Source organism: Phytohabitans sp. LZ39, from assembly GCF_059359075.1.
In genome coordinates this window covers 287,856-386,095 of the sequence record NZ_JCADBM010000006.1, presented here as the reverse complement: position 1 = coordinate 386,095, position 98,240 = coordinate 287,856, and the positions used below count along the sequence as shown (strand labels likewise).

Genomic DNA, 98,240 nt, shown 5'->3' with positions numbered 1-98,240 from the left:
CTACATGTGGTGCAGCGACATCACCATCACCTGACCGGTAACACCAACAGCCACAGCACCACCCCGGCCCAGGACACCCGGTGTCCTGGGCCGGAGCGTGTCACGCGGCGAGGCGCCTGCGCAGCTCGGCCTTGGCGACCTTGCCGCCGGAGGCCCGGGGCAGCTCCGCGACGAGCTCCACCCGCTCCGGCCAGTTTTCGGGTGAGACGCCGCGGGCCCTCAGGTGCTCGCGCAGACCCTCCAGGTCCACAGTGGCCCCCGGCCGGGGCACGATCACCGCGCAGACCCGCTCCCCGTACGTCGCGTCCGGCACCGCCACCGCGGCCACCATCGCCACGCCCGGGTGGGTGCCCACCTGGTCCTCCACCGCGGCGGCGCTGATGTTCTTGCCGCCGCGGATGATGAAGTCGCCGGTGCGGCCCACCACGCGCAGGTAGCCGTCGCCGTCGATCGTGCACACGTCGCCGGTCAGCATCCAGCCGTCCGGCGTGATCAGCTCCTCGTTGGCGGCCGGGTCGCCGAAGTAGCCGAGGCAGGTGGTGGGCCCGGCGCACGCGGCCTGGCCCGGCCCGCCGGCGGCGGTGACGTCGGTGCCGTCCTCGGCGAGCAGCCGCACCCGCATCAGGCCGTCCACCACCCGACCCGCGGTGCCGAGGCGCCGCTCCACCGTGTCGTCGACGGTGGTGCGGGACACGGCACCGGTCTCGTTCGAGCCGTAGAACTGGAGGACCCGCGCCCCGGTGCGGCGCTCGAACTCGGCCGCCCGCGCGTACGGGACCGCCTCGCCACCGGTGAACATGCAGCGCAGCGAGGACAGGTCGTAGCGGCCGGCGTCGGCGGAGTTGAGCATCATGATGAACTGAGTGCTCACACAGCACACCACGGTCGCCCGCTCGCGTTCGATCAGCTCCAGCGCGCCGGCCGCGTCGAAGCGCGGCATCACCACGGTCGGGCAGCCCAGCAACGTCGGGGTGAAGCTGGCCGTCCACTGCGCGAAGCCGTACGGCGCGGGGATCAGGCTCAGAAACACGTCGTCCGGCGTGAACGCGCCGGCCTCGACCGCGAGCTCGTGGAAGTAGATCCAGCGGGCTTGGTTGTGTGCCACGCACTTCGGCATGCCGGTGGTACCCGATGTGCCGTTGAGGAGATGGACCTCAGCGACGCCGAGCGGGCGGGCGGACGCCAGCGCCCGGCGGGCCTCGGCCAGCGGCGGAAGGGTCGCGCCGTCGAGCTCCACGCGTACCGCGAGCGGCAGCCCGTCGACCAGCTCGGCGACCGGCGTGTCCCGGTGGGTGGCGTGGCTGACCAGCGCGGTGGCGCCGCTGACCGTGAGCAGGTGGCGGATCTCCTGGCGGGCCGCCCGGGGGCCGATGCCGACGACCACCACGCCGGCCTTCTGCGCGGCCACGTACACCGCGTGCACCGCGACGCCGTCCGGCAGCAGCACGCCGACCCGGTCACCCCGGCGCAGCCCCCGCTCCAGCAGCGCGGCGGCGAGGCGGTCGGAGAGCTCGTCGTACTCGCGCCAGGTGATCCGCCGCGAGCCGGCGACGAACGCGGCCCGGTCCGGGATGGCGGTGGCGTGCCGGCGCACCCGCTGCGCGATCGTCTCGTCGCCGTGCCCGCCCAGCGCGCCGGCGGCCAGCTCGGCGAGCCGCTCGGCGACGAAGCGCTCATGCGCGCTGCCGGGCACGGGCCCGGTGCCCGGCGGGAAGAGCGCCGCGACCTCCTCGTTTCGCATGCGCCTCAGCCTACCTAACAAGCGCTTGGTTGTGGCAAGCTGGCCGGGTGGACATCTGGCAGGCCCCCGTCGGCCAGCACACCGACCTCGGCCCGCTCGCCGGCCCGCCGCCCGGGCTCCACCTGGCCGCCCGCGTACTGGACATGGTGGCCTCCGCCGTGCCCGCCGGCACCCTCCTGGAGCAGGTCGTCTGGCACGGGCCGGACGCCACACCGGGCACCGGCCGGCTGCGCGCCACGCTCCGCGCCCGGGCCGGCGCGGTCGGCACGCTCCGGCTCGACCTCGTCGACGGCGACCGGACCACCTGGCTCGCCGACCTGCGCTGCCGCCTGCGCCCGGCCCAGGTCGGCCCGGCCGACGGCATGCTCTCCGCCGCGCTGGCGCCCGGCGACGAGACGCGGCGGGAGTTCACCGTCGAAGCGGGGATGACCACCGACCACGTGGCCGGGCGCGACCCGGTCCTGGCCACGCCGGCGCTGGTCGCGATGCTCGAGGACACCGCCGCGGACCTGTTGCGGCCGCTTTTCACGCCCGGCGCCGCCTCGGTCGGCACCTGGATCGGCGTGCGGCACACCGGCGCGGCGGTGCTCGGCGAGCGGGTCACCGTGCACGCGACCGTCGCCGCCGCCCGCGGCCGCCGCGTCACGTTCGACGTGCGTGCCAGCGCCGGCGACCGTCCGGTCGGCGACGGCCAGGTCGCACAGACCCTCATCTGGGCCTGAGACGCACGTCACACTCCGTAGCTCTTACATCTTGCCCGGCTGTTTCGTCACGCCTTTGTACAGATTCCGAGACGGGGAAGGAACACCATGAGCACGACGATCGACAGCTTCGGCGGCGACATCATCACACCGGGTGCGGCGGAGTACGAATCAGCGAGCCGCTCGGTGCTGGTCGCGGGTAGCCCGGCCTACGTGCTGCGACCCAAGAGCGTCGGGGACGTGCGGGCGGCGGTCAGGTTCGCCGCCGGCACGGGGCTTCCGTTGTCGGTACGCGGCGGCGGCCACGCCTTCCCCGGCTTCGGCACCAACGACGGCGGCGTGGTCATCGACCTCGGCAAGCTCGCCACCGTGGAAATCCTCGGCGGCGACCGCCACCTCGTGCGGATCGGCGGCGGCGCCACCTGGGGCGAGGTCGCCGCCGCCCTGGCACCGCACGACCTGGCGATCTCCTCCGGCGACACCCGGAGCGTCGGCGTCGGCGGGCTGACGCTGAGCGGCGGCATCGGCTGGAAGGTCAGGAAGTACGGCCTGGCGCTGGACCAGCTCGTCGCCGTGGAGGTGGTCACCGCCGACGGCGACGTCGTGCGCGCGACCACCGAGGAACACCCCGACCTCTTCTGGGCGATCCGCGGCGGCGGCGGCAACTTCGGGATCGTGACCGCGTTCGACTTCGCGGCACACCCGACGACCGGTGTCCACTTCGGAAAGATCGCCTTCCCGGCGGCGGAGGCGGCGACCGTGCTCCAAGGCTGGGCGGACTACCTCCGCACCGCCCCCGAGGAGCTCACCTCCGTCGTGGAGCTCGCCAACCCGTTCGCCGGCGGCCCCACGGCACCGGTCGAGGTCGCCGTCGCCTTCGACGGCGACGACCCCACCCTCGCCGCGGCCGCGATCGACCCGATCCGCCGGCTCGGCACGGTCATCCACGACGACGTGGCGCTGAAGCCGTACCCGGACATCCTCGTGGACGGCCTGACCCCGCCGCCCGGCATCCAGCTGGTGACCCGCAGCGGCTTCGCCGACCGCGAATCGGTGCCCACGGTCCTGCGGATCCTCACCGAGGTCGCGGCGGCCGAACGCACGCCGTTCATCGCCATCCGCAGCGTCGGAGGTGCGGTGTCCCGCGTCCCCGCCGACGCCACCGCCTACGCACACCGCCAGGCGGAGCTGATGTTCGTGACCACCATCGTCGGCCCGACCCCGGTGGTCGAGGCCGCCCGGCCGGGGCTGGCGGCGATCTGGGCGCGGCTCACCCCGCACGCCAGCGGCGCCTACGCCAACTTCCTCGCGTCCGCCACGGAAGAGGACGTGGCCGCGGTCTACCCGGCGGAGACCTACGGCCGGCTGGCGAAGGCCAAGGCCCAGTACGACCCCGGCAACCTCTTCTCCCGCAACCACAACGTCCGTCCACAGTAGAGGCCAGTCAGGCGCTGGCGGCGCCGTCGATCTGGAGGACGGTGCCGGTGGCGAAGCGGGCCTCGGACGAGCCGAGGTAGGCGATGGCGGCGGCGATCTCCTCGGCCCGCGCCACCGGCGGGTCCACCAGCGCCCGGCCGTGAGCCAGCAGTGCCGGGTCCGGGTCGGGCACCGGCGCCAGCCCGCGTTTGAGTGGAGTGTCCACAGAGCCCGGACAGACGCACGCGACCCGGACGCCCGCCGGGGCGTACTCGACGGCCAGGGCCCGGGAGAGCGCGACGACGCCGCCCTTCGACGCGGAGTACGCCGCGCTGTAGCGGAAGCCGCGCACCCCGGCGAGGGAGGCCACGGTCACCCCCGCACCGCGGTGGTGGGCCAGGTGGGGCAGCGCCTCGCGGAGCACGAGAAACGTGCCGGTGAGGTTGACCGCGAGCAGGCGGTGCCACTCGTCGAGGGTTTGCGTGTGGGCGCGGGCGTACGAGGCCACGCCGGCGGCGGTCACGACCAGGTCGAGGCGGCCGCCCCAGTCGACCGTGCGGGCGACCGCCGCCTGGACCGCCTCCTCGTCCCGCACGTCGGCTCGCAGGTCCAGGTCGGCGCCGGGCGCGGGGGTCAGGTCCAGCGCGGCGACGCGGGCGCCTTCGGCCGACAGGCGGGCCACCGTGGCGGCGCCGATGCCGGACGCGGCGCCGGTCACCAGTGCCACGAGTCCGGTGTACCGGCCGGTCACGACGGGCTGCCGGCGTCCCGCATCGAGCGGGCGTCGTGCCCCGCCAGCGCGTCGGCGCCGACCTCGGCGTTGTGCGCGTGGGCGACGTGGTGCAGCCCGAAGGCGGAGTCCATGCCGGCGTGCAGGCCCATGAGGTCTTCGGCCTGGTTGACCGCGCGCTTCGTGAGTGCGAGCCCGAGCCTGGGCATCTTCGCGATCCGGCCGGCTATGTCCATCGTGGACCGCTCCAGGTCGGCGCGCGGGACCACCCGGTTTACCATGCCGAGCTCCAGCGCGCGGGCGGCCGGCACCCGCTCGCCGAGGAACAGGAACTCCTTGGCGAACCTGGGGCCCATCACCCACGGGTGGGCGAAGTACTCGACGCCGGGGATGCCCATGCGGACCACCGGATCGGCGAAGAACGCGTCCTCGGCGGCGACCACCATGTCGCAGCACCAGGCGAGCATGAGGCCGCCGGCGACGCAGGCGCCCTGCACCATCGCCACGGTGGGCTTGGGGATCTCCCGCCAGCGCCGGCACATGCCGAGGTAAACCTCGGACTCGCGGGCGTACCGGCTCTCCGCCCCGGACTTGCCGACGTGGTCCCACCACAGGCCGGCACGGCGCGGGTAGGAGACGTGGACGTCGCGTTCCGGCGTGCCGATGTCGTGGCCGGCGGAGAAGTGGTCGCCGGCCCCGCCGAGCACGATCACCTTCACGCCGTCGTCCTCGACCGCCCGGTAGAACGCGTCGTCCAGGGCGTACGTCATCGCCGAGTTTTGCGCGTTGCGGTAGCGGGGGCGGTTCATCGTCACCACCGCCACCGGCCCGTCGACCCGGTACAGCACCTCGTCACTCATGAAGCCCCCTTCAATCCGAGCACGCCGGCCAGCTTCTCCAGGTGGCCGTCCACATCGGAGCCGGCGGTGAGCGCCCACACCCGCTTCGCGTACAGGTGCAGGTCGTACTCGACGGTGTAGCCGATCCCGCCGTGGCACTGGATCGCGGTGCGCGCGGTCGTCTGGGCCGCCTCGGTGGCCAGGACCGCGGCCGCGGCGACGTCCGCCGCGCGGGTCGGTGCCGCCTGCGCCAGCGCCCAGCCGGCCGCCAGCACGGCCGGTGCGGCGAACTCGATCCGCAGCAGCGCGTCGGCCAGGTGGTGCTTGACCGCCTGGAAGCTGCCGACCGGAACGCCGAACTGGCGGCGTTCGCGGACGTACGCCACGGTCATCTCCAACAGCGCCCGGGACAGCCCCACCAGCTGCGCCGCCAGGCACAGGTCGGCCCGCCAGCGGGCTGCCCGCAGCAGCCCCGGGTCGCGGGTCACCGGCTCGCCGGTGGGCGCGGGCGACCGCACCGCCGCCCGTGCACCGTCCACAGTGGTCACCGGTGGCGCACCGGCCAGTGGCACCAGCCAGGCCGCGCCGCCGTCGAGCACGAGCGCCTGCTCCGCCCGCTGGCCGTACGGGGTGAACGGGCCGGCCGCGAGCGCCACCCGGGTCTGGCCGGCGAGTACCGCGGGCAGCAGCGGATGGCCGGCCGCGGCGAGCAGCGGGGCGACGACCGCGGCGGTCTCGGCGACCGGCAGCGGCACCGCGGCCCGGCCGCACTCCTCCAGCAGCGGCACGAGGTCGGTCTCCCGAAGGCCAAGCCCGCCGTGCTCGTCGGGCACCGCGGCGCCCAGTACGCCCATCGCGGTCAGGTCGCGCCAGAGCGCCTCCACCGGTGCCGGATCGCCGCCGGGCCAGGCCGCCCGTACCGTGGCGGCCGGGCAGCGCTCGGCGAGCAGCTCCCGGACCGCGTCCCGGAGCGCGACCTGGTCTTCGGTGAGCGCGAACCGCATGTCGATCCCCCGTTTCAGGCTCGGGGCAGGCCGAGCACCCGCTCGGCGACGATGTTTCGCTGGATCTCGTTGGTACCGGCGTAGATGGGGCCGGAAAGGGAGAACATGAAGCCGCGGCTCCACATGCCGTCCCGTTCGGCTTCCGCGCCGAGCAGGTCCAGCGCGGTCTGGTGCAGCTCGATGTCGAGCTCCGACCAGTGCAGCTTGTTGAGGCTCGACCGGGCACCCGGCCGCCGGCCTTCCAGCATCTCGGTGACCTGGTGGAGCGTGAAGAGCTGGTAGGCCCGCGCCCCCAGCCAGGCGCGCACGACGCGTTCGCGCAGGCGCGGGGCGAGCGCGTGGTCGCGGGCCAGCGCGGTGAGCCGGTCGGCGGCGGCGGTGAACCGGCCCGGCGAGCGCAGCGTCAGGCCGCGCTCGGAGCCGGTGGTGGCCATCGCCACCCGCCATCCATCGTGGACACCGCCGAGGACCGCCCTGTCGGGCACGAAGACGTCGTCGAAGAACACCTCGGCGAAGCCCTCGTCGCCGTCCAGCCGGCCGAAGCCGCGCACCGTCACGCCCTCGGCGTCGAGCGGGACGAGGAAGTAGGTCAGGCCCCGGTGCCGGCCGGCGGACGGGTCGGACCGGAACAGTCCAAACAGGTGGGTGCAGAACGCGCCGCGCGTGGTCCACGTCTTCTGCCCGGACAGCCGCCACCCGCCGGCGGTCCGCTCGGCCCGGCTGGCGATGCCGGCCAGGTCGCTGCCGGCGCCGGGCTCGGACCAGCCCTGGCACCACAGGTCTTCGGCCGCCGCGATGCGCGGCAGCAACGTGTCCCGCTGCTCCTGGGAGCCGAACTCGAACAGGGTGGGTGCCAGCAGGAAGATGCCGTTCTGGGTGACCCGCTGCGGCGCGCCGGCCGCGTAGTACTCCTCCTCGAAGATGAGCCACTGCCACAGCGAGGCGTCCCGCCCGCCGTACTCCCTGGGCCAGGAGACCGCCGCCCAGCCGGCCTCGTACAGTCGCCGCTCCCACTCGACGTGGCGGGCGAAGCCGTCGCGGGTGTCGCCGGAGGGCAGCGGGGTCGCCGGCACGTTGGCCCGCAGCCACTGCCGGGCCTCGGCCCGAAAGTCCGCCTCCGCCGCGGTGTCGCGCAGGTCCACACCCGTCATGGCTCACCGAACGTGTCGCGGACCTTGTCGGCCACACCGGAAAGGTTCAGCTCGAACGTGAAGCCCTGCTCGTACCGGTAGCTGCGGCGCACGTCCCACGGGTCGATGCCGTTGAGCGACTCCTTCGCCGCCCGGATCACCGCCGGGTCCTTGGCGGCAATCTCGCGCGCCACGCCGAGCGCGGTGTCGCGCAGCTGCTCGCGTGGCACCACCGACAGTACGGAGCCGTAGGCGTGCAGCTCCGCGGCGGTGGCCGTAGCCGAGGTGTACATCATCGCCCGCATCCGGTGCTGCGGCACGAGCCGGGACAGGTGGGTGGCCGCGCCGAGCGCGCCGCGGTCCACCTCGGGCAGGCCGAAGGTGGCGTCCTCGCTGGCCACGATGATGTCCGCGTTGCCGACCAGGCCGATGCCGCCGCCGAGGCAGAAGCCGTGCACCGCGGCGACCACCGGCACCGGGCACTCGTACACCGCGGCGAACGCGGCGGCGCAGCCCCGGTTGACGCCGACGAGCGCGGAGAAGTCGCGGGCCGCCTTCAGCTCCTTGATGTCGACGCCGGCGTTGAAGCCGCGGCCCTCGGCGCGCAGCACCACCGCCCGGACGGTGCCGTCCACACCGGACAGTGCCTCGGCGAGCGCGTACCAGCCGGCCACCGGCAGGGCGTTCACCGGTGGGTTGTCCATCACGACCTCGACCACGCCGTCCGGGCCGGCCACCGTCTCGATCACGCGTTGTCCCCTTCCACCGCGAAGGTCGCCCAGCCGCGTACCGCCAGCGCGCCGGCCTGGGTGCGGCAGGCGAGCTCCAGGTCCACACGCGGCTCCCCGTCCGTGTCGTACTCGCGCACCACGTGCCCGTCGCAGGTGAGCGTGTCGCCCGGGAAGACGCGCGCCTCGAAGCGCACCCGGAACCGGCGTACCGCGTCCGCGCCCAGCCAGTCGGTGGCCCAGGTGGCCAGCGCCCCGGCGGAGAGCATGCCGAGCGTGAGCGGTGCGGGCAGTCCGGCGGCGCGGGCGAACGGCTCGTCGTGGTGGATCGGGTTGAAGTCGCCGGACGCGCCCTGGTACCGCACCAGGTCGGTGCGGGTCAGCGGGCCGAGTACCAGCGGCGGGGGCGGTGTCACGAGGTCTCCACCCCGGTCAGCCGGGCCTCGGCGACGAGCCGTCCACTGTGGTCACGAAACTCGGTGACCATGACCGCGAACGTCAGCGTGCCGCTGCGTCCCCGCTTCTGGTAGACGTCGACGATCCGCGAGGTGCCGGTCAGCACGTCGCCGGCGCGCGGCGGCGGGCCGTGGAAGACGTACTCCTGCTCGGCGTGCAGCCCGCGGCTCTGGTCCATGGCCACCGCCCGCCACGGGTCGGCGTCGCCCTCCTGCCAGAACGCCGCGGTGGTCAGGAACGTGGGCGGCGCGACCGGTGCTGGCTCGTCCAGGTACGCGGGGTTCGTCGAGCCGGTGGCGCGGGCGAACTCGCGGATCTTTCCGCGTTCGACCGGCATGGTGAACGGCGTGCCGGTGGCGCCGAGCGCCGCGCTGTCGACCATCACTCCCCCTACGGATGCTGGCTGCTGACGGAGATGACCTCGCCGACCAGGTACGAGGCGTAGTCGCTGGCCAGGAAGACGATCACGTTGGCCACCTCCCACGGCTCGGCGGCGCGGCCGAACGCCTCCCGCCCGGTCAGCTCGGTGAGGAACTCCTCGGTCGTCACCTTGGCCAGGTGCGGGTGCATGGCGAGGCTGGGCGCGACCGCGTTGACCCGCACTCCCGCCTTCGCCGCCTCCATCGCGGCGGACCGGGTCAGCGCCATCACGCCCGCTTTCGCGGCGGCGTAGTGCGCCTGGCCCGCCTGCGCCCGCCAGCCGACCACGGAGGCGTTGTTGACGATGGCGCCGGTGCCGCGCGGCATCATGTGCCGCAGCGCCGCGCGGGTGCACCGGAACGTGCCGGTGAGCGTGACGTCCAGGACGCTGTGCCACTGCTCGTCGGTCATTTCCACGACCGGCGCGGCGCCGCCCAGCCCGGCGTTGTTGACCAGCACGTCGAGGTGCCCGTGCCGCTCCAGCACGGTGTCGAACATCCGCCGCACCTGCTCCTCGACGGTCACGTCGCAGGGCACCGCGACAGGTTCCTCGCCCATGGCCTCGGCGAGCCGGGCCGCGGCCTCGGCCAGCCGCCGCTCGTGCCGGTCGCTGATCGCCACGGTCGCGCCTTCGCGTGCGCAGCGTTCGGCGGTCGCGTACCCGATGCCGGTGCCGGCCGCGGCGGTGACCAGCACGGTGCGGCCGGCGAGCAGCCCGTGGCCGGTCGGCGCGGTCACCGTTCCTCCCGGGTGGCGAGGCGGTCGAGCACGGCCGCGGCCTCGGCCATGATCCGGTCGATCAGCTCGGCGCAGCTGGGCAGGTCGTCGATCAGCCCGGCGACCTGTCCGGTGGCCATCACGCCGGCCTCCGGGCGTCCGTCCACCATGGACGCCTTGAGCAGCATCGGGGTATTGGCGGCCAGCAGCGCCTGCTCGACGGTGAGCCCGTGCGAACGCCGCATCGCCCGGCCCTCGCGGGCCAGGTCGGTCAGGCGGGCCCCGGTGAGGCGGCGGAACGCCAGCACGCTGCCCGCCGCACGCGCCAGGCGCCGGGCCCGGCCGCCGCGGCCCAACCGATCCACGAAGTCCGAGCGCAGCACCCGCTGCGGCACGCCGTCGAGCGCGGCGGTGACCACGGTGTCGGTGACGGTCGCGTCGAGGTAGCGGCGCTTGACCGCGTCGCTGACCGGGCTGTCGCTGGTGAGCAGAAACCGGGTGCCCATCGCGATCCCGTCGGCGCCGTACGCCAGGGCGGCCACCAGCCCGCGCCCGTCGAAGAAGCCGCCGGCCGCGATAACCGGGATGTCGACCGCGTCCACGACCTGTGGCAGCAGCAGCGTGGTGGGAACCGGTCCGGTGTGGCCGCCGCCCTCGGCGCCCTGCACGACGACCGCGTCCGCGCCCCACGCGGCGACCTTCTCGGCGTGCCGGCGGGCGCCGACCGACGGCACGACGACAAGCCCGCCGTCCTTGAGCCGGGCGATCAGGTCCGGCTTGGGCGCGAGCGCGAACGAGGCCACCCGGACCCGCTCGCGGATCAGCAGGTCGACGCGCTCGCCGATATCGGGCGCGTCCGCCCGCAGGTTGACCCCGAACGGCGCGTCCGTGCGCTCCTTGGTGCGCCGGATCGCGTCGGCCAGCTCGGCGAAGCTCAGCGTGGCGCTGGCGAGGATCCCGAGCCCGCCGGCGTTGGCCGTGGCGGCGGTCAGCCGCGCGTCGGAGACGAACCCCATGCCGGTCTGCACGATCGGGTGGCGCACCCCGAAGAGATCGCAGATCCGGGTGTGCGGGCGCACGGTCACCCCGGGCCCCGGCGGAAACGTGGAGCGAAGCGGAGCGTTTTCGTTGGGTGGTTCATCCGGGCACCTCGCGGTCGCGGGCCTGCCGCGGGTCGATCACCTCACGGATCAGCCGCAGCTCCGCGTCGGTGGGCAGCCGGGTGGCCGGCACATCGTCCGCCGCCGCGATGTCGAACCCGGTCGCCGCCCGCACCTGCTCGACGGTAACGCCGGGATGGGTGGAGATCAGCCGCATCCGGCGATCCGGTGTGTCGAAGTCGAACACGCCGAGGTTGCTGACCACCCGGCGGACCTCGTGGTAGCGGGTGACCTCCGGACCGGCGGCGGCCGCCCGGTCGTACCCGACGCCGCTGACCATGTCGACCTCGGCGACGAACGAGCGCGGGCTGTGCCTGGGCACCCAGTAACTGGTCGGGTGGTGCACGGTGTTGCCGGGCGCGCCGCGCACCCCGAGCAGCTGGACGGTGGGTCGGGCGAAGTCGCCGATGGCGGAGATGTTCGCGTTGCCGTACCGGTCGATCTGGCTCGGTCCCATCATCACGTGCCGGCGGCCGCCGTAAATCAGGTCGAACACCGCCCGGTAAGGGATCCACCCTTCGACCACCGGCGGCGGCGCGCCGATCGCCCAGGTGCCCTGCACGAGCATCGCCTCGCCGTCGGAGAGCAGCAGGTCCGGCGCGAACGTGGCCCGGGCCAGCCGGGCCGCGATGGTCGGTACGAGCCCGATCGGGCTGGCCAGGATCTCCCCGTCTCCGCGCCACGCCTCGGCGCAGGCCACCACGCACACCTCCGCGCGGGTGGCCGCCGCCACCGCGGTCATGCCGGCACCGCCGCGCTACGGGCCGCCACGGCCGCCTGGTAGGCCCGCTCGTCGCCGGCCAGGTAGCGGTCCTCGAACGCGCGCCACAGCCCGGGGTCGGCGGCCGCCGCGGCGTACTCGCGCTGGAAGTCCTCGTCCCGCCCGTAGTCCGGGTCGCAGGAGGTGAAGTGGGCGCCGTTGGGCGCCTCCACCACGCCGCGCACCATCCAGCGCTGGATCCGCAGCGTCTGCACCGAGGCGGCGGCGGTCAGCTCGGGCGTGGGGACGACCCGCTCGCACGAGACGTAGGCGCGGTCGGCCGCCTGGCAGAACAGGTCGTCGAAGTACGGGTCCGGGCCGAGGAACTGCGCGTTGCCGTGCATGTCGGCCCGGTTGAGGTGCACCAGCGCGGCGTCCAGGCGCAGCGCCGGCACGGCGACAAGCTCCTCACCGCCGTACGGCGAGGCGACCGTGCGCAGGTCGGGGTTGACCCGCAGCACGTCCGAGCCGAGCCCGACCCGGGTGGGCAGGAACGGCAGCCGGCAGGCGGCGGCGTACAGCCCCCACAGCAGCATGCCCTCGTCGTACTCGGTCACCTCGACGGCGCCGGCCTGCCGGGCGGCCCGGAAGTGCGGCTCGAGCGGGATGGAGTCCAGCGACACGAAGCCGTACACGAGCCGGCGGACCTTGCCCGCGGCCAGCAGCAGGCCGACGTCCGGACCGCCGTACCCGACGACGGTCAGGTCGCGCAGATCGGAGCGGAGGATCGCCCGCACCAGGGACATCGGCTTACGCCGCGACCCCCACCCGCCGATGCCGATCGTCATGCCGGAGCGCAGCTCCGCCACCACGTCGGCCTCGGTCATCCGCTTGTCAGCCATGTCACCTTCCGATCACGTCGCGGCCAACATACCAAGCGCTTGATTGGTTACGCTACACTGGTCGGCGAGCGGACCAAGAGGAACGCTGAGTGGTCGATCGCGCACCGGTAAACTCCCGGAAGCCATCGACCCATCCCGACGAATCCCTGCGAGCGAGCCCATGGCCCGAGAGCCCGTCGATCGACGCGAGTCAATCCTCGCCAGCGCCGCCGCACTCTTCGCCACCAAAGGCGTCGCGGCCACCACCGTGCGGCAGATCGCGGACGAGGTCGGCATCCTCTCCGGCAGCCTGTACCACCATTTCGAGTCCAAAGAGGCCATGGTCGACGAGATCATCTCGTCGTTCCTGGAGGACCTGCGAGCGCGGTACAAGGCGGTGCTCGACGTACAGACCGACCCGCGCGCCCGGCTGCACGACCTGGTCGTCGCCTCGCTGGAGGTGGTCGAGGCACACCCGCACGCCACCGAGATCTACCAGAACGACGTCAACTACCTCCTCCAGTTCGACCGCTTCGCCTACCTGCGCAACGCCGGCAAGGAGGTGCAGACCACCTGGCTCCAGGTGATCGAGTCCGGTGTGGCACAGGGCGTGTTCCGCGCCGACCTCGACGCGAAGATCCTCTACCGCCTGATCCGCGACGCGGTGTGGCTGTCGGTCCGCTGGTTCAAGCCCAGCAAGGAGTACCCCACCTCCCGCCTCGCCGAAGACTGCACCGCCCTCTTCCTCGACGGCCTCACCACGGCCCGGGCCTAGAGAGCTTTCTACAAGCAGATTTGCCCCCGTCCGTCTCAGCTGTGGACCGTATGCTCCCGCGGGCACCGCTCCCGGCCGGCGGCTCTAGGGTCTCCGGAGGCCGATCGGTTGGAGGTGGGCGGCGAGGTGGTCGGTGAACACCGCGGCCACCGCCGCGACCGACGGCTCGGGTAGCTCCACGGCCGGCGGTCGCAGACCTGGGTGAGCCATGATGGACAGTTCGGCCCCGTCGACGCGGACCACCTGGCCGGTGATCCCGGCGGCCGCCTCGGAGAGCAGGTACACCACCGCCGGGGCGTTGTCCTCCGGCGGCTTGCCGATGTTTTGGCCGCGGGCCCGGTCGCCGAGGTACTCCTCGTAGGCCTCGGCCATCCGGGTGTGCGCGTTCGGTGAGACGGCGTTGACCCGCACCGGGGTGCCGGCCAGGTCGGCGGCCCAGCAGTAGGTGAGCGACGCGACGCCGCCCTTGCTCGCGCCGTACGCGCCCACCGCGGGATAGCCGGCGTGCGAGCCCGACGTGACGTTGACGACGGAGCCGCCGCCCGGCTGCTCGTGCATCGCGCGGATGGCGTGCAGCCCGCAGTACGCGGTGCCGAGCAGGTTGACCTCGACCACCGCCCGGAACTCTTCCGGGTCCTGGCTGAGCGGATCGGCGAGGCGGAAGATGCCGGCGTTGTTGACCAGACCGTCGATCGCGCCGAACGCCTCCCGGCACCGTGCCACGAGCGCACCCGCACCGTCCCATGTGGAGATGTCGGAGAGGTCGGCGATCGCGCGGCCGCCGATGCCCGTGGCCACCTCGCGGGCGGCGGCACCGTCCACGTCGTTCACCACGACGTGTGCGCCCTCGGCGGCGGCCAGCCGGGCGTAGGCGGCGCCGAGCCCACGCCCGGCGCCGGTGACCACCACCGCCTTGCCGGCCAGGTATCCGCTCATGAGAGTCGCTCCACCACCATGGCCATGCCCTGCCCGCCGGCGGTGCACATGGTCTCCAGGCCGAACTGCTTGTCCCGAAACCGGAGCCCGTTGACAAGTGTCGTGGTGATCCGCGCGCCGGTCATGCCGAACGGGTGCCCGACCGCGATCGCTCCACCGTGGACGTTCACCCGCTCGATGTCGGCGCCCATCTGCCGCACCGACGGCAGCACCTGGGCGGCGAACGCCTCGTTGATCTCGATGAGGTCGATGTCGCCGATCGACATGCCGGCGTTGGCGAGGGCCCGCCGCGTCGCCTCGACCGGTCCCAAGCCCATGATTTCCGGGCTGAGCGCGGACACGCCGGTGGACACGATGCGGGCCAGCGGGGTCAGCCCGAGCTCGCGCGCCCGTACGTCGCTGAGCACGACAAGCGCGGCCGCGCCGTCGTTGAGCGGGCAGCAGTTGCCGGCCGTGACCGTGCCGTCCGGCCGGAACACCGGGTCGAGCGCGCCGACCCGCTCCAGCGTCACGCCGGCCCGGGGGCAGTCGTCGAGCTCGACCACCGTGCCGTCCGGCTTGGTGACGGGGGTGATGTCGGTGGCCCAGAAGCCGTCCGCGAGCGCCTTCTCGGCCAGGTTCTGACTGCGCACCGCGAACTCGTCCTGCTCGCGCCGGCTGACCCCGCACAGCTGGGCGACGTTCTCCGCGGTCTGCCCCATCGCGATGTACACGTCCGGCTCGGCCCCGGCGGCCCGCGGGTCCGTCCACAGCGGAGCACCGGCCTCCGCCCGCCCGGCGGTGCGGGCCTCCGCCTCGGCGTACCGCGGGTTGTGCGTGCCGGGCGAGCCGTCGGACTTGCCCCGGTCGTAGCGGGACACCACCTCCACGCCGGCGGAGACGAACGCGTGCCCCTCCCCCGCCTTGACGGCGTGGAAGGCCATCCGGGTGGTTTGCAGCGACGAGGCGCAGTAGCGGGCGACGGTGGTGCCCGGCACGCCGTCCAGCCCGATCCGCAGCGCGACCATCCGGGCCAGGTTGTACCCCTGCTCGCCGGCCGGCTGGGCGCAGCCGACCATGACGTCGTCGAGGGTGGCCGGGTCCAGCTCGGGCACCTGGGCGAGCGCGGCCGAGACCATGGCTGCGCCGAGCTCGTCGGCCCGCACGTCGGTCAGCGAGCCCTTGCGTGCCCGCCCGATCGGCGAACGCGCGGCCGCCACGATGACTGCTTCGGCCATGAAGACTCCTGTCTACTGTGCTCTACTGAGCGATCAGCCAGCCGCCGTCGACCGGCAGCAGGACTCCGTTGACGTACGCGGCGAGCGGCGAGAGCAGGAACAGCACCGCGCCGGCCACCTCCTCCGGGGCGCCGGGGCGGCGCTGCGGGTTGCGCCCGATCACCGCGCGCCCCAGGTCCGTCTCGGCGAACCCGGCCATCCGCGGTGTGGCGATCAGGCCGGGCGCGACGGCGTTGGCGCGGACCGCCGGGGCGCGGGTCAGCGCCAGGTGGCGGGTGTAGCCGGCGATGGCCGCCTTGCCCGCGCAGTACCAGTCGGAGGCGGTGCCGAAGTGGTTGCCGGCGACCGAGGCGACGTTGACCACCGCCGCGCCGCTGGGTGGGCCGGTGGCCAGCCACTCCTGCGTGACCAGCCGGACACTGCCCACGGTCAGCTCGAGGGCCCGCGCGAACGCCAGGTCTCCGCTGCTCGCCGGCCCCGCGTTGTTGACCAGGTACCGGGCCGGTCCGCTGGCCGCCAGCGCGGCTCGCACCGCGGCGGGGTCGCTGACGTCCGCGGTGACGGCGACCGCGGAACCGCCGGCCGCCTCGATGCCGGCCACGGTGTCGGCCACCGCCGCGGCGGCGATGTCCCACGCGGCGACCCGCAGCCCGGCCGTGGCGGCCAGGACGGCGATGGCGCGGCCGATGCCGCTGCCCGCCCCGGTCACCACGACCGTCTGCCCGGCCGCGAACCCCAGATCCACCCACCCAACCTAACAAGCGCTTGGTTAGTTAGGAAGACTCGCGGAGCGCGGCCTTCATCACCTTGCCGCTCGCGTTGCGTGGCAGCGCCGCCACGAGCACGACGGACCGGGGCACCTTGTAGTTGGCGAGGTTCGCCCGGCAGTACTCGATCAGCTCGGCGGCGAGGTCGCCGGCGGCGCCCGGCCGGGGCACCACGAACGCCCGGCCCACCTCGCCGAGCCGCTCGTCCGGCACGCCGATCACGGCCGCCTCGGCCACCCCCGGATGCCGGACCACGACCTGCTCGATCTCCGCCGGGTAGGCGTTGAAGCCGCCGACGATGAACATGTCCTTGAGCCGGTCGGTGATGCGCAGATAGCCACGCTCGTCGAGCACCCCGATGTCGCCGGTGCGCAGCCAGCCGTCCGGGTCCACGGCCGCCGCGGTCGCCGGCTCGTCCTCGAAGTAGCCGCGGGTCACGTTGTACCCGCGGATCTGCACCTCGCCCGGCTGCCCCGGCCCCTGGGGCACGCCGTTCGCGCCGACCACCCGCACCTCGACGCCCGGCACCGGTCCACCGCTGGTGGCGGCGACGGTGGCCGGGTCGTCGTCCGGCCGGCACATGGTCGCGGTGCCGCACGACTCGGTCAGGCCGTACGCGGTCACCACCGTGCGCAGCCCCAACTCGGCGTGGAGCCGCTCGACCATGACGACCGGCACGGTGGTCGCGCCGGTCACCGCCACCCGCAGGCTGGACAGGTCGAAACGCGCCCGCTCGGGGTGGTCCAGGATGGACGTGTACAGCGTCGGTGGGCCGGGCAGCACGGTGATCCGTTCCCGCTCGATCAGGCTCATCGTCGCGGCCACGTCGAAGACCGGCAGCGGCGCGACGGTGGCGCCGCGCAGCAGGCAGGCGACCACCCCCGCCTTCCAACCGAAGGTGTGGAAGAACGGGTTGACCAGTGCCTGGCGGTCGCCCGCACGCAGTGTCGCCCGCTCGCTCCAGGCCACGTACAGCCGGGTGGTCTGCCCGTGCCCCAGCATCGCGCCCTTCGGGTGTCCGGTGGTGCCGGAGGTGAAGAAGATGTCGCATACGTCGTCGGGCGTCACCGCGGCCGCGCACTCGCGGGCCGCGCGAACGTCCTGTGTGGACCCCCGGCCGACGAACGCGTCCCAGTCCGCGAAGTCGACGACCTCACCGCCGCGCTCGGCAGCCATCGACCGGTACGGGATGCCGAGAAAGCCGTCCTGCGTGAACAGCAGCTTCGCCCTCGTGCGGTCGAGGATGTAGCCGGCCTCGGGGCCCTTGTACCGCGTGTTGAGCGGGACCAGCACCGCGCCGGCGCCGGCCACGCCGAGCGCCGCGACAAGCCAGCGCCAGCTGTTCGGCGCCCAGATCGCCACCCGGTCGCCGGCGCGCACACCCGAGGCGACCAGCGCCGCCGCGGCGCGCTCGACCTCGACCGCGAGGCGCTCGAACGTGACGCGCGTGTCGCCGTCCACCACGGCCTCCCGGTCCGGGTGGGCCTCGGCGGCCGCGCGGACGAGTGCCGGCAGCGTCCGGGCCGCCGTGGGGTCGACCGCCATGCCGGCACCTTACCAAACGAGCGCTTGGTCGGTAAACTGGCGCCGTGACGCAGGCAGAGGCATACCTGGTGGAGGCCGTCCGCACGCCCGTCGGGCGGCGCGGCGGCGGGCTGGCCGGCGCGCATCCGGCCGACCTCGGCGCGCACGTGCTGCGGGCGCTCGTCGACCGGGCCGGGGTCGACCCGGCCGCCGTCGACGACGTCATCTTCGGCTGCGTGGACACGATCGGGCCGCAGGCCGGCAACATCGCCCGGACCTCCTGGCTTGCCGCCGGCCTGCCCGAGGAGGTGCCCGGCGTCACCGTCGACCGCCAGTGCGGCTCCTCCCAGCAGGCCTTGCACTTCGCGGCACAGGCGGTGCTGTCCGGCACCGCCGACCTCGTGGTCGCCGGCGGCGTGCAGAACATGAGCGCCGTCCCGATCTCCGCGGCCATGACCGCCGGGCAGCCGCTCGGCTTTCCCGACCCGTTCTCCGGCTCCGCCGGCTGGCAGCGGCGCTACGGCGACCAGGAGATCTCCCAGTTTCGGGCGGCCGAGCTGATCGCCGCCAAGTGGGGCCTGGACCGCGCGGAGATGGAACGGTTCGCGCTGCGCAGCCACCAGCGCGCGGCCACCGCCATCGACGCCGGGCTGTTCACCCGGGAGATCGTCCCGTTCGGCACGGTCGACATCGACGGGTGCCCCCGCCGGGACACCTCCCTGGAGCGCATGGCCGGGCTGCCGCCGCTGACCGACGGCGGCCGGATCACCGCCGCACTCGCCAGCCAGATCGCCGACGGCGCCGCCGCGCTGCTTGTCGCCTCACCGGCCGCGGTCGCCACGCACGGCCTGCGCCCGCGCGCCCGCGTCCACCACCTGAGCGTGCGCGCCGCCGACCCGGTCTACATGCTCACCGGCCCGATCCCGGCCACCGCCCACGCCCTGCGCCGCGCCGGCCTCACCGCCGACGACATCGACCTCGTGGAGATCAACGAGGCGTTCGCACCAGTGGTACTCGCCTGGCAGCACGAGACCGGCTTCGACCCCGAGCGGGTCAACGTCAACGGCGGCGCGATCGCCCTCGGCCACCCGCTCGGCGCCACCGGCGCGCGACTGATGACCTCGCTGCTGCACGAACTCGAACGCACCGGCGGGCGATACGGTCTCCAGACCATGTGTGAGGGCGGGGGCACCGCGAATGTCACCATCATCGAACGGCTCTGAGGTAGATCTCTCCGGCCGCGCCGCGCTGGTCACCGGCGGCACCCGCGGCATCGGACGGGCGATCGCGGCACGGCTGCGGGCGGCCGGCGCCCAGGTCCTCGTCTGCGGCCGGTCGGCGCCGACCGACCTCCCCGAAGGCGTGGCGTTTCACGCCGCGGACGTCCGCGACCCCGCGCAGGCCGCCGGTCTCGTCGACGAGGCGGTCCGCCTATTCGGCCGGCTCGACCTGGCCGTCAACAACGCCGGCGGCTCCCCCGTCGCGCCCGCCGCCACCGCCTCCCCCAACCTCGCCACCGCCGTCGTCCGGCTCAACCTGCTGGCGCCGTTCTTCGTGGCACAGGCGGCCAACGCGGTGATGCGGGGCCAGGACGGTGGCGGCCACATCATCAACATCGGCAGCGTCTCCGCACTGCGCCCCGCGCCCGGCACCGCCGTGTACGCCGCCGCGAAGGCCGGCCTCGGCGTGCTCACCCAGGCCCTGGCCGCCGAGTGGGCCCCCGCGGTCCGGGTCAACTGCCTGACCGCCGGCCTGGTACGCACCGAGGAAACCGCCGAACACTACGGCGACGAACACGCCCTGGACGCGGTCGCGGCGACGGTGCCGCTGGGCCGGATGGCCACTCCCGACGACATCGCCGGCGCCTGCCTGCTGCTGTGCTCCCCGCTGGCCGCCTACGTGACCGGCGCCAACCTCCTCGTCGACGGCGGCGGCCAACACCCCGCCTGGGTGAGCGCCGCGGCCCGCTGAATCAGACGACGAGTAGGAAGACCCGCAGCCCCTTGTACATCCCCGGCTCCGTCGTCACGACTGCGGCGCGCGACGCGTCAGCCTCATGCACCGCATGGCGGACCGCGAGGTCGCCCGGCCAGCCGCCGATCTCGATCGCGGTGTGCTCAGCCAACGGCAGGGACCGGACGCCACCGGTGAGGAGGATCGGCTCCCAGCCTGGTGTCCCATGCTGGACCACGGCCTCGGCATCGGCTATCGCCGTGGTCGGCATCAGCAGGTTTACCCTGCCACGCTCGGCGAGGTCGAGCAGTCGGTCGAGCGCGGGATGCCCGTTGAAGAGGGCGATGATCGCGGACGAATCCAGGACCCGCGGCGGCCGGTGCCTCACGCCGACCGGCGCGGCCCGTACCGCCGCTCGATCTCCGCGTCGACCTCGTCCTGCCGGCGCTCGAAGTCTCGCAGCCGCTCCCCGGACAGCGGCTCCGGTCTAGGGCGTCCCAGGGCGGCGGCGAGCCGCTGCGACGCGGTCATTGGCGCCTGTGGGTGTCCCGAGCTGTCCGGCATGCTTGCCAGGCTACGACACGAACCATCGACCAGGTGCGGTCAAATCGCTCGGGATCGTCATTGCTATACACCAGCAGAGCGTTTGGCTCTGGCGTCTTGGCGCGATGCCACGATATCGGCTATATCCCGGCGCGGGCGGCGACGACGCGGCGGAGGGCGACCGGGTCGCCGGCGAAAGTGAGGTTCGTCGTCGCGCGGCGGAAGTACAGGTGGGCGTCGTGTTCCCAGGTGAAGCCGATGCCGCCGAGCAGCTGGATGCCCTCCGCGGTCACCCGGTACGCGGCCTCGGTCGCGACGAGCTTGGCCAGCGGGGCCACCACGGGAAACTCGGCGGTGCCCGCGGCGCGCAGTGCGTACCAGGCCGACGAGGTGGCCGCCTCCAGCGCGACGAACATGTCCGCGACCCGGTGTCGCAGCGCCTGGAAGGTGGCCAGCGGGGCGCCGAACTGCTCGCGCACGCGCAGGTGTTCGACCGTCAGGTCGAGGCTGGCGCGCGCCACGCCGATGGACTCGACGGCGAGCGCGGCCCACAACATGTCCAACGCCTGGGCGGCCGGCGCGGCGACGCGCGTGGCGGGGGTGGCTTCCAGGGCCACGCGCGCCTGCCGCCGGGTCAGGTCGAGGGTGTCCTGCGGTGTGCGGCGGCAGTCGCGGGCGTCCACCGCGAACAGGGCCGGCTCGCCGTCGTGGCGGGCGGCCACCAACAGCACGTCGGCGGCCTCGCCGTCCAGGACGTGTTCCTTGACGCCGTCCAGCCGGTAGCCGTCGCCGTCCGGCGTGGCGGTGCAGGAAAGTGCGTCCAAGGTCCAGCCGGCGGCCGGTTCGGCGATCGCCACCGTGGCGGCGGCGCCCTTGGCGATCAGTGCGGCCGTGCGGGGGTCGGCTACGGCGGACGCGACCACTGTGGACAGGGCCGGCACCGGGGCGAGTGCGCGGCCGGCCTCCTCGACGACCACGCCGGCCTCCACCGGGCTCGCGCCGGCGCCGCCGTGCTCCTCGGGCACCAGCAGCGCCGTCACGCCGAGCTCAGTGGCCAACCTGGTCCACAGTGGAGCGTCGAAGCCGTCGGCGGCGCGTACCCGGTCGGACGTCGCGTCGCGGCGCAGCAGGTCGCGGACCGCCTCGCGGAGCGCGGCCTGTTCCGGGGTGAAGGCGAAGTCCATCAAGGCCTCCGCGAGACGCGGCCGAGCAGGTGGTCGGCGATGATGTTGCGCTGGATCTCGTTCGAGCCGCCGTAGATGGTGTCCGCGCGGGTGAAGAGGAAGAGCTGCTGGGCGTCCGGGCCGCCGGCCGCCAAGGCCAGCTCGCCGAGGCGTTGGTGCCAGGGCGCCCAGAGCAGCTTCGCCACCGACGGATCGGCGGCCGAGGGCGCGTCGAGCGTCCGCAGCGCGTGGTGGCGCAGCACCTGGAGCCCGATCCAGGCGTCGACGAGCCGGTCGCGGTGCACCGGGTCGTCGTATAAGCCGCTGGCGCGGGCGGCGGCGAGCACCGCGTCCAGCTCGCGGGCGAAGCCGACCTGCTGGCCGAGCGTCGCGACCCCGCGTTCGAAGGCGAGCGTGCCGGTCGCGACCCGCCAGCCGTCGCCGGGCGCGCCGACGATGTTGGCCGCCTCGGTGTAGGCGCCGTCGAAGTAGACCTCGTTGAACTCGGAGGTGCCGGTGATCTGGGTGATCGGGCGGACCGTGACGCCGGGCTGGTCCATCGGCACCAGCAGGTACGACAGGCCGTGGTGCTTCGGTGCGGCCGGGTCGGTGCGGGCCAGCACGAAGCACCAGTCGGCGATGTGCGCCAGCGACGTCCAGACCTTCTGCCCGGTGATCCGCCATCCGTCGCCGTCGCGGACCGCGCGGGTCCGCACCGCGGCCAGGTCGGAGCCGGCGCCGGGCTCGGAGTAGCCCTGGCACCACAGCTCGGTGGCGGCGGCGATCGGCGGCAGGAAACGCTCGCGCTGCTCGGCGGTGCCGTAGGCGATGAGCGTGGGGGCCAGCAGGTACTCGCCGATGTGGCTCAACCGTCCCGGCCCGCCGGCGTGGGCGTACTCCTCGAAGAAGGCGACCTGGCGGGCCACGTCGGCGCCGGCACCGTAGGGCTCGGGCCACCCCAGGCCGATCCACCCGGCCGCGCCGAGCTCGCGTTCCCACTCCATCCGCAGCGGCACGTTCTCGTGTTCGCGGCCGGGCCCGCCGGTGCCGGCCAGGTCGGCGTACCGGCCGGTCAGATGGGCGGCGAGCCAGTCGCGCACCTCGCCCCGAAAGCGGTCGTGGGACATCAGCGCGCTCCGTACACCGGCTCGGGTGGCGGGGCCTTGGCCAGCAGGTCACGGACGGCCGGGCCGAGCGCGGCCGGCTCCCAGCGGGCGCCCGCGTCGACGGCCTCGCCGTGCCGCCAGCCGTCCCACACACTCACCGCGCCGCCGGCGACCTCGAAGATCCGGCCGGACACGTCGCCGGCGTCGTCGCTGCCCAGCCACACGACCAGCGGCGAGACGTTTTCCGGTGCCATCGCGTCGAACCCGCTGACCGGTGTGCGCATCGCGTCGGCGAAGACGGCGGCGGTCATCGCGGTCCGGGCGGACGGCGCGATCGCGTTCACGGTGATCCCGTAGCGGCCCAGCTCGGCGGCGGCGACCTGGGTGAGCGCGGTGACACCGGCCTTGGCGGCGGCGTAGTTGGCCTGGCCGGCGCTGCCGAGCAAGCCGGCGCCGGAGCTTGTGTTGACCACGCGAGCGGCGACCGGGCGGCCGGCCTTGGCCTCGTCCCGCCAGTACGCGGCGGCGTGCCGCAGCGGCGCGAAGTGTCCCTTGAGGTCGACCCGCAGCACCTCGTCCCACTCCGCCTCGGTGAGGTTGACGAGCATCCGGTCCCGCACCAGGCCGGCGTTGTTGACCAGCGTGTCCAGCCGGCCGAACGCCTCCACCGCCGTGCCGACGAGCCGCTCGGCGTAGCCCCAGTCGGCGACGTCGCCCACGCTGGCGACGGCCGTGCCGCCGGCCGCCTGGATCTCGGCGGCCACGGTGGCCGCGGCCGCGCCGACGTCGTTGACCACGACGCTCGCACCGGCCGCCGCGAACGCCAGCGCGTGTGCCCGGCCGAGCCCTTGCCCGGCGCCGGTCACCACGACCGCCCGGCCCGCGCAGATCCGCTCCGTCACTGTCCCAGCACCTCCCGCCGGTACCTGTCTACTGTGGACGCGTCCGCGATCGGCGCCCGCATCACCACCCGGGTCACGCCGAGCTCGGCCAGCGCCTCCACTCCCCCGCGGCGGGACGGCGCCCGCGCGGTCACCTCGACCTCGGCCGGATCCCGGCCGGCGGCCCGGCACTCCTCGGCCAGCCGGCGCAGCAGGTCCGCCATGCCGGCCAGGTCCACCCCGAGCGGGTAGAAGCCGTCGCCGTAACGGGCGGCCCGACGTACCGCGGCGGGGCTGTGTCCACCCACGACGATCGGCACGCCGCCGGGGCGGACCGGCTTCGGCTCGCAGTGCACGGCGTCGAAGCGCACGTACTCGCCGGCGAAGCTGGCCGGCGATTCGGTCCACAGTGTCCGGAGGGCGGCCAGGTATTCGTCGGCCCGCGCGCCGCGCCGCTCGTACGGCACGCCGAGCGCCTCGTACTCCTCGCGCAGCCAGCCGACGCCGACGCCGGCGAGCAACCGGCCGCCGCTCAGGGCGTCGAGTGTGGACAGCCGCTTCGCCAGGTGGACGGGATGGTGCTCGGGCAGGATCAGCATCGCCGTGCCGAGCAGCACCCGGCTGGTGTGCGCGGCGGCGAACGTGAGCCAGTGCAACGGGTCGGGCACGTCGGTGCCGGGCAGCAGGCTCATCCGGCCGCTCGGGTCGTACGGGTAGGCCGAGTCGTACCGGTCCGGCACGACCACGTGCTCGACGGCCCAGACGGACTCGGCGCCCGCCTCCTCCACCGCCCGGACGAAGCCGGCCACGGCGGCCGGGTCGGCGCCGGCCCGCCCTTCCAGGACCGGCATGACGCCCAGCTTCAACCCCATGAGCCGGTAGGCTACCAAACGCTTGCTTGGTAGCCTAGCCGGGTGAGTGACGACTTTTCCGGCCGGCCCGGCGGGGCCGCCACGGACGACTTTTCCCACCGGGCCGGCGGGGCCCTCGTGGTCGGCGGCACCGGTGGCATCGGCGCGGAGGTGAGCCGGCTGCTCGCCGCCCGGGGCAGCGCCGTCGCGCTCACCTACCGCGGCAACGAGACCGCCGCGCGGCGCCTCGCCGAAGAGGTGGGCGGCGCGGCGTACCAGCTGGACCTGACCGACGCGGCCGCCTGCGGCGCGCTGCTCGCGCGGGCCGGCGAGGCGCTCGGCGGCCTGCATACGGTGATCTACGCCGCCGGTCCCCACGTACCCATGCTGCACCTCAGCCGCGTCGGGCCGGACCAGTTCCGCGACCAGCTGGAGCAGGACGTGCTCGGCTTCTTCCACCTGCTGCACGCCGCGCTGCCGCACCTGCGCCGGTCGAAGGGCAGTCTTGTCGCGGTCACCACGGCCGCCACCCGCCGGTTCCCGGTACGGGACGGCCTCTCCGCGGCGCCGAAGGGCGCGGTGGAGGCCCTGGTGCGGGGCGTGGCCGTGGAGGAGGGCCGGTACGGCGTGCGGGCCAACTGCGTCGGTCCGGGCATGCTGACCGACGGCATGGCGCAGCGGCTGATCGCCTCCGGCGACCTGGACGAGCGGGCCCTCGACGTGGCCCGCGCGAACATCCCGCTGCGCACGTTTGGCACCGCCCGGGACGTGGCCGAGGCGGTCTGCTTCCTGGCCAGCGACCGGGCCCGCTTCGTCACCGGCCAGCACCTGGCCGTGGACGGCGGCTACACCGCCTGACCGACGGCGCGCCGCTCCGCGCCCATCGCCGCGCGGTAGGCGTCCTCCAGGGCCCGGCCGCCGTCCTCCCGCTCCGCGACCACCTCACCGCGCACCAGTACGTAGCCGCGGTCCACTATGGATCGTGTGGCGCCCAGCGCGGGCTCGGCGATCAGCACGGCCACGCCCTGCTTGGCGAGCGCGGCGACGGTACGGGCCAGCTCCTGCACGATCAGCGGCGCGAGGCCGGTCGTCATCTCGTCGAGCAGCAGCACCCGCGGCGAGCCCATGAGCGCCCGGGACACCACCAGCATCTGCTGCTCGCCGCCGGAGAGCACACCGACCAGGCTGCGCCGGCGGGTACGCAGGATCGGGAACCGGTCGAGCGCTTCGTCCACCGCCGACCGGGGCAGCCGCAGCAGTTCGGCCATCACCTGGAGGTTGTCCACGACGTTCAGCCGCGGGAAGAGCTGCCGGCCCTGCGGCACGATCGCCATGCCGGCGCGGGCCCGTGCGGCCGGGCGCAGCCGGCTCACGTCCTGCCCGTCCAGCAGGATCCGGCCGGTCGACGGCACCGAGCCGTAGGCGGCCACCAGCAGGCTGCTCTTGCCGGCACCGTTCGGGCCGACGAGCGCGGTCACCTTGCCGGCGGGCACCGTGAGCGATACGCCGGCGAGGGCGCTGGCGTGTCCATAGCGGACGGTCAGCCCTTCCACCCTCAGCTCACGACCGGACATCCTGCACCTCCTCCCCGATCTGGCCTGTCTCCTCACCCAGCTCGTCCGCGTCCGGCACCGATCCGAAGTAGACGGTCTGCATCTCCGGGCTGGACAGGCATTCGCCCGGGTCGCCGTCGAACACCACGCGGCCGCGGTCGAGCAGCATGATGCGGTCGACGAGTCCGGCCACCAGGTCGACGTTGTGGTCGACCAGGATCACCGCGTGACCGCGCCGCTGCACGGTGCGGATCACCTCGGCGATGCCGAGCACGCCCTGCGCGTCCGACCCGGCGAACGGCTCGTCCAGCAGCATCACGACCGGGTCCTGGCCGAGCGCCCGGCCGACCTCGACGAGCCGCTGCTCGCCGAGGGTCAGGTCGCCGGCCAGCCGGTCCAGGCCCTCGATGCCCAGCTCGGCGGCGAGCGCCTCGACCGCCGCCCGGTCGGCCGGCGGATCCGGGCGCAGCGCGCCGAGTACCGCGCCGGCGGCCATCCGCCACACGGTGGCGTGGCGGCGGGCGGCCCGGCCGAGCAGCAGGTTCTCCCGGACCGACAGCTCCAGCGCCAGCTGCGGGTACTGGAACGTCCGGCCGAGGCCGGCGCGGGCGCGCCGGGACGCCGGTCCGGAGAGCCGGGCGCCGCGCAGCACCAGCTCGCCCGCGGTCGCCGCCTGCGCGCCGGAGATCAGGTCCACCAGTGTGGTCTTGCCCGCGCCGTTCGGACCGACGAGGCCGAGGATCTCCCCGGCGTCGACGTGGAAGGACACGTCGTCCAGCGCGGTGACGCCGCCGTACCGCTTGGTCAGGCCGCGCCCCCGCAGCAGCGAGTCCTCAGCCATCACGCCCCCTCCGGGCCAGTGCGAACCCGCGGCGGCGCAGCTGGTCCGCGTACCCGATGACGCCGCGCGGCGCGACGAGCAGGATGACCAGGACGCCGAGCGCCAGCACCAGCGTGCCGCTGGTCTCGATGGCCGGGAAGTTGAGCGTCAGCTCCACCGCGATCGCCGCGCCCGCGACCGCGCCCCACGGCGTCCCGCCCCCGCCGATCAGCGGCATGAAGATCGCCAGGAACACGATGTTCAGTGTGAACGTGTCCGGTGTGACGCTGCCCGCCGCATACGTGAACAGGCCGCCGCCGACCGCCGCGATCGCCGCGCCGAGGGCCAGCGCCACGAGGTTCATCACCGGCACCCGCACTCCGGACGCCTCCACCGCGCGGGGCGCGTCCCGCATGGTCCGCACGATGACGCCCCATGCGGACAGCCGGGCCCGGTCGAGCAGGAACGCGATCGCGCACACCACCACGACCGAGCCGACCACGACCTGGTAGTGCGAGGGCGTCCAGCCGAGGATGTCCAGCTCGCGCAGGTTGCCCAGCCCACCCGAGCCGCCGGAGACGCTCTCCGCGTCGACCAGGAACGCGGTGAACGCCATCCCGAACAGCAGCGTCACCGCGGCCAGGAAGAAGCCGGACAGCCGGCGGGTGACCAGGCCGAGCAGCACCGCGACAAGAGCCGCCGCCGCGGGGCCGAGCAGCCAGGCCAGGACGAGCGGCAGATCCGTCTTGGTGGAGAGCAGGCCGACCGCGTACCCACCGATGCCCGCGTAGGCGCCGTACGCCATCGACAGGGAGCCGGCCATCAGGTACGGCACGTACATGCCCAGCGCGACGAGGGCGTAGGTGGCGGCCGCGGTGACGAGGGTCTGGCGGTACCCGTCGGAGCCGACCCAGACCAGCACCAGCGCGGACAGTACCGCGCCGATGGCGAGACCGCCGAGACCGGGGGTGCGTAAACGAAAGGTCATGCTCGTACCGTCCGTACGAACAAGCCCTGCGGCCGCAAAGCGAAGAACAGCAACGCGACCAGCAGCAGACCGTACACATGGGAGTGTCCGCCGAAGTAGTACGGGACGAACACCTCGACGGCGCCGAGCAGCAGCCCGCCGACGAGCGGCGCCCACACCGAGCCGGTGCCGCCGACGACCACCGCGAGGAAGCCGGAGACCGACCAGCTCAGCCCGGACAGCGAGTTCACGCCCGCCTTCGGCGCGAACAGCAGCCCGGTCACCGCCGCCAGTACCCCGGCGAGCAGGAACGCGACCAGCCGGATGCGGTTGACCGGCAGGCCGAGCAGCCGTGCGGCGTGCGTGCTGTCACCCACCGCGCGCAGCAGCCGGCCGGTCCGGGTGTACCGGATCCACAGCGCGGTCGCGACAAACGCCACCACCGTCGCCACCATCAGCAGCAGCGCGCTGGGCTGGAGCGTGGCCGGGCCGACCGTCACCGGGTCGAAGGTGGCCAGGCTCTGCCCGGGCAGCGTCGGGTGGCCGAACAGGTACCCGGCGAACTGCTGGATCGCGAACAGCACGGCGGCGACGGCGACCAGCGCGGGCAGCTCACCGCCACCGCTGCGCCGCTGCACCGGGCGGACCACCACGAGCTCGGTCAGCGCGGCCAGCACGACGGTGGCGCCCACCGCGATCGCCGCCGCCGGCCAGACCCCCATGTCGTACTCGATGACGAGCCAGGAGGTGCACAGCCCACCCATCATCGCGTACGGCCCGATCGCGAAGTTGAAGAAGCCGGCGCCTACCAGCACGAGGTAGTACGCCAGCGCGAGCATCCCGAAGAAGCAGCCCATCTCCAGCGCGGAGAGCCAGAGCTGTAGTTCCGTCATCACGACTCCTCGGCGGCTCCGGGGCGGTTGTGGCCCGCCCCGGAGCCGGCAGTCAGGCCGGGGCGCAGGGCGGCTGGTAGGCGGCCCACGGCCCCTTGGGCTTGTTGTCCGCGCCGAATTCGATCAGGGACAGCCCGCACAGCCCGTCGGCGCCCAGGTGCTTGGTGGCCGAGAACGAGAGCGTGAAGCTCGCCTGGCCGAACGCCGCCTGGTATCCGCTGATGCCCTGGATCGCCTGGTTGAGCTTGGCCGGGTCGTCCGGTCCACCGGCCTTCTCGATGGCGAGCTTGAGCAGCTGCACCGAGTCCCACGCCTGCGCGTCGTACGCGGTGATCTCGTAGTCGTCGCCGTTCTTCTGCTTGAGCAGGTCGGTGAGCGCCTTGGTGCGCGGGTTCTCCTGGTTGATCGAGCCCATGAAGATCAGGCCCTCGAGCGCGCCGGCGTTGGCCAGCTTCCACGACGACGGCTGGTTGCCGATCGAGGCCAGCGAGAACCGCGGCTTGTCCTTGAGCTGAGCGGCGAGCGTGTTCTGCGCCAGCACCTCGAAGGCGCCGCCCACGCTGGTCACCAGGATCGCGTCGACGTTGGCGTTCTTGAGCCGGGCGACCTGTGCGGACAGGTCGGAGGCGTTGGCCGCGCCCTTCTCGGTGGCACCGACCTGCACGCAGGACATCGCGCCGAGCAGCGCCTTGTTGAGCGCGGCGATCGTCGTGGTGTCGTCGGCGAGGATGCCGATCTTGGCGATGCCTTTGGCCTGGAACGCGCCGCAGTAGACCTTCGCCCAGTCCGCGGTCGTGTTGGCCAGCATGTAGATCAGCTCGTTGTTGGGCGGGTCGACCAGCGTGGAGGTGACGCCGGTCGGCGCGATCGCCGGCAGGCCGAGCTGGGTGAGCGTCGACTTGGCTTGGATGATCGCCGCGCTGCCGCTCTGGAGGAACAGCGCCTTGGCGCCCTTGCTGCTCAGCTTCTGGAGCGTGGCCGGGACCTTGGTGGGGTCGCTCTCGTCGTTTTCCACCACGAGCTGGATCGGCCGGCCCATGACGCCGCCCTTGTCGTTGATGTCCTGGACCGCGAGCCGGATGGTCTTGCCCGCGATCGTGCTGTACGAGGCACCAGGGCCGGTGCTGTCCTCGTCCATCCCGATGATGATGGGCGCGCCGGTCGCGGTGCCGTTGTCGGGTGCTTCGGTCTCGCCGTCCCCGCCGCCGCACCCGGCGGCGACCAAGGCGGAGACGGCCAGGACACCGACCAGGCGGGCCGCCCGGGATGCCGTCGTTGCTCTTGATACAGCCACGTCCTACCCCTTTGCCTCACAGCATCGGTCGTTTGGGGTTTTTAGTATGGTTCGTTGCGTTCAGTAATATTCTGACTAACCTAGCAAGCGCTTGGTTGTTAATCTTGCGGTCGACGTGGTGCGCTGTCAAGGTCGCGTCGTAACCAGGACGTAACGATGGCGCCCGCGACGTCACGGTCAGCGATCTCAGGCCCGCGGATCACCCGTGACAAAATCAGCCCGTGCAGATCGGGATACTTGGGCCGTTCGAGGTTCGTACGGACGACGGCGCCTCAGCCGACGTGCCGGGCGCCCGGCTGCGCGGGCTGTTGGTCGCCCTCGCACTCGAACCAGGTCGGGTGGTCCCGAAGGCGACGCTCGTCGACTGGATCTGGGGTGAGCAGCCACCCACCGACGCGGCGAACGCCTTGCAGCGCTTGGTTTCCCGGCTGCGCAAGGCGTTGCCGGAAGGTTCGGTCGAGGGGCACACCGACGGCTACCGGCTGACCGTGGCACCCGACGCCGTCGACGCCGTGCGGTTCGAACGCCTGGTCGCCCAGGCCCGCGACGACCAGGATCCGCGGCGACTGCCCCGGCTGCGCGAGGCACTCGGTCTGTGGCGCGGCGCGGCCATGCAGGACGTCGGCATGCAGGAGAGTGCGGCGTTCGACGCGGCGGTCACCCGGCTCGAAGGCCTGCGCCTCACCGCCATGGAAGACCGGTACGACGCGGAGATCAGCCTCGGCCACGGCGCGGAGCTGGTCACCGAGCTGACCGACCTGGTGGCCGCGCATCCGGTACGGGAACGGCTGGTCGCCGCGTTGATGCGCGCCCTCGTCGCGACCGGCCGCGACACCGACGCGGTGCTCGTGTACCAGCGCACGAGGGAGACCCTGGCCGACGAGCTGGGCATCGACCCGTCACCGGAGCTGTCCGCGTTGCACGTCGCGCTGCTGCGCGGCGAGCTGGGACGGCGGGAGGTGACCCGGAAGACCAACCTGCGCGCCGAGTTGACCAGCTACGTCGGCAAGGAGGCCGACGTCGCCGCGGTCCGCGACCTCGTCGCCAAACATCGGCTCACCACGCTGGTCGGGCCGGGCGGCACGGGAAAGACAAGACTGGCCACCGAAACCGCGCGCACGCTGCTCGACGACCTGCCGGACGGTGCCTGGCTGGTGGAGCTGGCGGCCATCGGCGCCGACGGCGACGTGGCACAGGCGACGCTCGCCGCGCTCAGCCTGCGGGACGCGCTGCTCGGCGAGGCGCCCGACGCGGAGCCGACCGACCGGGTCATCGCCGCGCTCCGCGAGCGGACGATGTTGCTGATCCTGGACAACTGCGAGCACGTGATCGACTCCGCGGCGGCGTTCGCCCATCGGGTACTCGGCGAGTGCCAGCGGCTGCGCATCCTCGCCACGAGCAGGGAGCCGCTCGGCATCACCGGCGAGGCCCTGTGGCCGGTCGCGCCGCTGGTCCTGCCCGCGGAAGGCGCCGACCCCGGCAAGATCGAGTCCTCTCCGGCGGTCCGGCTGCTGCGGGACCGGGCCGGCGCGGTACGCAACGACCTCGCCACCGACGCGCACACGTTGGAGACCATCGCGCGCGTCTGCCGCGCGCTGGACGGGATGCCGCTGGCGATCGAGCTCGCCGCCGCCCGGTTGCGCACCATGTCCCTCGACCAGCTCGCCAACCGGCTCGACGACCGGTTCCGCCTGCTGACCGGCGGCAGCCGCACCGCGCTGCCCCGGCACCGGACGCTGCGCGCGGTGGTCGACTGGAGCTGGGAGCTGCTCACCGACGCCGAACGGACGGTCCTGCGCAGGCTCTCGGTGTTCTCCGGTGGCGCGAGCCTGGAGGCGGCCGAGCGGGTCTGCGCCGGCGACCCGGTCGAGGCGTGGGAAGTTCTGGAACTGCTGACCGCGCTGACCGAAAAGTCGCTGGTGGTCGCCGACGGCGCGGGTGCGCCGCGCTACCGGATGCTCGGCACCATCAAGGAGTACGCCGTCCAGCGGCTCGCGGAGGCGGGCGAAACCGACGTGGCGCGCCGCGCGCATCTCGCCTATTTCACCGAGTTCGCCGAAACCGCGGAGCCGCACCTGCGCCGCGCGGAGCAGCTGGAGTGGCTCGCCGCCCTCGAGAGCGAACACGACAACATCGCCGCCGCGATGCGCGGTGCGCTCTCCGCCGGCGAGGCGGAGGGGGCGATGCGGCTCGCCGCCGGCGCCGGCTGGTACTGGTGGCTCGGCGGGCACAAGGTGGAGGGCAACGAGCTGTTCATGGCGGCCGCCGCCCTGCCCGGCGAGGTGCCCGACGAGACCCGGGCCGTGGTGTACGCGTACGTCACCGGGTTCCTGACCGCCGGGCGGGCCAGTGACGAGCGCCAGGCGGCGGAGTGGATCCAGGAGGTGTACCGGATCAACCAGCGTGTCCAGCGCCGCCACCCGGCGGTGTCGCTGGTGGCCGCGCTGGAAGGCATGCTGCGAACCCCGGACGCGTTCGAGTCCGCGTGGGAGCCGCTGCTCACCGACGACGACCCTTGGGTACGCGCCCTCGCCCGCCTCCAGCTCGGCAAGATGCGGATCCAGCTCGGCCGCGGCGAGCCGGATGCCGGCGAGTACCTGGAGACGGCGCTCGACGAGTTCCGCGCTCTCGGCGAGCGATGGGGGATCTCGTTCGCGCTGACCGAGCTGGCGGACCTCATCGCCGTGCGCGGCGAGTTCGCCGGCGCGTGCGACCACTACGAGCAGGCGATCGCGGTCGTCACCGAGGTCGGTGCCATCGAGGACGTCGTGCGGATGCGCTCGCGACAGGCCCAGCTGTACTGGCTGTCCGGCGACGAGGAGTCGAGCGCGACCGCGATGGCGGAGGCGCAGCGGTACGCCGAACGTGTCGCGTGGCCGGAGGCCTTGACCGAGCTGGCCCTGTCGAAGGCGGAGCTGGCCCGCTGGCGCGGCGACGCCGAGCAGGCGCACCGGCAGCTCGACGCCGCGACGGCCATGCTGGGCAACGCCGCCCAGCGGCCCAACATCCGCGCGATGGCGGAAGACCTGCTCGGCTACCTCGCCGAGGACCTCGACACGGCCCGCGCACACCGCGCGGCGGCCATCCAGGCGGCGTCCGATTCGGGGCACCCGCTCGCGATCGCCCGGGCACTCGTCGGGATCGCGGACCTGGCGCTGCGCCGCAAACAGTACGAGCAGGCCGCCCGGCTGCTCGCGGCGAGCGCGGGCGTGCGCGGCCTGCCGGATCGTTCCCAGCCGGATGTGGGCCGGATCGAGCAGGCCGCGCGGCGCCGCCTCGGTGATGTGGGGTTCACCGAGGCGGCGCGGGAGGGTGCGGGGGCGAGTTGGGCCGAGCTTGTCGCGGTCACGCTCGCTTCTTGAACGTGGCGGACGCCCACAGGTAGCCGACGATCCCGATCCCGACGCACCAGGCGAGCGCGGGGATCACGTCACCGGCGGCCGGCGCGCCGTTGAGCAGCCCGCGCAGGCTCTCGATGATCGGCGTGAAGGGCTGGTACTCCGCGAACTCGCGGACACCCGGCCCCATCTTGTCGGTGGGTGAGATCGCGCTGCTGAAGAACGGGAGCATGACCAGCGGCAGCGAGGCCAGACCCGCGGTCTCCGGTGACTTCGCCGCCAGACCCATGGCGATCGTGAGCCAGCCGGCCGCGAAACTGAGCAGCACCACCAGGCCGATCACGCCGAGCCACTCCATCAGGCTCGCCGACGGGCTGAAGCCCAGCGCGAAGGCGACACCGATGATCGCCGCGACGGCGAGCAGGTTGGTCAGCACGCTGGCGATCACGTGCCCGGTGAGCACCGCGCTGCGCGGCACGTCCATCACCTTGAACCGGTTGATGATGCCCTTGGTCGCGTCGGAGTTCACCGACACCGCCACGGAGCCCAGCCCGTAGCAGACGGCCAGCAGGAGCAGGCCGGGCGTGGCGTAGTCGACGTAGTCGACACCGACGCTGAACGCGTCACCGAACACGTACACGAACATCAACATGACCACGACCGGCATCAGGACCGCGTTGAACACCGTGGTCGGGTTCCGGGCGATGTGCTTGAAGTTGCGGCGCAGCATCACGATCGAGGGGGATTTCATTTCGCGGTTACCTCCGTGGTGTGGCCCGTCAGGGCGAGGAAGACGTCGTCGAGGTCGGGCGTGTGCAGGGTGAAGCCTTCGGCGTCCAGCGCGTACTCGCCGAGGCGGTCCAGCAGGGCCCGCACCGACTTCGTCCCGCCGTCGCTTGGCACCCGCAGGGTCAGTGCCTCGTCGTCGCGCGTGCCCTCGGGGATGATCCGCGCGGCCGTGTCGAGCTCCGCGACGGTGGTGAACTGGAGCCGGACGTGGGTGCCGGGGATCCGCCGCTTGAGCTCGTCCGGCGTGCCCTCGGCGACCAGGCGGCCCTGGTCGAGCACCGCGACCTGGTCGGCGAGCTGGTCGGCTTCTTCGAGGTACTGCGTGGTCAGGAAGATGGTCGCGCCGTCGGCGACCAGGTCACGGATGATCGACCACATCGTGCGGCGGCTGCGCGGGTCCAGACCCGTGGTCGGCTCGTCCAGGAAGATGATCCGCGGGTTGCCGACGAGCGTCATCGCCAGGTCGAGCTTGCGGCGCATACCCCCGGAGTAGGTCGACGCGGACTTGCGCGCCGACTCGGTCAGCTCGAACCGCTCCAGCAGCTCCGCGACGATCCGCTTGCCGTCGTTCGTGGCGATCCCGTTCAGGTCGACCATCAGCTGGAGGTTTTCCTGCCCGGTCAGCAGCTCGTCCACCGCCGCGAACTGACCGGTGACCCCGATCGCGGCCCGCACCGCCTTCGCCTCGGTCGCGACGTCGTGGCCGGCGACCCGGACCGTCCCGCCATCGGCCTTCAACAATGTGGTCAGCACGTTCACGGTCGTGGTCTTGCCGGCGCCGTTCGGACCGAGCAGGGAGAAGATCGTCCCCGCACGCACGTTCAGGTCGATGCCGTCGAGCACGACTTTGTCTTTGTAGGCCTTCCGTAGCCCGGAGGCCGTGATCGCTAGCTCTGTCATGCCGGCAACTGTCATGCGCCGGGCTGACACCGCCCTGTCACGCCCCTGACAGGCCCCGAGCGGGCGCCACGTCAGCGCCGTGACGGTCCGGTGTCAGGACGGTTGGCGACCGTAGCCCCATCGACGAACACGCACACCACAAAGGGAGATTCGCGATGCCTACCTTCGCCACGCCGGAACCGATCACGGCCACCTTGACCACCGCGGGCGCCGAGGTGCGGATCGCGGCGAGCGACCGGCTGGACACCGTCGTGCTGGTCGAGCCCATCGACAGCGCGAACAAGTCGGACGTGAAGGTGGCCGAGCGCACCAAGGTCGAGTTCACCGCCGGCGAACTGTCGGTCAAGACCACCAAGTCCGGCGACAAGGACGGCTCGGTCGCCATCACGGTCGAACTGCCGGCCGGTTCCCGCCTGGTCCTGCACACGGCGTGGACGGACGTACACGCCGACGGCCGGCTCGGCGAGTGCGAGCTGAACATGGCCTCCGGGCAGGTCCAGCTCGACCACGTCGCCGCGCTGCGCGCCAACCTCGCCGCCGGCGGGGTCGCCATCGGACACATCGCCGGGACCGCCGAGATCGAGGGCGGCGCGGCCGGCGTGCGGATCGGGGAGGTCGAGGGCACCGTCAGGTACGAGGGCTCGACCGGAAAGGTGTGGATCGGCCACGCCCGGTCCGACGTCGACCTCGGCGGCTCCAGCGGCAGCTTCGACATCGACCGCGCCGAGGGCAGCGTCACCGCCAAGGCCGGCAACTGCCCCATCCGGATCGGCCGGATGACACGCGGCCAGGCTGACCTGACGAACGCGTCCGGAGGCATCGTCGTCGGCGTCAGCGAAGGCACCGCCGCCGTGGTGGACGCCAAGAGCACCAAGGGCGTCGTGCGCAACTCGCTGCCCACGCACGACAGCGCCGGCGACCACGACGACAAGGTCCGGATCTACGCACACACGCGGCTCGACGACGTCGTCATCCACCCCGCGACCGCCTGAGTCACCACCCGATGTGGGCGCCCACCACGGCGCCCACATCGGCCCGCTCAGCGGGTGCTGCCGGAGATGTAGCTCGTCAGCGCGGCCCGCTCACTTTCCAACTCGTCGATGCGGTTTTTGACCACGTCGCCGATGCTGACGATCCCGCTCAGAACACCGTCGACGACGACCGGCACATGGCGGATCCGGCGGTCGGTCATGAGCCGCATCAGCTCCTCGACGGACGCGTCCGGCACGACGACGTGTACCGTCGCGGTGTGGATGGCGGTGACCGGCTGGTCCAGCACCGCGGCACCCCGCTCGGCCAGCGCCCGGACGACGTCTCGCTCGCTGACGATGCCGTCGACCGACCGGCCGTCGACCGACACCACGACGGCGCCGATCCGCTGCTCGCCGAGCAGTGCCACCAACTGCCGCACGTCACTGTCGGGACGGATCGTCACCACCCTGCCGCCCTTGATCCGCAGTACGTCGCTGATCCGCATCTGGACCCTCCGGGGCACACTATCCAGGACATGGCCGTGCCGTTCCAGCCTAGGCCCATTCCGCCGCCGGGTAGGACAATCGAGCTCCAGGAAAGGAGGGGCGATGAGTGAAGACCACGATCGCGCCGAGCCCTTCACCGACGACGAGCTGGCCTTCCTGCGGCACGTGCGGTTCGGCAGCCTGCCCGCCCGGGTGCGCCCGGAAGACCTGGTAGAGACCGAGGAGGCCGACCGCTCGCGCGAGGAGCCCCAGGAGCCCATGGTCCCCCGGGAATGGGGCTAGGGACCGCTGGCCCGCGGTGACGCCGGCACCTGCGCTGTCTCCGAAAACCCAATCCTGAAGATGTGAGCTACCGCGACGTCCGTGTGTCGTCCGTCGGGTCCGCCCGGTCGGGCAGGAAGATCTCCTCGATGGTCTGGCCGAAGACATCGGCGATGGTGAATGCCAGGGGTAAGCTGGGGTCGTACCGCTCAGTCTCGATGGCGTTGATGGCCTGCCGGGAGACCTTGCACCGGTCGGCCAGGTCGGCCTGGCTCCACCGGCGGGCGGCTCGCAGCTCGCGTAGGCGGTTCTTCATCGGTTGAAGCGGGTGCGCAGGTCTGCGGTCACCTGCCAGATGGCCAGCCCGCCGATGAGTATCGGCTGCGTGAGCTGATGGAGCTGGACGACGCCGGCGGAATCGAGCACAGTGCCCACTTGCAGCGCCACGAGGACGACCGCGAACGCGATGGCCATGCTCTCCAGCTGGACCTTGCGAAGGTATTCGTCCGCACGTCGGAACGCGCGCAGCAGGACCCAGGCCACGGCAAGCGCGAACATGCCGGTAGCGGCGATCCACCACGCCTTCTGAGTGGCGCTCTGGTCGGGACTGCTGCCCAGCGCCAGCGCCACGCAGCCCAGCGTGACCACCGGAATGCCGTCGATGAGGACGACGCGGCGAGCCGCGCGTGCCACTTGAGCCTGCTGTGCTTCTTTCGCCATGAGACGAAGGTAAAGTGTCCCTTCCACATAGTCAAGCGTCCTTGACTTTACGGAAGGCACACCTTCCATCAGCCCTCGTCGACACGCCCGCGGTAGACCACGGACGTGGCGGTTGCTCACTGGATCGCCGCGGGCACCGGGGCGGCGGCGCTGAAGGCAGAATGAAGCAGGCCTGTGGTTGGCTCGGGCCCTCGAAAGGTGGACCCGGCGGGAGGTGGTCTGGATGGCTCTCGCACAGCTGCGCCGCGAGGTGAACGGTCACGTGCTGCTGCCCGAGGATCGCGGCTACGACGACGCGCGCACCGTGTGGAACTCGATGGTGGATCGCCGGCCGGCGATGATCGTCCGGTGCGCGGACCCCTCGGCCGTCGCCGCGGCCATCCGGTTCGCCGACGCGGAAGGGCTCGAGATCGGCGTGCGGTGCGGCGGGCACAGCGTCGCGGGCATGTCCGTGCCGGACGGTGGGCTGATGCTCGACCTGACCCCGATGGCCGCGGTGCGGGTCGATCCCGACCAGCGGCGGGCCTGGGTGCAGGGCGGCGCGCTGCTCGGCGCCCTGGACCGCGCCACCCAGCCGTACGGGTTGGCCACCCCGGCGGGCAACGTCTCGCACACCGGCGTCGGCGGGTTGACCCTCGGCGGCGGCATGGGCTGGCTCGCCCGCATGCACGGCCTCACCTGCGACAACGTGACCCGGTTCGACCTGGTGACCGCGGACGGTGAGCGGCTGAGCGCCACCGAGTCGGTCAACCCCGACCTGTTCTGGGGGCTGCGCGGCGGCGGGGGCAACTTCGGCGTGGTCACCGAGTTCGAGTTTCGCCTGCACCACACCGGCACCGAGGCGCTGGTCCTCGACCTCTACTACCACCCGCAGGACGCGGTGCCCGCGCTGCGGCTGTGGCGAGACCTGATCCCGCACGCGCCGCGCGAGGCGACCTTCACCGCGTGGGTCGGCACCGCGGGAGCGTGGCCGTTCCTTCCGCCGGCGCTGCACCACCGTTCGCTGGTGAGCGTCGGGCTGGTCTGGATCGGCGACCCCGACGACGGGCGCGACCAGCTCGCCGCGGTGCGCGCGGCCGCACCGCCGGCCGTCGAACGCGTCCGGCCGATGAGCTACCTCGACCTCCAGACCATGGACGACACCCAGGAGGGGCACTACCAGCGCAGGTACTGGAAGGGTCACTACCTGCGGGCGCTGAGCGACGACGCGATCGACGCCTTCGTCGGCCGAGGTGTGCCGGCCGGCGCCGACGACGACGTCGCGCTGCTGCCCGCGGCGAGCCTCCAGGCGTACGGCGGCGCGATCGCCGAGCTGGGCTCGGACGACACGGCCTTCAGCCACCGCGACGTGTTCGTGGAGTTCGTGGCGAGCGCCGCGTGGACCGACCCCACCGAAGACGAGCGCCGGATCGCGGCGGCCCGGCGGTACGGCGCCGCCGTCGAGCCCTTCGCCAGCGGCGCCTACGTCAACGCGCTCACCGACGAAGGCGCGCAGGGCGTGCGCCGCGCCTACGGCCCCGCGAAGCTCGCCCGCCTGCGCGAGCTCAAGCGCCGGTACGACCCGGAAAACCTCTTCCACCTCAACCACAACATCTCGCCGGCCGACGCGTGAAAGGCCACTGAAAGGGTTCGCTGTCTAGTCTTCGGTGGACACGAAGGCGAGGTCCGCCGGTGGACGAGGGCGAGGACACGTTGCGCGTGCCGAACAGCGCACTGGAGGCACCGATCCTGGGAGCCGTCGTCTTCCTGCCGTCGGCCGGGTTGCTGGCGGTCGGCGCCCGCCGCATGCGACGCGAGGGGGCGGGCGGTGAGCACCGCGTCGCTATGGTGTGGGGATGGCTTGCCGGATAACCGAGCTCGTGCTGGACGTACACGATCCCGAGCTGCTCGCCCGCTTCTGGTGCGAGGTTCTCGGCTATGTCGAGCTGGAGCGCGCGGACGACGGCGCCATCGAGATCGGCCCGGCCGACGCCGGCTTCGGCGGCCCGCAGCCGACCATCGTGCTCAGCCCGACCGACGAGCCCAAGACAGGCAAGCTGCGCCTGCACATCGACGTCAACCCGACCGACCGCGACCAGGACGCGGAGCTCGAGCGGCTGCTCGCGGCGGGCGCCCGGCGGGCCGACGTCGGCCAGACCGGAAACGAAAGCTGGCACGTGCTCGCGGATCCCGAGGGCAACGAGTTCTGCCTGCTGCGCCGGCGTGTGGAGCCGGTGCCAACGCCATGACCGAGGGGCCGTGTTGAACGACGGGCCTACGGTCGCCGAGCGGCTGTACCTGCTGGTGCACGGCCAAGTGAAGGAGTTCGTCCTGACCGCCGCCCTGGTCGGCGCGGTCCTCGGCGAGCTGCGGCTGCACGGCCGGTGGACCTCGACGAGGACCTCTGCTTAGGACGTTGGCCTCTGCTTAGATCGTTCGCGAGGATCGAGGAAGGGAGCGGTACGCCGTGACGCCGGAGCTTCAGGAGCAGGAAGAACGCCTCCAGTTCGACCGCTTTGACCATGACGACGCCTGGGACCTGGGAAACCTGCTGGTCAGGCTCGCCAGAGAGCGCGGCCACGCGATCACCGTCGACATCCGCCGCGGCGACCACCAACTCTTCCACTACGCGCTCGCCGGCACCTCCGCCGACAACGACGACTGGATCGAACGCAAGATCCGCGTCGTGCGCCGGTTCGGCCACAGCTCCTACCTCGTCGGCCAGTCCTACCGCGACCGCGGCAAGACCTTCGACGAGGAACCCCACCTCGATGCGGCTTTGTACGCCGCGCACGGCGGCTGCTTCCCGATCATCCTCAAGGGCACCGGCCCGGTCGGCACCGTCACCGTCTCGGGCCTACCGCAACTCGACGACCACCGCCTCGTCGTCGAGGCCATCGGCCTCTTCCTGGACGCCAAGGAAAACACCGCCTCGTAAAGACTGGGCGACAGGGCCGCCAGGGAGGCGGACGCGTGACCGATACGGCGCGGCCGAAAGCAACCTCGGTGATCGATCCCGAAGTGTGCGCGCGTTGGCGGCTGACGCCCGGCCCGGTACTCGCGAACCGGTTGAACGGCACCTGGGAGGCCACGCGAAAAGGTACCGCGGTAATCGTGAAGTACTTCGACGATGCGACCTTTCCTGACTGGCGGTACCCGTTGCGGGTCGCGGCGGCGCTGCGGGCCCAGGGCTGGCCTACCCCCGAACCGGTCGAGGAACCGCTGATCGGCCCGAACGGAGCGTGGGTGCTGCTCCACCGGCTACCCGGCCGACCCGCGCGCCCCGCCGAGAAGGACAAGCCCGCCGAACGGCGAGCCCGCGGCCGGCTGTTGGCGCGGCTCCACTCGGCCGCGGCGGCCACGGGCATCGACGATCAGCGAGGCGGGTTTCACGCACCCGCGGACGTCGTCACAGACCCCGAGCTGGAGCGCTGGCTTCGGCGGCACGAGGAGGCGAACCCGGACCAGGGACGTACGCTGCGGCGCTGTCAGGAGGCCGCGGCGTTGTGGTTCACCGACCACCCCGACCCGGACGCGCCGCGCAGCGTCATCCACGGTGACTTCACGCCGTGGAACCTGCTCTTCGACGACGGACGGCTGACCGGCCTGCTCGACTTCGAAGCCACCCACCACACCTTCCAGGTCGCCGACTTCGCGCTGTCCTGGCGCGGGTACCAGGACGACGTGCTACGAGGTTACGACGAGGTGCGCCCGCTGTCAGACCTTGAGTGGCACCTCGTGCGACCGACCTACTGGGCGTGGCTGTTTCTGGGAGTCAAAGACGCGCTGGCCGCCCACTACGGCCCGACAGCCAACCCGAGCGAACCGCTGAACCTGCGATGGCAACTCGCCCACGCCGGCAAGCATTCTCCACTGATCGCCCGCAAGACCGGCGCGATACCACCACGGTCCGGATGACGCCCATACTGGCCGTGTGGAGCTTTATGTCGACGCTGAGGATGTCTCGCTGCCCGCCACATTGGACACACCGCCCAACGGTCCCGCGCGCGCCGGCGTGGTCGTCCTCCACGGCTCAGCCACACCGCAGCGTTCGTCTTTGCTGTACGAGCATCTGGGACGCGTGCTTTCCCGGGCTGGCGTGGCAGTGCTGCGCTTCGACCGCCGCCCGCGCGCGCACGGCGACGTGCCGTTTGCCGTCCAGGCGGACGACGCCCTGGCGGCGGTCGCACGGTTGCGCCGCGAGATCGGCGGTGTCCCTGTGGGTCTGTGGGGCTGGAGCCAGGGCACCTGGCCGGCGACCGCGGTGGCGGCCCGCCAGCCGGAGCTGATCGCATTCCTCATCCTGATCGGCACCTGCGGGGTGAGCCCAGCGCTCCAGATGCGGTACGGGACCGCCCAACAGTTGCTGCTGAACGGTTACGGTGACGCCGACCTCGCCGAGCTGGCCGCGCTACGCCAAGCCCTCGAGAGCGTGGTCCGCGGGCTCATCGACCGCCGGAGCGCTCAAACGGTCGTCGACCGCTATGCCGACCGGCCCTGGTTTCCACTGGCCTACGTCCCCCGCGACCTCCGCGACCACCCTGGCACCTGGGACGACATGGACTATGACCCCGAGCCGTTCATCGCACAGGTGCGCTGCCCGACGCTGCTGTTCTACGGCGAGAAGGACGAATGGACCCCGGCCGAGCAAAGCATCGACATATGGCGGCGCGCCGCCGGCACCCGTGACCTGACCATCCGTGAGCTCGCCGGCTGTACGCACGCACCGACGCTCGCCGGCGCCGACACGCCCGAATCCATCAGCCCCGAATACACCAGCGCGCTGCTCGCCTGGCTGGAGGAACGAATCACGGTTACCGCCGGCGCCATCGGGGAACCGTACCCCGATGAGCAGCTACCGTGATCCGGCCTTGCGCGGCGCCGTCTACCCCTCGGAAGAGGAGATCGAGCCGGCCGGCGCCGGCGTGGAGCCGGTGTACGACAGCGAGCCCGGCCCACGGCCGGCGCGGGCGGCCGCCTCCGCGCCGCCACGCGAGGTGGACACCCAGGCTCGCTCGATTGTGAGCCGGCACCCGGACGGCTCGGTGGAGGTGGTCACCGACTTCGATGGCGACGGCATCGCCGACGTGGTGCAGCTCGACCTCGACGGTGACGGGGTGCCGGACGTCACCTACATCGACCGCGACCGGGACGGCCGGCTCGACACCGTGCTGCGCACCCCGGAGAACTGACGGCAAAAGGTAGAGTCGGTGAATGAAAGAAGCCCTCGCCGCCAGCGCCTTCGACTCGCTGCGCCTCGACGCCGTGCGCGACCTGGAGGCGTTGCGCCGGGTCTACGAGCTGCCCGGCGACAGGGCGGTGCGCAAGCAGATGACCGAGCTCACCGAACAGACCCGGCGGTTGATCGGCTGCGCGTCGCTGGTGCTTGTCGCCAGCGTGGACGCCGAGGGCGGCTGTGACATCTCCCCGCGCGGCGGCCCCGCCGGCTTCGTCAGCGTCCTGGACTCACGGACGGTGGCGATACCGGACGCGACCGGCAACAAGCGTCTGGACAGCCTCCAAAACGTCGTCGCCACCGGACGGGCCGCGCTGCTGTTCGTCATCCCGGGGCGCACCACGACGCTGAGGGTAAACGGGCGGGCCTGCGTCTCCACCCGCCCAGATCTGCTGTCGCGGCTGACCGCCGTGGGCAAGCCGCCGGCCAGCGCGCTGGTGCTGGGGATCGAGGAGGTCTACCCGCACTGTCCCAAGGCGTTCCTGCGCGGCGCGGTCTGGAAGCCGGATCAGTGGCTGCCGGCGCACGCCCAGCCGACCTCGGCCGAGGTGACACTGGCCCAGCTGCGGATGCCGGAGCTGACGATCGCCGACATCGAGCAGACGGAGGCGGACGCGCTGAAGTACCGGTACGAGTAACGCGCCACTAGTGTGCGGCGGCGGGTTGGTGCCTGGTGTCGGGTAGGAAGAGGACGCCGAGCAGCAGCCCGTGCAGTGCCGCGATGACCGGCATGCCCGTCCAGTACTCGACCACGTCGGGCAGCCCGCCCGCGGCGATCGAGGCGGCCGCGAGGTAGATGCTCCAGGTCACCAGTGCGGCCAGGGCGGCGAAGGTCCAGTACCGGCCACGGCGGCCCGGGCTCGGCCGGAGCCACCAGACCAGCGCGTCCACCGCTATCCCGGCCAGCACGATCGCGGCGAACGTCGAGGGGTATTCGAAGGCGTCCACCGAGCAGCTCAGAAATCCGAAGACGCCGTACACCGCGGTCGCGGTCCCTGGCGGTATCGGCCATCTGCGGGCCAGCAGGAGCATCGGCGCCAGCAGCATGGCGTTGGTGAGGGCGATGTCGCCGGCCAAGGTGGCGGCCCGGGTCCGGGTCGTGCCGTCGCCCTCGCGGATGGTCGAGAACGCCTGGACGATCGACTCGGCCGACCAGCCCGCGGCGTTGGCGAACGTGAGATACAGCCCGAAGAGGCCGGCGGCCGCGCCGGCGCTGAGCGCGGCGGGCAGGAAACGGGACAGCGGCGGCGCGGCCGGCATCGTCGGGTTGGCCCAGGCCGACCGCAGCGGGCTGGTGAGGATCAGCAGCATCGACGCGCCGAGCCCGAGGTGGCTCGGGCTGAAGACCGCGGCGAGGCTCTGTTCGATACCGAAGACGCTGTGCCAGATCAGGTCCGCCAGCGCCGAGAGCAGGAACACGCCCAGCGCCAATATGGTCAGCCCGTAGCCGACCGGGACGGCGTCGATGCCGCGACGGCCGGTCAGGATGTTGCGCCACACCAGCCAGCAGACCCAGCCGGCGGTGGCGACGAAGCCAGAGTAGAAGACGGCGTGCCACGGCGTGAAGAACGTCTCCAGCTGCGGCCGGTTGGAGTGGGCCCACGCGTCGACAAACAGCCCGATGACAAACCAGATGCCGGCCAGCAGGGTGACGACGTCATCCCGGCGCGACGCCAGCGGCCGGCTCTGGATCGTCGAAGAGGCTGGCCACCAATGCTCGCGCAGCCTTGCGGCAACGGCCATCGCGATCCTCCCCAGCCAGATAGACCACGAGAACCTCAATATAGACGGCCTTCGAGATACATGGCTATCCGGCGACGCTACGATCCAACCTGTGCCGGCACAACTGTCACGCCGCCTCGCCGCCGTCGTGGACGCGCTGCCGATCCAGCCGCACTTTCGGGTGCTCGAAATCGGCTGCGGTCCGGGGGCGGCGGCACGAGCGGTCGCCGCCCGGCTTACCACCGGCCACATCCTCGCCATCGACAGGTCCGCCGCCGCCATCGCCCAAGCCGAAGGCGCCTCGACAGACGAGATCCGGTCCGGACGGATGAGCCTGCGGCAGGTCGCGGCCGAAGAGTTCGCGTTGCAAGCCGGCGAAGAGCCGTTCGACCTCGTATTCGCTGTTCGGGTGGGTGCCCTCGACGGGCGCCATCCTCAGGCCGGCCGGCACGTGCTGCGACGCGTCGCCGAGGCGACCACCCCGCACGCCCGCCTCTTCGTCGACGGCGGGGATCCGCTTCGTGAGCTGCCCATCCCGCGATCCTGAACACGACCATGCCGTCGGCCTGCGCCGCGACGCGGCGCAGGCCGACGGCATAGCGCGGTCAGCCCGGAAGGATCACCTGTGCCGGGGTCGTCCGTTGGGTGGTGGTGCCGTCGCCCAGTTGGCTGGACATGTTGTTGCCCCAGCACCACAGGCCGCCGTCGGTGTGGACCGCGCAGCTGTGATAGCTGAGCGCGAGGCCGCCGGTCCAGGTGGTGGCGGTGCCGACCCGGGTGGGGGTGGACCGGTTGGTCGTGGTGCCGTCGCCGAGCTGTCCGGTCATGTTGTTGCCCCAGCACCACAGGCTGCCGTCGGTGCGGGACGCGCACGCCGCGGTGAAGCCCGCGTCGATCCTGCTCCAGGTGGTGGTGTTGCCGACCTGGACCGGCGTGGTCTGGTGGGTGCCGCTGACACCCAGCTGCCCGTACCCGTTGTCGCCCCAGCACCACATGGTGCCGTCGGCGCGCGTCGCGCAGGTGAAGGTGTATCCGGCCGTGACCCGGGCCCACGTGGTGACCGTGCCGACCTGCGTCGGAGTTTCCCGGTAGCTCAGAACGCCGACACCGAGCTGTCCGGACGAGCTGTCGCCCCAGCACCACAGCGTGCCGTCGGTGCGGGTGGCGCAGGTGTGCGCGAAGCCGGTCGCGACGCTCGCCCAGGTCGTCGCCGTGCCGACCTGCACCGGCGTGGTGGCGGTGTAGACGGATGCGCCGACACCCAGCTGCGCGCTGCGGTTGCTGCCCCAGCACCACAGCGTGCCGTCGGTCCGGGTGGCGCAGGTGTGGCTGTCGCCGGCGCTGACGCTGGCCCACGTGGTGGCGGTGCCGACGCGCACCGGGGCGCTCCGGTTGGTGGTGGTGCCGTCACCGAGCTGACCCCGGTGGTTGCCGCCCCAGCACCACAGCGTGCCATCCGTCCGGATCGCGCACGTGTCGCTGGTGCCGGCGTCGATCCTGGCCCAGGTGGTGGCGTCGCCGATACGGACCGGGGTGGTCCGGCCCTCGGTGGTGCCGTCGCCGAGCGCGCCGGTGAAGTTGCCGCCCCAGCACCAGAGCGTCCCGTCGGTGGGGATCGCACACGTGTGTTCGTAGCCGGCGGCGACGCTGGAAACCGCGGGGGCGGCGAGCGAGGCACGCTCGCTGGCGGCAGCCATGCCCCCCGTGACTCCGATGGCGAGCACGGCGGCCACGGCGGTCATCGCCGCCGCGGCGATGACCGTTTTCGCCGAACGCCGCCATCGAGCCCGCGGCCAACCGTCCTGATCTTCACTCATGTAGTATTTCTCCCCAAAAAAGTACGACAATGCAGAAAGGGTGATGATGACATTGCCCTGATTGCTTGCCCGCGCGGCCCACCAATTCATAGCATCGATCTTCAACATTGACTAGAGACAATGCCATTTTGGTGATTTGAGCTACCGCGATGTCCGTCGTGGTCCAGACCGCTGCTCCCGCGGCCGCACCCGTCCGCCGTTGGTCACGCGGTTTGGTCTTGCGCCGCGGACCCGGCAGCGGAGGTCGGGGACTTCGGCTCGCTCTGCGAGCCGCCGACCGGAGCGGTGCCCGCGGGAGCAAACGGTCCGCAGGTGACGCGGACGCGGGCAAATATGCCTCAATAGGATCGGGGCGATCCGATCAGCGTCGTTGCGCGGCCATCCACTGCCAGATGTGGGTCCGGCCGATGCTCGGGTCGTTGCGGGCGACGTAGATCCACGACCAGTGGCCCGGAAACTGGTGACCGTCCCAGATGACGTTGTCGTACAGGCTCATGAGGGCGCCGGGGATGAGCTCGTGCGCGTGCACGGTGTTGGGCTCGGGCGGCACCGTCGTGTCGTCGCGGGAGGTGACCAGCCAGGTCGGGGTGCTGATCCCGCGCAGCTCGGCGTCGGTGATCATGGTCGGCCCGCCGGGCTGGAGGGACGTGACGACGCCGCAGATCGGCACGGACGCGGCGAAGAGGTCAGGATAGACGGTCGTCATCTTCATGCTCATGTAGCCGCCGTTGCTGCATCCGGCGACGTAGACACGCTCGGGGTCGACGCTGTGCCGGCGGACGAGATCGCGAACGATCTCGCGGATCAGCGGGGCGAAGCGGGGACCGTCCTCGAGCCAGTACGAGGTGCTCTGCGGGGCGACGACGTAGGCGCCCGAGAAGACCCGTTGCGCCTCCCGCGTGGCGAAGCCGAGCGCGCCGCGGTTGGCCCGCAGCGTGGTCTCGTTGTCGTAGTAGCCGTCCGGCAGGGACGCGCCCTCGCCGCCGCCGTGCAGCCAGACGACCAGCGGACGCCGGCCGCGCGCGGTGGGCGTGTACAGCCGGTACTTCATGCCCGAGCCGGAGCGGTGGTAGCTGAACGCGTCGACCTCGGGGTTGACCAGCCGGCCCTGGTCGAAGCGGGTGATGGTGACCGGGCGGCCGCCGCGCAGCGCGATCGGGGCGTGCTGCGTGATCGTGTAGACGAGGTCGAGCCGCACGTTGCGGCCCTTGCTCAGGATGTATCCGAGGGTGCCGCCGCCGAGCTGGCCCTCGCCGTGGCTGAGGTCGAGGACGATGTTTCCGCGCCGGTCGAGCCGGATCGCGGTGACCGCGCGGTCCAGGTCGTACTCGCTGAAGATCTGGTCTCCGGGGGCGATCGGGATCGGGCTGGTGGCCTTGGCGTGCACGCTGAAGGTGCCGGTCGTCAGGCTGGCCGGGTCGATCCGGCCGAGCCGAGCGGTGTGGAGGGTGACCGAGGTGACCTGCTCGCCGCCGTCGAGCACTTCGGCGTCGAGGACGAAACTCACCCGGGTGGTCCGGCGGTCGCTCGCGTGGGCGGCGACCCCGGGCACGGTCAGGCCGGCGCCGGCACCGGCGGTGGCGGCCAGCAGGGCACGACGACTGACAGACATGGCCATATGTCGACTCCTCGCCTCGATCTCACGCTATCGGCGGCGGCCGCGAAGCGAAATACCACGCTGATGATCATCTATGACGAGCTCGGTACGGTCCGGGACCGCGGAGGATTGTCGGACCCACCGGATAGCGTCCGGCGCGTGACCGGCCCCGCAGACGTTCCTCCCGAAGTCCTCGACCGGCTCCGGCCGATCTGCCTCGGGCTGCCGGAGACCTACGAGGAGCCGGCGTGGGTGGGCATCCGCTGGCGCGTCCGCAAGCGCACGTTCGCCCACGTGCTCACCGCCGACCCCGACCACCAGATGGCCTACGCGCGGGCCGCCGCGATCGACGGCCCGACGTGCGTGTTGACGTTCCGGTCCCCCGGCGACGAGATCGACGGCCTCGTCACCGGTGGCTACCCGTTCTTCAAGCCGGGCTGGGGCGCCGACGTGGTCGGCATGGTGCTCGACAGAGACGTCGACTGGACCGAGGTCGGCGAGCTTCTCACCGAGAGCTACCGCGTCCTCGCGCCGAAAAAGCTGGCCGCACAGGTCGACCGGCCACCCGGCGGCGCCCTACCCGGGTGACGGTCCGGCGGCCCGGTCCTGCACCCTGGGGCGTGGGCTTACATTGGGGATCCCGCTGGCGGGCACGGTCGAGGGGGTCTCATGGCGGTCGGGAGTGCACAACGCCGTCAGGAGCGCAAACCTCTCGTCGAGGCGTCGTTCGCTCCTCGGGAGGTCGAGGCCGCGCTGGATCTGCTACACCTCACGGACATGGCCTGGCACGACTGCTACGGCCCACGCGAGCTGGAGATACCCGCCCGGGTGCTCGATGACGTGCTGCTGCTCGCCCGGGGCGATCCCGCCGCGCTGATCAGCGTCGCTCGCGCGGCCGTCATCGACTTTCGCGACGTCCGTGTGGCCGCCGACCACGAGCGTGCGAAAGGCCTGTAGCGGGCCGCTGCCGGTGGCGCGTCGCCCGGTAAGGTCGGCTGATCGCTACCGACCTGCCGCACACGCGCGCCTCGCTCGCCGACGACCTGAGCCTGCTCGGCGTGCGGCGCGGGTCGGTGCTGCTGGTGCACTCGTCGCTGAAGGCCCTCGGCTGGGTCTGCGGCGGTCCGGTCGCGGTGGTCCAGGCGCTGCTCGACGCGCTCGGCCCGGACGGCACCCTGGTGGTGCCCACGCACACCCCGGACAACAGCGACCCGGCCGGCTGGCAGCACCCGCCGGTGCCCGAGTCGTGGTGGCCGGTGATCCGCGCGCACATGCCCGCGTTCGACCCGGCGGTGACGCCGAGCCGGTGGATGGGCCTGGTCGCGGAGACGGTGCGCACGTGGCCCGGCGCGCGCCGCAGCGACCATCCCCAGGTGTCGTTCGCGGCCGTCGGCCCGTCCGCCGAAGCCGTCGTGGGCGGCCACCAGGTCGACGACATGCTCGGCGAGCACTCCCCGCTAGGCGCGGTCTACCGGCTGGACGGCGACGTGCTGCTGCTGGGCGCGGGACACCACACCAACACCTCACTGCACCTGGCCGAGTACCGGCAGCCGAACCCACCGCGGCGGTGGGAGGGTGCCGCGGTGCGCGCGCCTGACGGGCAGACCTGGGTCCGCTGGCAGGACGTCGCCATCGACGAGAGCGACTTCCACCAGGCGGGCGCCGCGTTCGAGACGACCGGCGGCGCGCTTACCGGCCGGGTGGGCGCGGCCGAGTGCCGGCTGATGCGCCAGCGCGCACTCGTCGACTTCGCCACGGGGTGGCTCGCGGCCCATCGAACGCCGCCCCTCAGCTAGGAGACCTTTCGCGGTCGCGGTGTCTTCGCAGGAATGCCGAGCAGCGCATAGCCATGCGACCCGCGCACACCCTCAGGGCACCTTCGCGGCCGCCGATGAACCATTTGTCGCGTCTCTTGCGGCCGGCAAGAGACACCCCAAGTGGATCTAGATACCTTTTCGGCGGCAAGGTCGCCGCGGTCTCGAAAGCTCGACGCCGTCGCGGTCCATGCCACTGCTGTCGCGGACTCACCCGGTCCGCCGCTGGCCACGCTCACCCAGGGACGCACGGTCCTTTGTCCACGATGTCCATTGCCGAGGGCGACGGGCACCAGATCAGACAGAGGCGCGGTCACCGCGAGTAACCGCAGGAGGAGCCGCGGCGACCTCGACCCCGGTCACCGCTCCGCGGCGTGGTCGAGGTGTGTGATCACGGCTGGCACGTCGTCGCTCTCGGTGGCCGCGATGATTTCCATCGCCGGGCGTAGCAGGCCGCTCGGACGGGCGATCAGCCTCGCGAGCACCGCGGCCCGTACGTCGAGGCGGTCGACCGTCTCCGCGCGTTGTGCGCCGGTCTGCCCGGCGAGGAGGACCGCGTTTTGCCAGGCCTCCCGCCGGGCTTGCCGGATGCTGAAGTCGAGGATCTGCTCGTCGGTGCGGCCGCCGAAGCGGTCCAGGAGCCACAGGTATGGCGAGACCGCGCCGACCGCCTCCTGTACCGCGAGCGCCACCCGGGCGAGGATGTCGTTTATCAGCTGGAAGTCGCGGTGCAGACCGTGGATCTCCTGGCCCGGTGACGTCTCCGCGGCGGCGATGGCGAGATCCAGGTTGATGTGGGCGCTCACACCGAGCAGCAGGTGTTGCACGATGATGGTGTCTCCGCGGTCGACCAGGCCGAACGCCTCGCGCCAGCAGCGCGGCCCGCTCCGGTCGCGCTGCCAGGCGTCGTACGCGGCGAAGTACCGGTTGCCGAAGATGGTGTCGAACCGATCCATCCGCGCGCCGTCGTCGAACTCTCCGTTGTGGATGGCCGTGCGAACCTCGACCGTCACCTGGCGGTACAGCGAGGCGAAGTAGCCCACGCGGTCACCGGCGGCGTATGCCGCGCGCACGATCGCGGCGAGCGCGTCGACGACGCCGTCGATGTTTTCCGCCGCCACGGGTCTTCGCCGGCTAGTTGGACCAGGTGTAGCCCGCCAGGGCGGCCCCGGCCTGGGCCAGGCCGAGGACGACGGCTGCTCCGGTGGCGGTCAAGAGGGCGGCGACGGTCACGACTCGCATGCGCACGATGATCTCCCCAACGTGATCCTGTATGGACGGTGCGCCTACCACTCTATCGATGTGTGCTCCACTGTCGATGGCCGTAACGGCCAAACCCGCCAGCGGCGCCGGCGTCACCGACCGCGCACAATGGACTCGGCGACCTGGCGGACGCGCGCCAGGTCCGGCTGGAAGGCCTCGGCGATGTCCGGGTGCAGGCCCGCGCGGGTCTGTTCGACCAGCCTGGCGGCGACCTCGTCGACGCTTTCATCGCGGTAGTCGCCGGACACGACTTCCGTCGCGTGTCGCAGGGCGGAGCTCAGCTGCTCCTCCAGCGGGCCCCGCAGCTTTTCCGGCACCGGGCCGAGGTCGGCCTGGTCGAGTGAGACGTGCGGCTCCGACATGCCGGATCGGTTACCCACCCGGCACGGGCCACCAAACGCCGCGCGGAGGCATGATGTGGGTCGATGAGAGACCTCGCGGTGTACGTGGAGACGCTGGCCTTCGTCATGGTGCTGCCCGGGTTCGTGACGCTCGCCGTGCTGGCACCGCTGCGCCGGCCGCTGCTGCGGCTCGACCGCGACATGCAACGGTTGCCGCCCGCGCATTTCCGCAACGTCATCCTGATGCCGGTCACCTCGATCCTCACCGGTTCGATCGCCGGCATCGGGGTCAACCTCGCCACCGGTGACACCGACCTCGGCTGGGTGGCGGTGCTCGTCGTCGGGGTGGCGATCACCATCGCCGCGTGGGCCGGCCTTGTCGCGCTCCGGCCGGCCGCGCCGCGGAGCACACCCATGGGGTACCGGCGGCGGCTGCTCGCACGGCTGAGCGCGGTCGACTGGGCGGCGACATCGGACAGCGCTCGTGTCGCCGGCAGGCGCGTCGCCCACCGGCTCGCCGCGACCGGTGACCGGCTCCAGCGGCACGGGCACGGGCTGCGGTTCCGGCGGTGGCTCGCCGGGCGCAACCGCTGGCTGCTGGCGCTGTTGGCCACCGCGACCGGGTACAGCGCCGGCTTTCTGGTCTGGCTGGTGGTCGTCGCCGTCGCCCACCGCCGCGCCGGGCTGGGTCTGGGCCTGGCGATCATCGTGGTGACGCCGTTGCTGGGCCCGGCGCAGCTGTGGCTCTGGTACCGCATGCACCGGGCGACACTGCGCGAGTTCGGCGGCGAGCTGACCGCCGACGCGGAGCGCTTGGAAGCGGCCATCGCCGCCGCCCCACCCCTGACCACCGGCCGGCGCCTCGGCCGCGCGATCCGCGTCTTCCTCGACTCGCGTCCCCGCGACCACAGGTGACGGTACGTTACGCACGCCGCATCTGAGGCACTGTGTACACAATGGACCTTTCACCACCGTGACAGTGTCGTGAAAGGCAACCGGCTCTGGTACTACGGCCGAAGGATCCCGGTCGTCGAGGGCTAGCCCACTCCGGGCCGCGGCGGCCGGGCTGGTTACGCCGCGTCAGGATGGCGGCGGAGGGCCGCGAAGACCCCCGCGGGGCTTGTCCCGCGGACCTGGCAGTGGACGGCCGGAGATTTCGGCTCGCCCTGGCGAGCCGCCGGCCGGGAGCGGCGCCCGCGGGAGCATACGGCCCGCCGCTGACGCGGACGGGGGAAATCTGCCTCGAAGTAATGTAACGACGGGCGGCGCCCCCACTGAAGCGCGATTTCGATCTTGACACGGCCTCTTCGAACAGGCGTACGATCGGCCCGTGGTCAAGCTACCCAGGATGGTCGAGGGTGCCACCCTGCACAGGCCAGGCGCGGATCCTGACGATCACGGCAACCCAGGTGCGTTGCTGTCGGTCCGTCTCGACTACTCCGACGGTCACCCCGAGCCGTACGAACTGATTGTGAAAGAGGCGACGGGACAGCGCCGGAAGGTGTCTCACCGCTACCGGACGCCCCAGGAGGCCAGCGGCGCCCTGGGTGCCGTCTACGCGGCCGAGAAGAGCAACGGGACGTGGCGGGTGGTGCGGCCGACGAGCGCACCCCCGCCAGGCTGGGAGTCACCCGCGCCCCCGGGAGCGGGCTGAGCCTCTGTCCACTTCAGACGCTCGCGAAAGTGCGCTGCCATGCTCGCGGAAAATGCGCTGCCGTGAGAGCCGCCAGCCGGTACGATTCTGGCGCAAGGCTTGGATGGGGACGAGTAGCCGTCGCACGCAGCCAGGAGCGACCCGGGGTGGTGAGAGCCGGGGGTGTGCTCGGCGGGGAAATATCACCCCGGAGCCGTCGGAAGAAAGGCCGTCCCGGCCGAGTAGAACCGACCGCACCACTTCGAGTGGGCCGTGACGGCGCGTCACGGTCAAGGAGGGTGGTACCGCGGGGCTTTCGCCTCGTCCCTCCGTTGGCAGCTGTTTCGGTGTCCGACGGAGGTATGCGTGTATCGCTCAGTGCCGGCTCAGGCCGACCTGCCCGCGCTCGATCACGAGGTGCTGCGGTTCTGGCGGGCAAACAGCATCTTCGCGCGGACCCTGGAGCAGTCGCGGGGGCGACCGGAGTGGGTGTTCTACGAGGGGCCGCCGACCGCGAACGGGATGCCCGGCGCTCACCACATCGAGGCGCGGGTGTTCAAAGACGTCTTCCCGCGCTACCAGACGATGAAGGGTCGCCACGTCGCCCGCAAGGCCGGCTGGGACTGCCACGGCCTGCCGGTCGAGCTCGCGGTCGAGAAGGAGCTCGGGTTCGGCGGCCGGCAGGACATCGAGGCGTACGGCATCGCGGAGTTCAACGCCAGGTGCCGGGAGTCGGTGACCCGGCACGCCGACGCGTTCGCCGAGCTGACCGAGCGCATGGGCTACTGGGTCGACATGGACGACGCGTACCGGACCATGGATCCGGAGTACATCGAGTCGGTCTGGTGGTCGCTCAAGCAGATCTTCGACAAGGGCCTGCTGGTCGAAGACTTCCGCGTCGCGCCGTGGTGTCCGCGGGATCAGACGACGCTGTCCGACCACGAGCTGGCACAGGGCTACGAGACGGACGTCGACCCGGCGGTCTACGTCCGGTTTCCGCTCACCTCGGGCCCGCTGGCCGGGCGCGCGTCGCTGCTGGTCTGGACGACGACGCCGTGGACGCTGGTGTCGAACACGGCCGTCGCGGTCAACCCCGCGGTCACGTACGTGGTGGCGACGGACGGTGCCGAGCAGGTGGTGGTCGCGGCACCGTTGCTGGCTTCGGTGTTGGGCGAGGGCTGGACGGCGACGGGCGAATCGTTCACCGGAAAGGAGCTGGAACGCTGGACCTACCGTCCGCCGCTCGATCTTGTGGCGGTGCCCGACGCGCATCTGGTCGTCCTGGCGTCCTACGTCACCACGGACAGCGGCACCGGCCTGGTCCACCTGTCGCCGGCGTTCGGCGCGGACGACCTGGCCGTCTGCCGGGCGTACGGGCTGCCGATGGTCAACCCGGTGCGCCGGGACGGCACCTTCGCCCCGGACGTGCCACTGGTCGGCGGTCTGTTCTTCCGCGCGGCGAACGAGCCGCTGGTCGAGGAGCTGCGCCGGGCCGGTCTGCTGCTGCGCCACACACCGTACGAACACCAGTACCCGCACTGCTGGCGCTGCCACACCGCGCTGATCTACTACGCGCAGCCGTCCTGGTACGTCAAGACCACGGCCGTCCGTGACGCCCTGCTGCGGGAAAACGAGCGCACGAACTGGCAGCCGGCGACGCTCAAGCACGGCCGGTACGGCGACTGGCTGGCCAACAACGTCGACTGGGCGCTGTCCCGCAACCGCTACTGGGGCACTCCCCTGCCGATCTGGCGCTGCGCCGACGGCCACCTGACCTGTGTCGGCTCACTGGCCGAACTGGGTGGGCTGGCGGGCGAAGACCTGTCGGCGCTCGATCCGCACCGGCCCTTCGTCGACGGCGTCACGTTCACCTGCCCCTCGTGCGCGCTGACCGCCACCCGGGTGCCCGAGGTCATCGACGCCTGGTATGACTCGGGCTCGATGCCGTTCGCCCAGTTCGGCTACCCGTACAAGAACAAGCAGCTGTTCGAGCGGCGATTTCCCGCGCAGTTCATCTCCGAGGCGATCGACCAGACGCGCGGCTGGTTCTACACCCTGATGGCCGTCGGCACGCTGGTCTTCGACCGCTCCGCGTACGAAAACGTCGTCTGCCTGGGCCACATCCTGGCCGAAGACGGCCGGAAGATGTCCAAGCACCTCGGCAACATCATCGAACCCATCTCGCTGATGGACACCTACGGCGCGGACGCGGTGCGCTGGTTCATGGCGGCCGTCGGCTCGCCGTGGTCCGCGCGCCGGGTCGGGCACACCGCGCTTCAGGAAGTCGTTCGCAAGACCCTGCTGACGTACTGGAACACCGTCGCGTTCCAGGCGCTCTACGGCCGTACCGCCGGCTGGTCGCCGTCGGACGCGGACCCGCCGCCGGCCGACCGGCCGGTGCTCGACCGCTGGCTGCTGTCCGAGCTGAACCAACTGGTGCGTAAGGTGGACGCGGCGCTGGCGGCGTTCGACACGCACGAGACCGGCAAGCTGCTCGCCGGGTTCGTCGACGACCTGTCCAACTGGTACGTGCGGCGCAGCCGGCGGCGGTTCTGGCGCGGCGATCCGGCCGCACTGGCCACCTTGCACGAGGCGCTTCGCACCGTGACCTTGCTGATGGCGCCGATCACCCCCTTCGTCACCGAACGCGTCTGGCAAGACCTCGTCGTGTCCGTCGACCCGCGAGCGGCGCGGTCGGTACACCTTGCGGCGTTTCCCGAGGTCGACGCGTCCCTGGTCGACGCCGAGCTGGCCGACCAGATGGCGCTCGTCCGCCGGCTTGTCGAGCTCGGCCGGGCGGCGCGGGCCGAGTCGGCCATGAAGGTGCGCCAGCCGCTGGCCCGCGCACTTGTCTCGGCGACCGGCCTGGCCGAGCTGCCCCCGGACCTGCTCGCGGAGATCGCCGCCGAGCTGAACGTCGGCACCGTCGACCCCGCCTCCGACTCCTTTGTGGACACTACGGCGAAGGCCAACTTCCGGGCGCTCGGCAAGCGGTTCGGCAAGGGCGTGCAACAGGTCGCCCGTGCGATCGCGGCGGCCGACGCCGCCGCGCTCAAGAAGGCCGTGCGCGCGGCGGGAGTGGCGACCGTCCAGGTCGACGGCGAACTCGTCACGCTCGGCCCGGACGAGGTCATCCTCACCGAGACGCCGCGGGAAGGGTGGGCCGTCGCCTCCGACGCCGGCGCGACCGTGGCGCTCGACCTGCGTCTGACGCCCCAGCTGCGCCGGGCCGGCCTGGCCCGGGAGGCCATCCGGCAGATCCAGCAGGCGCGCAAGGCCAGCGGGCTGGACGTCGCCGACCGCGTCCAGCTGCGGTTCGTGGCCGGGGACGAGGAGACCGCCCTCGCCCTGACCGAGCACCGCGACCTGATCGCCGAGGAGGTCCTGGCCACGGACTACGCGGCCGGCAAGCCGGCCTGGACCGGCTCCGAAACCTTCACGGACGAGGCCATCGGGCTGACGTTCTGGCTCCGGAAGGCGTGAAGCGCGCGGATAGCGCGGTGACGGCCGTTACGCCCGCCGGGTGGGGGGTGGGGGGTCCTGACAAACCCTCCCAGTGGGACCGGCCACCGAGGTTCGATAGGTTCATGCGTGGAGTGGTGATGTACACCGCCGGTGACGTGCGGGTGGAGGAGCGCGACGACCCGAAGATCGTCGAGCCGACCGACGCGATCATCCGGTTGACCGCGACCTGCATCTGCGGGTCTGACCTGTGGCCGTACCGCGGGATCGAGCCGGCTGACCATCAGGTCATGGGCCACGAGTACGTGGGCGTGGTCGAGGAGGTCGGCGCGCGGGTGCGGACCCTCGAAGTTGGCGACTTCGTCGTCGGCTCGTTCGCCATCGGCGACGGCACCTGCGAGATCTGCCGCGCCGGGTACCCGTCGCAGTGCCCGAACCGCCAGTTCGTGTCGCAGACGATCGGCACCCAGGCCGAGAAGGCCCGGATCCCGTACGCGGACGGCGCCCTGGTCGCCACGCCGGGACAGCCGGACCCGGAGCTGATCCCGTCGTTGCTGGCCGCCTCGGACGTGCTGGGCACCGGCTGGTTCGGCGCCGTGGCCGCCGAGGTCGGGCCGGGCAAGACGGTCGCGGTCGTCGGCGACGGCGCGGTCGGCCTGATGGGCGTCCTGGCCGCCAAGCAGCTGGGCGCGGAGCGGATCATCGCGATGTCGCGCCACCCCCAGCGGCAGAAACGGGCCCTGGAGTACGGCGCGACGGACATCGTCACCGAGCGTGGCGACGCGGGCGTGGCGAAGATCAAGGAACTCACCGGCGGGCTCGGGGCGCATTCGGTGATCGAGGCGGTCGGCACCCAGGAGTCGACCATGCAGGCGATCGGCGCCACCCGGCCGGCCGGGCACATCGGCATCGTCGGCGTCAACTACGAGGTCTCGATTCCCGGCCCCGCGGTGTTCTTCTCGGGCGTCCACGTGCACGGCGGCCCGGCCCCGGTGCGCCGGTTCCTGCCCGAGCTGATCCAGCTGATCTGGGACCGCGAGATCGACCCGGGCAAGGTCTTCGACCTGACCCTGCCGCTGGAGCAGGCCGCGGAAGGGTACAAGGCCATGGACGAGCGGCGCGCCGTCAAGGTGCTGCTCACGCTCTGACGCCGGATGGATCTATCGTCGAGGCGGCGAGGTGAAGCTGTGAGCCACAAAGACGACGTGCGGGAGTTCCTGATCTCCCGCCGCGCGCACGTGACGCCCGAGCAGGCCGGCCTCCCCGACTACGGCGGGGAACGGCGGGTCCCGGGGCTGCGCCGCGAAGAGGTCGCCATGCTCGCCGGCGTCAGCCTCGACTACTACACCCGCCTGGAACGCGGCAACATCCGCGGCGCCTCGGAAAGCGTGCTCAACGCGATCGCTCGGGCGTTGCGACTCGACGACGTCGAACGCGAGTACCTGTTCGACCTGGCCCGCCCCGCACCCAGCAAGCCGGCGCCGGCCGCCCGGACGGTGCGCCCCTCGGTGCAGCGGGTCCTGGACAATCTGGCGGTGCCCGCCGTGGTGTTCAATCCGCGGCAGGACCTCGTCGCCTCGAACCTCATGGGCCGTGCCCTGTTTTCGCCGCCGTTCGAGGCCGAAAAGCCGAACATGTGCCGGTTCATCTTCCTCGACCCGCGCGCCAAGGAGTATTTCGTCGACTGGCCGCTGGCCAGGCGGATGAACGCCGCGATGCTGCGCCTGCAAGCCGGCCGAGACCCGCTCAACAGCGACATCACCGCGCTCGTCGGGGAACTGTCCACCCTCAGCCCGCAGTTCCGCGAAGACTGGGCCGACCATCACGTACACGAGCACCGCCACGGGCAGAAGGTCTACCGCCATCCCGAGGTCGGCGAGATCGATGTCACCTTCGACGCGTTCGACATGCCCGGCGAGCCGGGCTTGATGATCTGCACGTACACCGTCCAGGAAGGCAGCCCGTCAGCCGACAAGATGGCCCTCCTCGCCGGCTGGGCCGCCACCCAGGCCTTCGCGGCCGACGAGCACACGTCCGTCCGCGCCGACCCGGTGCGCCGGGAGTGAAAGGCGTCCGGGCGCGCGCTACCGCCGCTGGGGCAACCGCTCCGCGAGGGTGTCGCGCAGATCGTCGGGCAGCCCGTCGATCTCGACCAGCTCGGGCAGCAGCTCCGGCTCGGTCATGTACGCCCGGAAGGCCGTCGCGATCGTCACCCCGTGCGCCGGGCGGTCCTCCACGGTCACCGGATCACCGGCCCACACCTCGCCCGGCTCCAGCACGCGCAGGTACGCACCCGGACGGTTCGCCCGGGTGAAGGTCTTCACCCAGCGCGGCTCGCCCATCTTGTGCTGGAACGTGGCGCACGGGATGCGACCGAAGGTCGGCTGTAGGACCAGCCGCGGCCCGATGCGCCACCGCTCACCGATGACCGCGCCGTTGACGTCGAGATCCTCGGTCGTCAGGTTTTCGCCGAAGAGCCCGTTGGCCAGCCGGCGGCTGAGCCGCGCCTGCCACCAGTCGTAGTCTTCCCGCGCGTACGCGTACACGGCCTGGTCGTCGCCGCCATGGTGCGCGATGTCGAAGATCTGGTCGCCGACCAGGCCGCTGTGCAACCCGGTCGTCTTGGGGCCTGGCGCGCGCACGGTGACCAGGTGGTCGACCGGCTGCTTGTTGATGCCCGTGATGCCCACGCCCTTGGCCGGGTTGGGCTCTGGCACCGCCAGGTTGACCGAAAGAATCCTGCTCACGCCCGGCAACCTAGCCGCCCGGGCCACCGCGAGCCACGCTATTTCCCATCCGCCGGCGGCGTGGCGGCTTCGGTGAGTGCGGCCAGCACCGCGGCGACGGCCGGCGGGTCGGGTGGGTCGCCGTAGGTGGCGGCGTAGATCCGGCGCTGGAAGCCGGCGAGTTTGGTGGCGTGGATGTCGGGCCGGCGATGCGCTTGGAGTGCGAGGCCGGGCAGCGTGGCGACGCCCATGCCGGCGGCGACCAGCGACTGCACGACGACCATGTCGTCGCTGAGTGAGGCGATGCGTGGGGTGAAGTCTTCCCGACGGCATACGGTGACGAGCTCCGCCTGGCACCGCTCGCAACCGCCGATCCAGGCGGAGTGGCGATGGTTGGTCAGGCTGTCGTCGGGGCGCCGGCTGATGAGGTAGATCGGGTCGTCGCCGATGTGGACGAGGCGGAATCCCTCGTCTTCGGCCGGGGTGTCGGCGTGGCGGAAGACGAGGGCGACGTCGATCTCGCCGTGCCGCAGCATTTGCAGCGCCTCGACCGGGTGGCGGTCGACCAGGCTCAGCTCGATCCCCGGGTACGCCTCAGCCAGCGCGGCGACCGTCTTGGGCACGATCGTGCTCAGCGCCGAGGCGTTGGCGGCCAGCCGGACCCGTCCCGACTGGAGACCGACCTGTGCGGCCAGCTCGTTGGTCGCCGCGTCGACCCGTCCCACGATCTCGGCGGCTCGATGGGCCAGCAGCCGCCCTTCTGGTGTCAACCGGATCCCGCGGCCGATCCGCTGGACGAGGTTGACACCGGTGGCCTCTTCGAGGCGGGCCAGGTGGTGACTCACCGACGGCTGGGAGTAGTGCAGCTCCTTTGCCGCTTCGGTCACCGACCCGTGTCGGGCCACCGCGGCCAGGACCTTGAGGTGAACCAGGTTCAGCATTCATTAAGGATAGCAATGTGTACTACTCAGAATTGGCATTAGACGTCATACGGCATCTGATCCATGCTGAGTTCTACCGAACTTGGCCCGGAACCTCTAGGAGATGCCATGAGCCAGCAGCGCCTCGGCTACCTGTACGGCATCGGCGCGTACTCGCTGTGGGGCTTCATGCCCCTCTACATCAAGCTTCTGCGTCCCACGGGTCCGGTCGAGGTGCTGGCGCACCGGGTCGTCTGGTCCGTGGCGGTCCTCGCCGTGGTGTTGATCGCGGTGCGGGGCTGGCGCCCGCTGTGGCAGCTCGTCCGCCGTCCCGCCACGCTGGGCGGCGTCGCGGCGGCCGCCGGCATCCTCGCGGTCAACTGGGGTACCTACATCTACGGCGTCAACACCGACCGCGTGGTGGAGACGGCGTTGGGCTACTTCATCAACCCGCTGGTCGTCGTGCTGCTGGGCGTCGGCGTCCTCAACGAGCGGCTACGGGCCGCCCAGTGGACCGCGGTCGGGATCGGCGGCGTGGCGGTCGTCGTGCTCACCGTCAACTACGGGCGGATCCCGTACATCGCGTTGACGCTGGCCCTGACCTTCGCCACGTACGGGCTGCTCAAGAAGCGGCTGGGTCTGCCCGCGGCGCAGGGGCTCTTCGTGGAGGCCGCCGTGCTGGCCCTGCCGGCGCTGGGGCACCTGGGCTGGCTCGTGTGGCGGTCGGAGGCGACGTTCGCGGCGATCTCGCCCGGCCACACCGCCCTGCTGGTGGCGGCCGGCCTGGTCACCGCGATCCCGCTGCTGTTCTTCGCCGGCGCGACGAACCGGATCCCGCTGACCGGGATGGGGATGCTCCAGTACATCACGCCGACCCTGCAACTGGGCTGTGGTGTGCTGATCTTCCGCGAGCCCATGCCACCGGCCCGCCTGGCAGGCTTCGCGCTCATCTGGCTGGCGCTTACGGTGTTCACGATCGACGGCATCCGCCACGCCAGGGCTCAGGGCCGCACGGGATCGCTCCCGGTCACTCGCGAGCGGACCCGCCGGACGCGCGTGATGCCGCAGCCGGCGACCGTCGCGGCGCGCTACTGACCAAGTTCGGCATTCACCCGACGAAAGTCATACGAGGAGGACAGAGCAATGGGCAAGGTAATCAGCGGTATCACGATGTCGGCCGACGGGTACACGGCCGGGCTCAACCAGACCGAGGAGCGCCCGTTCGGCGACGACAGCGGCGACGGCTGGGGCGACAAGCTGCACGCCTGGTTCACCGAGGCCGCCGAGGAGAACCAGGCCGAGATCGACCAGATGCTGGCCGCCAAGGCGTTCATCATGGGCCGCAACATGTTCGGCCCGGTGCGCGGCGAGTGGGACCGGCAGTGGAACGGCTGGTGGGGCGACGAGCCGCCGTACCACGCGCCGGTGTTCGTGCTCACCCACCACGCGCGCGACCCGCAGCCGATGGACGGCGGCACCACGTACCACTTCGTCACCGACGGCATCGAGTCGGCCCTGGCACAGGCCCGCGCGGCGGCCGGCGACGGCGATGTCGCGATCATGGGCGGCGCGACCACCATCAACCAGTACCTCGCCGCCGGGCTGATCGACGAGCTGCGGCTGCACATCGCGCCGCTCACGCTCGGCGCCGGCACCCGGCTGTTCGACGGCGTGCCGCCGCTGACGCTCGAGCAGGTCAGCGCACGGGCGACGAGCCTGGTCACGCACGTGACCTACCGCGTGCTGCCCTGAACTGAAGAGCCGTACTGGCTCGAAGCTTCCGGAACAAAAGACGTCGAGAACGGCCTGGCGGCTCCGTCTCAGCAGCAGACGTGCGCCACCGGGCCGTACACACCGAGGAGACCCACCATGACGATCCATCGGATGGACAACGTCCTCATCGTTGTCGAAGACCTCGACGCGGTTATTTCCTTCTTCGTCGAGCTCGGCATGGAACTGGAAGGCAAGGGACCAATCGAGGGAGCCTGGGTGGAGGCGGTCATCGGGATCAGCGACGTACGCCAGGAGGTCGCGATGCTGCGGACCCCGGACGGCAACGGCCGGATCGAGCTGGCCATGTTCCACACGCCGAAGGCGATCCGCCCCGAGCCGAAGGACGCGCCGGCGAACACGTTGGGCATTCGTCGCGTCATGTTCGCCGTCGACGACATCGACGCCGTCGTCGCCCGCCTGCGCTCCCACGGCGCCGAACTCGTCGGCGAGGTAGCGCGGTACGAGGACATCTACCGGCTCTGCTACGTCCGCGGCCCGGAGGGCATCGTCGTCGGACTAGCCGAACAGCTCAGCTGACGACCCCTGAGGTACGCGCCTGGCCCCGGCATACCGCCTGAGCCAGGCGCGCGACATTTACATCGACTCGGTTTGTGGTGCGGCCAAAACATAGATGGCGACCGCCAGGGTTGCGATCGACGCGGCGGCGAACCAGATCCGTCGCGCCAATGGGCGCTCCGACAACAGACTCGTCAGCATGTACACCTCCTTCCATCGAACGTGATTTACAAACTCGGCGCCGGTTGGGACGTGGACCGGGCGGGCGCGTCGCGCCTCGCCAGCGCGATGATGAGCCAGCAGATTCCGGCGAACATCAAGAGGTCTCCCAGGCTCAGCACTATCCGCAGCGCGGGGACGGGAATGACGTCCGCGAAAATCGGGAACATGGTCTCCGCGGATATCTCGTTCGACGCCGCTATCGCCCGCTCGGAAAATCCGGCCTTGCGGGCAGCCCATGCCGAGAGCGGCATGCCGCCGTTCAATGCGATGGTCGCGGTGTTGAGGGTGAATCCGAGCGCGAAGATGCCCAGACCGGGCCGGACGTTTTCCGACGGGGAGCGAAGATTGACGGCGACGAAGGCGATGCCGAGCAGCCAGATCAGCACCACCGGCAGCACGCCGTCGCCCGGCCGCAGGACCGCGGACGCCCAGGCCGGATCCGAGATCCGAACGAACTGCACGGCCGCCGCGCCCCAGATCAGGGAGAGGCCGCGCAGCCGGATCGATTGGAGCGCGCGGAGCCCGCCGCGGCGGATGGCCAGCACGATCAGGGAAATGACAATGGGCAGCAGCATGAGCGCCCACATGCGCCAACCTGGCACGCCATCCCCCCATGAACCGCACCGACCCGAATCCCGGACGCTTTACGTTAGGCACGCGCGCTCACGGACGTCTTTCGTCATCCTGACGGTTCACTGACGCCGATCCGGCAGGCGTGCCTCTTGCGGTATTCCAGCGCCCCTCGAGCGGAGCCGTCGCCGCGCGTGGCAGGATTTCCGTCGATGTCCGTCGAAGTGATGAGGGGCTATGGCTACGATTCGCCTGCACAACGATTTGGACCTTGACGAGACGCGTCGTATCTGCGTGCGTACCGCGAACTCGGGGCAGGACTCCACCCCGATGACGGAGTTCCCGGACCTGTTGCCCGACATCTTCCTGGTGCCGTACACGGTCCACGACCCCGATCTGTGCTTTGTCGTCGAGGAGGGCGGCCGGGCGGTCGGCTACATCGTCGGCTGCGCGGACACGGTGAGGTTTGCGACCTGGTTCCGCGACGAGTGGGCTCCGGAGATCGGTCGCAAGTACCCGCAGCCGATCGAGTCGCCCAAAACCTGGGACGAGATGTGGGTCTACTGCCTGCACTTCAACTCGTACCCGCGCATGGTCATGCCAGGGATCGAGGACTATCCGTCCCATCTGCACATCGACCTCGCACCGGAGTACCACCGGTTGGGTCTGGGCCGGGAACTCATGTTGACCTACCTCGACGCGCTGAACGCCGCCGGTGTGCCCGGCGTGCACGCGTGCGTGTCGGCACACAATCCCGGCGGGCTGAAGTACTACGACAACATGGGCTTCAAGCCCATCGAGGTGCCCGATCCGGCGCCGGTGGTGTGGCTCGGCCGGTCCACCGACACCACGGACCTGACCGAGGCGAAGGTCGTAGCCGGCGCGAGCGGCTAGCCGTCAGGTCGGTGCGGACCGGAGTGTGTCCACGACCGGGCGCCGCGTCGCGACTCGGCGCTGGCCGCCGGGGTCCGTGAGCTTGAGGTTGAGCGTGTACGAACGCGGCTGCCCGCCCGCCAGTGTGGCGATGTCGCCCCGGTCGACCCAGACCAGGCCGCCGCGCTCGTCGTCAGCGGTGTCACGATCACGTCCGGGCCCGCGCTGGCGGCCGGGGTCTGCTGATACGGCCGGTTGGCGATCTCGTCGAGGGTCAGGCCGAGGGTCAGCGTGGCGGTGGCGGCGGCGATGGCGGTCAGAAGCAGGACGGTCTCGGTCCGGCGGCGGCGCAGGTCCCGCACCAGGAGCCGGCAGACGAGCAGGAGACGCCCGGACATGTCAGCGCCTCCGTGATGGACCCTCGTCTAGAGACCTTTCGGAGTCGAGGTGGCCGGGCGCTAAGTTCCTTTTAGGACAAAGATTTGAGCTACCGCGACGTCCGTCGTGGTCCAGACCGCCGCTCCCGCGGCCTCACCCGTCCGCCGCTGGTCGCGCTCACCCCTATTGGGCCGCGCGACGGTCACTGTTTGTCCACAATGTCTGCTCCCGGATCGGCGCTCTGGGAAAGCTGCGGATTTTCGTCGCCGCCGGTAACCGCCGCGGCGAGGTGAGCGGCGCGAGATTCCAGATCTCGGAAAGCTAGGGCGCTATTTTCAACCCCAACTCTCCGAGATCTCGAAGTCTCGACCCATGAGCTGGTGACACTGCGTCAGGATGGCGGAGATAGGCCCCACGAAGAACCCCTTCGGGGCTTGTCCCGCGGACCTGGCAGTGGACGGCCGGGGATTTCGGCTCGCCCCGCGAGCCGCCGGCCGGGAGCGGTCCCCGCGGGAGCATACGGTCTCCAGCTGACACGGGCGGGGGAAATCTGCCGGAGCGCGGCCGGTAGGGTGCCCGCGTGGCGGTTCGCATTGATGTCGAGGCCTTTCGTGAGTCCATCCCACCCGGCGTGGAGCAAGCCGCCCAGCGGCTGCGGGACGATGACCGGATCGGTGAGCTCGAGCCCGTCGGCGGCGGAGTCCAGGCACCGGTGCACGACCCGGTAGGCAGCCTGCGCCCCTGGGTCGGGATCGTGGACGGCGCCCTGACCGGCCGGTGCGCCTGCCCCGACACGGGCGAGGACCTGTGCGCCCACGCGGCCGCGGTCATGTTGGCGGCCGTCGCCGAATGCGTCCACCTTTCGGCGTCCGCGACACCACCCAACCCCGACCCCGACGACGCGGAACGCACCCTCTACACCGAGGCGGCGCGCCGGCTCACGCCCGACCAGCTGGCCGAACTGGTGGTCGAGCAGGCGATCCGCGACGAGGTGTTCGCCGCCGACCTGCTCGCCGAAGCAGGCATGCCGACCTAGGTGACGTGTACCAAGGGCTCCCCGCATCGCCCTCCCGCCGGAACGGCCACCCGCCTTCATGCCGGCCAAGATCCGCGACGTCGATCGGCGAGGTCGCCCGCGTCATCCTCAGGTCCGAGGACGCGGCAGCCAGGGGTCGACGGCGATCGTCTCGGGGGTGAGGCCGTAGTGGCCGGCGACCTCGCGCAGGCGCTCTTCGCCGCGGCCGAGGGTGAAGCGGTGCCCGTCCGGGTCGCGCACGACGAAGTCCCGCATGCCGTAGGGGCGGGAGGCCACCGGGTCGACGACGTCGGCGCCGGCCTGCTGGTACTCCGCGCACAGGGCGTCCGGATCCTCGACGTACACGTAGGCGGACTGCGCGGGCGGGGGCGAGTCGCCGCGCCAGGGGACGAGCAGCAGCATCTCGATGTCACCGCTGGACAGGGCGGCGAGGGTGCCGTCGGTGGTACGCCACGCGAGGCGAAAGCCGAGTGCCTCCTGGTAGTAGGCGATCGAGCGGTCGATGTCGGTGACCGGAAGCCGGGGCATGAGATGCAGCCAGGCGGTCATCTCGGTCTGCGCGTCGGCATGCATGGTGTCCTCCTGCGTGAGGGTGTCCACCGCCGCGAGTAGGCGGCGGACTTCGTCAAGGCGGGCTTCCAGCCGCGCGCGGTGGTCGCGAAACAGCTGGCGCCGTTCGGCGTCGCCGGTGCCGGCCAGGATCTGGCGGATGTCGGCGATGGGCATGTCCAACGATCGAAGTAAGGCGATCGCCCGGGCGGCGCCGGTCTGGCCGCGCGTGTAGTAACGGTAGCCGGACCGCGCTTCGCGGCCGTCGGGTTCGAGCAGCCGCAGCCGGTCGTAGCGGCGCAGTTGGGGGATGCTCAGGCCGACGAGCTCGGCGAACCGCCCGATCTGCCACCGCCCGGATTGGTCGTCCATGTGATCGTCGTCCACGATGTCGATTCTGCGGGCCTGTCGCGCGTCAGGGTCAAGACGAAAAATTCCGGCGGTGGTGTCGGATCGAGGCGGGGGCGTTCGTGGCAAGGGTGAGAGGCCGCCCGCGGGGGCGCCGCAAACCACAGGAGATGATCGACCATGAAACTGACGACCGTCACGAACGTCTCTCTCGACGGGGTGATCCAGGGGCTCGGCGGGCCGGACGAGGACCGCAGCGGCGGGTTCGAGCGCGGCGGATGGGCCTTGCCGTTCTTCGAGGACGACGGCGAGGCCGCGACGTTTCTCAACCAGGTCTACGAGCGCGCCGACGCGTTCCTGTTCGGCCGGCGGACGTACGAGATCTTCGCCGGATCCTGGGGAACGTGGGACGATCCGGGCGACAGCCCGATCTGGACGGCGTTGAACACGAAGCCCAAGTACGTCACGTCGACCACCCTGACCGACCCGCGGTGGGCGGACACGACCGTCCTCTCCGGTGACCTCGCGGCCGCCGTCGGCGACCTGAAAGCCAAGCCCGGCGGGGAGCTCCAGGTACACGGCAGCGGCGCCCTGATCCGGTGGCTGCTCGACAACCGCCTGGTCGACGAGATCGTCCTGCTCACCTATCCCATGGTCATCGGGCAGGGCACGCGGCTGTTCCCCGAGAATGGCCCGGACACGGCGCTCGACCTTGTCGACCTGCGGAGCACCTCGAAGGGGCTCACGTTCCAGGTCTACCGGCCCACCGGCCGCCCGCGATACGCGACCGCCTGACCGCGGCCGGCGCACAAACCCCACAGGAGATGATTTCGAGATGCACTACATGGTTTCCGTAATCGACGACAGGACCAACTCGGCCACGCCCGAGGAGAGGGCCGCCATCGACGCGTTCAACGAACGGATCATGGCCGAAGGGCACTGGGTGTTCGCCGGCGGCCTCAACTCACCCAGCACCGCCACCGTCATCGACAACCGGGGCGAGGAGGCGCTGTTCACCGACGGACCCTTCGTGGAGTCGAAGGAGCACCTCGCCGGCTTCTGGGTCATGGAGGCCCCCGACCTCGACGTGGCGCTCAAGCTCGCGGCCGAAGGGTCGAAGGCGTGCAACCGGAGGGTCGAAGTGCGGCCGTTCCTGGGGATCGCGACGCGGCCGTTTCCGGGCGAGTGAGCGTGATCGACGTCCAGGAGGCGATCACCCGTGCCCACCACGCGGAGTGGGCGCGGGTGGTAGCCGCCCTGACCAGGCGTTTCGGTGACCTCGACATCGCCGAGGAGGCGGCGGCCGAGGCGTTCGCGACCGCCGTCGAGCGGTGGCCGGCCGACGGGGTGCCGCCCAATCCCGGCGCCTGGCTGACCACCACCGCCAACCGCAAGGCCATCGACCGGATCCGGCGCGAAAACAAGCGCGACGACAAGCAGAAGGAGGCTCAGATGCTGTACGACGACGACCCCGTCGAGCCTCTCGGCGCGGTCGACGACGAGCGGCTCCGGCTGATCTTCATCTGCTGCCACCCGGCGCTGGCGATGGAGACCCGCGTGGCGCTGACCCTGCGCATGCTCGGCGGTTTGACCGTGGCCGAAATCGCCCGCGCCTTCCTGGTGCAGGAGACCGCCATGGGGCAGCGCATCACCCGCGCGAAAGCCAAGATCAAGGCGGCGCGCATCCCGTTCCGGGTGCCCTCCGCGGACGATCTCCCGGCCCGCGTCTCCGGTGTGCTCGCCGTGCTCTACCTGGTCTTCAACGAGGGATACCTGGCGACCAGCCCGGACGCCGATCCGGTCCGGCACGACCTGACCGCCGAGGCGATCCGGCTCACCCGCCTGGTCCGCGCCCTCCTGCCGGACGACGGTGAGGTGGCCGGGCTGCTGGCGCTGATGCTGCTCACCGAGGCCCGCCGCACCGCCCGGGTATCGGCCAGCGGCGAGCTCGTCACCCTCGACCAGCAGGACCGCGGGGCCTGGGACGGGACGCTGATCGCCGAGGGTCACCGGCTGGTACGCGAGCGCCTGGCGACCGGGGTGGCGCCGGGCCGCTACCAGATCCTCGCCGCGATCAACGCCGTGCACACCTCCGCCCGCGACATCCGCGACACCGACTGGTCGCAGATCGTCGCCCTCTACGACCAGCTCGTCCGCCTCGACCGCTCGCCGATCGTCGCCCTCAACCGGGCCATCGCGGTCGCCGAGCTCGACGGGCCGGAGGTGGCGCTGGCGGCCGTCGACCGGCTCGGGGAAAAGTTGGCCGGCTATCACGCCTTCCACGCGACCCGCGCCGACCTGCTGCGCCGGTTGGGCCGCGGTCAGCAGTCGCGCGCGGCGTACGACAAAGCCATCGAGTTGGCCGGCAACACCGCCGAGACCGCCGCCCTGATTCGCCGCCGCGACCAGCTGGGCTGATGCCGGTCGATCCGCGGGCGAGCGTTCGCCCGCTCTTGTGAATTGTTTCAATCGCCGCGTAGGATCCGCTGCGCCCGCATGTTCACGCCGAAGCGGGTGTGGCACAGGAGGTCCGGGCGCTGCCAGTCAGCCGCCTCCGTTGCGGGTCCGCAGCCATACTCGCGCGCGCTGTTACGTTTCACGCGCGGGGTCACGACCCGGTCAGGACCGAGGAGCGACGGCATGGTGTTGGCGGCCGCCGGAGGCGCCGCGCGCTCCGCGAGCGTCAAGGACGTCGCGGCGACGGCGGGCGTGTCGATGGCGACCGTGTCCAACGTCCTCAACCGTCCCGAGCGGGTGAGTGCGGGCACCCGGGCGAGGGTCGAGCAGGCCATGCGTGAGCTCGGCTTCGTACGCAACGAGTCGGCCCGCCAGCTCCGCGTCGGCAAGAGCCGGGTGCTCGCGTACGTGATGCTCGACGCGAGCAACCCGTTCTTCACCGACGTGGCGCGCGGGGTCGAAGACGTGGCCGAGGAGGCCGACCTGTCGGTGTTCCTGTGCAACAGCGACCAGCGTGGACAGCGCGAGCGGTCCTACCTGACCCGGCTGGAGGGCCAGCGGGTGCAGGGCGTACTCGTGACGCCCGTGGATCCCGAGGATCCCCTGCTGGACGACCTCGCCCGGCGCGGCACACCCGTGGTCATCGTCGACCGCACCCGCGCCGGCGACATGCACTGCTCGGTGGCGGTCGACAACGTCCTCGGCGGGCATCTCGCGGTCGACCACCTGCTCGACCTCGGCCACGACCGGATCGCGTTCGTCGGCGGTCCGGAGCGGATCGGACAGGTTCGGGACCGGCGGGAGGGCGCGTGGCGGGCGCTGACCGCCGCCGGGTACACGGGCGAGGACCTCGTGGTGGTACGGACCGACGCGCTGTCCGTCGCGGAGGGCCGCGGTGCGGGTGCCCGGATCGCCGGCATGTCCCGCAAGGTGCGCCCCACCGCGGTGGTGTGCGCCAACGACCTGCTGGCGCTGGGCCTGCTCCAGGCGTGCGCCACGCTCGGGATCCGCGTGCCCGACGACCTCGCCATCGTCGGCTACGACGACATCGATTTCGCGGCCGCCGCGACGGTCCCCCTCACGTCGGTGCGCCAGCCTCGGCGGGAGCTCGGGCGCACCGCGGCCGAGCTGCTCATCGACGAGGCGACCAACCCGGATCACGTACATCGACAGATGCTGTTCAAGCCCGAGCTCGTCGCGCGCGGGACCACGCGACAACGGTGAGGAGTCGACGCCGATGCCCTACGTCAACCCGTTGAGCTCTCCGGACGACCTGGCGGCGTTCCGGCTGGAGGGTGACGGCGCCGTGTCGTTCCCGCGCGGACGGCTGAGGCTGGAGAGCCTGCGCCCGCCGGGGGACGGCCAGGACGCCAACGTGGTGCTGTGGTGTCCGCGGGACTTCGGCGCCGACGTCACGGTGGAGTGGGACTTCTGGCCGATCCGGGAGCCCGGCCTGTGCATCGTTTTCTTCCACGCGCGCGGGCGGCAGGGCGAGGATCTTTTCGATCTGGCGCCGCGCACCGGGCGGTACGAGCAGTACCACCACGGCGACCTGGACGCCTACCACGTGTCGTACTTTCGCCGGATGTGGCCGTCGGAACGCCGGCTGCACACCTGCAACCTGCGCAAGAGCTACGGCTTCCACCTTGTCGCGCAGGGGCCCGACCCGCTGCCCGCGGTGCTGGACGCGCAGGGACCGTACCCGTTGCGCCTCACCGTCCACAGTGGCGTGATCACCTTCGAGGTGGCGGATCTCGTGTCGTTTCGATGGCAGGACGACCAGCCGCTCTCCGGCGGCAAGCTCGGCTTTCGGCAGATGGCGCCGATGATCGGCGAATACGCCAACCTTCGCGTGACCGAGCACTGACCGGCTGGCCGCGAAACGCCCGACGCCGCGCGTCAGCGCACCGCGACGAAGCCCGGCTACAACGGAAGGTAGTCCCCTGAAGCCCTTGAGGCAAGGCCTTTCCTGGCGTTGACATTGAGACGATTCAGGGCTACGGTCGCTCACACATTTGGATCCGTAACCCCCGCTCGCCCCAAGGCAGGCCAGCGTGCAGCGTCGAGCTCCGTCTTCCATGTTTTCGCCATCCGACCCACCACGCGCGGCGAGCGCGACCGGTTGGGCGACAAGACTCTACGAGGCCACGGACGAGGTCGTCTGGGCGGCCAAGCTCAACCTGCTCTGGCTGGTGTTCACGCTGGCGGGCGGGGTGGTCCTGGGGATCGGGCCGGCCACGCTGGCGGCCTACACGCTCGCCCGGCGGCGCGCACGAGGTGAAACATTTCAGTCCTGGCCGGCGTTCGCCGCCGCCTACCGTCGCGAGTTCGGGCGCGGGTCTCTGATCGTCCTGCCCCTGGCCGGGACGACCGTCCTTCTGGTCGTCAACTACTTCTACTTCGCCTCGCTCGGATCGGCGGGCACGGGGTTCCGGCTGGCCACCTTCGCGGCGATCGTCGCCGTGGTCGTGGTCGCGGCGTACCTGCTGCCCATGGCCGTGCACTTCGACCTGCGGACACTCGGCTACTTCCCCAAGGCCTCGCTGTTCGCCCTCACCCGTCCGGCCGCGACCGTCCTGTTGCTGTTCATCTTCACCGCGGTCGTGTACGCGTCCGCGACGTTCCCGTTCCTGGTGCTGGTGATCGCCATCGGCGGGTGGATCCAGCTGGACACCTGGCTATGCCTGCGCTTCTTCGCCGAAAACGAGGCGCGTCTACAAGCGAAAGGACTCTCATGACGATAAAGACCCGGATCGTTGCCACCGCGCTCGCGCTGAGCACCGCCATGGCCGGCACCGCCTGCGGTGGCGAGGAGGAGAAGGCCTCCTCACTCGACACGATCAACGTGATGACCAAGCTGTTCGGCACGGCACCCGATCCGGGCGGCGAGCTGCAAAAGGCCGTCGAGCAGCACATCGGCAAGAAGCTCAACATCACCTGGGTGCCCAACGCGGACTACAACGAAAAGCTCAACGTCACGCTCGCGTCCAACAGCCTCCCCGATGTGATGGGGGTGAACGAGAAGAGCCCGACGTTCGTCCGGGCCGCCCAGGCCGGTGCCTTCTGGGACCTGACCGACAAGCTCGACAAGTACCCCAACCTCAAGCCGGCCGACGAGCGGCGGGCGCTCAACTCCTCGGTCAACGGCAAGATCTACGGCATCTACCGGACCCGGCCGCTGCTGCGGTCGGCCGTCGTGTACCGCAAGGACTGGGCGGCGAAACTTGGTCTATCGGAGCCGCAGACGGTCGACGACCTGTACCAGATGGCCAAGGCGTTCACCGAGCGGGACCCGGACGGCAACGGCAAGAAGGACACGTACGGCCTGATCATCCCGAAGTGGCCCGGCTTCTACGCCAGCAACAGCCCGTACGACACGATGGAGACCTGGTTCGGCGCGCCCAACGGCTGGGGTGAGCGGGGCGGCAAGCTCGTGCCCGGCTTCGACACCGAGGAGTTCTACCAGGCCAACCGGTTCATGAAGAAGTGGGTCGACGAGGGCCTGGTCAACAAGGACTTCGCCACGCTGGACGCGGGCAGCTGGAACGACCCGTTCATCCAGGGCAAGGGCGGCATCATCATCGACGTCAACGTCCGCGGCACCGACCTGGCCGGCCGGTTCCGGCAGGCCGACCCGAAGGACATGGACAAGGTCGCCATGGTGGGCAACATGAAGCGGTCCGACGGCCAGAAGTTCTCCCTCGCGTTCACCGGGTACCTCGACGTCCTCGCCATCAGCAAGCAGCGGATCCGGACCGAGGAGCAGCTGGATGACGTCCTGAAGGCGCTGGACAAGCTCCAGGACAAGACGGGCGGCGCGCTGCTGACCCACGGCATCCAGGGCCGTAACTACAACCTCGAAGACGGCAAGGCCGTGTTGATCAACCAGGACGACCCCCAGGTCAAGACGCTCCAGAACGACGTGGACAAGGCCTTCATCCAGCTCGGCACCCGGTACAGCGTCGGGGGCAGCCTCTTCCCGACCAAGTTCCCCACCGAGCAGGAGACGAAGCTGTTCGAGCTGCGGGACACGCTGATGCAGGAGGACCTCAAGACGGCGGTGCACAACCCGGCGCTGCCCGTCCTCGCACCGACGCAGATCGAGAAGGGCCAGACGCTCGACCTGATCGTCCCGGACGCGCGGATCAAGTACCTGTCCGGCGAGATCACCGAGGAGCAGCTGCGGGCCGAGGTCAAGCGCTGGTACGACAGCGGCGGCACCCAGGTCGCGCAGGAGGTCAACGATCTGGTGTCCAAGCTTCCCAAGTAACGGTTTTCGAAAGGGGCCCGGTCACCAGACCGGGCCCCCTTCCCGCCTTCGATAGGAGGTGGCCGCTGTGGCCACCGATCTGGTCCCCGGCGTGGCGCCGGAAACGCCGAAGACCACGCGGCCACGAGCCCCGCGCGTACGGGTCCGGAGGTCGCCGGGCCGCCGCCTCGCGCTTGTCGCGCGCAACCGGTGGCTGTACCTGATGCTGCTGCCCGGCGTGGTGTACTTCCTGATCTTCAAGTACTGGCCGATGTACGGGCTGCACATCGCCTTCAAGGACTACGTGCCGTTTCTCGGGTACGCGGACAGCCCGTGGGTCGGCCTGAAGCACTTCGAGTCGTTCTTCGGCGGCCCGGACTTCGGCCGCCTGATGGCCAACACGCTGATCCTGGCGCTGCTCACCGTGGTCTTCGTCTTCCCCGCGCCGATCGTGGTGGCGCTCATGCTGAACGAGCTGCGCGTCCGGATCGTAAAGCGCTCGGTCCAGTCGCTGATCTACATCCCGCACTTCCTGTCGTGGACGATCGTGGCGTCGCTGACCTACCTGCTGTTCTCGGCCGACTTCGGTGTGCTCGCCAACCTCATCCACGACATCATCGGCGGCCAGAAGGCGGACTACGTGGCCCAGGCCGACTGGTTTCGGCCGATCATCGTGCTCCAGCTGCTGTGGAAGCAGACCGGCTGGGGGACGATCATCTACCTGGCCGCACTGGCCAGTGTAGACACACAACTGTACGAGGCGGCCCGGGTCGACGGCGCCGGACGCTGGCGCCAGCTCTGGCACATCACGCTGCCCGCGATCCGGCCGGCGATCGTGGTGATGGCCATCCTGACCTCGGGCAACCTGCTGGACAGCGGGTTCGAACAGATCTGGCTGATGACGACCTCGCTCAACCGCTCGACCGCGGACGTCTTCGACACGTTCGTGTACTACGTCGGCATCACGCAGGGTGCCTTCAGCTACTCCACCGCGGTCGGCCTCTTCAAGGGCGTGGTCGGTGTGTTCCTGATCGTCGGCTCGAACTGGCTGGCCAAGCGCCTCGGCGAGCGCGGACTGTACTGAGAGGCGACTGACATGGCACTCGACAAGGTCGCCCGCAAGGCAACCGGCAAGCGCTCATCGGTGCGGCACTACGACTCGCTCGGCAGCCGGGTCTTCGACGTCCTGAACGTCCTCGTCCTGCTGTCGCTCGCGGCCATCACCGTGCTGCCGCTGCTCTACGTCTTCGCGGGCTCGTTCGCCTCCGAATCCGAGATCGACGCCCGGCCGTTCTTCCTGTGGCCGGAGAAGTTCGTCACCGACGCGTACGAATTCATGTTCTCGGGCGACGTGTTCATCCGCGCGCTGCTCACCACCATCGGCGTGACCGCCGTCGGCACGGTGGTCCAGGTGGCGCTCACGCTCACGATGGCGTACCCGCTGTCGAAGCGGAACCTGCCGGGCCGCACCTTCTTCATCAACCTGGTCCTCTTTACGCTGATCTTCACCGGCGGCATGATCCCGACCTACCTGGTGGTGCGCGAGGTCGGGCTGCTCGACAGCTACTGGGCGCTGATCCTGCCGCTGGCCATCAACCCGTTCTACCTCCTCATCGTCAAGGCGTTCTTCCAGGAGCTGCCGGAGGCGCTCGAGGAGGCGGCGCGGATCGACGGCTGCAACGAGCTCCAGGTCTTCTGGCGGATCGTGCTGCCGCTGTCCAAGCCGGTCATCGCGACGTTCTCGCTGTTCTACGCGGTCGCGATCTGGAACGACTACATGTCGCCGCTGCTCTACATCAACGACGAGAACAAGTGGACGCTCCAGGTGCTGGTCCGCCAGCTCACCGCGCCCAACTCGGACTCGGAGAACGTGTTGAACCAGCAGGCTTCCGCGGCCTTCCCGCTACAGGGCCTGAAGTTCGCCGTCATCGTGCTGGCGACGGTGCCGATCCTGCTGGTGTACCCGTTCCTGCAAAAGCACTTCGCCAAGGGTGTCCTCATTGGATCGGTGAAGGAGTGACCCGCCTGGGTTGGCTCGACGGTCCCAGGCGGCAGGGCGTCACCTGGGGACTGCCTTGGCTCCGCGGCACGGTCGCCGCGGATACCCCGTTCGCGCTGGCCGACGGCACGCCGCTGCAAAGCTGGACCGCGGCCACCTGGCCGGACGGCTCGGTCAAGTGGTCGGCGCACGCGATCGGCCGGCAGCAGGACCCCGCCGCGTCGTACGAGGTGGTGGCCGGACGCGCCCCGGACCCACCCGCCGAGCCGGTCACGGTGGTGGCGTCGGACGACGAGCTCCGGGTCGGCACCGGGCCGGTGACGTGGACGCTGCGCCGCCCGCACCTGATCGCGTCGATCGAGTACGGCGGCCGGCAGGTCGTGCGGGCGGCGCGGCTGGTGAGCCTGCGGCAGCACCGGCCCGACGAAGACGGTTCCCGCAACCGCCACCAGATCACCGCCGAGGTCGAGCGGATCACGGTCGAGCAGGACGGTCCGGTGCGTGCCGTCGTACGGCTGGAAGGACACCACGGCGGCTGGTTGCCGTTCAGCGTCCGGTTGTACTTCTACGCCGGCGCCCCGGACGTACGCGTCGTGCACACCTTCGTCTGGGACGGCGATCCCGAGCGGGACTTCCTCGCCGGGCTCGGGCTGAGCGCCGACGTGGTGATGCGCGACGACCCGCACGACCGGCACGTCCGGCTCGCCGGACCGGAGGGATTCCTCACCGAGGCGGTCCGCGGCCTGACCGGTCTGCGCCGCGACCCGGGCGCTGCCGTGCGGCGCCGGCAGGTCGCCGGCCACGCGGTCGGCGACATCGCCGATCCCGCCGTCTCCGGGCGGCTGCATCTGATTCCACAGTGGAACGACTACACCCTCGACCAGACCAGCGCCGACGGCTTCCTGCTACGCAAGCGGACGGCGCCCGGCCACGCCTGGGTCACCATCCCGTCGGGTACCCGGTCGGCGGGATACGGATACGTCGGTGGCGCGACCGGAGGCGGTCTCGGGTTCGGCCTTCGCGACTTCTGGAAGCTGCATCCGACCCGGCTCGACATCCGCGGGGCGGCGACCGGCCTGGCGACGGCGACGGTGTGGATGTGGTCGCCGACCGCCCCGGCCATGGATCTGCGCTACTGGCACGACGGCATGGGCCAGGACACCTTCGCCAAGCAGCTCGAGGGCCTCGAGATAACTTACGAGGACTACGAGCCCGGCTACGGTACCCCGCACGGGATCGCGCGGACACACGAGCTGAGCCTGCGGGTCCACGACGCGACACCGTCCAATGAGGAGCTCGCCGAGCACGCCTCGATGCTCAGCTCCCCCGGGCTGCTGACCGCCTCGCCCGAGCATCTGCGGGCCGCGAACGTCTTCGGCAGCTGGAGCCTGCCCGACGCGCGCCACAAGGACGTCGAGGAGCGCCTGGACTTCCTGTTCGATTACTACGTACGCCAACGCGAACAACGCCGCTGGTACGGGTTCTGGGACTACGGCGACGTCATGCACGAGTACGACCCCGACCGGCACACCTGGCGCTACGACGTCGGCGGATACGCCTGGGACAACTCGGAGCTCTCCCCCGATCTGTGGCTGTGGTACCAGTACCTGCGCACCGGCCGGGCCGACGTCTTCCGCTTCGCCGAGGCGATGACCCGGCACACCGGCGAGGTCGACGTCTACCACCTCGGCCGCTGGAAAGGCCTCGGCTCCCGGCACAACGTGCAGCACTGGGGGTGCAGCTGCAAGCAGCTGCGCATCTCCAACGCGGTCTACCGGCGGTTCTACTACTACCTGACCGCCGACGAGCGGACCGGTGACCTGCTCGACGAGCTCGCCTCACCGGAAGAGACGTTCGTGGTCGTCGACCCACATCGCAAGATCCGCACGGACGCCTACGTGCCCGACCCGAGCGCCCTGTCGGTCAGCCTCGGCACCGACTGGGGATCCCTCGCCGCCGCCTGGCTCACCCGGTGGGAGCGGCACGGCGACACCCGGGCACGCGACCGGCTGCTCGGCACGATGGCCGACATCGGCAAGCTGCGGCACGGCTTCCTCACCGGCCAGGCCCGGCTCGACCTGGCGACGGGCCGCTTCGACACCACATTGGACGGCGTCAGCGTCTCGCACCTGTCGGCCGTCTTCGGCCTCCCGGAGGTCATTGCCGAGCTCATCGACCTCGACCTCGACCTGCCGGAGTTCGAGCGGGCCTGGCTTGACTACTGCCGCCTCTACCTGGCACCGCCGGAGCGGCAGGAGTCCGAGGTGGGGCAGGCGCTCACGGGCATCTCACTCGTCCAGGCACACAGCCGCCTCGCCGCGTACGCCGCGGCGCGCACCGGCGACGCCGACCTGGCCGCACTCGCCTGGCGAAAGTTCGCCCTCGACGAGGGCGACCAGCTCAACAGCAACGCCCTGCAACGCCAGCCGGAGTGGACGCTGACCCGGATCGACGGCGCCCAGGTGCTGATGCCGGTCGACGAGGCCGCGTTCGTGCGCACCAACGACGCGGCGCAGTACGGGCTCGCCGCGATCCAGCTGCTCGCCCTCATCCCCCACACCCGTCCCGCCGACGCTCAGCCGGCGTAGGGGTCCACCACACATTTCGGTCCGGGTGCGAGGTACGGGATCGCCACCGCGTTGGGCGGCTGACCCGGCTCACGCTTGCTCGGGATGACCACGACCAGGGTGTTCGGCGGCAGCTTGTGCGGGTAGACCCGCGCGATGTTGTCGTTCGGCTCCGGCATGACGATGTACGAGGTGACCCCGTCCGGTGCCACCGTGCCCCGGTCCGAAACCGGGCAGTCTTCGGGGGCCGAGGGCGGCATGACGACGACCCGGTTGCCCGTGTCACGCAGCTTCCGGTTCGCCTCCACCGGACTGCTCACCCGGTTCACGGTCACCGAGACGCTCCCGTCCGGCTCGTTGGTGACCGCGTACGCCGGAGTCTGTCCCTTGTGGACGACGCTGACGGCGGCCGCGGTGACGGCGGCCATGCCCACCGCGACGCCGCCCAGGGCCAGCCGCGGACGGACCCGCCGGACCGGCGCCGGCTCCCCCGCCGGTGCCACCGCCCGGGAACGCAGTTCGTCGAGCAGAGCCTGCTGGAAGTTGGTCATTCTGGTTCCTCCTGTAGTCGCAACGCGGTGCGCAGCCGTGCCCGGGCGCGGAACAACCGCACCCTCGCCAACCCGGGCAGCATCCCCATCGCGGTCGCGGCCTCGTTCGGGGTCAGTCCCGTGACGTCGACCAGTTGGACAAGCTCGCGCTCGGTCTTGGACAGCTCGCCCAACAGCGCGCGAACGGGCCGTACCCGCTGCTCGGCGGCGATCTGGTCCTCCAGGACCGCGATGTCCTCGGCGTCCAGCAGCCGGCGTCCGGCGAACCGGGTCACCGCCTGCCGATCGGCCGCGCGCTGACGGTGGAAGCGGCGCAATGTGTTGTGTCCGATGCCGAGCAGCCACGCCAGCGGCCGTCCACGCCCTGGGTCGTACCGCGCGGCGGACTGCATGGCCGCGATGAACGTGTCGGCGACGAGGTCCGCCACGTCGTGCGGATCCCGCAGGCGACGCGCGAAGTAGCGGACCACATCCGCGTAGTGGGCCAGGTAGAACTCCTCCAGCGCCTCCCGGTCACTGCCGATGTGGCGCACCCGCTCCACGTCCAGGTCACTGGCGGCTCGGTTATCGGTCACACCTTCTCTTGCCACCAACCCCACCCGCCGTTACACCGGTTCTCCATCTCGCCAGCCAAGAGGACGCCCAGCGGTGGCCCGCCAAACTGCGGCCCGTGACCGCGGCCAGCCCGTTACCGGCCGGTAGCATATCGTCGGCATATCGAAAACCACATACGTAGCGGCAACACGCGGCTGCCTTGACTGGAGGGCATGCCCTTCAGCGAACCGGCGCGAACAGCGGTCCGCCGCACCCGAACGCTGGCGCCCTCGCCCACCCCGGTCGCCCCGACAACGGGGATCACGATTTATGGATGCGGGCAGGACGAGGCCGTCTTGTTTCGGGAGATGGCGCCTCGCTTCGGCATCATGCCGGCGATCACCGAGGCGGCAGTATCCGAGGCCAACGTCGAGCTGGCACGAGGAAATCGGTGCGTCAGCGTCGGTCACAAGACTCAAATCACCAACTCCACTCTCCTTGCGCTCAGCCGGGCCGGCGTAGCCTACATCTCCACGAGAAGCATCGGGTACAACCACATCGACGTGACGTACGCGCGGAGCGTCGGCATTTTCGTCGAGAACGTGTCCTACTCGCCCGACAGCGTGGCCGACTACACGCTGATGCTGATGCTGATGGCGGTGCGCAGCGCGAAGTCCATCGTGCTCCGTGCCGAGGTTCACGACTACAGGCTCAACGAGGTGCGCGGTAAGGAGCTGCGCGACCTGACGGTCGGGGTCGTCGGAACGGGTCGCATCGGCACCGCGGTCATGGACAGGCTGCGCGGTTTCGGCTGCCGAATATTGGCGTACGACAGTCAACCCAAGGCGTCCGTGGACTACGTCTCCCTGGACGAACTGCTACGGCAGAGCGACATCGTCACGCTCCATACACCGCTCAGCGCGGATACACACCATCTCCTGGACCGCCGGCGGATCGACCGGATGAAACGCGGGGCGTTCGTCGTCAACACCGGCCGCGGTTCCCTTCTCGACACCGAGGCGCTCATCTCCGCGTTGGAGAGCGGCAAGCTGGGCGGTGCGGCGCTGGACGTCCTCGAGGGAGAGGAAGGGATCTTCTACGCCGACTGTAGAGACAAGCCCATCGACAGCAAGGCGCTGTTGCGCCTGCAAAAGCTGCCGAATGTGCTCATCAGTCCGCACACCGCCTACTACACAGACCACGCCCTGCGCGACACCGTCGAAAATTCCATCGTCAATTGCCTGAGATTTGAGAGCAGAAGCCAGCATGGATAGGTTGAAAATCGGGGTCATGTTCGGGGGCTGTTCCGAAGAGCACCCTATCTCCATCAAATCCGCGCAAGAGGTCGCCAGCAGCCTCGACACCGAGAAGTACGAACCGTACTACATCGGGATTACGAGGAACGGTGCCTGGAACCTTTGTGACGGCCCTGGCCCAGATTGGGAGAGCGGCAACTGCCGTCCGGCCGTGCTGTCACCGGACAGAAGCGTCCAAGGACTGCTCGTCCTGGAGGACGGAAAATACGAAACGATCAGTCTGGACCTGGTGCTGCCCGTCCTGCACGGCAAGCTCGGCGAGGACGGCGCGACGCAGGGTTTGCTGGAGCTCTCCGGCATCCCCTACGTGGGCTGCGACGTCCAAGGCTCCGTCCTGTGCATGGACAAGTCCCTCGCCTACGTCGTCGCGCGAAACGCGGGAATCGCCACGCCGAACTTCTGGATCGTCACGGCGAACGAGAGCATCGATCCCGACCTGCTCACCTATCCGGTCTTCGTAAAGCCGGCCCGTTCGGGTTCGTCCTTCGGCGTCAGCAAGGTAACTCGCCGGGAAGAGCTGTCGAGTGCGCTGGAAACCGCGCGGCGGTACGACTCGAAGGTGCTGATCGAAGAAGCCGTCGTCGGCAGCGAGGTCGGGTGCGCCATCCTGGGGAACGATCTGGAGCTGATCGCCGGCGAGGTGGATCGAATCGCCCTGTCCCATGGCTTCTTCAGGATCCATCAGGAGAGCGAGCCCGAGACCGGTTCCGAAAACTCGACGCCCATCGTCCCCGCGGACATTCCGGCGGAGTCGCGCCTCCTCGTCCAGGAGACCGCGAAGGCCATCTACCGCGCCCTGGGATGCAGGGGGCTCTCGCGGGTGGACATGTTCCTCAAGGAGGATGGCACGGTCGTCCTCAACGAGGTCAACACCATGCCCGGGATGACCTCGTACAGCCGCTATCCGAGGATGATGGCGGCCGCCGGACTGCCCCTCACCGACGTGATCGACCGGTTGGTGTCGCTGACACTGACAGGAAAACTTCGATGAGGGATGACTTCGCTTTCGTGGACGAGCTTGTGCCCGGGATACGTTGGGACGCCAAGTACGCCACGTGGGACAACTTCACCGGCAAACCGGTGGACGGATACCTGGCAAATCGCATCGTCGGCACAAGGGCGCTGTGTACCGCCCTGGAAAAGGCACGGGACAAGGCCGAGTCTCTCGGCTTCGGCCTGCTGCTCTGGGACGGGTATCGACCGCAACGCGCCGTGGATCGCTTTGTGCGCTGGTCAAAGCAGCCGGAGGATGGCCGGACGAAGCTACGACACTATCCGAACATCGACCGACCCGAGATGTTCGAAAGAGGGTACGTGGCCGCCAAGTCCGGCCACAGTCGGGGCAGCACCGTCGACCTGACCCTCTATCACTTGGAGACCGACGAACTCGCTCACATGGGCGGCGACCATGATCTGATGGATTTGATCTCACATCACGGCGCCGAAAGGATCGCCCAGGCCGAAGCGACGAACCGGCAACACCTCCGCTCCATCATGGAGACGTGCGGCTTCATCCCGTACGAATGCGAGTGGTGGCACTACACCTTGAAAGACGAGCCGTACCCGGACACGTATTTCGACTTTCCCATCGCGTAGTTCGCCGCTCACATATCGTCTGCCTATCGAAAACGGCGTACGCGCTGGCAACACCGCGTTGCCTTGACTGGTGGCATGAGTGAAACCACATCACCACAAAGCCTTCGGGCCGCCCTCCGCGGCGGCGTGACCGTCTTCGACGACTGGTATCCCGGGGTAGCCAATCTCCACCCTGAGCTGCTCCGGGCCGTGCGCGCGGCGGCCACGGACGCCGCCGCCGACGGCATCGAGTTCTACGTCAACAGCGGTTGGCGTTCCCCGGAGTACCAGAACGAGCTTCTCCGGGAGGCGGTCTGGAAGTACGGCTCGGAGGAGGAGGCCGCCCGATGGGTCGCCACCGCGGACACGTCGGCTCACGTGTCCGGCGACGCGATCGACATCGGGCCCTCCGACGCCGCGGCGTGGCTGTCGCGGCACGGCGCCCGGTACGGGCTGTGCCAGATCTACCGCAACGAGCCCTGGCACTACGAACTGCGCCCCGAGGCGGTCGACCGCGGCTGCCCGCCCATGTACGCCGACCCCACACACGATCCGAGGATGCGGCGATGATCGATACTGTGCCCCAATGGACCGTGCACAGCTCACCGCCGAGATGGTGGTCGACGGTCGTGTCCCGCGGGCGTTGGCGCTGTCGCCGGACGGCAAGTGGGTCGCCTACGTGGTCGCCCCGGTCGGGCAGGCGGGTGTTCACCCGGTCAGCGAGCTCTGGGCCGCCGCCGCCGACGGGACCGCTCCCCCGCGGCGACTGACCTCGGGCGAGGCATACGATTCGGCGCCGCGGTGGACCGGGGATTCGACGGCACTCTACTTCCTGTCCGACCGGGCCGAGCGTGGCACGGCGCAGCTGCACCGGGTCGGGCTGTTCGACGGCGTCGTGCGGGCGGTCACGTCCTGGGCCGGCGGGGTGTCCGGACACCTCCCGCTCGCCGATCCGGACCTTGTCGTGGTGATCGCCCCCGACCCACCGTCCGATGAGGACAGGCGTCGGGAGCGCGAGCGTGACGACGCGCGGGTGTGGGGTGAACGCGTCCGCCCGGACCGGCTGCGACTGCTCGACGTACGCGGCGGCGAGGTCCGGACGCCGGACGCGTTCGGCGATCGCCATGTCGTCGAGGTCGTGCGGCGGCCCGGCGACGGGATCCTGGCGGCACTGACCTGGTCGACCCCGGACGTGGATCCCGGCCTCGTGGAGCCGGCTCTGCACCTGCTCGACTCGCACACCGGCGTGACGCGCGACCTCGGGCCGGCCGCGGCGGGCGCGTCGTCGCTCGTCTGGTGGCCCGCCCGCGACGGCTGGCACCTGGCATATCTCGCGAAGACCCCACCCGCTCTGGTAGGCGGACACGCGGTGCTCGACGTCGCGGTACCGGCGAGCGGGCCGGCCGGTGGCCACCGCAACCTGACCGCCGGCATGACCGCCTGCCCGAGCGACCTGGTGCAGGTCGACACCGGCCCGCCGCTGGTGCTGGTCGCCGACGGGCTCGACACGGCGATCCACCGGCTCGATCCGGCCGGGCCCAACCTCGTCGAGGTGTCCCGGATGGACGGCCTCGCGACGTCGTTGACCACAAACCGCGACGGTGCCGCCATCGCGGCGGTGGTGAGCACGTCCTACGAGCCCGGAAACGTCCACGCCGGCCCCACGAGCGGGCCGCTGGCGAGGCTGACCGACCTCGGGCCCGAGCTGCGCGACGTGCGGTGGGGTGTCCAGGAACGCCTGTCGTACAAGGCGTTCGACGGACTGGCTCTCGACGGCCTGCTGATCCTGCCCGCCGGCCGGTCCCGCGCGGACGGGCCCTTTCCACTGGTGACCATCGTCCACGGCGGCCCGTACGACCGGCACGCCGACCGGCTCATGCTCAATTGGCACCCGTCTGGCCAGTGGCTGGCGACCGCGGGCTACGCCGTGTTTCTGCCCAACCCGCGCGGCGGCCGGGGCCACGGTCACGACTTCGCGGTGCGCGTCGCCGGCGCGGTCGGCCTGGACGAGTGGACTGACATCCGCGCCGGCATCGACATGCTCGTCGCCTCGGGCGTCGCCGACCCGGACCGGCTGGGCATCGGCGGCTGGAGCCACGGCGGTTTCATGGCCGCGTGGGCGGTCGGGCAGACCGACCGGTTCAAGGCCGCCGTCATGGGCGCCGGGATCAGCGACTGGGGCATGCTCGCCGCGACCGGGGAGGAGGGGCGCTTCGAGTCCGCTCTCGGCGGCAGCAGCGGCTGGGAAGGAACCGGCCCGCACCGCCACGACCGGCTCAGCCCGATCTCGTACGCCTCCAGGGTCCGCACACCGGTGCTGATCCTGCACGGCGAGAACGACACGAACGTCCCGGTATCACAGGCGGAGTTCTTCTACCGCGCGCTGCGCGGCTTCGGTGTCGAGCACACCTACGTCGTCTATCCCCGGGAGGGTCATTCGATCCGCGAACGCAACCACCAACTCGACGTGCTCCGCCGCACCCGCGCCTGGTTCGACCGGTGGCTCGGATGAACCGCGCCTCACACGTGGCCCACTGAGTCGATCCTGGTGACCTGAAGCCCCCACGGGTCGACAGGGGTGTCGCCGAACGGCATCACGAACGTGTACCAGTCGCCTTCGATCTTTTCGAAGATCTCGCCCTCGTCCCAGATGTGGTCGGTCGGCGATACCCCAGGGCACCAGGCCAGCCCGGATCCGACCGCCATGGCCGGTTCACGCACGCTGTAGAGCGTGCAACCGTCCATGTAGAACCGAGAGCGGAACCGGTAGGGCCCGACGCGGGTGTCGTCGTTCGTCGAGGCGCGATCGGCGAGCTGCTCCAGATCCGCCCGGTAGTGGGCGAACGTGGCCTTGCCGACGAGGTCACCCGAGGCTGTCCACCAGCTCACGACGAGCACGAACGGAAACACCGCGAGCGGCCACAGCCGCCACCGCGAATCGGGAGGGTCGCGACGCCACCACCTGACCCCGATCACCGCCCACGCGACCCCGACGATCGTCCAGCACCACAGCGCTCCGACGACGAAGTCGTAGTAGCCGCCGGGCACGCACACGCCGTACAGCATCAGGCTGGCCGGCAACACCGCGGCCGCCGCGACACACAGAGACGCCCCTCGCCACTTCACGCTTCATAAGACGCCCCCGGCCACACTTTGGTGTACCAGTCGATTGTGGAGTGTTTGTGAAAGCTTGCCGGTCACTAACGCAGGGTGCGTTGCATGAGCGCTGTGTCGATCCAGCGGCCGTGCTTGTGGCCCACGCCGCTCAGCCTGCCCACGTCGGCGAAGCCGAGGCGGCGGTGCAGGGCGGCGGAGGCGTCGCTGCCGGTGTCGGCTATGACGGCGATGACCTGCCGGACGCCGGCGTGTGCGCAGTCCTGAAGCAGCCGCTCCAGCAGGGCGCGTCCCACTCCGCGACCGGTCCAGCCCGGCGCGAGGTAGATCGTGTCCTCGACGGTGTAGCGGTAGGCCGGCTTCGGCCGCCAGGGGCTGGCGTAGGCGTACCCGACGGTTTCGCCGCCGATCCTCGCCACGAGGAACGGCAGGCCCTGCCCGGACAGGTCCGCCATCCGCTGCCGCCAGTATTCGACCGTCGGCGGCACCTGCTCGAACGTGGCGACCGTGTCGGTGACGTAGTGGGCGTAGATCGTGGTGACGGTCTCCAGGTCGGCGGGCGTCGCCGGTGCGACGGTCAGGTCCGTGGGCATGGCTTCCATCCGATTTCGCTATCGTGAAACGTCTGGCTATTATAGCGAAATGACGGATCTTGTCGAACTCGGCCGCCGCATCCAGGCGGCCCGGCTCGATCGCGCGTTGACGCTTCAGGCGCTGGCGGAGGCGGCCTCGGTCAGCGTCAGCATGCTCTCCTCCGTCGAACGTGGACAGAAAGCACCCACGATCGTCGTGCTCGCCCGCATCGCCGACGGGCTCGGCGTGCCGTTGACCGAGCTCGTCGCCGCCGACGGGCCGCGCGTAGTCGTGCGACGCGCGGCCGAGCAGGACGTCGTCGACGAGCCAGGCGGCTGGCAGCGCACGATCCTCACGCCGGTCGTGCCGGGGGTGAACTTCGAGTGGATCCGCTCCACGCTGCCGCCTGGCCGCGACGCGGGCGAGTTTCCGGCCTACGCACCGGGGTCGCACGAGTTCGTCGTCGTGCAGTCAGGCACCTTGCGGCTGACCGTCGGCGACACGTCGCTGACACTGTCGCCGGGCGACTCGGTCTACTTCGCCGCCGACGTCCCGCACAGCTACGCCAACCCGGACACCGTCGCCTGCACCTACTACGTCGCGGCGCTCGTCATGCGGCCGCGCCGCCCGCGGCAGGCCTGAGTCAGCGGCGAACCCGCACGGTCGTCCGGAGCGCGGTGGCCGCCGCGGCGCCGAGGGCGACCGTGCCGGCGAGTAGGAAGCCGGCCGCGAAGCCGGACCACCGCGCGGTGACGACCAGGACGGCGATGCCGATCGCGGTGCCGATCTGCGCGGCGGCGTTCAGCAAGCCGCCGATCAGCCCGGACGTGGCGTCGTCCGCGTCCGCGGTGCCGTGCTCGGTGGAGGCGACCGACGCGACGCCGAGCCCGAGCCCGGAGAGGGCAAGCCCGGCCAGGTACGCGCCGAAGTGTTCCTCGCTCGCGGCGACCACCTCGCAGAGCATGGCCACGACGACGACGGCGAGGCCGACCGTGAGGGACCGCACCGCGGTGAGGCGCCGCAGCAGGGAAGGCGCGGCGGTCGATCCCAGCACCACGCTGAGGCTGAACAGCAGGAAGCTCGCCCCGGTCGCGCCGGCCGACATGCCGAGGTCGTCCTGGAGGAACAGCGAACCGATGACGTTCGCCCCGCTGGTCGTGGCGGTCAGCACCATCGCGGTCCAGGCACCGAGCCGGAAAGAGCGCATCGACCAGAGCGCCGGCGGCACCAGCGGTGTGCGCGCCCGCCTTTCGGCGGCGACGAAGAGCAGGCCGGCGGCGGGTGCCAGCACGAGGGGAAGCCACGACCAGACGCTGGCCGGCCCACGTGCCTCCATCCGGTTGAACCCCAGGATGAGCAGCAGGACGGCCGCGGTGCACAACAGCGCACCGGTGATGTTGAGCGAGCCGCGCTCGGCACGGCGCGGCGGCACCGCGGCGAGGGCCACCGGCGCGGCCAGCACGGCGGCGAGCGCGAGCGGCCCGATCGCCGCGAAGAGCCAGCGCCAGCCGGCCAGCTGGGTGACGAGGCCGCCGATGACGAACCCTGAGGCGCCGCCCACCGCGCCGGCCATGGTCCACAGTCCGAGCGCGCGGCTGCGCAGCCGTCCGGGCGGCAGGGTCGCCAGCAGCAGCGCGAGCGCGGCCGGGACGGCGACGGCCGCGCCCAGCCCTTGCAGGCCCCGCCCGGCGATGAGCCACGCCGCGTCGCCGGCGACCGCGCATATCAGCGACCCGCCCGCCACCGTGGCGCTGCCCAGCATGAAAATGGCCCGCCGGCCGACCATGTCCGCGGCGCGGCCGCCGAGGACCAGGAACGCACCGAAGATCAACGCGTAGATCGACGCCACCCAGGACAGGTCGCCATCGCTCAGCCGCAGATCGTGCTGGATGGCCGGCAGCGCCACGATCACGATCGTGACACCCGCGACGTCGACGAACTGGGCGGTGCACACCAGCGCCAGCACCGCGTTGTCACGGCGGCCGCCCACCATCTCCATCAGACTTATCCCGCTCATCTGAGCCCGGCGCCACTGTGCCGCCCCGCTGTCCGGATGGTACCGGTCTGGCGGGCGCGCCGCCGGTATGGCAGGCCGTTCAGCAGCACGTGGCAGACGTCGCCGCCGGGGTCGCGGACGGCGCCGAGGCTGACCCGCCGGCTGCCGGCGTGCGAGCGCCACGGGGGTGCCGCGTCCGGCGCCGCGGGAGTGGCCCAGACGTCCGCCGCGACGGGTTCGAGGGCCAGCTCGCGGTCGGTCGCGGTGACCAGGAGCCGGTCGCCGCGCGTCCGGAGGAGCAGCCCGGCCCCGCTCGCCGGCCGCTCGAAAACGCCGTCCGGCGGTCCCGCGCCGTCCGGCCAGCCGGTGGTGCGCCGCCAGTCGGCCGCGCCGGCCCCGAGCGCGGCGAGGATCGTGTCGATGGCCCGGTAGCGCGGGTCGCGCAGCTCGTCGCCGCGGTTGTCCGCCCAGACCAGGCCGATGCCGGCGGCGGGTACGCAGATCAGCTTGCACCACATGCCGTCGTAGAAGCCCTCGTGGCCGAAGCGGGCGGCGGCGGGGTCGCGCGGTCCGATGTAGAAGCCGAGGCCGTACCGCAGGTCGATGTCGAGCCGTACGTCCGCGTGTGGACGGTGCGCCTCTTCCAGCAGCCGCGGGCTGACGAGGCTGCCCGTGGCGCACCGGCCGCCGGCGATGTGCATGGCGCCGAACCGGGCCATGTCCTCCACTGTGGACCAGCACTGCGAGGAGGGTGCGTGTTTGGCGGCCACCCACGGCGCGTGCGCCAGCCGGAGGGCGCCGTCGCGGTCGACGTGGTGCTGGAGCAGCGGGTAGGTCATCGCGACCGCCGGATCGTGCGTAGTGCGCGTCATGCCGAGCGGTTCCGCCACGCGTTCCCGGAACAGGTCGTGGAACGCCCGCTGCCCGCGGACCTCGGCCACGTGGCCGGCCACCGTGAACCCCAGGTTGCTGTACGAGTAGACCTGCCCGGGAGCGCCGACCAGCGGGGTACGCGCCGGCTCGGCGTGTGCCGCTTCGCCGATCGCCCCGGGGTCTCGCCCGCACCCGTCATGCGTGACGGCGTCGGGGATGAACCCGGCCTGGTGGCTGAGCAGGTGCCGCAGGGTCACCCGCGCGGTGCCGCCGTCCCCACGCAGCCGAAACCGTGGCAGCGTCTCGACGACCGGTTCGTCCAGGTCGACCACGCCCTCACCGGCCAGCTGCACGATCAGCGTGGCGGTCAGGCTCTTGGTCACCGAGTAGACGCGAAACAGCGTGTCCGGACGCATCGGCGCGGACGGCTCCTCGACGCTGCGCTGTCCACGCGCGACTGTCGCCAGTGGACCGCTCGGGTCGAAAGTCGCGACCGCCACACCCGGCACCCGGTGCCGAGCCCGAAAGTCGTCGACCACCTCGGCGAGTGCGCGTTCGTCGATCACGACGCCACCTCCTCGGCCACCTTCGTCGCACGGTGCGTGCCGGTCACGTCGCGCAGGGCCGCGGTGACCGCGTCGGCGAGGTACTCCACCTGCCAGTCCCGCATGGCCGGGTACATCGGCAGGTTGACGAGCTCGTTGAACCACACCCGCTCGGCGACCGGCGCCTGCCCGTACGCGCCGCCGTGAAAGCGCCACTCGGGCAGCAGGTGCAGCGGGAAGTACCTGAGGATGATCTCCACTCCGTACTCGTGGTGCAGCCGCCGGACCAGCTCGTCCCGCTGTCCCGTCGGGGCGTTCTCGAGGCGGAACGTGTAGAGGTGGTACGAGTGCTCGCGGCCCGGCAGGTCCTCGTGCACCCGCACGCCGGGCAGGCGGGACAGCCGTTCGTTGAGGTATCCGGCGATCGCCCGGCGCCGCTCGACGAACCGGGGCAGCTTGTGCAGCTGTGTACGCCCCACCGCGGCCGCCGGCTCGCTCATGATGGCGTTGCTGCCGCCCGCGCGTACGGCGGTGCAGTCGTGCGTGTACGCGTTCTTGCAGTGCCGTTCCGGATCGTCCACACCCGGTGGCTGGCACGGGCCGAACGTCGCTTGTGCGGCGCTGGGCGCGAAGTCGGCGTCGGGCTCGATCGCCCCGATCCGGCGCAGGCGGCTGTCCCACCCGCCGTCGGCGGTGGTGACCATGCCGCCCTGGCCCAGCGTCGACATGTTCTTCAGGCTGTGGAAGCTCCAGCACCCGATGTCGCCGACCGTGCCGGCGTGCCGGCCACGGTAGCGGGTGCCGAGGGCGTGCGCGCAGTCCTCGACGAGCGCGAGTCGGTGGGCGCTGGTCAGCTCTCTCAGCCCGCCGAGGTCGGCGGCCAGGCCGCCGTAGTGGGTCACGTAGACGGCGCGGGTGCGCGGGCCGATCAGCCCGGCGGCGGACGCCGGCGACAGCCCGAGCGAGTCGGCGTCGATGTCGGCGAACCGCACGGTCACCTCGCGACCGAGCAAGGGAGCCACCGTCGCCTGGAAGGTCAGCGGCGAAGCTATCACCTCGTCTCCGGGACGCAGGTCGAGCAGCTGGGTGGCCAGCTGAAGCGCCATCGTGCAGCTTGTGACGCTGACGGCGTGCGGGGCGCCGACGTACCGGGCGAACTCCGCCTCGAAGGCGGCACGCTCCACACCGGACGACAGATGCTTGTCCGAGCGGAGCAGTGCCGTCACCGCGGCGATGTCCTGCTCGTCGAACATGCTCCCCTGGCCTTGGTACGGGACGACAAAATCGTTCACGGCCTGCACTCCTCCCGGTGACGGGTTCTCCGGTCAGGCGGCGGAGAGTTCAGCGGTGGTCGGACGGTGGAAGACGGTGGGCATGCTCGGCAGTTCCGGCCGGCTGCCGAGGGCGCGGACGAGCGCGGCGACGCCGGCGGCGAGCGGCACGGACGGGCGGTAGCCGAGGGCGCGCAGCTTGCCGATGTCGGCGACGTGCCGGTAGCTGTCGTCGAGCACGCGGTCGTCGCTGCGCAGCCGGGCGGGGCGGCCGGTAACCCGCCCGATCACGTCGGCGAGCTCACGCAACGAGGTCTCCGCGCCGGTACCCAGGTTGTAGACCTCGCCGGACGTGCCGCGCTCGGCGATCACCAGCAGGCCGGCGACGAGGTCGTCGATGTGCGAGAAGTCGCGGGTCTTGCGGTCCGCGTCCCCCACGCTGGGGATCGCGCGCCCGTTGAGGTGCCAGCGCACGAACTGGGACACCTCGCCGCCCGCGCGGCGCGGGTCCTCGCCCGGCCCGTAGATGGTGAAGGCGCGGCCGATGACCGTCGGCAGCCCGAACGACTCGTGCATGCTGTGCGCCACGTGCTCACCGGCGAGCTTCGAGGCGCCGTACGGCAGGAACGGGCGCAGCGCGTGCGACTCCGGGATCGGTGTCGCTTGTGGACGCCCGTAGACCATCGCCGACGACAGGTACACCAGCCGTTTGACCGGCGTGTTCAGCAGCGCCTCGCAGAGGTTAAAGGTGCCTTCGGCGTTGGTCTCGAAGTCGAAGCGGGGCCGGTCGACGGAGAGGGTACCGCTGGCGTTGCCGGCGAGGTGGAACACGACGTCGGCCGGCCGGAGCGCGGTGCGCACCGAACGCGGGTCGCGCAGGTCGACGGCGCGGTGCTCGACGTTGGGACGTGGTCGGGCGCCGCCGGCGGTCCCGGTGGCGATGTCGAGGACGGTCACCTTGACCCCGCGTCGGGCCAGGGTGCGGACGAGGTGCGAGCCGACGAAGCCGAGCCCGCCGGTGACGACGGCGCGGGTTCCGCCGCCAAGTTGCACCGTCTTGGTGGTCATGTGAGTCGCCTTTCGCGTTGGTAGGGGTCGGGGCCGGCCGGCTCAGCGCAGGCTGCCTCGAAAGAACGTGAGGGGCTTGCCGTCACAGGTCGCCGCCGCCTCCGCCACGGCACCGATCACGATCAGGTGGTCGCCGGCGGGCAGCACCTGGTGGACGGTGCAGTCCAGGTACGCCAGGGCGCCCCGGATGATCGGCGCGCCGGTCGCCGCTTCCCGCGCGCCGACCTCTGCGAACTTGTCCACGTGGCGGGCCGCGAAGGTGTCGCAGATCCGTCGCTGGTCCTGGCGCAGGATGCTGATCGCGAAGCAGCCGGCCCGGGTGACCGCGTCGGTGGTGCGGGAGTCGCTGGCCAGGCAGACCAGGACGAGCGGTGGTTCGAGCGACACCGACGTGAACGAGTTGACGGTCATGCCGACCGGCCCGCTCGGCACCGGGGCGGTGACGATCGCCACGCCGGTGGCGAACTCGCCGAGCACCCGCCGCAGGTGGTCGCGTTCCAAGTCATTTCTGGTGGTCGTCATCTGGTACTCCAGGGATTCGTGTGGGTACGACCCGAGTCCCGAACCGGTAGCCCGCAACGGCCGGGCGCAGCGGGCGCAGAGCCACCGCGGCGGCGAAGCCGGGCGCGACAGGTATCTGCCGCCACCAGATGTCCGCCCACCGCCCGGCCCGGCCCGGTCCACAGTGGATGCCGTTGAGTCGGGTGTTTATCCCGGTGCCACCGGCCTTGACGCAGGCCTCCTTGCGGGTCCAGAGCCGGGCGAACGCGCGGCGCCGGCGCGGCTCGGGGAGGCTCGCCAGCCAGGCGCGTTCGCCCGCCGAGCAGGTCCACGCCAGTGCCGAAGGAGGGCGGCCGTCCGGTTCGATGTCGACGCCCACGGCGCCGTCCCGGCTGAACGCGACGGCGACAAGTCCGCCGGCGTGGGACAGGTTGACCGATCCACCGCCCGCCGTGCCGGGCACCTCCGGCCTGCCGCTCGCGGTCACCGTGAGCGGCACATCGTGGGGCGCGCACCGCAGCTGACCGGCGAGGCGGCCACGCAGCAGCACGCGGCCGGTCACGTACTCGGCACGCCGCCGCCCGTGCAGGGCACCGGCCCGGGCCCGCTCGGCCGGTGGGAGCGACCGCGCGAGCCGGTCCAGGACCGGGCCCGGCTCCGCGCACGGGACGGTCCAGACGGTGACCTCGTCCCGGCGTGTCCGCTCCCCCAGCGCGGTCACGGCAGCCTCGCGGTGCGGTCGAGGAGCGCGAGCTTGCCGTTCGCGACGAGCAGGCGGTCGTTGGCGTACATGAGGCTCGCCGAGCGCAGGTCGCGCAGGACCCGTTCGAGGCCGATCGGGGACGACTTCAGGTACCCGTGGCGCAGCCCGACCAGTTCGACGAGGCGGTCGACGGCGGCGTGGGTACGCTCCGCGGCGACCACCTTCAGCTCGTTGACGAGGATCTGGTACGCGGGGTCCTCGACCTCGGCCCGGGACGCGCCGCGGGCCATGACGCGCTCGACGGTGCCGACCACCCGTTCCAGCAGTGCCTCGACGCAGTCGAGGTCGGCACGGACGCCGGCGAGGCGGGTGACGAGGAGATCGGAGCCGAGGTCGAACTGCCGGCGGCCGCGCGGGTCACGCAGCAGACCGATGGTGCGGCGCAGCGCGCCCTGTGCGGCGCCCAGCCACGACGACGCCCAGGCGATGTGACCGGCCGGCACGAACGTACCCAGCGCGACGGTGCGGAAGTCGTCGCCGACGACGTCCTCCGGGCCGATCTCCCCGTCGAGGCTCACCGCGACGCTGTGGGTGCCGCGCATGCCCATCGGGTTCCAGTCGCCGCGCGTCTCGATGTCGAGCTGGGATCGATCGGCCCAGACCAGCCGGACGTCGCCCTCGTTGGCTTCCGATCCGGCGCGCATGGTGACGAGGAAGGCGTCGGCGTGCAGCGCGCCGGTACAGATCGGTGCCTCCCGGCGCAGCCGCAGCCGCCCGACCCCGGCCGGCACCAGCGGCGCCTGGGCGGTCAGCAGGTGGCCGCCCTTGCCCCGCTCGGTCGTCACCGAGGCGACGTACACCTCGCCCCGCGCCACGCGCGGCAGCACCCGGGCGCGTAGCCGGTCGCCGCCGTGCCGCGCGACCGCGGCCACCTGCTGGCAGTGCATCGCCCAGACGACCGCCGTCGCGGTGCAGGCCCCGGCGATCTCGCGGGCGACCGCGGCCAGGTCGGCGAGGCCGCCGCCCATGCCGCCGTACTCGCGCGGCACGAGCAGGCCCATCAACGGTGTCTGGCGCAGGGCGTCGAGGGCGGCGGCGGGAAACTCGCCGCGCTCGTCGACGCCGGTGGCGTGCTCGGCGATGACCGGCAGCACCTCCCGCGCCGCGGCGAGCGGCTCGACGTGCCGGCGACCGGCCGGGGCGGAGACCGCGGTGCTCATGACGCGCCTCCGTCCTGGCCCAGTTCGTCGAGCACACCGCGCAGGGCGGCCGGCGTCGTGAACGTCTGCTCGACCAGGGCCTCGTCGGGCAGCACGATGTCGAAGCTGTCCTCGATGTCGAAGAGCAGGTCGACGGCGGCCATCGAGTCGAGGCCCAGGGAGCGAAGGTCGGCGTCCGGCGCGAGGGGCTCTCCGGCCGGCAGGTACTTCAGGTGGCGGCGCAGCACCTCGTCGAACCGTTCGGTGGCGAGTGTGGTCATGGTTGGTCTCCTTTCTCGTAGGTGCGGCGGATGGACAGCCGGGACACGTCGACGGTCTCGTTCCCGTCCACGACCACCTCGGTGGGTGGTTCGTGGCTGAGGAACCCGATGAGGCTGCCGGTCAGGCCGTACGCGCCGACGTTGGGTACCTCGACGACGTCTCCGGGACGCAGGGCCGGTAGGTCGACGCGCCGGCTCCAGGCGTCCAGCGGTGTGCACAGCGGCCCGACCACGTCGCAGGTCACCGCCGGCTCCGCCGCGCGGTCGCCGGCGTGCAGCTGTGGTACGAGCGGCGGCACCCGGCGCAGCCCGGCCATGCCGCCCAGATGGTTGATCCCGCTGTCGAGCAGGACGAAGGTGCGGCCCTTGGAGGACTTGACGTCCTGGACGGTCGCGGCCAGCCGCCCGCATTCGGCGGTGAGGTAGCGGCCCGACTCGAACAGCACCCGCGGCCCTTCCGGTACGAAGCGGCGGAGCAGGTCGTCGAGCGCGGCCCGCAGCCCCGGGTAGCGGCGCCGGTCGCCGGCTCGGGCGTACGGCGCGGCGAACCCACCGCCGAGGTCGAGGATCTCGATCGGACCGGGAAGCGCCCGCCGCAGCCGCGCGGTGACGGCCAGGGCGGCGTGGAACGTGGCGAGGAGGTCGGCGCCGTCCTCGACGTTGGTGCCCAGGTAGAAGTGCAGCCCGCGGACCCGCAGCTCGCCGTGCGTGAACGCGGCTGGATCCGCCTCCACCTGTGTCGCGTCGACGCCGAACTGCGAGGCGGTGCCGGTCATCGTCAGGCCCGCGCCCGCCGGCCCGCTGTCGCCGTTGACCCGCAGCAACGCGTCCAGCCGGGTGCCGCGGCCGCCGGCCACGTCGCCGAGCCGGTGCAGCTGGGCCGGCGAGTCCACTGAGTACAGACGCACGCCGCGCTCGACCGAGTACTCCAGCTCGGCGACGGTCTTCGCTGGTCCATTGTGGAGTATGTGGCGCGGCGCGACACCGGCGGCGAGTGCGGCGTCCAGCTCGCCGGTCGAGCTGACCTCGACGCCGCAACCCAACCGGTGCAGCTCGGCGATCAGCCGGGGATGCGGGTTGGCCTTCACCGAGTACAGCAGGGAGGCCCGCGCGGGCAGCTGCGCGACGAGGTCGGCGTGTGCCGAGCGCAGCACGGCCAGGTCGTAGTGGTAGAGCGGGCTGCCGAAGCGCTCCAGCAGGGTCCGGGCGCGCATCACGGCACCTCCACGGCGATCTCGCGGAGCCGGTCGCGGTCGACCTTGCGGTTGGTGCTCAACGGCAACCGGTCCAGCACCCGCACCGAGTCCGGCACCTTGGCCGGCTCGAGCCGTTCGCGCAGCCCGGCGAGCACGGCGCCGGAGTCGGCGGTGCCGGTGACGAACAGCCGGGCACCCTCGGCGTCGTCGGCGGGCGGCACCACGGCCGCCTCCGCCACGCCCGGCACATGCAGGGCGGCGGCCTCGACCTCCAGCGTGCTCACCCGGTGTCCGCGGCTCTTGTACACGTCGTCGAACCGGCCCCGGAAGTAGAGGTAGCCGTCCTCGTCCAGCGCGCACATGTCGCCGGTGAACAGGGCGCGTTCGGTGCCGGAACCGAACGGCCGGAACCGGCGCGCGGTCTGCTCCGGCGCCCGCCAGTACCCCGCCATGACGTGCGGGCCGCGGACGACGAGCTCGCCGGTCTCGCCGGGCGGCAGGACCCGGCCGTCCCCGTCGACGACGAGGCACTCCGTGTCCGGCAGCGGCCGGCCCACCGAGCCACGCCGGGTGTCCAGCTCCGCCGGGTCGAGGATCGCCACGCGCTTGCACTCGGTGAGCCCGAACATCGCGTACACGGCGACGCCGGGGAACTGGTCGCGCAGCGCGTCGATCGTCTCCGGCGCCAGCCGCGCACCGGTGTTGGTGACGGAACGCAGCGCGGACAGCCGGGTGGCGCCGTCGCGGCGGGCCAGCCGCAGCAGCGCGCCGGCGAGCGAAGGCACCAGCGGCAGCACGGTGACCCGCCACCGCTCCAGCCGGGACAGCAGGCCGGGGCCGACCTGGCCGGGATCGCCGAGCGCCAGGGTGGCGCCCGCGCGGGCGGCGAGGAAGATCTGGTACAGGGCGTAGTCGAAGGAGAGCGGCAGGTACGTGCCGATCACGTCGTCGCCGCGCAGGTCGAGCCGGCCGGCGATGGCGTCGACGGCGAAGCGCATGGTCCGGTGCGGCGACACCACGCCCTTCGGTGCGGCCGTGCTGCCCGAGGTGTAGATCAGGCAGGCCACGTCGGTGCTGATGCCGGGCCAGCGCACCGGCTCGGCGGCCGGTTCCGCGGCCGGAAGGGCCGCCAGCTCCGCCACCGGGACGGCCGGTTCGGCCGGTATCCGGGCCGGGTCGTCGGTGAGCACCAGCGCCGGCTCGGCGTCGCGCAGGATGTGGCTCAGGTGGAACGGCTTGGTCTCGTTGTTGACGACGACGAACGCGGCGCCGAGGCGGGATGTGGCGTAGACGGCGCAGACGAGGTCCGCGCTGTTGGCCGCCACCAGCAGCACCCGGTCGCCCCGCCGCACGCCTCGCTCGCGCAGCCACGCGGCGGCGGTGTGCGTACGCGCGGCGAGCTGCCGGTACGTCAGCCGGTCCCGGTCGCTGACCAGAGCCAGCCGGTCCGGGGTGCTGGCGGTCGCCGCGTCCAGGAGCGCGTGCAGCGACTGTTGCGGTGCCTCCATGGTCACCCTCCTTCACGGGTACCGGCGGCCGCGGGCGAGGCCGTCAGGCTGTGCTCGACCGCGGCGGCGAGGGTGCCGGCGGTGGTGAACGTTTCCGGGACGAGCAGTTCGGGTTCGAGTTCGAGGTCGAGCTCCCGCTCGATCCGGTCCACGACGGCGACGATGGCGAGCGAGTCGAAGCCGGGCTGGTCGAGCAGCGGCTCGTCGGCGCTCACCGGGCGGCCCAGCCGTCCGCTCACCACGGCGGCGACGTAGGCCGCCACGTCGTCGGGTCGGCCGCGGTTCATGACATCCTCCCGGTGAGCTGGCCGGCGAGTTCCCGGCGCGCGATCTTGCCGGTGCTGGTGCGTGGGAAGTCGTCGGCGACGCTCACCTGTGCCGGCGCCATGTAGGCGGGCAGCTCCCCCAGGCACCACTGGCGCAGTTCGTCGCCGGTCGCGCCGTCGCTGACGGCGAAGGCGTACAGCAGGTTGCCGTGCTCCGGATGGGGCAGCGCGACCACGGCGGCTTCCCGCACCGCCGGGTGGCGCAGCAGCGCCGCCTCGACGTCGCCCAGCTCCACCCGGAAGCCGCGGGTCTTGACCAGGCCGTCACGCCGGCCGAGGAACCGCAGCGTGCCGTCCGGTGCCCAGGTACCGAAGTCGCCGGTGCGGTGGCAGGTCCAGGAGGAGCCGCCGGCCTCGACCGTGGCGCGCGACGCCGCCGTGAGGTCCGGGCGGTCGAGGTAGCCGGGGGTGCGGCTCGGTCCGGCGACCAGCAGCTCGCCGGCGCGGTCCGGCTCGGTGACCAGGGCCGCACCGTCGAGCAGGAAGATCCGGGAGCCGGCCACCGGGTGGCCCAGCGGGATGCGCGGCAGGTCCAGGTGCTCCGGCCGGACGCGCAGCGCGGTGACGACGTTGGTTTCGATCGGCCCGTACAGGTTGTGCACCTCGGCCCCGGGGATGCGGCTCATCAGCCGGCGCAGCGGCTCCGGGTGGAACTCCTCGCCGGCGTAGAGCAGCAGCCTCAGGTCCGGCAGGCCCCCTTCGGCAAGGTCGGTGCGGTGCAGCAACGCGACGAGGGCGGACGGCACCGCGTACAGGACGGTGATCCGCCGCTCCCGCAGAAACCGCAGCAACGCCTGGGGGAAGAGCACGGTCCGCTCGTCCACGGGGCAAACCGTGGCGCCGCTGCCGAGCCCGGCGTAGATGTCGAAGACCGGCAGGTCGAAGTGGAGCGGCGCGTGCACCGCCACCCGGTCGCCGGGGCGGAGGCCGGCGTACCCGACCGCCCAGTCGACGAACGCCTCGGCGTTGCCGTGGGTGATCACGACGCCTTTCGGCTCGCCGGTCGAGCCCGACGTGTAGAGCACGTACGCGGTGGTGCCGTCGTCGATCGCGGGCGGCGGGACCGGTCCGCCGTCGCCGGCGAACAGGGCGGCGAGGTCGAGCACCTCGACGCCGGGCGCGTGCACCGGATCCCGTGCGGCGCGCTCGTCCACGACGAGGGCGCGGGCGCCGCTGTCGGCCAGGACGAACGCCCGCCGGCTGGCGGGTGCGGACGGGTCGATCGGCACGTAGCTCAGGCCGGCGCGCAGGCAGGCGAGCATCAGCATGATCGCTTCGGGCGACTTGGCGGCGCTGAACGCGACCCGCTCCCCCTCGTCCAACCGCGCGCGCAGTGCCGCGGCGACGGCATCGACATGGTCTTTCGCCTGTCGGTAGGTGATCGCGCGGGAGCCGAACTCGAAGGCGTTTCGGTCGGGCCAGGCGCGCGCGGCGGCGGCGAACCTCTCGTACAGTCTCATGCTCGCGTCTCCTCCTCGGGCGGGCACAGGTGCAGGTGCTCCTCGGCGGCCGTCGCCTCCGCGTCCGCGACAGGGCCGTGCAGCTGGTCGATCGGCGCGAGCGGGACCGGCCGGCCACGGCGGGCGCGCTGCTCGGCCAGGTACGCCAGCTCGCTGGCGCGCCGCCACCGCGCGGTCACCTCGGCCTGGAACCGCGCCGCGCTGTCCGCCAGCCGTGCGTCGTGCCGCGCCGCCGCGACCCGGTCGAGCCA

108 protein-coding genes (1 of these 108 only partly in view) are annotated in these 98,240 nt (G+C 71.4%); 48 read left to right on the top strand and 60 right to left on the bottom strand.

The window, feature by feature from the left end; translation table 11 throughout:
* Window positions 1–100: 100 nt before the first annotated feature.
* Window positions 101–1,741 carry a class I adenylate-forming enzyme family protein gene (locus tag AC5L36_RS15460; protein ID WP_441219281.1) on the bottom strand — a complete coding sequence of 547 codons (1,641 nt, stop codon included), beginning with the start codon at window positions 1,739–1,741 and terminating at the stop codon, window positions 101–103.
* A gap of 47 nt (window positions 1,742–1,788) precedes the next feature.
* Between AC5L36_RS15460 and AC5L36_RS15455 the strand changes: the two genes are divergently transcribed.
* Entirely contained in the window at window positions 1,789–2,463 is a 675-nt protein-coding gene (locus tag AC5L36_RS15455) for a thioesterase family protein (RefSeq protein ID WP_441219279.1), read from the top strand.
* Window positions 2,464–2,550: 87 nt separating this feature from the next.
* A complete protein-coding gene (locus AC5L36_RS15450) occupies window positions 2,551–3,879 on the top strand; it encodes an FAD-binding oxidoreductase (RefSeq protein WP_441219277.1) in 1,329 nt (442 codons plus the stop codon).
* A 7-nt stretch (window positions 3,880–3,886) separates the two neighbouring features.
* Here AC5L36_RS15450 and AC5L36_RS15445 read toward each other — a convergent pair whose 3' ends face one another.
* Genes AC5L36_RS15445 through AC5L36_RS15395 form a run of 11 tightly spaced genes read right to left on the bottom strand, consistent with a single transcriptional unit; the run spans window position 3,887 to window position 12,644 of the window.
* A complete protein-coding gene (locus tag AC5L36_RS15445) occupies window positions 3,887–4,609 on the bottom strand; it encodes an SDR family NAD(P)-dependent oxidoreductase (protein ID WP_441219275.1) in 723 nt (240 codons plus the stop codon).
* Window positions 4,606–5,448, bottom strand: coding sequence for an enoyl-CoA hydratase (locus AC5L36_RS15440; protein ID WP_441219273.1), 843 nt, complete (start codon window positions 5,446–5,448; stop codon window positions 4,606–4,608). The genes AC5L36_RS15445 and AC5L36_RS15440 overlap by 4 nt, the downstream gene beginning before the upstream one ends.
* Window positions 5,445–6,431: an acyl-CoA dehydrogenase family protein gene (locus tag AC5L36_RS15435; protein ID WP_441219271.1), complete on the bottom strand. Its 987-nt coding sequence runs from the start codon at window positions 6,429–6,431 to the stop codon at window positions 5,445–5,447. Before AC5L36_RS15435 ends, AC5L36_RS15440 begins: the two co-directional genes overlap by 4 nt.
* A 14-nt stretch (window positions 6,432–6,445) precedes the next feature.
* A complete protein-coding gene (locus AC5L36_RS15430) occupies window positions 6,446–7,582 on the bottom strand; it encodes an acyl-CoA dehydrogenase family protein (protein WP_441219269.1) in 1,137 nt (378 codons plus the stop codon).
* Window positions 7,579–8,310 (bottom strand): enoyl-CoA hydratase family protein, encoded by a 732-nt coding sequence (locus AC5L36_RS15425; protein WP_441219267.1) that lies wholly within the window; start codon window positions 8,308–8,310, stop codon window positions 7,579–7,581. Before AC5L36_RS15425 ends, AC5L36_RS15430 begins: the two co-directional genes overlap by 4 nt.
* Window positions 8,307–8,705: a MaoC/PaaZ C-terminal domain-containing protein gene (locus AC5L36_RS15420; RefSeq protein ID WP_441219265.1), complete on the bottom strand. Its 399-nt coding sequence runs from the start codon at window positions 8,703–8,705 to the stop codon at window positions 8,307–8,309. The genes AC5L36_RS15425 and AC5L36_RS15420 overlap by 4 nt, the downstream gene beginning before the upstream one ends.
* Entirely contained in the window at window positions 8,702–9,127 is a 426-nt protein-coding gene (locus tag AC5L36_RS15415) for an FAS1-like dehydratase domain-containing protein (RefSeq protein WP_441219263.1), read from the bottom strand. The genes AC5L36_RS15420 and AC5L36_RS15415 overlap by 4 nt, the downstream gene beginning before the upstream one ends.
* 8 nt (window positions 9,128–9,135) lie before the next feature.
* Entirely contained in the window at window positions 9,136–9,903 is a 768-nt protein-coding gene (locus AC5L36_RS15410; protein WP_441219261.1) for an SDR family oxidoreductase, read from the bottom strand.
* A complete protein-coding gene (locus AC5L36_RS15405) occupies window positions 9,900–10,967 on the bottom strand; it encodes an NAD(P)H-dependent flavin oxidoreductase (RefSeq protein WP_441219259.1) in 1,068 nt (355 codons plus the stop codon). The genes AC5L36_RS15410 and AC5L36_RS15405 overlap by 4 nt, the downstream gene beginning before the upstream one ends.
* Before the next feature lie 52 nt (window positions 10,968–11,019).
* A complete protein-coding gene (locus AC5L36_RS15400) occupies window positions 11,020–11,775 on the bottom strand; it encodes a CoA-transferase subunit beta (RefSeq protein WP_441219289.1) in 756 nt (251 codons plus the stop codon).
* Window positions 11,776–11,780: 5 nt separating this feature from the next.
* Window positions 11,781–12,644, bottom strand: a complete 864-nt coding sequence (locus AC5L36_RS15395; RefSeq protein WP_441219257.1) for a CoA transferase subunit A — start codon at window positions 12,642–12,644, stop codon at window positions 11,781–11,783.
* Window positions 12,645–12,804: 160 nt separating this feature from the next.
* Here AC5L36_RS15395 and AC5L36_RS15390 point away from each other — a divergent pair, with 160 nt between their 5' ends.
* On the top strand, window positions 12,805–13,398 hold the full coding sequence (locus AC5L36_RS15390; RefSeq protein ID WP_441219255.1) for a TetR/AcrR family transcriptional regulator: 594 nt from the start codon (window positions 12,805–12,807) through the stop codon (window positions 13,396–13,398).
* Between the two features lie 84 nt (window positions 13,399–13,482).
* On the opposite strand, the gene AC5L36_RS15385 is transcribed toward AC5L36_RS15390, so the two are convergent.
* From AC5L36_RS15385 to AC5L36_RS15370, 4 genes are read right to left on the bottom strand one after another with little or no spacing between them, the layout of a single operon-like run.
* The gene (locus AC5L36_RS15385; RefSeq protein ID WP_441219253.1) at window positions 13,483–14,334 is read right to left on the bottom strand and encodes an SDR family NAD(P)-dependent oxidoreductase; all 852 of its coding nucleotides are present in this window, start codon (window positions 14,332–14,334) and stop codon (window positions 13,483–13,485) included.
* The gene (locus AC5L36_RS15380) at window positions 14,331–15,551 is read right to left on the bottom strand and encodes an acetyl-CoA C-acetyltransferase (RefSeq protein WP_441219251.1); all 1,221 of its coding nucleotides are present in this window, start codon (window positions 15,549–15,551) and stop codon (window positions 14,331–14,333) included. Before AC5L36_RS15380 ends, AC5L36_RS15385 begins: the two co-directional genes overlap by 4 nt.
* A 22-nt stretch (window positions 15,552–15,573) precedes the next feature.
* Complete coding sequence (locus tag AC5L36_RS15375; protein WP_441219250.1) at window positions 15,574–16,296, bottom strand: SDR family NAD(P)-dependent oxidoreductase; 723 nt, start codon at window positions 16,294–16,296, stop codon at window positions 15,574–15,576.
* 28 nt (window positions 16,297–16,324) lie between these two features.
* The gene (locus AC5L36_RS15370; protein ID WP_441219248.1) at window positions 16,325–17,863 is read right to left on the bottom strand and encodes a FadD3 family acyl-CoA ligase; all 1,539 of its coding nucleotides are present in this window, start codon (window positions 17,861–17,863) and stop codon (window positions 16,325–16,327) included.
* Between the two features lie 44 nt (window positions 17,864–17,907).
* Between AC5L36_RS15370 and AC5L36_RS15365 the strand changes: the two genes are divergently transcribed.
* Together AC5L36_RS15365 and AC5L36_RS15360 are read left to right on the top strand one after the other, a co-directional pair.
* Window positions 17,908–19,065 (top strand): acetyl-CoA C-acetyltransferase, encoded by a 1,158-nt coding sequence (locus AC5L36_RS15365; RefSeq protein WP_441219246.1) that lies wholly within the window; start codon window positions 17,908–17,910, stop codon window positions 19,063–19,065.
* Window positions 19,040–19,813, top strand: coding sequence for an SDR family oxidoreductase (locus AC5L36_RS15360; RefSeq protein ID WP_441219245.1), 774 nt, complete (start codon window positions 19,040–19,042; stop codon window positions 19,811–19,813). The genes AC5L36_RS15365 and AC5L36_RS15360 overlap by 26 nt, the downstream gene beginning before the upstream one ends.
* Before the next feature lies 1 nt (window position 19,814).
* On the opposite strand, the gene AC5L36_RS15355 is transcribed toward AC5L36_RS15360, so the two are convergent.
* The 6 genes from AC5L36_RS15355 to AC5L36_RS15330 form a co-directional block, all read right to left on the bottom strand.
* Entirely contained in the window at window positions 19,815–20,183 is a 369-nt protein-coding gene (locus AC5L36_RS15355; RefSeq protein ID WP_441219244.1) for a PIN domain-containing protein, read from the bottom strand.
* Window positions 20,180–20,359: a hypothetical protein gene (locus AC5L36_RS15350; protein ID WP_441219243.1), complete on the bottom strand. Its 180-nt coding sequence runs from the start codon at window positions 20,357–20,359 to the stop codon at window positions 20,180–20,182. The genes AC5L36_RS15355 and AC5L36_RS15350 overlap by 4 nt, the downstream gene beginning before the upstream one ends.
* A gap of 119 nt (window positions 20,360–20,478) precedes the next feature.
* Window positions 20,479–21,522 (bottom strand): acyl-CoA dehydrogenase family protein, encoded by a 1,044-nt coding sequence (locus AC5L36_RS15345; RefSeq protein WP_441219241.1) that lies wholly within the window; start codon window positions 21,520–21,522, stop codon window positions 20,479–20,481.
* Window positions 21,522–22,628, bottom strand: a complete 1,107-nt coding sequence (locus AC5L36_RS15340) for an acyl-CoA dehydrogenase family protein (protein ID WP_441219239.1) — start codon at window positions 22,626–22,628, stop codon at window positions 21,522–21,524. The genes AC5L36_RS15345 and AC5L36_RS15340 overlap by 1 nt, the downstream gene beginning before the upstream one ends.
* Window positions 22,628–23,509 (bottom strand): SDR family oxidoreductase, encoded by an 882-nt coding sequence (locus AC5L36_RS15335; protein ID WP_441219238.1) that lies wholly within the window; start codon window positions 23,507–23,509, stop codon window positions 22,628–22,630. Before AC5L36_RS15335 ends, AC5L36_RS15340 begins: the two co-directional genes overlap by 1 nt.
* Window positions 23,506–24,360 (bottom strand): LLM class F420-dependent oxidoreductase, encoded by an 855-nt coding sequence (locus tag AC5L36_RS15330; protein ID WP_441219236.1) that lies wholly within the window; start codon window positions 24,358–24,360, stop codon window positions 23,506–23,508. The genes AC5L36_RS15335 and AC5L36_RS15330 overlap by 4 nt, the downstream gene beginning before the upstream one ends.
* 42 nt (window positions 24,361–24,402) lie before the next feature.
* On the opposite strand from AC5L36_RS15330, the gene AC5L36_RS15325 reads away from it, so the two are divergent.
* Window positions 24,403–25,197 (top strand): SDR family NAD(P)-dependent oxidoreductase, encoded by a 795-nt coding sequence (locus AC5L36_RS15325; RefSeq protein ID WP_441219235.1) that lies wholly within the window; start codon window positions 24,403–24,405, stop codon window positions 25,195–25,197.
* On the opposite strand, the gene AC5L36_RS15320 is transcribed toward AC5L36_RS15325, so the two are convergent.
* From AC5L36_RS15320 to AC5L36_RS15300, 5 genes are read right to left on the bottom strand one after another with little or no spacing between them, the layout of a single operon-like run.
* A complete protein-coding gene (locus AC5L36_RS15320) occupies window positions 25,185–25,913 on the bottom strand; it encodes an ABC transporter ATP-binding protein (protein ID WP_441219233.1) in 729 nt (242 codons plus the stop codon). The two genes, AC5L36_RS15325 and AC5L36_RS15320, sit on opposite strands and share 13 nt — an antisense overlap.
* On the bottom strand, window positions 25,900–26,733 hold the full coding sequence (locus AC5L36_RS15315; RefSeq protein ID WP_441219231.1) for an ABC transporter ATP-binding protein: 834 nt from the start codon (window positions 26,731–26,733) through the stop codon (window positions 25,900–25,902). The genes AC5L36_RS15320 and AC5L36_RS15315 overlap by 14 nt, the downstream gene beginning before the upstream one ends.
* On the bottom strand, window positions 26,726–27,700 hold the full coding sequence (locus tag AC5L36_RS15310) for an ABC transporter permease subunit (protein WP_441219229.1): 975 nt from the start codon (window positions 27,698–27,700) through the stop codon (window positions 26,726–26,728). The genes AC5L36_RS15315 and AC5L36_RS15310 overlap by 8 nt, the downstream gene beginning before the upstream one ends.
* On the bottom strand, window positions 27,697–28,572 hold the full coding sequence (locus AC5L36_RS15305; RefSeq protein WP_441219227.1) for a branched-chain amino acid ABC transporter permease: 876 nt from the start codon (window positions 28,570–28,572) through the stop codon (window positions 27,697–27,699). Before AC5L36_RS15305 ends, AC5L36_RS15310 begins: the two co-directional genes overlap by 4 nt.
* 52 nt (window positions 28,573–28,624) lie before the next feature.
* The gene (locus tag AC5L36_RS15300) at window positions 28,625–29,866 is read right to left on the bottom strand and encodes an ABC transporter substrate-binding protein (protein ID WP_441219225.1); all 1,242 of its coding nucleotides are present in this window, start codon (window positions 29,864–29,866) and stop codon (window positions 28,625–28,627) included.
* Between the two features lie 221 nt (window positions 29,867–30,087).
* Here AC5L36_RS15300 and AC5L36_RS15295 point away from each other — a divergent pair, with 221 nt between their 5' ends.
* Complete coding sequence (locus AC5L36_RS15295) at window positions 30,088–33,228, top strand: ATP-binding protein (RefSeq protein WP_441219223.1); 3,141 nt, start codon at window positions 30,088–30,090, stop codon at window positions 33,226–33,228.
* Here the strand turns inward: AC5L36_RS15295 and AC5L36_RS15290 are convergent.
* Complete coding sequence (locus tag AC5L36_RS15290; RefSeq protein ID WP_441219222.1) at window positions 33,212–33,955, bottom strand: ABC transporter permease; 744 nt, start codon at window positions 33,953–33,955, stop codon at window positions 33,212–33,214. The genes AC5L36_RS15295 and AC5L36_RS15290 overlap by 17 nt on opposite strands.
* Window positions 33,952–34,893, bottom strand: a complete 942-nt coding sequence (locus AC5L36_RS15285) for an ATP-binding cassette domain-containing protein (RefSeq protein ID WP_441219220.1) — start codon at window positions 34,891–34,893, stop codon at window positions 33,952–33,954. Before AC5L36_RS15285 ends, AC5L36_RS15290 begins: the two co-directional genes overlap by 4 nt.
* Before the next feature lie 155 nt (window positions 34,894–35,048).
* Here AC5L36_RS15285 and AC5L36_RS15280 point away from each other — a divergent pair, with 155 nt between their 5' ends.
* The gene (locus AC5L36_RS15280) at window positions 35,049–35,885 is read left to right on the top strand and encodes a DUF4097 family beta strand repeat-containing protein (RefSeq protein WP_441219218.1); all 837 of its coding nucleotides are present in this window, start codon (window positions 35,049–35,051) and stop codon (window positions 35,883–35,885) included.
* Window positions 35,886–35,932: 47 nt separating this feature from the next.
* Here the strand turns inward: AC5L36_RS15280 and AC5L36_RS15275 are convergent, their stop codons facing one another.
* The gene (locus AC5L36_RS15275; RefSeq protein ID WP_441219216.1) at window positions 35,933–36,370 is read right to left on the bottom strand and encodes a CBS domain-containing protein; all 438 of its coding nucleotides are present in this window, start codon (window positions 36,368–36,370) and stop codon (window positions 35,933–35,935) included.
* A 103-nt stretch (window positions 36,371–36,473) separates the two neighbouring features.
* Between AC5L36_RS15275 and AC5L36_RS15270 the strand changes: the two genes are divergently transcribed.
* Entirely contained in the window at window positions 36,474–36,653 is a 180-nt protein-coding gene (locus tag AC5L36_RS15270) for a hypothetical protein (RefSeq protein ID WP_441219214.1), read from the top strand.
* Window positions 36,654–36,720: 67 nt separating this feature from the next.
* On the opposite strand, the gene AC5L36_RS15265 is transcribed toward AC5L36_RS15270, so the two are convergent.
* Both AC5L36_RS15265 and AC5L36_RS15260 read right to left on the bottom strand, forming a co-directional pair.
* On the bottom strand, window positions 36,721–36,948 hold the full coding sequence (locus AC5L36_RS15265) for a helix-turn-helix transcriptional regulator (RefSeq protein ID WP_441219212.1): 228 nt from the start codon (window positions 36,946–36,948) through the stop codon (window positions 36,721–36,723).
* Window positions 36,945–37,352 (bottom strand): hypothetical protein, encoded by a 408-nt coding sequence (locus AC5L36_RS15260; RefSeq protein ID WP_441219211.1) that lies wholly within the window; start codon window positions 37,350–37,352, stop codon window positions 36,945–36,947. Before AC5L36_RS15260 ends, AC5L36_RS15265 begins: the two co-directional genes overlap by 4 nt.
* Before the next feature lie 223 nt (window positions 37,353–37,575).
* On the opposite strand from AC5L36_RS15260, the gene AC5L36_RS15255 reads away from it, so the two are divergent.
* Genes AC5L36_RS15255 through AC5L36_RS15215 form a run of 9 tightly spaced genes read left to right on the top strand, consistent with a single transcriptional unit; the run spans window position 37,576 to window position 43,205 of the window.
* Window positions 37,576–38,964, top strand: a complete 1,389-nt coding sequence (locus tag AC5L36_RS15255) for an FAD-binding oxidoreductase (RefSeq protein WP_441219209.1) — start codon at window positions 37,576–37,578, stop codon at window positions 38,962–38,964.
* 59 nt (window positions 38,965–39,023) lie between these two features.
* A complete protein-coding gene (locus tag AC5L36_RS15250) occupies window positions 39,024–39,203 on the top strand; it encodes a hypothetical protein (protein ID WP_441219207.1) in 180 nt (59 codons plus the stop codon).
* Complete coding sequence (locus AC5L36_RS15245; protein WP_441219205.1) at window positions 39,188–39,580, top strand: VOC family protein; 393 nt, start codon at window positions 39,188–39,190, stop codon at window positions 39,578–39,580. Before AC5L36_RS15250 ends, AC5L36_RS15245 begins: the two co-directional genes overlap by 16 nt.
* A 13-nt stretch (window positions 39,581–39,593) precedes the next feature.
* Window positions 39,594–39,743 carry a hypothetical protein gene (locus AC5L36_RS15240; protein WP_441219203.1) on the top strand — a complete coding sequence of 50 codons (150 nt, stop codon included), beginning with the start codon at window positions 39,594–39,596 and terminating at the stop codon, window positions 39,741–39,743.
* Between the two features lie 55 nt (window positions 39,744–39,798).
* Complete coding sequence (locus AC5L36_RS15235; RefSeq protein ID WP_441219201.1) at window positions 39,799–40,269, top strand: heme-degrading domain-containing protein; 471 nt, start codon at window positions 39,799–39,801, stop codon at window positions 40,267–40,269.
* Between the two features lie 35 nt (window positions 40,270–40,304).
* Window positions 40,305–41,249: a phosphotransferase enzyme family protein gene (locus tag AC5L36_RS15230; RefSeq protein ID WP_441219200.1), complete on the top strand. Its 945-nt coding sequence runs from the start codon at window positions 40,305–40,307 to the stop codon at window positions 41,247–41,249.
* Between the two features lie 16 nt (window positions 41,250–41,265).
* The gene (locus AC5L36_RS15225; RefSeq protein WP_441219198.1) at window positions 41,266–42,195 is read left to right on the top strand and encodes an alpha/beta hydrolase family protein; all 930 of its coding nucleotides are present in this window, start codon (window positions 41,266–41,268) and stop codon (window positions 42,193–42,195) included.
* Window positions 42,179–42,523 carry a hypothetical protein gene (locus tag AC5L36_RS15220; protein WP_441219196.1) on the top strand — a complete coding sequence of 115 codons (345 nt, stop codon included), beginning with the start codon at window positions 42,179–42,181 and terminating at the stop codon, window positions 42,521–42,523. Before AC5L36_RS15225 ends, AC5L36_RS15220 begins: the two co-directional genes overlap by 17 nt.
* 22 nt (window positions 42,524–42,545) lie before the next feature.
* Complete coding sequence (locus AC5L36_RS15215; RefSeq protein WP_441219194.1) at window positions 42,546–43,205, top strand: MSMEG_1061 family FMN-dependent PPOX-type flavoprotein; 660 nt, start codon at window positions 42,546–42,548, stop codon at window positions 43,203–43,205.
* A gap of 7 nt (window positions 43,206–43,212) precedes the next feature.
* Here the strand turns inward: AC5L36_RS15215 and AC5L36_RS15210 are convergent, their stop codons facing one another.
* Window positions 43,213–44,310 carry a hypothetical protein gene (locus AC5L36_RS15210; RefSeq protein ID WP_441219192.1) on the bottom strand — a complete coding sequence of 366 codons (1,098 nt, stop codon included), beginning with the start codon at window positions 44,308–44,310 and terminating at the stop codon, window positions 43,213–43,215.
* 91 nt (window positions 44,311–44,401) lie between these two features.
* On the opposite strand from AC5L36_RS15210, the gene AC5L36_RS15205 reads away from it, so the two are divergent.
* A complete protein-coding gene (locus AC5L36_RS15205) occupies window positions 44,402–44,836 on the top strand; it encodes a methyltransferase domain-containing protein (RefSeq protein WP_441219190.1) in 435 nt (144 codons plus the stop codon).
* Window positions 44,837–44,894: 58 nt separating this feature from the next.
* Here AC5L36_RS15205 and AC5L36_RS15200 read toward each other — a convergent pair whose 3' ends face one another.
* Entirely contained in the window at window positions 44,895–46,106 is a 1,212-nt protein-coding gene (locus AC5L36_RS15200; RefSeq protein ID WP_441219188.1) for an RCC1 domain-containing protein, read from the bottom strand.
* 361 nt (window positions 46,107–46,467) lie between these two features.
* Window positions 46,468–47,718, bottom strand: a complete 1,251-nt coding sequence (locus AC5L36_RS15195; RefSeq protein ID WP_441219186.1) for a prolyl oligopeptidase family serine peptidase — start codon at window positions 47,716–47,718, stop codon at window positions 46,468–46,470.
* Between the two features lie 144 nt (window positions 47,719–47,862).
* On the opposite strand from AC5L36_RS15195, the gene AC5L36_RS15190 reads away from it, so the two are divergent.
* The 3 genes from AC5L36_RS15190 to AC5L36_RS15180 all read left to right on the top strand — a co-directional run bounded on the left by AC5L36_RS15190 (window position 47,863) and on the right by AC5L36_RS15180 (window position 49,499).
* On the top strand, window positions 47,863–48,291 hold the full coding sequence (locus AC5L36_RS15190) for an MmcQ/YjbR family DNA-binding protein (protein WP_441219184.1): 429 nt from the start codon (window positions 47,863–47,865) through the stop codon (window positions 48,289–48,291).
* Between the two features lie 81 nt (window positions 48,292–48,372).
* Window positions 48,373–48,660: a hypothetical protein gene (locus AC5L36_RS15185; protein ID WP_441219182.1), complete on the top strand. Its 288-nt coding sequence runs from the start codon at window positions 48,373–48,375 to the stop codon at window positions 48,658–48,660.
* Between the two features lie 101 nt (window positions 48,661–48,761).
* Window positions 48,762–49,499 carry an AAC(3) family N-acetyltransferase gene (locus AC5L36_RS15180; protein ID WP_441219180.1) on the top strand — a complete coding sequence of 246 codons (738 nt, stop codon included), beginning with the start codon at window positions 48,762–48,764 and terminating at the stop codon, window positions 49,497–49,499.
* 377 nt (window positions 49,500–49,876) lie between these two features.
* On the opposite strand, the gene AC5L36_RS15175 is transcribed toward AC5L36_RS15180, so the two are convergent.
* Both AC5L36_RS15175 and AC5L36_RS15170 read right to left on the bottom strand, forming a co-directional pair.
* Window positions 49,877–50,638 (bottom strand): DUF5995 family protein, encoded by a 762-nt coding sequence (locus AC5L36_RS15175; protein ID WP_441219178.1) that lies wholly within the window; start codon window positions 50,636–50,638, stop codon window positions 49,877–49,879.
* Window positions 50,639–50,872: 234 nt separating this feature from the next.
* Entirely contained in the window at window positions 50,873–51,142 is a 270-nt protein-coding gene (locus AC5L36_RS15170; RefSeq protein WP_441219176.1) for a hypothetical protein, read from the bottom strand.
* Window positions 51,143–51,205: 63 nt separating this feature from the next.
* Between AC5L36_RS15170 and AC5L36_RS15165 the strand changes: the two genes are divergently transcribed.
* From AC5L36_RS15165 to AC5L36_RS15145, 5 genes are all read left to right on the top strand, one after another.
* Window positions 51,206–52,036, top strand: a complete 831-nt coding sequence (locus AC5L36_RS15165; protein WP_441219175.1) for a hypothetical protein — start codon at window positions 51,206–51,208, stop codon at window positions 52,034–52,036.
* A 415-nt stretch (window positions 52,037–52,451) separates the two neighbouring features.
* Window positions 52,452–52,775 carry a hypothetical protein gene (locus AC5L36_RS15160; protein ID WP_441219173.1) on the top strand — a complete coding sequence of 108 codons (324 nt, stop codon included), beginning with the start codon at window positions 52,452–52,454 and terminating at the stop codon, window positions 52,773–52,775.
* A 345-nt stretch (window positions 52,776–53,120) separates the two neighbouring features.
* A complete protein-coding gene (gene ileS / locus AC5L36_RS15155) occupies window positions 53,121–56,237 on the top strand; it encodes an isoleucine--tRNA ligase (RefSeq protein WP_441219171.1) in 3,117 nt (1,038 codons plus the stop codon).
* Window positions 56,238–56,341: 104 nt separating this feature from the next.
* The gene (locus tag AC5L36_RS15150; RefSeq protein ID WP_441219169.1) at window positions 56,342–57,364 is read left to right on the top strand and encodes a zinc-dependent alcohol dehydrogenase family protein; all 1,023 of its coding nucleotides are present in this window, start codon (window positions 56,342–56,344) and stop codon (window positions 57,362–57,364) included.
* Window positions 57,365–57,403: 39 nt separating this feature from the next.
* Window positions 57,404–58,282 (top strand): helix-turn-helix transcriptional regulator, encoded by an 879-nt coding sequence (locus AC5L36_RS15145; RefSeq protein ID WP_441219167.1) that lies wholly within the window; start codon window positions 57,404–57,406, stop codon window positions 58,280–58,282.
* A gap of 18 nt (window positions 58,283–58,300) precedes the next feature.
* Here the strand turns inward: AC5L36_RS15145 and AC5L36_RS15140 are convergent, their stop codons facing one another.
* Window positions 58,301–58,963: an MOSC domain-containing protein gene (locus AC5L36_RS15140; protein ID WP_441219165.1), complete on the bottom strand. Its 663-nt coding sequence runs from the start codon at window positions 58,961–58,963 to the stop codon at window positions 58,301–58,303.
* 38 nt (window positions 58,964–59,001) lie between these two features.
* Window positions 59,002–59,883: a LysR family transcriptional regulator gene (locus tag AC5L36_RS15135; RefSeq protein WP_441219163.1), complete on the bottom strand. Its 882-nt coding sequence runs from the start codon at window positions 59,881–59,883 to the stop codon at window positions 59,002–59,004.
* A 108-nt stretch (window positions 59,884–59,991) separates the two neighbouring features.
* On the opposite strand from AC5L36_RS15135, the gene rarD reads away from it, so the two are divergent.
* The 3 genes from rarD to AC5L36_RS15120 all read left to right on the top strand — a co-directional run bounded on the left by rarD (window position 59,992) and on the right by AC5L36_RS15120 (window position 62,172).
* Window positions 59,992–60,957: an EamA family transporter RarD gene (gene rarD / locus AC5L36_RS15130; protein ID WP_441219161.1), complete on the top strand. Its 966-nt coding sequence runs from the start codon at window positions 59,992–59,994 to the stop codon at window positions 60,955–60,957.
* 48 nt (window positions 60,958–61,005) lie between these two features.
* Window positions 61,006–61,614, top strand: coding sequence for a dihydrofolate reductase family protein (locus AC5L36_RS15125; protein ID WP_441219159.1), 609 nt, complete (start codon window positions 61,006–61,008; stop codon window positions 61,612–61,614).
* A 117-nt stretch (window positions 61,615–61,731) separates the two neighbouring features.
* Entirely contained in the window at window positions 61,732–62,172 is a 441-nt protein-coding gene (locus AC5L36_RS15120) for a VOC family protein (RefSeq protein WP_441219157.1), read from the top strand.
* Window positions 62,173–62,229: 57 nt separating this feature from the next.
* Here AC5L36_RS15120 and AC5L36_RS15115 read toward each other — a convergent pair whose 3' ends face one another.
* The gene (locus AC5L36_RS15115; protein ID WP_441219155.1) at window positions 62,230–62,352 is read right to left on the bottom strand and encodes a hypothetical protein; all 123 of its coding nucleotides are present in this window, start codon (window positions 62,350–62,352) and stop codon (window positions 62,230–62,232) included.
* A gap of 26 nt (window positions 62,353–62,378) precedes the next feature.
* Window positions 62,379–62,960, bottom strand: coding sequence for a DUF5317 family protein (locus AC5L36_RS15110; protein ID WP_441219153.1), 582 nt, complete (start codon window positions 62,958–62,960; stop codon window positions 62,379–62,381).
* A 220-nt stretch (window positions 62,961–63,180) separates the two neighbouring features.
* On the opposite strand from AC5L36_RS15110, the gene AC5L36_RS15105 reads away from it, so the two are divergent.
* A complete protein-coding gene (locus AC5L36_RS15105; RefSeq protein ID WP_441219151.1) occupies window positions 63,181–63,837 on the top strand; it encodes a GNAT family N-acetyltransferase in 657 nt (218 codons plus the stop codon).
* On the opposite strand, the gene AC5L36_RS15100 is transcribed toward AC5L36_RS15105, so the two are convergent.
* Entirely contained in the window at window positions 63,834–64,214 is a 381-nt protein-coding gene (locus AC5L36_RS15100) for a hypothetical protein (protein WP_441219149.1), read from the bottom strand. The two genes, AC5L36_RS15105 and AC5L36_RS15100, sit on opposite strands and share 4 nt — an antisense overlap.
* A 560-nt stretch (window positions 64,215–64,774) precedes the next feature.
* On the opposite strand from AC5L36_RS15100, the gene AC5L36_RS15095 reads away from it, so the two are divergent.
* Complete coding sequence (locus AC5L36_RS15095; protein ID WP_441219148.1) at window positions 64,775–65,230, top strand: hypothetical protein; 456 nt, start codon at window positions 64,775–64,777, stop codon at window positions 65,228–65,230.
* A gap of 108 nt (window positions 65,231–65,338) precedes the next feature.
* On the opposite strand, the gene AC5L36_RS15090 is transcribed toward AC5L36_RS15095, so the two are convergent.
* Window positions 65,339–66,166, bottom strand: coding sequence for a VOC family protein (locus AC5L36_RS15090; RefSeq protein WP_441219146.1), 828 nt, complete (start codon window positions 66,164–66,166; stop codon window positions 65,339–65,341).
* A gap of 141 nt (window positions 66,167–66,307) precedes the next feature.
* Here AC5L36_RS15090 and AC5L36_RS15085 point away from each other — a divergent pair, with 141 nt between their 5' ends.
* From AC5L36_RS15085 to AC5L36_RS15040, 10 genes are all read left to right on the top strand, one after another.
* Window positions 66,308–66,922 (top strand): dihydrofolate reductase family protein, encoded by a 615-nt coding sequence (locus AC5L36_RS15085; protein ID WP_441219144.1) that lies wholly within the window; start codon window positions 66,308–66,310, stop codon window positions 66,920–66,922.
* 40 nt (window positions 66,923–66,962) lie between these two features.
* Complete coding sequence (locus AC5L36_RS15080; protein ID WP_441219142.1) at window positions 66,963–67,316, top strand: YciI family protein; 354 nt, start codon at window positions 66,963–66,965, stop codon at window positions 67,314–67,316.
* Window positions 67,317–67,318: 2 nt separating this feature from the next.
* Window positions 67,319–68,545, top strand: a complete 1,227-nt coding sequence (locus tag AC5L36_RS15075; RefSeq protein ID WP_441219140.1) for an RNA polymerase sigma factor — start codon at window positions 67,319–67,321, stop codon at window positions 68,543–68,545.
* A gap of 222 nt (window positions 68,546–68,767) precedes the next feature.
* Window positions 68,768–69,808: a LacI family DNA-binding transcriptional regulator gene (locus tag AC5L36_RS15070; protein ID WP_441219138.1), complete on the top strand. Its 1,041-nt coding sequence runs from the start codon at window positions 68,768–68,770 to the stop codon at window positions 69,806–69,808.
* A 13-nt stretch (window positions 69,809–69,821) separates the two neighbouring features.
* Window positions 69,822–70,451, top strand: a complete 630-nt coding sequence (locus tag AC5L36_RS15065; RefSeq protein ID WP_441219136.1) for a DUF1961 family protein — start codon at window positions 69,822–69,824, stop codon at window positions 70,449–70,451.
* A 211-nt stretch (window positions 70,452–70,662) separates the two neighbouring features.
* Window positions 70,663–71,322, top strand: a complete 660-nt coding sequence (locus AC5L36_RS15060) for a YesL family protein (protein WP_441219134.1) — start codon at window positions 70,663–70,665, stop codon at window positions 71,320–71,322.
* Entirely contained in the window at window positions 71,319–72,854 is a 1,536-nt protein-coding gene (locus AC5L36_RS15055; protein WP_441219132.1) for an extracellular solute-binding protein, read from the top strand. The genes AC5L36_RS15060 and AC5L36_RS15055 overlap by 4 nt, the downstream gene beginning before the upstream one ends.
* A gap of 67 nt (window positions 72,855–72,921) precedes the next feature.
* Complete coding sequence (locus AC5L36_RS15050) at window positions 72,922–73,917, top strand: ABC transporter permease (RefSeq protein WP_441219130.1); 996 nt, start codon at window positions 72,922–72,924, stop codon at window positions 73,915–73,917.
* 12 nt (window positions 73,918–73,929) lie between these two features.
* The gene (locus AC5L36_RS15045) at window positions 73,930–74,853 is read left to right on the top strand and encodes a carbohydrate ABC transporter permease (RefSeq protein WP_441219129.1); all 924 of its coding nucleotides are present in this window, start codon (window positions 73,930–73,932) and stop codon (window positions 74,851–74,853) included.
* A complete protein-coding gene (locus tag AC5L36_RS15040) occupies window positions 74,850–77,420 on the top strand; it encodes an exo-rhamnogalacturonan lyase family protein (protein ID WP_441219127.1) in 2,571 nt (856 codons plus the stop codon). The genes AC5L36_RS15045 and AC5L36_RS15040 overlap by 4 nt, the downstream gene beginning before the upstream one ends.
* On the opposite strand, the gene AC5L36_RS15035 is transcribed toward AC5L36_RS15040, so the two are convergent.
* Both AC5L36_RS15035 and AC5L36_RS15030 read right to left on the bottom strand, forming a co-directional pair.
* Complete coding sequence (locus tag AC5L36_RS15035; protein ID WP_441219125.1) at window positions 77,408–77,950, bottom strand: hypothetical protein; 543 nt, start codon at window positions 77,948–77,950, stop codon at window positions 77,408–77,410. The genes AC5L36_RS15040 and AC5L36_RS15035 overlap by 13 nt on opposite strands.
* Entirely contained in the window at window positions 77,947–78,525 is a 579-nt protein-coding gene (locus AC5L36_RS15030; protein WP_441219123.1) for an RNA polymerase sigma factor, read from the bottom strand. Before AC5L36_RS15030 ends, AC5L36_RS15035 begins: the two co-directional genes overlap by 4 nt.
* 192 nt (window positions 78,526–78,717) lie before the next feature.
* Here AC5L36_RS15030 and vanH point away from each other — a divergent pair, with 192 nt between their 5' ends.
* The 5 genes from vanH to AC5L36_RS15005 all read left to right on the top strand — a co-directional run bounded on the left by vanH (window position 78,718) and on the right by AC5L36_RS15005 (window position 83,887).
* On the top strand, window positions 78,718–79,758 hold the full coding sequence (vanH, locus tag AC5L36_RS15025; protein WP_441219121.1) for a D-lactate dehydrogenase VanH: 1,041 nt from the start codon (window positions 78,718–78,720) through the stop codon (window positions 79,756–79,758).
* Window positions 79,751–80,791: a D-alanine--(R)-lactate ligase VanA-Sc gene (gene vanA-Sc, locus AC5L36_RS15020; RefSeq protein ID WP_441219120.1), complete on the top strand. Its 1,041-nt coding sequence runs from the start codon at window positions 79,751–79,753 to the stop codon at window positions 80,789–80,791. The genes vanH and vanA-Sc overlap by 8 nt, the downstream gene beginning before the upstream one ends.
* On the top strand, window positions 80,788–81,396 hold the full coding sequence (vanX, locus tag AC5L36_RS15015; protein WP_441219118.1) for a D-Ala-D-Ala dipeptidase VanX: 609 nt from the start codon (window positions 80,788–80,790) through the stop codon (window positions 81,394–81,396). The genes vanA-Sc and vanX overlap by 4 nt, the downstream gene beginning before the upstream one ends.
* Window positions 81,397–81,471: 75 nt before the next feature.
* Entirely contained in the window at window positions 81,472–81,945 is a 474-nt protein-coding gene (locus tag AC5L36_RS15010; protein ID WP_441219116.1) for a M15 family metallopeptidase, read from the top strand.
* Between the two features lie 16 nt (window positions 81,946–81,961).
* Window positions 81,962–83,887: a S9 family peptidase gene (locus tag AC5L36_RS15005; RefSeq protein WP_441219114.1), complete on the top strand. Its 1,926-nt coding sequence runs from the start codon at window positions 81,962–81,964 to the stop codon at window positions 83,885–83,887.
* A gap of 8 nt (window positions 83,888–83,895) precedes the next feature.
* On the opposite strand, the gene AC5L36_RS15000 is transcribed toward AC5L36_RS15005, so the two are convergent.
* Window positions 83,896–84,501, bottom strand: a complete 606-nt coding sequence (locus AC5L36_RS15000; RefSeq protein ID WP_441219112.1) for a hypothetical protein — start codon at window positions 84,499–84,501, stop codon at window positions 83,896–83,898.
* A gap of 74 nt (window positions 84,502–84,575) precedes the next feature.
* Window positions 84,576–85,082, bottom strand: a complete 507-nt coding sequence (locus AC5L36_RS14995; RefSeq protein ID WP_441219110.1) for a GNAT family N-acetyltransferase — start codon at window positions 85,080–85,082, stop codon at window positions 84,576–84,578.
* 49 nt (window positions 85,083–85,131) lie between these two features.
* On the opposite strand from AC5L36_RS14995, the gene AC5L36_RS14990 reads away from it, so the two are divergent.
* Window positions 85,132–85,704, top strand: coding sequence for a helix-turn-helix domain-containing protein (locus tag AC5L36_RS14990; RefSeq protein WP_441219108.1), 573 nt, complete (start codon window positions 85,132–85,134; stop codon window positions 85,702–85,704).
* Between the two features lies 1 nt (window position 85,705).
* Here AC5L36_RS14990 and AC5L36_RS14985 read toward each other — a convergent pair whose 3' ends face one another.
* The 13 genes in view from AC5L36_RS14985 to AC5L36_RS14925 are tightly spaced (at most 42 nt apart) and all read right to left on the bottom strand, a layout consistent with a single transcriptional unit that may run on beyond the window.
* On the bottom strand, window positions 85,706–87,079 hold the full coding sequence (locus AC5L36_RS14985; RefSeq protein WP_441219106.1) for an MFS transporter: 1,374 nt from the start codon (window positions 87,077–87,079) through the stop codon (window positions 85,706–85,708).
* On the bottom strand, window positions 87,076–88,497 hold the full coding sequence (locus tag AC5L36_RS14980; protein ID WP_441219104.1) for a serine hydrolase domain-containing protein: 1,422 nt from the start codon (window positions 88,495–88,497) through the stop codon (window positions 87,076–87,078). Before AC5L36_RS14980 ends, AC5L36_RS14985 begins: the two co-directional genes overlap by 4 nt.
* Entirely contained in the window at window positions 88,494–89,768 is a 1,275-nt protein-coding gene (locus tag AC5L36_RS14975) for a DegT/DnrJ/EryC1/StrS family aminotransferase (protein WP_441219102.1), read from the bottom strand. The genes AC5L36_RS14980 and AC5L36_RS14975 overlap by 4 nt, the downstream gene beginning before the upstream one ends.
* Window positions 89,769–89,801: 33 nt before the next feature.
* Window positions 89,802–90,815 (bottom strand): NAD-dependent epimerase/dehydratase family protein, encoded by a 1,014-nt coding sequence (locus tag AC5L36_RS14970; protein ID WP_441219100.1) that lies wholly within the window; start codon window positions 90,813–90,815, stop codon window positions 89,802–89,804.
* Between the two features lie 42 nt (window positions 90,816–90,857).
* Entirely contained in the window at window positions 90,858–91,337 is a 480-nt protein-coding gene (locus AC5L36_RS14965) for a flavin reductase family protein (RefSeq protein ID WP_441219098.1), read from the bottom strand.
* Window positions 91,318–92,037, bottom strand: coding sequence for a 4'-phosphopantetheinyl transferase family protein (locus AC5L36_RS14960; protein WP_441219097.1), 720 nt, complete (start codon window positions 92,035–92,037; stop codon window positions 91,318–91,320). The genes AC5L36_RS14965 and AC5L36_RS14960 overlap by 20 nt, the downstream gene beginning before the upstream one ends.
* Complete coding sequence (locus AC5L36_RS14955) at window positions 92,034–93,239, bottom strand: acyl-CoA dehydrogenase family protein (RefSeq protein ID WP_441219095.1); 1,206 nt, start codon at window positions 93,237–93,239, stop codon at window positions 92,034–92,036. Before AC5L36_RS14955 ends, AC5L36_RS14960 begins: the two co-directional genes overlap by 4 nt.
* On the bottom strand, window positions 93,236–93,499 hold the full coding sequence (locus AC5L36_RS14950) for a phosphopantetheine-binding protein (protein ID WP_441219093.1): 264 nt from the start codon (window positions 93,497–93,499) through the stop codon (window positions 93,236–93,238). Before AC5L36_RS14950 ends, AC5L36_RS14955 begins: the two co-directional genes overlap by 4 nt.
* Window positions 93,496–94,713 (bottom strand): type III PLP-dependent enzyme domain-containing protein, encoded by a 1,218-nt coding sequence (locus AC5L36_RS14945; RefSeq protein WP_441219091.1) that lies wholly within the window; start codon window positions 94,711–94,713, stop codon window positions 93,496–93,498. Before AC5L36_RS14945 ends, AC5L36_RS14950 begins: the two co-directional genes overlap by 4 nt.
* Window positions 94,713–96,203 (bottom strand): class I adenylate-forming enzyme family protein, encoded by a 1,491-nt coding sequence (locus AC5L36_RS14940; protein WP_441219089.1) that lies wholly within the window; start codon window positions 96,201–96,203, stop codon window positions 94,713–94,715. The genes AC5L36_RS14945 and AC5L36_RS14940 overlap by 1 nt, the downstream gene beginning before the upstream one ends.
* Before the next feature lie 2 nt (window positions 96,204–96,205).
* Entirely contained in the window at window positions 96,206–96,490 is a 285-nt protein-coding gene (locus AC5L36_RS14935) for a phosphopantetheine-binding protein (protein ID WP_441219088.1), read from the bottom strand.
* The gene (locus AC5L36_RS14930) at window positions 96,487–97,989 is read right to left on the bottom strand and encodes an amino acid adenylation domain-containing protein (RefSeq protein ID WP_441219086.1); all 1,503 of its coding nucleotides are present in this window, start codon (window positions 97,987–97,989) and stop codon (window positions 96,487–96,489) included. Before AC5L36_RS14930 ends, AC5L36_RS14935 begins: the two co-directional genes overlap by 4 nt.
* Window positions 97,986–98,240 carry the end of a cysteine peptidase family C39 domain-containing protein gene (locus AC5L36_RS14925; RefSeq protein WP_441219084.1) on the bottom strand. 726 nt of this gene lie beyond the right edge of the window, so only the last 255 of its 981 coding nucleotides appear in the window; the start codon falls outside the window, past its right edge; it ends in the stop codon at window positions 97,986–97,988. Before AC5L36_RS14925 ends, AC5L36_RS14930 begins: the two co-directional genes overlap by 4 nt.

What these genes read in the sequence shown, in the direction of transcription:
- AC5L36_RS15460 (WP_441219281.1), bottom strand. Translation starts at nt 1,741, where the DNA reads ATGCGAAACGAGGAGGTCGCGGCGCTCTTCCCGCCGGGCACCGGGCCC.
- AC5L36_RS15450 (WP_441219277.1), top strand. Translation starts at nt 2,551, where the DNA reads ATGAGCACGACGATCGACAGCTTCGGCGGCGACATCATCACACCGGGT.
- AC5L36_RS15440 (WP_441219273.1), bottom strand. Translation starts at nt 5,448, where the DNA reads ATGAGTGACGAGGTGCTGTACCGGGTCGACGGGCCGGTGGCGGTGGTG.
- AC5L36_RS15435 (WP_441219271.1), bottom strand. Translation starts at nt 6,431, where the DNA reads ATGCGGTTCGCGCTCACCGAAGACCAGGTCGCGCTCCGGGACGCGGTC.
- AC5L36_RS15430 (WP_441219269.1), bottom strand. Translation starts at nt 7,582, where the DNA reads ATGACGGGTGTGGACCTGCGCGACACCGCGGCGGAGGCGGACTTTCGG.
- AC5L36_RS15415 (WP_441219263.1), bottom strand. Translation starts at nt 9,127, where the DNA reads ATGGTCGACAGCGCGGCGCTCGGCGCCACCGGCACGCCGTTCACCATG.
- AC5L36_RS15395 (WP_441219257.1), bottom strand. Translation starts at nt 12,644, where the DNA reads ATGGCTGACAAGCGGATGACCGAGGCCGACGTGGTGGCGGAGCTGCGC.
- AC5L36_RS15390 (WP_441219255.1), top strand. Translation starts at nt 12,805, where the DNA reads ATGGCCCGAGAGCCCGTCGATCGACGCGAGTCAATCCTCGCCAGCGCC.
- AC5L36_RS15385 (WP_441219253.1), bottom strand. Translation starts at nt 14,334, where the DNA reads ATGAGCGGATACCTGGCCGGCAAGGCGGTGGTGGTCACCGGCGCCGGG.
- AC5L36_RS15380 (WP_441219251.1), bottom strand. Translation starts at nt 15,551, where the DNA reads ATGGCCGAAGCAGTCATCGTGGCGGCCGCGCGTTCGCCGATCGGGCGG.
- AC5L36_RS15370 (WP_441219248.1), bottom strand. Translation starts at nt 17,863, where the DNA reads ATGGCGGTCGACCCCACGGCGGCCCGGACGCTGCCGGCACTCGTCCGC.
- AC5L36_RS15360 (WP_441219245.1), top strand. Translation starts at nt 19,040, where the DNA reads ATGTCACCATCATCGAACGGCTCTGAGGTAGATCTCTCCGGCCGCGCC.
- AC5L36_RS15350 (WP_441219243.1), bottom strand. Translation starts at nt 20,359, where the DNA reads ATGCCGGACAGCTCGGGACACCCACAGGCGCCAATGACCGCGTCGCAG.
- AC5L36_RS15345 (WP_441219241.1), bottom strand. Translation starts at nt 21,522, where the DNA reads ATGGACTTCGCCTTCACCCCGGAACAGGCCGCGCTCCGCGAGGCGGTC.
- AC5L36_RS15340 (WP_441219239.1), bottom strand. Translation starts at nt 22,628, where the DNA reads ATGTCCCACGACCGCTTTCGGGGCGAGGTGCGCGACTGGCTCGCCGCC.
- AC5L36_RS15330 (WP_441219236.1), bottom strand. Translation starts at nt 24,360, where the DNA reads ATGGGGTTGAAGCTGGGCGTCATGCCGGTCCTGGAAGGGCGGGCCGGC.
- AC5L36_RS15320 (WP_441219233.1), bottom strand. Translation starts at nt 25,913, where the DNA reads ATGTCCGGTCGTGAGCTGAGGGTGGAAGGGCTGACCGTCCGCTATGGA.
- AC5L36_RS15315 (WP_441219231.1), bottom strand. Translation starts at nt 26,733, where the DNA reads ATGGCTGAGGACTCGCTGCTGCGGGGGCGCGGCCTGACCAAGCGGTAC.
- AC5L36_RS15310 (WP_441219229.1), bottom strand. Translation starts at nt 27,700, where the DNA reads ATGACCTTTCGTTTACGCACCCCCGGTCTCGGCGGTCTCGCCATCGGC.
- AC5L36_RS15305 (WP_441219227.1), bottom strand. Translation starts at nt 28,572, where the DNA reads ATGACGGAACTACAGCTCTGGCTCTCCGCGCTGGAGATGGGCTGCTTC.
- AC5L36_RS15290 (WP_441219222.1), bottom strand. Translation starts at nt 33,955, where the DNA reads ATGAAATCCCCCTCGATCGTGATGCTGCGCCGCAACTTCAAGCACATC.
- AC5L36_RS15285 (WP_441219220.1), bottom strand. Translation starts at nt 34,893, where the DNA reads ATGACAGAGCTAGCGATCACGGCCTCCGGGCTACGGAAGGCCTACAAA.
- AC5L36_RS15280 (WP_441219218.1), top strand. Translation starts at nt 35,049, where the DNA reads ATGCCTACCTTCGCCACGCCGGAACCGATCACGGCCACCTTGACCACC.
- AC5L36_RS15275 (WP_441219216.1), bottom strand. Translation starts at nt 36,370, where the DNA reads ATGCGGATCAGCGACGTACTGCGGATCAAGGGCGGCAGGGTGGTGACG.
- AC5L36_RS15270 (WP_441219214.1), top strand. Translation starts at nt 36,474, where the DNA reads ATGAGTGAAGACCACGATCGCGCCGAGCCCTTCACCGACGACGAGCTG.
- AC5L36_RS15265 (WP_441219212.1), bottom strand. Translation starts at nt 36,948, where the DNA reads ATGAAGAACCGCCTACGCGAGCTGCGAGCCGCCCGCCGGTGGAGCCAG.
- AC5L36_RS15260 (WP_441219211.1), bottom strand. Translation starts at nt 37,352, where the DNA reads ATGGCGAAAGAAGCACAGCAGGCTCAAGTGGCACGCGCGGCTCGCCGC.
- AC5L36_RS15255 (WP_441219209.1), top strand. Translation starts at nt 37,576, where the DNA reads ATGGCTCTCGCACAGCTGCGCCGCGAGGTGAACGGTCACGTGCTGCTG.
- AC5L36_RS15245 (WP_441219205.1), top strand. Translation starts at nt 39,188, where the DNA reads ATGGCTTGCCGGATAACCGAGCTCGTGCTGGACGTACACGATCCCGAG.
- AC5L36_RS15220 (WP_441219196.1), top strand. Translation starts at nt 42,179, where the DNA reads ATGAGCAGCTACCGTGATCCGGCCTTGCGCGGCGCCGTCTACCCCTCG.
- AC5L36_RS15215 (WP_441219194.1), top strand. Translation starts at nt 42,546, where the DNA reads ATGAAAGAAGCCCTCGCCGCCAGCGCCTTCGACTCGCTGCGCCTCGAC.
- AC5L36_RS15210 (WP_441219192.1), bottom strand. Translation starts at nt 44,310, where the DNA reads ATGGCCGTTGCCGCAAGGCTGCGCGAGCATTGGTGGCCAGCCTCTTCG.
- AC5L36_RS15200 (WP_441219188.1), bottom strand. Translation starts at nt 46,106, where the DNA reads ATGAGTGAAGATCAGGACGGTTGGCCGCGGGCTCGATGGCGGCGTTCG.
- AC5L36_RS15195 (WP_441219186.1), bottom strand. Translation starts at nt 47,718, where the DNA reads ATGTCTGTCAGTCGTCGTGCCCTGCTGGCCGCCACCGCCGGTGCCGGC.
- AC5L36_RS15185 (WP_441219182.1), top strand. Translation starts at nt 48,373, where the DNA reads ATGGCGGTCGGGAGTGCACAACGCCGTCAGGAGCGCAAACCTCTCGTC.
- AC5L36_RS15170 (WP_441219176.1), bottom strand. Translation starts at nt 51,142, where the DNA reads ATGTCGGAGCCGCACGTCTCACTCGACCAGGCCGACCTCGGCCCGGTG.
- AC5L36_RS15165 (WP_441219175.1), top strand. Translation starts at nt 51,206, where the DNA reads ATGAGAGACCTCGCGGTGTACGTGGAGACGCTGGCCTTCGTCATGGTG.
- AC5L36_RS15150 (WP_441219169.1), top strand. Translation starts at nt 56,342, where the DNA reads ATGCGTGGAGTGGTGATGTACACCGCCGGTGACGTGCGGGTGGAGGAG.
- AC5L36_RS15135 (WP_441219163.1), bottom strand. Translation starts at nt 59,883, where the DNA reads ATGCTGAACCTGGTTCACCTCAAGGTCCTGGCCGCGGTGGCCCGACAC.
- rarD (WP_441219161.1), top strand. Translation starts at nt 59,992, where the DNA reads ATGAGCCAGCAGCGCCTCGGCTACCTGTACGGCATCGGCGCGTACTCG.
- AC5L36_RS15125 (WP_441219159.1), top strand. Translation starts at nt 61,006, where the DNA reads ATGGGCAAGGTAATCAGCGGTATCACGATGTCGGCCGACGGGTACACG.
- AC5L36_RS15120 (WP_441219157.1), top strand. Translation starts at nt 61,732, where the DNA reads ATGACGATCCATCGGATGGACAACGTCCTCATCGTTGTCGAAGACCTC.
- AC5L36_RS15115 (WP_441219155.1), bottom strand. Translation starts at nt 62,352, where the DNA reads ATGCTGACGAGTCTGTTGTCGGAGCGCCCATTGGCGCGACGGATCTGG.
- AC5L36_RS15110 (WP_441219153.1), bottom strand. Translation starts at nt 62,960, where the DNA reads ATGTGGGCGCTCATGCTGCTGCCCATTGTCATTTCCCTGATCGTGCTG.
- AC5L36_RS15105 (WP_441219151.1), top strand. Translation starts at nt 63,181, where the DNA reads ATGGCTACGATTCGCCTGCACAACGATTTGGACCTTGACGAGACGCGT.
- AC5L36_RS15100 (WP_441219149.1), bottom strand. Translation starts at nt 64,214, where the DNA reads ATGTCCGGGCGTCTCCTGCTCGTCTGCCGGCTCCTGGTGCGGGACCTG.
- AC5L36_RS15085 (WP_441219144.1), top strand. Translation starts at nt 66,308, where the DNA reads ATGAAACTGACGACCGTCACGAACGTCTCTCTCGACGGGGTGATCCAG.
- AC5L36_RS15080 (WP_441219142.1), top strand. Translation starts at nt 66,963, where the DNA reads ATGCACTACATGGTTTCCGTAATCGACGACAGGACCAACTCGGCCACG.
- AC5L36_RS15070 (WP_441219138.1), top strand. Translation starts at nt 68,768, where the DNA reads ATGGTGTTGGCGGCCGCCGGAGGCGCCGCGCGCTCCGCGAGCGTCAAG.
- AC5L36_RS15065 (WP_441219136.1), top strand. Translation starts at nt 69,822, where the DNA reads ATGCCCTACGTCAACCCGTTGAGCTCTCCGGACGACCTGGCGGCGTTC.
- AC5L36_RS15060 (WP_441219134.1), top strand. Translation starts at nt 70,663, where the DNA reads ATGTTTTCGCCATCCGACCCACCACGCGCGGCGAGCGCGACCGGTTGG.
- AC5L36_RS15055 (WP_441219132.1), top strand. Translation starts at nt 71,319, where the DNA reads ATGACGATAAAGACCCGGATCGTTGCCACCGCGCTCGCGCTGAGCACC.
- AC5L36_RS15045 (WP_441219129.1), top strand. Translation starts at nt 73,930, where the DNA reads ATGGCACTCGACAAGGTCGCCCGCAAGGCAACCGGCAAGCGCTCATCG.
- AC5L36_RS15035 (WP_441219125.1), bottom strand. Translation starts at nt 77,950, where the DNA reads ATGACCAACTTCCAGCAGGCTCTGCTCGACGAACTGCGTTCCCGGGCG.
- vanH (WP_441219121.1), top strand. Translation starts at nt 78,718, where the DNA reads ATGCCCTTCAGCGAACCGGCGCGAACAGCGGTCCGCCGCACCCGAACG.
- vanA-Sc (WP_441219120.1), top strand. Translation starts at nt 79,751, where the DNA reads ATGGATAGGTTGAAAATCGGGGTCATGTTCGGGGGCTGTTCCGAAGAG.
- vanX (WP_441219118.1), top strand. Translation starts at nt 80,788, where the DNA reads ATGAGGGATGACTTCGCTTTCGTGGACGAGCTTGTGCCCGGGATACGT.
- AC5L36_RS15010 (WP_441219116.1), top strand. Translation starts at nt 81,472, where the DNA reads ATGAGTGAAACCACATCACCACAAAGCCTTCGGGCCGCCCTCCGCGGC.
- AC5L36_RS15005 (WP_441219114.1), top strand. Translation starts at nt 81,962, where the DNA reads ATGGACCGTGCACAGCTCACCGCCGAGATGGTGGTCGACGGTCGTGTC.
- AC5L36_RS14995 (WP_441219110.1), bottom strand. Translation starts at nt 85,082, where the DNA reads ATGCCCACGGACCTGACCGTCGCACCGGCGACGCCCGCCGACCTGGAG.
- AC5L36_RS14990 (WP_441219108.1), top strand. Translation starts at nt 85,132, where the DNA reads ATGACGGATCTTGTCGAACTCGGCCGCCGCATCCAGGCGGCCCGGCTC.
- AC5L36_RS14985 (WP_441219106.1), bottom strand. Translation starts at nt 87,079, where the DNA reads ATGAGCGGGATAAGTCTGATGGAGATGGTGGGCGGCCGCCGTGACAAC.
- AC5L36_RS14970 (WP_441219100.1), bottom strand. Translation starts at nt 90,815, where the DNA reads ATGACCACCAAGACGGTGCAACTTGGCGGCGGAACCCGCGCCGTCGTC.
- AC5L36_RS14965 (WP_441219098.1), bottom strand. Translation starts at nt 91,337, where the DNA reads ATGACGACCACCAGAAATGACTTGGAACGCGACCACCTGCGGCGGGTG.
- AC5L36_RS14955 (WP_441219095.1), bottom strand. Translation starts at nt 93,239, where the DNA reads ATGAGCACCGCGGTCTCCGCCCCGGCCGGTCGCCGGCACGTCGAGCCG.
- AC5L36_RS14950 (WP_441219093.1), bottom strand. Translation starts at nt 93,499, where the DNA reads ATGACCACACTCGCCACCGAACGGTTCGACGAGGTGCTGCGCCGCCAC.
- AC5L36_RS14945 (WP_441219091.1), bottom strand. Translation starts at nt 94,713, where the DNA reads ATGCGCGCCCGGACCCTGCTGGAGCGCTTCGGCAGCCCGCTCTACCAC.
- AC5L36_RS14940 (WP_441219089.1), bottom strand. Translation starts at nt 96,203, where the DNA reads ATGGAGGCACCGCAACAGTCGCTGCACGCGCTCCTGGACGCGGCGACC.
- AC5L36_RS14935 (WP_441219088.1), bottom strand. Translation starts at nt 96,490, where the DNA reads ATGAACCGCGGCCGACCCGACGACGTGGCGGCCTACGTCGCCGCCGTG.
- AC5L36_RS14930 (WP_441219086.1), bottom strand. Translation starts at nt 97,989, where the DNA reads ATGAGACTGTACGAGAGGTTCGCCGCCGCCGCGCGCGCCTGGCCCGAC.